The sequence below is a fragment of the Fuerstiella sp. genome (genome assembly GCA_022447225.1).
Lineage (GTDB): Bacteria > Planctomycetota > Planctomycetia > Planctomycetales > Planctomycetaceae > S139-18.
In genome coordinates this window covers 108,146-223,488 of the sequence record JAKVAZ010000007.1, presented here as the reverse complement: position 1 = coordinate 223,488, position 115,343 = coordinate 108,146, and the positions used below count along the sequence as shown (strand labels likewise).

Annotated in this window: 80 protein-coding genes and 2 tRNA genes (2 of these 82 running past the window's edge); 51 read left to right on the top strand and 31 right to left on the bottom strand. The window is 53.6% G+C overall.

Annotated features, from left to right (window positions below; translation table 11 throughout):
• The 9 genes from lpxI to MK110_08335 form a co-directional block, all read left to right on the top strand.
• Positions 1–155 carry the 3' end of a UDP-2,3-diacylglucosamine diphosphatase LpxI gene (gene lpxI / locus MK110_08375; protein MCH2211304.1) on the top strand. The gene continues 778 nt to the left of window position 1, outside the view, so only the last 155 of its 933 coding nucleotides appear in the window; its start codon lies beyond the left edge, outside the window; the stop codon is at positions 153–155.
• A gap of 639 nt (positions 156–794) precedes the next feature.
• Complete coding sequence (locus MK110_08370; protein ID MCH2211303.1) at positions 795–2,360, top strand: hypothetical protein; 1,566 nt, start codon at positions 795–797, stop codon at positions 2,358–2,360.
• Positions 2,357–3,847 carry a hypothetical protein gene (locus tag MK110_08365; GenBank protein MCH2211302.1) on the top strand — a complete coding sequence of 497 codons (1,491 nt, stop codon included), beginning with the start codon at positions 2,357–2,359 and terminating at the stop codon, positions 3,845–3,847. Before MK110_08370 ends, MK110_08365 begins: the two co-directional genes overlap by 4 nt.
• Before the next feature lie 82 nt (positions 3,848–3,929).
• The gene (locus tag MK110_08360) at positions 3,930–4,889 is read left to right on the top strand and encodes a MoxR family ATPase (GenBank protein ID MCH2211301.1); all 960 of its coding nucleotides are present in this window, start codon (positions 3,930–3,932) and stop codon (positions 4,887–4,889) included.
• Positions 4,890–4,939: 50 nt separating this feature from the next.
• Positions 4,940–6,637 (top strand): DUF58 domain-containing protein, encoded by a 1,698-nt coding sequence (locus MK110_08355; protein MCH2211300.1) that lies wholly within the window; start codon positions 4,940–4,942, stop codon positions 6,635–6,637.
• A 50-nt stretch (positions 6,638–6,687) separates the two neighbouring features.
• Entirely contained in the window at positions 6,688–7,431 is a 744-nt protein-coding gene (locus tag MK110_08350) for a hypothetical protein (protein MCH2211299.1), read from the top strand.
• Positions 7,421–7,672 carry a hypothetical protein gene (locus MK110_08345; protein MCH2211298.1) on the top strand — a complete coding sequence of 84 codons (252 nt, stop codon included), beginning with the start codon at positions 7,421–7,423 and terminating at the stop codon, positions 7,670–7,672. The genes MK110_08350 and MK110_08345 overlap by 11 nt, the downstream gene beginning before the upstream one ends.
• A gap of 144 nt (positions 7,673–7,816) precedes the next feature.
• Entirely contained in the window at positions 7,817–8,776 is a 960-nt protein-coding gene (locus MK110_08340) for a hypothetical protein (protein ID MCH2211297.1), read from the top strand.
• A 106-nt stretch (positions 8,777–8,882) separates the two neighbouring features.
• Entirely contained in the window at positions 8,883–9,302 is a 420-nt protein-coding gene (locus MK110_08335) for a hypothetical protein (protein MCH2211296.1), read from the top strand.
• 320 nt (positions 9,303–9,622) lie between these two features.
• Here the strand turns inward: MK110_08335 and MK110_08330 are convergent, their stop codons facing one another.
• The 5 genes from MK110_08330 to MK110_08310 form a co-directional block, all read right to left on the bottom strand.
• Positions 9,623–10,192: a hypothetical protein gene (locus MK110_08330; GenBank protein MCH2211295.1), complete on the bottom strand. Its 570-nt coding sequence runs from the start codon at positions 10,190–10,192 to the stop codon at positions 9,623–9,625.
• A gap of 261 nt (positions 10,193–10,453) precedes the next feature.
• A complete protein-coding gene (locus tag MK110_08325; GenBank protein ID MCH2211294.1) occupies positions 10,454–10,945 on the bottom strand; it encodes a hypothetical protein in 492 nt (163 codons plus the stop codon).
• A 160-nt stretch (positions 10,946–11,105) separates the two neighbouring features.
• Positions 11,106–11,879, bottom strand: coding sequence for a hypothetical protein (locus MK110_08320; protein MCH2211293.1), 774 nt, complete (start codon positions 11,877–11,879; stop codon positions 11,106–11,108).
• A gap of 441 nt (positions 11,880–12,320) precedes the next feature.
• Positions 12,321–13,235 carry a serine acetyltransferase gene (locus MK110_08315; GenBank protein MCH2211292.1) on the bottom strand — a complete coding sequence of 305 codons (915 nt, stop codon included), beginning with the start codon at positions 13,233–13,235 and terminating at the stop codon, positions 12,321–12,323.
• Positions 13,236–13,287: 52 nt separating this feature from the next.
• Positions 13,288–13,626, bottom strand: a complete 339-nt coding sequence (locus MK110_08310; GenBank protein MCH2211291.1) for a hypothetical protein — start codon at positions 13,624–13,626, stop codon at positions 13,288–13,290.
• Between the two features lie 53 nt (positions 13,627–13,679).
• Between MK110_08310 and MK110_08305 the strand changes: the two genes are divergently transcribed.
• The 13 genes from MK110_08305 to MK110_08245 all read left to right on the top strand — a co-directional run bounded on the left by MK110_08305 (position 13,680) and on the right by MK110_08245 (position 39,188).
• Positions 13,680–14,318 (top strand): CPBP family intramembrane metalloprotease, encoded by a 639-nt coding sequence (locus tag MK110_08305; GenBank protein MCH2211290.1) that lies wholly within the window; start codon positions 13,680–13,682, stop codon positions 14,316–14,318.
• 321 nt (positions 14,319–14,639) lie between these two features.
• Positions 14,640–15,740 (top strand): GNAT family N-acetyltransferase, encoded by a 1,101-nt coding sequence (locus MK110_08300; protein MCH2211289.1) that lies wholly within the window; start codon positions 14,640–14,642, stop codon positions 15,738–15,740.
• A gap of 340 nt (positions 15,741–16,080) precedes the next feature.
• A complete protein-coding gene (locus MK110_08295) occupies positions 16,081–17,244 on the top strand; it encodes a DUF1501 domain-containing protein (protein MCH2211288.1) in 1,164 nt (387 codons plus the stop codon).
• Positions 17,245–17,611: 367 nt separating this feature from the next.
• Positions 17,612–20,473, top strand: coding sequence for a PSD1 and planctomycete cytochrome C domain-containing protein (locus tag MK110_08290; GenBank protein MCH2211287.1), 2,862 nt, complete (start codon positions 17,612–17,614; stop codon positions 20,471–20,473).
• A gap of 5 nt (positions 20,474–20,478) precedes the next feature.
• Positions 20,479–21,912: a DUF1501 domain-containing protein gene (locus MK110_08285; GenBank protein ID MCH2211286.1), complete on the top strand. Its 1,434-nt coding sequence runs from the start codon at positions 20,479–20,481 to the stop codon at positions 21,910–21,912.
• 302 nt (positions 21,913–22,214) lie between these two features.
• Positions 22,215–22,300, top strand: a tRNA-Leu gene (locus MK110_08280).
• Positions 22,301–22,498: 198 nt separating this feature from the next.
• Positions 22,499–24,865, top strand: a complete 2,367-nt coding sequence (locus MK110_08275; protein ID MCH2211285.1) for a VCBS repeat-containing protein — start codon at positions 22,499–22,501, stop codon at positions 24,863–24,865.
• Positions 24,866–25,069: 204 nt separating this feature from the next.
• Entirely contained in the window at positions 25,070–28,063 is a 2,994-nt protein-coding gene (locus MK110_08270; GenBank protein ID MCH2211284.1) for a PD-(D/E)XK nuclease family protein, read from the top strand.
• A 38-nt stretch (positions 28,064–28,101) separates the two neighbouring features.
• Positions 28,102–31,275: a UvrD-helicase domain-containing protein gene (locus MK110_08265; GenBank protein MCH2211283.1), complete on the top strand. Its 3,174-nt coding sequence runs from the start codon at positions 28,102–28,104 to the stop codon at positions 31,273–31,275.
• A 288-nt stretch (positions 31,276–31,563) separates the two neighbouring features.
• Positions 31,564–32,886, top strand: a complete 1,323-nt coding sequence (locus tag MK110_08260) for a hypothetical protein (protein MCH2211282.1) — start codon at positions 31,564–31,566, stop codon at positions 32,884–32,886.
• Entirely contained in the window at positions 32,883–35,468 is a 2,586-nt protein-coding gene (locus MK110_08255; protein MCH2211281.1) for a hypothetical protein, read from the top strand. The genes MK110_08260 and MK110_08255 overlap by 4 nt, the downstream gene beginning before the upstream one ends.
• On the top strand, positions 35,465–38,374 hold the full coding sequence (locus MK110_08250; GenBank protein MCH2211280.1) for a hypothetical protein: 2,910 nt from the start codon (positions 35,465–35,467) through the stop codon (positions 38,372–38,374). Before MK110_08255 ends, MK110_08250 begins: the two co-directional genes overlap by 4 nt.
• A 25-nt stretch (positions 38,375–38,399) precedes the next feature.
• Positions 38,400–39,188, top strand: a complete 789-nt coding sequence (locus MK110_08245; protein ID MCH2211279.1) for a GYF domain-containing protein — start codon at positions 38,400–38,402, stop codon at positions 39,186–39,188.
• A gap of 100 nt (positions 39,189–39,288) precedes the next feature.
• On the opposite strand, the gene MK110_08240 is transcribed toward MK110_08245, so the two are convergent.
• On the bottom strand, positions 39,289–40,554 hold the full coding sequence (locus tag MK110_08240) for a hypothetical protein (protein MCH2211278.1): 1,266 nt from the start codon (positions 40,552–40,554) through the stop codon (positions 39,289–39,291).
• 109 nt (positions 40,555–40,663) lie between these two features.
• Complete coding sequence (locus tag MK110_08235) at positions 40,664–41,512, bottom strand: hypothetical protein (protein MCH2211277.1); 849 nt, start codon at positions 41,510–41,512, stop codon at positions 40,664–40,666.
• A 416-nt stretch (positions 41,513–41,928) separates the two neighbouring features.
• On the opposite strand from MK110_08235, the gene groES reads away from it, so the two are divergent.
• Positions 41,929–42,246 (top strand): co-chaperone GroES, encoded by a 318-nt coding sequence (gene groES / locus MK110_08230; protein ID MCH2211276.1) that lies wholly within the window; start codon positions 41,929–41,931, stop codon positions 42,244–42,246.
• Positions 42,247–42,500: 254 nt separating this feature from the next.
• Entirely contained in the window at positions 42,501–44,117 is a 1,617-nt protein-coding gene (groL, locus tag MK110_08225) for a chaperonin GroEL (protein ID MCH2211275.1), read from the top strand.
• Positions 44,118–44,334: 217 nt separating this feature from the next.
• Here groL and MK110_08220 read toward each other — a convergent pair whose 3' ends face one another.
• A complete protein-coding gene (locus MK110_08220) occupies positions 44,335–45,618 on the bottom strand; it encodes a hypothetical protein (GenBank protein MCH2211274.1) in 1,284 nt (427 codons plus the stop codon).
• A 590-nt stretch (positions 45,619–46,208) separates the two neighbouring features.
• Here MK110_08220 and MK110_08215 point away from each other — a divergent pair.
• Entirely contained in the window at positions 46,209–46,748 is a 540-nt protein-coding gene (locus MK110_08215) for a CinA family protein (GenBank protein MCH2211273.1), read from the top strand.
• A 489-nt stretch (positions 46,749–47,237) separates the two neighbouring features.
• Positions 47,238–48,284 (top strand): sodium:calcium antiporter, encoded by a 1,047-nt coding sequence (locus MK110_08210; GenBank protein MCH2211272.1) that lies wholly within the window; start codon positions 47,238–47,240, stop codon positions 48,282–48,284.
• A 120-nt stretch (positions 48,285–48,404) separates the two neighbouring features.
• Here the strand turns inward: MK110_08210 and MK110_08205 are convergent, their stop codons facing one another.
• Complete coding sequence (locus MK110_08205) at positions 48,405–50,081, bottom strand: family 10 glycosylhydrolase (protein ID MCH2211271.1); 1,677 nt, start codon at positions 50,079–50,081, stop codon at positions 48,405–48,407.
• Between the two features lie 25 nt (positions 50,082–50,106).
• The gene (locus MK110_08200; GenBank protein ID MCH2211270.1) at positions 50,107–50,373 is read right to left on the bottom strand and encodes a hypothetical protein; all 267 of its coding nucleotides are present in this window, start codon (positions 50,371–50,373) and stop codon (positions 50,107–50,109) included.
• Between the two features lie 337 nt (positions 50,374–50,710).
• Here MK110_08200 and MK110_08195 point away from each other — a divergent pair, with 337 nt between their 5' ends.
• The gene (locus tag MK110_08195; GenBank protein ID MCH2211269.1) at positions 50,711–51,835 is read left to right on the top strand and encodes an aminotransferase class V-fold PLP-dependent enzyme; all 1,125 of its coding nucleotides are present in this window, start codon (positions 50,711–50,713) and stop codon (positions 51,833–51,835) included.
• Between the two features lie 415 nt (positions 51,836–52,250).
• Here MK110_08195 and MK110_08190 read toward each other — a convergent pair whose 3' ends face one another.
• Positions 52,251–53,126, bottom strand: a complete 876-nt coding sequence (locus MK110_08190) for a formylglycine-generating enzyme family protein (protein ID MCH2211268.1) — start codon at positions 53,124–53,126, stop codon at positions 52,251–52,253.
• A 513-nt stretch (positions 53,127–53,639) separates the two neighbouring features.
• Between MK110_08190 and MK110_08185 the strand changes: the two genes are divergently transcribed.
• The 6 genes from MK110_08185 to MK110_08160 all read left to right on the top strand — a co-directional run bounded on the left by MK110_08185 (position 53,640) and on the right by MK110_08160 (position 60,080).
• The gene (locus tag MK110_08185; protein MCH2211267.1) at positions 53,640–54,272 is read left to right on the top strand and encodes a hypothetical protein; all 633 of its coding nucleotides are present in this window, start codon (positions 53,640–53,642) and stop codon (positions 54,270–54,272) included.
• 15 nt (positions 54,273–54,287) lie between these two features.
• Positions 54,288–55,331: an MtaA/CmuA family methyltransferase gene (locus MK110_08180; protein ID MCH2211266.1), complete on the top strand. Its 1,044-nt coding sequence runs from the start codon at positions 54,288–54,290 to the stop codon at positions 55,329–55,331.
• A 127-nt stretch (positions 55,332–55,458) separates the two neighbouring features.
• Positions 55,459–56,340: a homocysteine S-methyltransferase family protein gene (locus tag MK110_08175; GenBank protein ID MCH2211265.1), complete on the top strand. Its 882-nt coding sequence runs from the start codon at positions 55,459–55,461 to the stop codon at positions 56,338–56,340.
• A gap of 179 nt (positions 56,341–56,519) precedes the next feature.
• Positions 56,520–57,266 (top strand): corrinoid protein, encoded by a 747-nt coding sequence (locus MK110_08170; GenBank protein MCH2211264.1) that lies wholly within the window; start codon positions 56,520–56,522, stop codon positions 57,264–57,266.
• Between the two features lie 189 nt (positions 57,267–57,455).
• Positions 57,456–59,345: an ASKHA domain-containing protein gene (locus tag MK110_08165; protein MCH2211263.1), complete on the top strand. Its 1,890-nt coding sequence runs from the start codon at positions 57,456–57,458 to the stop codon at positions 59,343–59,345.
• 411 nt (positions 59,346–59,756) lie between these two features.
• Positions 59,757–60,080 (top strand): hypothetical protein, encoded by a 324-nt coding sequence (locus tag MK110_08160; protein ID MCH2211262.1) that lies wholly within the window; start codon positions 59,757–59,759, stop codon positions 60,078–60,080.
• A gap of 295 nt (positions 60,081–60,375) precedes the next feature.
• Here MK110_08160 and MK110_08155 read toward each other — a convergent pair whose 3' ends face one another.
• Positions 60,376–61,704, bottom strand: coding sequence for a PQQ-binding-like beta-propeller repeat protein (locus MK110_08155; GenBank protein ID MCH2211261.1), 1,329 nt, complete (start codon positions 61,702–61,704; stop codon positions 60,376–60,378).
• Between the two features lie 572 nt (positions 61,705–62,276).
• Here MK110_08155 and MK110_08150 point away from each other — a divergent pair.
• The 9 genes from MK110_08150 to MK110_08110 all read left to right on the top strand — a co-directional run bounded on the left by MK110_08150 (position 62,277) and on the right by MK110_08110 (position 75,492).
• Positions 62,277–63,617: an HlyD family efflux transporter periplasmic adaptor subunit gene (locus MK110_08150; protein ID MCH2211260.1), complete on the top strand. Its 1,341-nt coding sequence runs from the start codon at positions 62,277–62,279 to the stop codon at positions 63,615–63,617.
• Complete coding sequence (locus MK110_08145; GenBank protein MCH2211259.1) at positions 63,614–66,838, top strand: efflux RND transporter permease subunit; 3,225 nt, start codon at positions 63,614–63,616, stop codon at positions 66,836–66,838. The genes MK110_08150 and MK110_08145 overlap by 4 nt, the downstream gene beginning before the upstream one ends.
• Positions 66,839–67,133: 295 nt before the next feature.
• Complete coding sequence (locus MK110_08140) at positions 67,134–67,655, top strand: hypothetical protein (protein ID MCH2211258.1); 522 nt, start codon at positions 67,134–67,136, stop codon at positions 67,653–67,655.
• Between the two features lie 28 nt (positions 67,656–67,683).
• Positions 67,684–69,453, top strand: coding sequence for an adenylate/guanylate cyclase domain-containing protein (locus tag MK110_08135; protein ID MCH2211257.1), 1,770 nt, complete (start codon positions 67,684–67,686; stop codon positions 69,451–69,453).
• Positions 69,454–69,482: 29 nt separating this feature from the next.
• Complete coding sequence (locus tag MK110_08130; GenBank protein MCH2211256.1) at positions 69,483–70,424, top strand: amidohydrolase family protein; 942 nt, start codon at positions 69,483–69,485, stop codon at positions 70,422–70,424.
• A gap of 87 nt (positions 70,425–70,511) precedes the next feature.
• Complete coding sequence (locus MK110_08125) at positions 70,512–71,222, top strand: DUF1080 domain-containing protein (protein MCH2211255.1); 711 nt, start codon at positions 70,512–70,514, stop codon at positions 71,220–71,222.
• Positions 71,223–71,590: 368 nt separating this feature from the next.
• Positions 71,591–72,868 carry a Gfo/Idh/MocA family oxidoreductase gene (locus MK110_08120; GenBank protein MCH2211254.1) on the top strand — a complete coding sequence of 426 codons (1,278 nt, stop codon included), beginning with the start codon at positions 71,591–71,593 and terminating at the stop codon, positions 72,866–72,868.
• Positions 72,869–73,164: 296 nt separating this feature from the next.
• On the top strand, positions 73,165–74,352 hold the full coding sequence (locus MK110_08115) for a DUF1444 family protein (protein MCH2211253.1): 1,188 nt from the start codon (positions 73,165–73,167) through the stop codon (positions 74,350–74,352).
• A 90-nt stretch (positions 74,353–74,442) separates the two neighbouring features.
• A complete protein-coding gene (locus MK110_08110; protein ID MCH2211252.1) occupies positions 74,443–75,492 on the top strand; it encodes a UDP-N-acetylglucosamine--N-acetylmuramyl-(pentapeptide) pyrophosphoryl-undecaprenol N-acetylglucosamine transferase in 1,050 nt (349 codons plus the stop codon).
• On the opposite strand, the gene MK110_08105 is transcribed toward MK110_08110, so the two are convergent.
• From MK110_08105 to hisF, 4 genes are all read right to left on the bottom strand, one after another.
• On the bottom strand, positions 75,451–76,809 hold the full coding sequence (locus MK110_08105) for a hypothetical protein (GenBank protein MCH2211251.1): 1,359 nt from the start codon (positions 76,807–76,809) through the stop codon (positions 75,451–75,453). The two genes, MK110_08110 and MK110_08105, sit on opposite strands and share 42 nt — an antisense overlap.
• Positions 76,810–76,870: 61 nt before the next feature.
• Entirely contained in the window at positions 76,871–78,208 is a 1,338-nt protein-coding gene (locus MK110_08100; protein ID MCH2211250.1) for a DUF1501 domain-containing protein, read from the bottom strand.
• 293 nt (positions 78,209–78,501) lie between these two features.
• Positions 78,502–79,647, bottom strand: coding sequence for a PilT/PilU family type 4a pilus ATPase (locus MK110_08095; protein ID MCH2211249.1), 1,146 nt, complete (start codon positions 79,645–79,647; stop codon positions 78,502–78,504).
• Positions 79,648–79,789: 142 nt separating this feature from the next.
• Positions 79,790–80,569, bottom strand: coding sequence for an imidazole glycerol phosphate synthase subunit HisF (hisF, locus tag MK110_08090; GenBank protein MCH2211248.1), 780 nt, complete (start codon positions 80,567–80,569; stop codon positions 79,790–79,792).
• 152 nt (positions 80,570–80,721) lie between these two features.
• Here hisF and aroB point away from each other — a divergent pair, with 152 nt between their 5' ends.
• Positions 80,722–81,819, top strand: coding sequence for a 3-dehydroquinate synthase (gene aroB, locus MK110_08085; protein ID MCH2211247.1), 1,098 nt, complete (start codon positions 80,722–80,724; stop codon positions 81,817–81,819).
• A 214-nt stretch (positions 81,820–82,033) separates the two neighbouring features.
• Here the strand turns inward: aroB and MK110_08080 are convergent, their stop codons facing one another.
• The gene (locus tag MK110_08080; protein MCH2211246.1) at positions 82,034–82,219 is read right to left on the bottom strand and encodes a hypothetical protein; all 186 of its coding nucleotides are present in this window, start codon (positions 82,217–82,219) and stop codon (positions 82,034–82,036) included.
• A 478-nt stretch (positions 82,220–82,697) separates the two neighbouring features.
• On the opposite strand from MK110_08080, the gene MK110_08075 reads away from it, so the two are divergent.
• A complete protein-coding gene (locus tag MK110_08075) occupies positions 82,698–84,152 on the top strand; it encodes a DUF1501 domain-containing protein (protein ID MCH2211245.1) in 1,455 nt (484 codons plus the stop codon).
• Positions 84,153–84,508: 356 nt separating this feature from the next.
• Here MK110_08075 and MK110_08070 read toward each other — a convergent pair.
• A tRNA-Ile gene (locus MK110_08070) sits at positions 84,509–84,582 on the bottom strand.
• Positions 84,583–85,248: 666 nt separating this feature from the next.
• Between MK110_08070 and MK110_08065 the strand changes: the two genes are divergently transcribed.
• Positions 85,249–86,790, top strand: a complete 1,542-nt coding sequence (locus MK110_08065) for a YifB family Mg chelatase-like AAA ATPase (protein ID MCH2211244.1) — start codon at positions 85,249–85,251, stop codon at positions 86,788–86,790.
• A 124-nt stretch (positions 86,791–86,914) separates the two neighbouring features.
• Complete coding sequence (locus tag MK110_08060; GenBank protein ID MCH2211243.1) at positions 86,915–87,658, top strand: 2OG-Fe(II) oxygenase family protein; 744 nt, start codon at positions 86,915–86,917, stop codon at positions 87,656–87,658.
• Between the two features lie 433 nt (positions 87,659–88,091).
• On the opposite strand, the gene MK110_08055 is transcribed toward MK110_08060, so the two are convergent.
• Positions 88,092–89,741, bottom strand: a complete 1,650-nt coding sequence (locus MK110_08055; GenBank protein ID MCH2211242.1) for an Nramp family divalent metal transporter — start codon at positions 89,739–89,741, stop codon at positions 88,092–88,094.
• Positions 89,742–90,004: 263 nt separating this feature from the next.
• On the opposite strand from MK110_08055, the gene lepA reads away from it, so the two are divergent.
• On the top strand, positions 90,005–91,807 hold the full coding sequence (lepA, locus tag MK110_08050; protein MCH2211241.1) for a translation elongation factor 4: 1,803 nt from the start codon (positions 90,005–90,007) through the stop codon (positions 91,805–91,807).
• Positions 91,808–92,008: 201 nt separating this feature from the next.
• Here lepA and MK110_08045 read toward each other — a convergent pair whose 3' ends face one another.
• The 4 genes from MK110_08045 to MK110_08030 all read right to left on the bottom strand — a co-directional run bounded on the left by MK110_08045 (position 92,009) and on the right by MK110_08030 (position 97,899).
• Positions 92,009–94,144 (bottom strand): DUF1549 and DUF1553 domain-containing protein, encoded by a 2,136-nt coding sequence (locus tag MK110_08045; protein MCH2211240.1) that lies wholly within the window; start codon positions 94,142–94,144, stop codon positions 92,009–92,011.
• On the bottom strand, positions 94,141–94,686 hold the full coding sequence (locus MK110_08040) for a sigma-70 family RNA polymerase sigma factor (GenBank protein MCH2211239.1): 546 nt from the start codon (positions 94,684–94,686) through the stop codon (positions 94,141–94,143). The genes MK110_08045 and MK110_08040 overlap by 4 nt, the downstream gene beginning before the upstream one ends.
• A gap of 226 nt (positions 94,687–94,912) precedes the next feature.
• Entirely contained in the window at positions 94,913–96,190 is a 1,278-nt protein-coding gene (locus MK110_08035) for a DUF1501 domain-containing protein (GenBank protein MCH2211238.1), read from the bottom strand.
• Between the two features lie 86 nt (positions 96,191–96,276).
• Entirely contained in the window at positions 96,277–97,899 is a 1,623-nt protein-coding gene (locus MK110_08030) for a DUF1549 and DUF1553 domain-containing protein (GenBank protein MCH2211237.1), read from the bottom strand.
• A 387-nt stretch (positions 97,900–98,286) separates the two neighbouring features.
• Between MK110_08030 and MK110_08025 the strand changes: the two genes are divergently transcribed.
• Both MK110_08025 and MK110_08020 read left to right on the top strand, forming a co-directional pair.
• Positions 98,287–99,228 (top strand): NAD-dependent epimerase/dehydratase family protein, encoded by a 942-nt coding sequence (locus tag MK110_08025; protein MCH2211236.1) that lies wholly within the window; start codon positions 98,287–98,289, stop codon positions 99,226–99,228.
• Between the two features lie 234 nt (positions 99,229–99,462).
• Positions 99,463–101,037, top strand: a complete 1,575-nt coding sequence (locus tag MK110_08020; GenBank protein MCH2211235.1) for an Hsp70 family protein — start codon at positions 99,463–99,465, stop codon at positions 101,035–101,037.
• A gap of 73 nt (positions 101,038–101,110) precedes the next feature.
• Here the strand turns inward: MK110_08020 and glgA are convergent, their stop codons facing one another.
• Positions 101,111–102,634, bottom strand: coding sequence for a glycogen synthase GlgA (gene glgA, locus MK110_08015; protein MCH2211234.1), 1,524 nt, complete (start codon positions 102,632–102,634; stop codon positions 101,111–101,113).
• Positions 102,635–102,657: 23 nt separating this feature from the next.
• Here glgA and MK110_08010 point away from each other — a divergent pair, with 23 nt between their 5' ends.
• Positions 102,658–102,831: a hypothetical protein gene (locus MK110_08010; GenBank protein ID MCH2211233.1), complete on the top strand. Its 174-nt coding sequence runs from the start codon at positions 102,658–102,660 to the stop codon at positions 102,829–102,831.
• Between the two features lie 87 nt (positions 102,832–102,918).
• On the opposite strand, the gene MK110_08005 is transcribed toward MK110_08010, so the two are convergent.
• The 7 genes from MK110_08005 to MK110_07975 form a co-directional block, all read right to left on the bottom strand.
• Positions 102,919–103,428 carry an acetolactate synthase gene (locus MK110_08005; protein MCH2211232.1) on the bottom strand — a complete coding sequence of 170 codons (510 nt, stop codon included), beginning with the start codon at positions 103,426–103,428 and terminating at the stop codon, positions 102,919–102,921.
• Entirely contained in the window at positions 103,428–104,192 is a 765-nt protein-coding gene (gene lptB / locus MK110_08000) for an LPS export ABC transporter ATP-binding protein (GenBank protein ID MCH2211231.1), read from the bottom strand. Before lptB ends, MK110_08005 begins: the two co-directional genes overlap by 1 nt.
• Before the next feature lie 50 nt (positions 104,193–104,242).
• Positions 104,243–106,129, bottom strand: coding sequence for a signal peptidase I (lepB, locus tag MK110_07995; protein MCH2211230.1), 1,887 nt, complete (start codon positions 106,127–106,129; stop codon positions 104,243–104,245).
• Between the two features lie 184 nt (positions 106,130–106,313).
• On the bottom strand, positions 106,314–108,113 hold the full coding sequence (locus MK110_07990) for a S26 family signal peptidase (GenBank protein MCH2211229.1): 1,800 nt from the start codon (positions 108,111–108,113) through the stop codon (positions 106,314–106,316).
• Positions 108,113–108,898: a hypothetical protein gene (locus tag MK110_07985; protein MCH2211228.1), complete on the bottom strand. Its 786-nt coding sequence runs from the start codon at positions 108,896–108,898 to the stop codon at positions 108,113–108,115. Before MK110_07985 ends, MK110_07990 begins: the two co-directional genes overlap by 1 nt.
• Before the next feature lie 125 nt (positions 108,899–109,023).
• The gene (gene hrpA, locus MK110_07980) at positions 109,024–113,121 is read right to left on the bottom strand and encodes an ATP-dependent RNA helicase HrpA (protein ID MCH2211227.1); all 4,098 of its coding nucleotides are present in this window, start codon (positions 113,119–113,121) and stop codon (positions 109,024–109,026) included.
• Between the two features lie 586 nt (positions 113,122–113,707).
• Positions 113,708–114,895, bottom strand: coding sequence for a tetratricopeptide repeat protein (locus tag MK110_07975; protein ID MCH2211226.1), 1,188 nt, complete (start codon positions 114,893–114,895; stop codon positions 113,708–113,710).
• 246 nt (positions 114,896–115,141) lie between these two features.
• On the opposite strand from MK110_07975, the gene MK110_07970 reads away from it, so the two are divergent.
• A protein-coding gene (locus MK110_07970; GenBank protein ID MCH2211225.1) for a thermonuclease family protein crosses the window boundary here: on the top strand, positions 115,142–115,343 show its 5' portion. Its footprint extends 308 nt past the window's final position; 202 of the gene's 510 nt are visible here — the first part of the coding sequence; it begins with the start codon at positions 115,142–115,144; its stop codon lies off the right edge, out of view.

The following is a 115,343-nucleotide window of genomic DNA, read 5'->3' as shown; positions in this document are numbered from 1 at the left end:
AATCCATGTACGAGTCCGGCGGTCGGGTTCTTGCGATCGAAAGCGGTATGACCATTTTACTGCAACCCGATGAGGTCACACAGCTTGCCGACAAATTTGGAATTTCAGTAGTAGCTGTCAACACGGAAGAAATCGCACTGCGTTCTGCTGCTTAAGCTGTTTTGCCGACGAGCGGACAGACTCACATCGGACAAAACCTGGGTCGGCCGAAACGTCGGTCGGTTCTTTCGTGAAAAAGAACGGCACACCTGTGGCGAGGTATAACGACGACTTTGCGTCGTTCCGAAATTTTCCAGTCCGTGGCCCGGCTGGTTTAGTGCGTCCTGCGAGCGAATTTCCCGGTCGCTTTTTTCTTACAGAGAAACAGCCGGACAATCTGTTTTCCTCTGAGCGGTCTGAACTTCAGTGTGTGTTTTTACGCCACGAATCGGACGATTCTGGATTTTTTGGGGTCACACTGCCCCTGCCTGTTGTCTTGGTTTTTCGTTTCATTTGAACTCAGATGAAACAGTATCACTGTTAGGTATATTTGGACCGGACACTCGACTTGTCACAAAACTGGTCACACCGACTGTCATTTGCAAACAGCCGTCTGCTGTTGAATCCGAAGGTACACTCCGGTTTGGGTCGCACACCAGTCACGTGTGAACATTGACAATCCACTCGGTGTGCCCTGCAATACCTGTCACAGGAATAAATGTCACACTCCAAACCCGTTGTCGGTCCCGCATCGATAACCATCACACCCACGTGCCTCAGTGACCAACAGCAAATCACCACTGAAAAGATTCCTCATGCCAGACAATTTCGGCAGACCGTCGGAACCCGCAGGCATTACACCTCCGTCTGCCGTACGGAATCTTCCCTGTCCGGAATTAAAATTCCACCTAATCCTGACGGCGACGGCGGTTCTGTTTCTCTCGGTCACTGTTTATTCGCAGGACACACTTTCTCAGCGCCGACTGTCACACGGCACGGAACCACCGGAGCCACTGGATCAGCTGAGGCTGATGATGCAGGTCCTGCATGCAAACGACATGTTGACACATCGAATCAACAATCCCCAAAACAAGCCGTTCAGCCCGGAAACAATTCGAAGGCTGACTGAAGACTTTGAAAAATTGTATTCATCGGTAAATCCACTGTTCAAGCATCCCCGACCAGTCGGGAGTGTGCAGCATCCCGACACACTCGGATCGTTTCCTGAAGCTCCCGACGGTTCGGCCCAGGACCGGATAAAGCCTGAAAAGGCAGCAACCGTAACCCGCAAATCATCACCGCTCCTTCGCGGATCGCACGTGCCTGGACAACGTCAGCAGTGGGGCAAACTCATTCAGCCTTCACTGCCCGGCAAAGTACAGGCGTCTGCTCGCAGGCGGCAACAGATGACAGACAACCGTGCCGGTTATTTGAACCATCACAAACAATTCTCCAGAGGGTCTCAGCGGCATGGCACTGCGGAGAACATGGTGCAGCATTTGGCAGACCGCGGAAAGAAACCGCAAATACAGAATCCAACACGTGATTCGCGTACAGACAATCAGGATTCCCCATTCGGGCTCCGCAGGGAACCGGAACTCCGAAACCTCAAAAAGACACTCACTCGACTGTTCCGGGACGTGCGGGAGCAGGTACAGCAGAAGCTTGGCCCTGAAGGAGGCGTTTCAAAGAACACAACCGAAACTTCGATGTGGAACGGAATTATGTCGAGTGTGCTGGATACCATCAAATCTGATGTCGTTCGCGCCGCCCGTAAGCTGAAGAAGGACACGCCGAATGATTCCGAACAAAACCCTACGTTAGCCAACACATCAACTGTGACTCGCAGGCGTTTCGTTGACCAATCAGCACCAGCTGAAACAATCAACAAACGAACTCTGTCAAAGAGGTCACCTCCCTCCTCCCGTCCTCCGAAGAATCCACGGTTCAACTCTCCGGGAAATCCGTCAGGCCGGTCCTGGCCACCGCGGGACTCCGAACTGATCCAGCTGGCTGCGATTCTGTTCAGTCTGACGATCGCGGTAATCATAATCTTTGGTGCAGCACGGCATAAGACTCTGACCGCTCGCAGGGAACGGGCTCGGAAACTGGCCGCGATCCGACCCGAAAAGATTCATACGCGTACCGATGTCATCCATGCATTTCACCGACTTATTCAGTGTCAGTCACCGGACGCTGCAGAGTGGTGGAATCACCTTCAGGCTGAAGCCTCTCTGTCACAGACCAGTCCGGAATGCCGACAATCCCTGCAACAGCTCACCTATCTGTATGAAACAGCTCGCTACCAGCGCAAGAGACGCACAACGGACCAAACCTTTATTGAGCAGGCACGTGCTGCTCTGTCCGGATGCCTTTCATGAAGACCTGCGTCTTCGGAATTGTTCCGAAAGCAGCACAAACAGCAATTTTCTGTCTGCTGCTGATAGTGGTTCCCGACATTCCGGCACAGACGTCCACGAATACTGCTGCTCCTGCCATACCGCCGACGTGGGACTTTGATTTCGATCTGTTTCAGACATTGCTGGAAATTGAGGGACTTGAATCACAACCCAACGAACCCGGTCAGAACCTCGGCCTTGACCGGGATCGAATGATGGTTGCTCCCTCCAGATCCGTGATGATCCTCACCGGAAAACTTGAAGGGGTTTCCTCATGGAATCTGTTCCACAATTTTCTGAAGAAGGGCGGCGTGATTCTGGTCGCATCCAATGAACCGACCGACATGTACGGTTTTTTCCGGATTGATTTCGGTCCGGTGACTGCTGGTGACCCGAATCTTCGCTGGCAGGGTCACCAAGACTGTATCCAATTGACCGACATCAACCATTCGAATGCTCTCATGAACGGTGTTTCAACCATCGTGATTAACCGCTCCGGCTGGATTGACCGGCTGAACGATTCGATGGAATACCAATGGTCACCACTGGTCGTTTTACCGGATCGTGTGCATCCGCCGGAAAGCGTTCACCAGCCGGTGATTGCAGTTGCACAGAGTCGCAGAAACGGGACCGGCCGACTTGTCGTGCTGGCAGACGGCAGCCTGCTTTCCAATGGAATGCTGTGGCACGGCAACAACCTGACACTTCTGGTAAATCTTGTTCAGGAACTCACACGAGATAACCGAAACGCTTACATTTTCCTGAACGACGGTCAACCGGTGGAAAATCGTGTGACCGGACTGATCCGTCAACTGGCGCCGGACGTTCTGACGAATCTCCGATCGGCCTCTGATCAGATCCCTGCTGAACAATCATCCGATCTCCCGCTGGAGGCGTTGGCTAACCTGCCGGGCGAAACCCTGCTCGACATCGGTAACACTCTGGCAGCCCGAATTGACGACTCGGAGATCCTGAACCAACTACTAGCAGATCGCCCCAGATATCAGGCCAGCCGTTTTTACCGTCGAAGCATCCTGTTCGCCATCTTTGCAGCCGGAGTGACGATTTTCCTGATCAGAAGCTACCTGGCTGATCAGAGTCCTTCGCCGTGGTTGAAACAGCCCCGACGCCCCCGGGGGCCTGCTTCCCCCGCGACCGTACCAGTAACGGATTACGATCAGGCGACTCGCGCTTTGGCTCGCGATACCTGCCGGTACTTCACTGGAAGCGGGGACCCCAAAGACTGGCGGTCCCGCCTGCAGCCCGACGGAGATCTCTGGCGAACATTGTCTTCCCGGTCACCTGTTCCGAGTGCAACAATCGATACAATGGACCAGGTACTTTCATTTAGCACAGAAACAGAAAACACTCAGCTGTCTCATCAGCAATTCGAGCGATTCGGCGAATCGGTCTACCAACTGCGGCAACTCCACCAGCCTGTGAAATGCGCCCGATCAAATCCGGTCTGAAATCGAAAACGCTCAAAGCAACAATTCTACGTCGCTACCCCGGCAGGAAACAGAACACGTGCCGGCAGGAGAAGGAAATTCAGTGTCTGTATCACAGCAACAGAATCCGGCCGCACGTGTCAGCGAATTGCGCAGTCTTGCACTGGCCGGAACGAGTCAGGTGGTTGTTGGACTGGACGCTGTCACTGACCAGCTGCTGATGGCGCTGCTGGCCGGGGGACACGTGTTACTGGAAGGTGTTCCCGGAACGGCCAAAACATCGCTCTGCCGCGCATTTTCAACCGTTATGGGTATCGACTATGAACGAGTGCAGTTCACTCCTGATCTCCTGCCGTCTGACGTAACCGGTACACAGATTCTCGACCGGCAAACGAGTGATTTTGTGCTTCGTAAGGGCCCGATTTTCTGCCAGCTGCTGCTCGCTGATGAACTCAATCGAGCTCCCGCCCGGACACAATCGGCTCTGCTGGAAGCGATGCAGGAACAACAGGTCACGATTGAAGGGACAACATTACCGCTTCCTGACCCCTTTATGGTCCTGGCAACTCAGAATCCGATCGAGCAGGAAGGAGTGTACCGTCTTCCGGAGGCTCAGCTGGACCGTTTCCTGTTTCGTGTTCCTGTCGGATATCCGGATCGTGATCGTGAAATCGACATGCTGAACCTGCACAGTCGTCCGATGACGGTTCCTCAACCGGTTACCGGTCCCGAAGAAATCCGACAGATACGACAGTGCGTGGATTCCGTCTATGCCACCCCTGAGATGCAGGCTTATATCATTGATTTGATTCGGATGAGTCGCGAGCATCCTGACCTGCTTCTGGGCGGCAGTCCTCGGGCCGCCATTTCGATCATGAAAGCAGCAAAGGTTCATGCGCTGCTGCACGCACGTGACTATCTGACCCATGCAGACGTCCAGGGTGTCATTCAGCCGGTTCTTGGACATCGACTGATTATGAGACCGGAATCCGAGATGGATGGACATACAGTGGAAGAAGTCATTCAGCAGGTCGTTGAATCCGTAGCCGTTCTGCAGGACTAAACGATGACAGGATATCATCACTCGGAATGCTCGGTCGCTCGGAGTCTGCAATGACCGCAAGAGGCGTCTGGACACTGATTCCAGCGCTGATCGGAGCCATTGTCGGACTAATAACCGGCAACTCCGCAGTCAGTTTGCTCTCGCTGGCTGTCATTCTCTGGATGATAACCGAATGGACGTGGTTTCAATGGAGAGTACTCCGCGAGTTCCGTTCTATTTCAGTCGAACGCAGGATCAATCAACGGGGGGATGCTGCCGGGATTTGCCATGCCGACCGGACGATGAGAATTTCCGTGACAGTGCACTGCCACCGCGGAAAACTGCAACCGTGGACAAGAATTCGTGATCTCGTGCCCGACATTCTGACGGTCATCCAGGGAAATCCGGTTCAGTTTGTCGTCTCGTCGGAGAAGCAGGTGACTTTCAACTACCGTTGCCAGCCTCAGGCAGCCGGTACTGCCACCATGTCGGGTTGCCTGTTGCGGATTCAGGACCCCCATGGTTTTTTTCTGAGTGACCGCTTTGTTACTGCACAGCAGACGATTCGAATTCTGCCGAGCTGCGAATCGATCGCAGATGCTCACCCGCAAATCAAACGCCTCAACTGTCTTCCTCAACACGGCAGCCATCGTCTCCAGCGCGCAGGCATGGGCTCTGAACTGCTTGAACTGCGCGAATACGTGCCAGGAGATCCACCCAAGTCAATTGCCTGGAAGGTCTCAGCGCGTCGTGACAGGCTCATGACCCGTGAATACGAATCCGAAGTCGCCGTACGGACGATTGTTTTCGTTGACAATTCCTCCCGCACACGTCGTGGTCACCGTGGAAGTCGTCTGTGTGACACATCCAGTCGACTGGCCGCCGGTATTTGCAAAAACGCAGTGAACGCGGGCGACCCGACCGGCCTGGTCCTGTTTTCGGAATCGGGGGCGAAACGAATTTCACCAGGCCGGGGTGACCGAACGATGTTTCGTGTCCTGGAGATGCTGTCCGAAAGCTGCCACACCGATAACGGGCAGCTCAACTGGACTGTCGACCTGCAGAAACTGGCCATGGACGTCTGCGAGGAACGTTATCCGCATCTGCTCGATATCAACATCAACAGAGTCCCGTGGACTGTCTTTCCGATCCTTCCGTGGAATCGCCGGGTGTTCCATACACGCTGGCGGCTGTCTGCAATCCTGTGCCAGCTCTATCAACTCAGCATCAGTGACTGGTCTCGACTGCTCAACGACGATGACTTCATGGGACGTCATCTTTCAGAATTTCTGACTGCCCACGGCCGCTCGCCCATCACATATCAATCGTCAACAGTAGAACAGCAGAATTCCGCGTCTCTGAATGAGACGCTGCGACACCTTAGTATTTCAATTCAACAGACGACCGCTCAGGCTCGTGATAATGAACACTACCTGATTGTTTGCGACCTGCTGGACGCCGCCCCTCTGCTGTCGACTATCCGTCCGGTGATTCAGCTGGCCCGGGCCGCACACCACCGTCTGAGCTTCGTGTGTCCCGCCCCTTCTTCGCACGCCATTTCCGGAAACGGCAACGATCCGCCGACGGCGCCCATTCTTCTGCACGAAGCGTGGCAAATTGAACTTCAGGAAAAACGCGATCGTCTGACGCGTAAACTGTGGTCTCTTGGGGCCACGGTGGCATTTCCTGACAGAGATGAACCACTTTCCATCACACTGCAGAATCTTAACCGCAGACGTCGGGGACGTGCGGCGACCCGCGATATCTAAACAGGACTGATCCGATTTCCCAACGATCAAAAACGCTTGCTCAGGATCCAATGGGTTCTGCAAAACGACGCTATAGCATCGCAGCTTGCTGTGCCGGCTCCGTACTGATCTGGCAACTGCAGAATCCATATTCCACTTTAGCCGTTCAGCTGATCTTTGCCGGGCTGCTACTGATGGGATTGATTCGCTGGTCAGCGCCCTTTCTGCTGATCCTGATTCAGCTCGATCTGTACCTCACGTTCTCAGACATAAACGCCGTCGAAGCTCCGCCACGACTGATCATAGCATTCTTCTGTGTGGCACTACTGATGCTGCTGTCCCGACTCCGATCGTCTCAGAAACTAACCGGCGTCCGCTCCTTCCGGCAGTTACTCACCGGTGCGGTCAACACCATCACCATCCCATCCGGACAATCTGTCTCCCCTGACACTGACAATCGACGTCCGACTGCAGGGACTGAAATTGCCGGGATCGCCGCGCGTTCATTATTACTCGTTCTCGCGGCGGGATGGATACTGGAAGTGTCTTCTCCCGATGGCTCATCCATTCAGGAATACGGCCTCGCACCGTCTGACATGCAGACCCTGTCGGTCGGCCTGGTTCTGTGCGCTGTCTATCTGATGATCTCACTTCCATTCAGCGAAATTCGCTGGCGACACCTGACACCCGATCAGGCAGGGATTTATCTCCGTAGTCGATTCACCGACTGGCTTCGCCGGGATCTGCGAAGCATCGAACAACACCGCAGACGTCACCGGGACAAACAGTCACACCGACCGAGGCGTGTCAAATAACATTCGTACCTTTAAAAAAGGCGGCATGATGTTCTTCTGGATTCGTGAACTGATCGGCTGGACACTTCTGGCTGTGGCTCTTTATCTGATTTCGATTGCTCTTCGTTTTGCCGAAGACAGACAGGTGATTCAGGCAGGAATCGTCGTGTTTTCTTCAATCGCCGTCATGCGCATGTCAGTTCTGCTGATTCGAATGAACACGGCCGCCCGCATCTTTCAACAAAGTAACGAAACAGAATGAAACGATGAAACAACCGCTGCCGGCCCGCACTGCCGTCAGAATTCCACACGGAATCACATGTGAGTCGTTTTCTTCTTTGGCTCTCCCCCGAACCGGTCATTATTATGCCATCACCACAATCACCTCCTTCCGCAGGATTTTAGCATGTGTAAACGGTTTGTTCTGATCTGCACACTCGTCACGTGTCTGTCGACGGGTGTGGCCCAGGATAAAACAGAAGAGCGTTCCAGCATTGTCTATGTGAGCGGACTCGTCATGCACACCACGGGATCGTCCTGTCTGATTGACCTGGGAACGGCTCACACGATTGCCAACCAGGACCGACTCGCAGTATTTCGTGCGGTTCATGGACACTTTGCACCCGTCGGACACATCACTGTGCAGAAAGCCGATGCTACGACAAGCCACTGCACGAATCAGATTCAGACGCAGCCAAATGACCTGGTGATGTTGGTGAAGGAAATCAGTCAACTGCAGCCTGGCTCACGGCATCGTGATCGGATCATTCGTCAGCAGGTCGTTCGTTCCTTCAGCAAAACATCCACGACCAGTGTGAACAACGTCAAACTGGCAAATGCACTGACTGATTACCAGAGTCAGTATGCGGACTGGGAACGTGCTCGCGGTGACGTCGCAGGTTCGCTGAAAAGTGCAACACTGCAGAATACCGCTGATGAACCACAGAAAAGACTCCGGTCTCAAATCAATTTAATGCGCCGTTTTTATCAGGAAGAAGCAACGTTTATTGCAGCGGCTGGTCCGATCTGGTCGCACATCATGCCGATCCTTGCCGGCCAAACGGCTGAAGCCGTTCACAGGCTGCGACGGCAGGACCTTAAGGGGGATGATCTGTCCGATAACGCGGTGAAACTGGCGGCCACTGAATTACGAACGCGTGTACTGGATCGGGTATTTCAGTTACAGTCGGAACAACAGAACGTCGTAGCACTGATGGTTGCGTCTCTCGTCCCGGGCACGGCCCGGGATTCGACGATTGTTCTGCGATCGTCAATTGTCCGGACCCAGTTCCCGGACCTGCACGAAGACGAACAACTACTGGAAGACATCAATCAGCTGGTACTGAACATCCGGGACGAAAACTGAGCCGGATTTCATCCGGTAATACAGCGGATGGTCACTGCATTGTTCGGGTTCGACGGACGCCTGACGATTGGCTAAACTTTGTAAAAGCCAGATGGAGTCGGTCATGATGAAGCGTCAACGAAAACATGGCAACGATTCGGGTAGTTTGTTTGCTGCCAGCTTCACCGTTGTGCTGGGATCCGGAATTTCCTGTATCATGTTTGCCGCCGCGGCCCGAGAGGTTTCGTCCTGGTTCATGGCGTTGATTCTGTGTTCCGCGGTAATGTTTCTGGCAATGTTGGTTGTTATTCGCTGGCCCAATCTGGGAACCGGACTGGAATTCTGGTGTGCCGCATTTCGACCCCGCACAAGAACAGACCATACGGTGGATTACCAGCCGTGCCCGATCGATCGAAAACGCACGGTCCCTCCAGCCCGACAAAAACCGATCACTGCCGATGAAGTGCGTGAGATCCGTCTGTTAAGCGGCAACACCTGGGTCCCTTCACGATCACGGAAGAAACACAGTGACGAATTTCTCAAGTAACCAGACCGCCGACAATGGCCTGGAATTGAGACCGCAAAGCGTAGAGTAGCAATTTGAGAGCGTGTCCGGGGATTCCGTTACGGACCACCGATTGTTTTGTTTTAGAAGTCTATGCGGCGGATATTCGTTTTGGACAGGTGATTTTTCAGGACAACGTGTTTCAGCAGCCGGCCTGCGCACGACCACAGCAGACGCTTCCGGTTTATACGGAGCCGTCCACGGCCGGTGATTGATCTGCCTGTTCTGTTGGAACTGTTTACCACCAAATAAAAATCCCGCTCCGACAGAATATCGGAACGGGATGTTAAGCATGTCTGGTTCTATTCAAAGATCTTTGCGAACGATGCGATCCGGAACAGTCCCTTCTTTCTGTTTTTTGTAACAGAATGTCCCTGAGGACAGGTCTCACACGTCCGGCAGCCACGGCCAAGGCACGGATCAGGCAGTCGACTGGACTGAACAGGTACATTGCCGCGAACATGAAAATCAGACGGACACGGCGTCGGCGGGATCATACGTCGAGCCTGCCAGGTAGGGACTTTGGCGTACGAAAATCCAAGCTGTGTCGTATCAGTAGGCTGGTAGACCATCGGTGAGTTCCCGATAAATCCACCGCCGGGATTTCCGTACCATGCCTGCGGCCAGTTGTTGCGATACCAGATGCCGTCTCTGTTCACCGGAAGTCTGAGCGGGGCGTTCCAGCCTTTCGTCGGTGCCGCTAAGTTGCAGCCCGCGGACCGGCAGTTACCGTCACCGGCCCAGCTTCCGGCGTAATAGATCCCTCCTGACTGATCACAGGCCTGACAGTCGGAAACCTGCTGGGCATTTGCAACGCCGGCCCACATGGCCACCATCCCAACAGTCCCAATCAGAGCGAATGGTCGTAACATGAGTTGCATCTCCTTCGAATCACTGGTTGGATTCGAGATAATCGTTCGAGGGTGGATATGAACCGTTGATCGGCGTCAGGTAACTCAGCGGATTCGTTCCTCACTGCACCCGGTAAGCTGTCGTGTCAAAATCCGGCGATCCGGACCGGCCTGACTGCAACAATGCGGGAGTTGCAGTCTCGGCCGGAAGCTGACTTCCGCTGCCGGACTCAACCGACAGAAATTCCACCAGCCGGGTTGACTGATGTTGTCAAATTTCCACTACCACGAACGTAGAAACAATGGTTGTCGTGAGGTGGATGGATTGTATGTCGAAAGGGGAGTCAGGCGACTGGCCGGCGTCCCGTGGCTGTAGTTGTATGAGTATCGAACCAGCGGTGCAGTTGGCACTGTCACAGGCATTCCGTATCCCTGAGCCGCCCAGGCTTTGCTGTCCCGGGGATCTGCATAGGAAGGCTGACTCGCATAGGTAATCTGATACCTTCCGAGCAGCGGCACACCCTTTTGACTTCCGGCACCGTAGCACCAGTGAACCGGGTACTCAGACGAATAGGAGTTGCCGGCACCTGTTCCGACTCCCGAAAATTTAACATCCCGGTACGGTTCCGCAGTTTTACCTTGCTGACTGGCAACAGGTTTCAGGTCCGCCATCCGCACAACACCTGGTGCATCGTCTGCAACAGCAGACGACATACAGGCCGTCATGCAGATCGCAGTGGCTATCCATGCCGGGGAGCAGTGTTGAATATGCATTCTGGATCCACCTTGTTTCAGGGTCCGTAAAATATTCTGTAGGCAGCGAGTCAGCCGTTGACGCGCTATTCCGGTTCAGATTCGTCGAATCAATTCTTCTGGCCGCCGGTTTATAAAGCACTGCCTGAGTCCGTCAGCTTCAGCTCACACCGGCATCGGATCAGCGTCGAAGCGGTGACTGGAACAGCGCAAACGGACTGATCGAAGATTTGTACTTCACATCCACCACTGTTCCCTGCAGGTTCCAGTCTTCGTGAGACCACACACCAAAAGGAGTGACCATATATTTGCCGTTGACTTTGTAGGAATAAGGCGGATACATGGCCCGATAGTGATGAGGATAGAGCATCTCATGTGGATTCAGAAATTGACTGGAAATCGCCGTTCCACCGATCTGCTGCGGGATTCCCGGGACCGGTGACGGGTACAGGGCCGTTCCAGGAGACAGGGGAGTACCAGACTTTGATCCGGCAGCCCCGGGTGCGATTCCACCGGCTGATGATGCCGGGCCCCGGGCCACACCGTTTGAGACGACACTGTAAACACCGGGTGAATTCCGGTAGACAGGTTGAGGTGCCTGATACAGCTGCCGGTTTCGAACGGGATGAACAGGTTGCACAATCCCCGGTGTGTCGGGCACGCTAACGTACTGAGGACCGGATATCGGTGACCGGACAGGCAGTACAGACGCCACCCGCATCGGCACCGGATTCAGTGGCACCCGGATATCTGTAATCTGGTGTGGACGGGATGGCTGAATTCCGTCAGGTCCAGCGTCAGAATGCACTGGCGAGGTACCATGATCTGTATTGTTTCCGGTCGACAGCTTCTGCCCCGGTATTTCGTTTGTCCTGATCGGCACTTCGTCATCCGCGCCGACACCCGTCGTACTGACGCTGCAGATAAACAGCATCACTATTCCTGTGCGAAGCATCGCTTGCCCCTCCATGGCTTATGGACCAAACCTACCCTGCCAAACAATTCAAAATTTGGACTAACGGTATGGATTCGACATCCCTGTCAAATCTGTTTCATTCACAATACACCGCTGAGATACCGTACCAGTCTCTGCTACCGTTCAGTTGTCCCGGCTGACGATGCAACGAGATCAAAACTGTCATCTCAATCGTACATTTCGGCTTCCGCCGCGGACGAAGATGAATCAATCCCTCCGACTGCTACGTAACGAACGGGTAGTTATTCAGGTGGATCCGACACGACCGATCCAATTAGAAATCTCAGTGCAGTCTGCCCAGATTCACTCAGACTTCCGACGATGTAGTCAGAAATCAATCAAAGTCCATGTCCGGTTACCTCAACAGACACGAACTTACACTTCAATCCTGTACCGGCAGGACACACTACCAGGATTCTGCTAGACGGCCTCACGAAACTGCAATGAAGGATCCTCAATAGTGACAATCGTATTGGCAGGAACGCTGCGACTGAGTGTCACACTGGAACCAACCTGTGACCCGGCACCAACAACGGTACGTCCCCCAAGAATAGTGGCGTTCGAATAGATCGTTACGTTGTCCTCCAGTGTCGGATGTCGCTGCATCCCTCGAATTAGCCGGCCATCTTCATCACGTGGAAACGACCAGGCACCAAGTGTTACCCCCTGATATAACGTTACTGAAGAACCAATCACGCATGTTTCACCAATAACGACTCCGGTACCGTGATCGATAAAAAAACGAGGACCGATCTGAGCACCGGGATGAATATCAATCCCCGTCTCCCGGTGAGCCCACTCCGTAAGAATTCGAGGCAGATACGGAACTTTCAGCTTCAGCAGGGCATGTGCCATGCGATAAACCAGCACCGCGTGAATCCCCGGGTAGCTGATGATAATCTCCTCCCGTGACGTCGCCGCCGGATCCCTGTCAAACGCCGCCTGAATGTCATCCTGCAGCAGTTTCTGCAACTGTGGCAACAACCCCAGAAATCGAGACGTCAGTTCGGTCGCAACATCTTCAATCTCAACCGATGCTGAACTGTGAAGCCGTAAATTTTTCAATTGCGAATGTCGAACGCCAATTTCAATTTGTTTCCGTAAACGATGTTCGACTCTTGAAAAACAGCGCCGGGCGGCGGACTCCACTGAATCTTCAGCGCACGAAAGCCAGAGTTCTGGACAAATCAGACGGCGCAGGTCATGAGCAATCTCAATCACTGCTGCTTCCTCCGGAAGCGGCCGCGTTGCAGACACTGCACCTGTCACATCCTGCCGGATGAGTTGTCTGACCAGTTGCTGACCGGTGCCGTATTTCCCTGTTGTCGCATACATCCACTGAAACTCGCTCTCTGCCGCTTTCCATCACACCACGATGTTTGCACTGTCATCGGCGAGTCACCTTGAGAAACTGCACAAGTCCGCGAACATCCGAAAGTGAGGCAGCGGCCCTGCGGTGAACAACCTGACAGCGATCTCCGACCATCACGATCGTCGCAGTCGGTGTTGAAGGAATTCCTTCAATGACTGTTACAGATTGAGTCGATGATCCAATCAAAGACCGATTGAATCCGGCCGTAACGTCAGCAATTCCTGCCGGGAAACCGCTGAGCTTTAGATGCTGATGCCGGGAAAAACAGCGAATTGAGCGAGTCACCGGTGACGAAACACACGTCTGATTTATTGACGAATGACTATTGGTCAGACACCCAAAGGCCACTGACATCTCTGTTGTTTCTGCTCCCGTGGATTGCGGTCTACGAGACAGGAATCTTAATATTGTCAGGGCAGGAACCCGGCGGACTGCGCAACGGAGCCGACTACTGGCTGAGGTCTCTGCTCGCCCTGTTCGGTAACAGTCAGGCTTTTCTGCTGCCCATACTGGTAATCGCCACTCTGCTGAGCTGGCATTTGGTTCGTCGTTACCCGTGGAAAATTCGGCTGGAAACTCAGATCGGTATGCTGGCGGAAAGTCTTCTGCTGGCCGTGGCTCTGGTGGCAGTGGGGCAACTGCATCATTTGCTGTTCGTTAACCTGCAGACTCCGGATCCGACACAGCCATTGATGACAGTCGACGGCCGCATGACACATGCCGTTTCCTACATTGGTGCCGGTGTTTACGAAGAAGTGCTGTTCCGACTGCTGCTGGTGCCCGCGGCATTCGGACTGTTTCGCGTGATGGAACTCCCTGCAAGATGGGCAACGATCATGGCAGCAGTCTCGACGAGTTTCCTGTTTGCGCTGGCTCATCATCTTGGACCGGCTGCCGATGCCTTCAATCTGTTCACATTCTCATTTCGCGCCGCTGCCGGAGTATTCTTCGCCACTGTGTTTTTTTTGAGAGGGTTCGGAATTACGGTCGGTTGTCACGCTGTCTATGATCTGCTGGTTGGAGTTTTTCTGGCGAATCAAACCTAAAACCGGGAAGCTGTTCGGCACCTGCCGTCCTGAAGTTGTATTCGCCCTCTGTTCTTTTCAGCACGGTTCCTCCCGTTAAACAGGAATGGTAACCGCCTGACGGACTTCCCGCAGTTTCCAATGTCATAAAAGGCTCGACGACACTCTCTGGTTATTTTGTGAATCCGGTAGAATCAGGGTTTAATATGTTACTTTAGCTGCCGGCTCGGTGCGTTTCCCCGCTGACTCCACGTTTCGCATTATATTCCCACCGGCAGACGTGGCACCTCGCCCCTCCACACAAAAACACGTTCGATGGTACACTCAGTCTGGATCACTCCAATGAGTGCCCAACGAAGAGACCGGTTGCTCACCGGGGTTGGCAACAGCCGAAAACCAACGTTTTTCTTCCGGCGTACAGTACATGCCGGGTCCGGTAATACAATGAAACAACCAGTGATAACGCAGCACATCTATCCTGCTGAAGCATCCGTTCAGCAGGATTTAATCAGTCTGTGGCGCAGCGAGTGGAGCCAAACCGACTACAACTGGCTCGAAGCGTTGTATGGCGATTACAGTAAAACGCTCACAATTGTTTCCATGATTGCCCGTGTCGATGATCAGCCGGTGGCAACGGCAACAGTTAACCTGCCCCGAAATTCGCCGGAGGTGTGTCTGCTCGGCAATGTTGTCACTCTGAAACCATATCGTGGCCGGGGCCTTGGCGCAGCCGTCACGGATGCGGCAGTGGCTTACGGATTTGACGCCGGCTGCCGGATCGCCTGTCTCGGCTCATCGCGAGTACGTGGCAATGTGTATAAACGCATCGGGTTTGAATACCTCAGTGGCTGTATCATGTGCAGGTCTGCTGGCAGTGAACAGCACGACGATATAAATCTCTTCGCATCCGGTCAGGCAACGAAAATCCGGAACGCCAACTGGGGGGATATGCCCGGTCTGGTGAGTCTGCTGACACAATCATTGCCGGATACGGTACTCGACTATCCGCGTGGATTGTTTTCCGTAAAGTCTGCGGATCCGGTGCGCTGCGTGTCAGCGTTCGCAGCCATACATGACCAGACCAGACAGCGAGGGGGTCTGATGCTGACACTCGCCTCACAGAGCGGCAGTCGTGTGTTTGGTTTTGGATCTCTGACACCAGGACCGTCACCCGGCCGTACACATCAGGCGGTTCTGGACGTGGCTGCTCATGACCGATACTCCGGGTCTCTGGGAGAAATCATTGACCGTCTCAGATATGAAGCCACACAACGCGGTGTGGAAGTTCTTCGCGCCTTTGTCGGTACGGAAGAATCCCTGAAAACCTCGGCTCTGACTGTCGCCGGCTTTCGACCCGCGGGTCGATTGTCAGACCACTTCCAGCTGCGAAACGGTGCCATGGATGCGATTGTTCTGGATGCAAAGCTGTCCGGTATGTGCTGAAGACGTGCTGCCCGCAGACGTTTACACACTGTCACCTGCGATGTACCGGATCCGGCCGTTGATACAGCCGGCTGCCTGCAGCACACCGTAACCGCAGTCGCAAAGCAGTCCGGTTCATGCAACAATTCGGTCCAGTACGGCACTTCTCACTCAACGGTGACCTGTTCCGATCCAGCCACACACGACGTCTCGCCGCGAACTGATAAAAACCGGGTTAGGGAGTTCAGCCGGACAGTATCTGTCAAACGGCCTGAGCACCCGGGATGCCGGGGGGCATCAGCGGACGCCCACAGGCGACACCTCTGTTGTATGGCTCTGGCTGCAGGGAGGTGCGCCTCATATCGAAACGTTTGATCCAAAAATGGAAGCAACATCCGACTATCGCAGTATGGTCGGTGCAATGTCAACAAGTCTGCCAGGGGTTGAATTTGGCGGCCTGCTTCCGAATCTGTCGCGTCATGCCCATGAAATGACAATCGTCCGCTCATTTCGTCACAGCAACGCTGATCACCTCGGTGCATCACATTACGTTCTCACCGCCCATGACGCACCGGGCGGGGTTCAACGGCAACAGAGTCCGTCATTCGGATCGGTCGCTGCCCGGGTTCGTGGAGCAAGTCACCCGCTGTCGGGAGTCCCCACATTCGTTCGGCTCAGCCGAACTATCAGCTTTGACTTTGACCAGCCTCTGTGGCCTGGAGTTGGTAATTCACTGTTCGATGCGGATGGTCCGTCGCGCAGCAGTCTCAACATGGCCGTGGATGCATCTCGACTTAACGATCGTCAAAACCTGCTCCAGGAACTGGACCGTGTGCATCGTGAGCTGGATCAAAGTGGTCTCACAGTCGGAATGGATTCCTTCCGGCAGCAGGCACTCGATCTCGTTTCCGGAGGAGTTCGGCACGCGTTCGACATTTCAAAAGAAGCTCCGCGACTGCGTGAAAGATATGGTCCAAGGCTTGGTGCTCAGTTACTGGCGGCGAGGCGATTGTGTGAAGCCGGATGTGGATTTGTGATGCTCAACTACGGGTGGGCTCCGAACCCGGCAGAGACACCATTTACCTGGGATATGCACCTGGGTCCTGGCCAGCTCCGGGCGCCACGAATGGAACAACAGCTGCAAAGCATGTTCCCGATGTTCGACCAGGCGGTTTCAGCATTTCTGGATGACGTTCGGGGTCGCGGCCTGAACAACAACATTCTGCTCGTGGTGACCGGTGACTTCGGTCGCACACCAAAAATCAATGCATTTGGCGGTCGCGACCACTGGCCGGACCTCTGTACACTCGCACTGGCCGGCGGAGGTCTGACAATGGTTCAGGTCATCGGAACGTCATCCGCCAGAGCCGAATATCCGACATCGCGCATGATTGAACCAAAAGACCTGATGGCAACACTGTTCCATGTACTCAGAATCGCTGCCGATATTCAGTTTGAAGATTTCTCCGGTCGGCCACGATATCTGCTTCCCGAAGGTGCAAAGGTCATCAGTGAACTGATCTGAAGGATTCCGTCAGATCAATCCACAGAACAGCATCGTCTTAAACCGTCGCGAGAAAACTCTCGATTCGAATTACAGCACACGAAATGATAGGATTTATGTGTACGGTATTACCCGGTTTCCTGCGGTTTCGTCTTCAGACGGGCAAAAAGTCCTCCTGACTGCAGACACCATCTAATGACTGCAGGATCAACGATTTGTGACTCGATTCCGTTTCATCCCGATCCGGGATGAAACATCCTGGAGATCCGACTGGTCTGCGTGACCTGGCCGGAGAAAAATGATTTGCAGGTGACACTGTGCCGGTAAACAACATTTTGATCCGAAGTGGTTTCCGTCACTCAGGTACCCGACCGGACATGGCCGTATAATGAGCTCGCTTTATCCCATTCATTGCCAACGTCCGCTGAACCTCATCGTGATGACTGTGGGCGCGATGATTTGCGCTGAGGCACTGTCTGCAGAACAGCCGTCGGACCAGTTTCTTTATGAAAAACAGGTCCGGCCGATATTCGCAGTCCACTGCTTCGGGTGTCATGGAGAAATGCAGCGGGCGGAGCTTGACCTGCGTTCCCGTCAGTCAATTCTGCGCGGCAGCGAATCCGGCCCGGTCATTTCGCCGGAATCACCCGTACTAAGTCCGCTTTACGAGGTCATCCACGAAGGACGAATGCCTCCGGAAGACAAACAACCGCTGACGGATGATGAAAGACAGATAATCGAACGATGGATAATCTCAGGGGCCGTGTTTCAGGAATCGGGATCAGACAATTCTGATCAGCTGAATCAGCACGTCATCCTGCCGGTCCTGCGGTTGCGCTGTACCGTCTGCCACGGTCGTCAGAAACAGGAAGCAGGGCTCGACCTGCGCACCAGAGCCTCTATTCTCAGAGGTGGACAATCCGGACCGGCTATGGTGCTCGGAAAACCGGATCAAAGTCTGATTCTCAAAAGGATCCACGCCGAAGAAATGCCGCCACTTGACAAACTGGCAGCGGTCAGCGTGAAACCGATGGACGAAGCCGAAATCAAACTGCTGACAGCCTGGATTCGTACAAACGCTCCCGAACAGGACATTCCCGAAGACGTTGCCAACACACAGCCGGATGCACTGGTGAGTGCACAGGATCGGAACTTCTGGTCTTTCCGGGGCCCTGAACCTGTACCGGTTCCCGAAACAACAGGTCACACGCGTAACCCTGTCGATGCATTTGTGCTGCAGAAACTGCAGGAAAACGGACTGACTTTTTCACCCGAAGCAGACCCGGCCACACTGCTTCGTCGGGCAACACTGGATCTCACGGGCTTACCACCTTCACCGACCGATATCGAAAACTTCCTTTCCGACACATCACCGGATGCCTGGGAACGCGTGATCAATCGACTTCTGAACTCACCTCACTATGGAGAACGCTGGGGACGTTACTGGCTTGATTTGGCAGGATACTCAGATTCCGAAGGCGGACAGCACGCAGATCGGATTCGTCCCGAAGCCTATCGCTATCGTGATTACGTCATTCGTTCCCTGAACAATGACAAACCCTATAACCGCTTTCTACTCGAACAAATCGCCGGTGATGAACTGGTTGACTATCGTAATGCTGACCGGATCACTGACGAGATCTATGACAACCTCGTGGCAACTGGTTTTTTGCGAATGGCCCCGGACGGAACTTATGCGGGAATCACGGCGTTCGTTCCCGATCGTCTGGAAATCATCGACGATGAGATTGAGGTACTCACGTCTTCGGTCATGGGTCTGACCATACGATGCGCGAGGTGTCATTCACACAAATTCGATCCTATTCCACAGCGGGATTATTATCGTCTGGCCGCGGTCTTCAAAGGAGCACTGGACGAACATGACTGGCTGGAGCCGACCCGGGGCCGATACCTGGATCAGGTCAAAGACGATGAGCGGCATGCGTGGCAGTCACATGACGAAAAACTGGTTGCAGAAATCGAGTCCATCAAAAAACGACTCAGAGAGAAGCAGGGCGAATACGCGAAACGACATGCCGATGATTCCCCGAACACAGAAACTTTAAAGAAACTGGAACCTGAATTTGCCGAAGCTGCAAAACATGCAGAAGAAGCGATTAAGACAATCGAACAAAAACGGGTGCCGCAACCACTTATTCGGGCGCTGTGGGATCGAGGAGAACCGTCGCCCACGTATCTTCTGAAACGCGGCAATTACCTCACTCCCGCTCGTCCGGTGGGTCCAGGCGTTCCATCGGTGCTGACCGACGGAATGACCCCGTTTCAGATTGAGCCCCCGTTCGAAAATACTACCGGACGGCGACTGGCGTTTGCTCGCTGGCTGATCACTTCGGATCACCCGTTGACAGCTCGCGTCATGGTGAACCGAATCTGGAAACATCATTTCGGTAGCGGAATCGTTTCAACGCTGGATAATTTCGGAACCACCGGTGCTCGCCCCACCCATCCCGAACTCCTAGACTGGCTTGCCCGCAGTTTTGTGCGCAGCGGCTGGTCCATTAAAGCCATGCATCGTCTGATGATGCATTCGACGACCTGGCGACAGTCATCTACTGTGACCAACGACCACATGCGGCTCGATCCGGAAAACAGGCTGCTGTCCCGAATGCCTCTGCGAAGAATGGAAGGAGAAGTTCTGCGGGACTGTCTGTTGAGTGTTGCCGGCAGACTGGATCCGACACAGTACGGTCCGGCGGACGCACTTGATGCTCGTGACGACGGGCTTGTGGTCAGTGTGGGAATAAATGATCGTTGGCGGCGAACGATATACGTTCTGCAGCGACGGACGGCCCATCTGACGATCCTGGACAATTTCGACCTTCCGCAACTGAACCCAAACTGTATCGAACGCGGTGATTCCATTGTGGCACCTCAGGCGTTGCACCTGCTGAACAACAAACGAATTCATGAGCTTAGCCGTTTTTTTGCTGCCCGCATCAGAAGCGAAGCCGGCACCAAACCGGAGGCGCAAATCGAACGCGTCTGGCTGGTCGCCTATGGTCGTCATCCGACAGGCGATGAAAAAAGGACAATGCTGACTTCATTCCGCAAACTGACAGAGGAATGGACCCGGAAAACGGATAATCGGAATCACAGTACTCAGGAAAACAGTCCACCATCGGCAGAGCTTCCCCCCACAACATCCGATCCGGATGCAGCGGCCCAAAGAGCGCTTGAGAATCTTTGCCATGCCATTACGAATTCCGCCGATTTTTTGTACATCGATTGAAATCCATGTCCCCAAAATCCAGCACAAACTTCGATCGACGCAGCTTCTTCGACCATGTGGGAGGAGGCATCTACGGAGCAGCGCTTGGATCTATTCTCAGCGAGGACGTGTTTGCTGATGAAGAACAGGCGCATTCACCAAGAGTTTATGACCTGAAACCACAGAAAGCACACATTCCGCCAAGGGCAAATTCTGTCATTCACCTGTTCATGAATGGCGGCCCCAGTCAGATGGATCTGTTTGATCCTAAACCGGAACTCGAAAAACATCACGGAAAATCACACTTTGAAAAAATCGCCGGAGAAGTAGAGAGTCCCGCTGCCGCCGGTGCGCTGATGCGTTCCCCATTCAGATTCGCAAGACATGGAAACTGCGGTATGTGGGTCTCAGAACTGATGCCACACCTCGCTAACTGCGTCGATGATATTGCCCTGATTCGGTCTATGTTTACAACAAATCTGACACATGAGCCGGCTCTGTTCCAGATCCACTCCGGCAACACACTGCCAGGTTTGCCCAGTCTTGGCAGCTGGATCACATACGGGCTGGGAACCGCCAATCAAAGCCTGCCGGCCTACGTCGTACTGGACGACCCGAAAGGACTTCCCGTTAACAGGTCGCAAAGCTGGCAGTGTGGGTACCTGCCGCCGGTTTATCAGGGTACTCGTTTTCGTTCGCAGGGATCACCCGTTCTGGATCTGAAACCGGACTACGAAGAACCGTCCAGTATTACTCATCTGGAACGGGACCTCATTTCCAGACTCGACCGACTGCATGAACGGAAACATTCGTTCCAGCCGGAACTCGCAGCACGGATTGCCAGTTACGAGCTTGCAGCACGTATGCAGCTGGCAGCTTCCGATGCCCTGGATCTCAACCAGGAAACCGACGCCACACAAAAAATGTACGGAATGAACCAGGAACCTCTCGATTCATACGGTCGCCGTTGCCTGATTGCCCGACGTCTAGTGGAACGTGGTGTGCGTTTTGTACAGCTGTATCTCAATTTTCAGCCGTTTGACCATCATTCCGGCCTTGAGAAAGGACTCAGAAATATCTGTGGACGCACGGACCAGCCGATTGCTGCGCTGTTAAGAGATTTAAAAATTCGCGGTCTGCTGGACAGTACGCTGGTGGTCTGGGGTGGCGAATTCGGTCGGTTGCCGATTGCCCAGAGCAAAAACGGGCGTGATCACAACAAAAATGCGATGGTCAGCTGGATGGCCGGCGGAGGCGTCAAAGGCGGACTCAGTCACGGAACCACCGATGAGATCGGATTTGCTGCCGCAGAGAACAAAGTCAGCGTACCTGACTGGCACGCCACCATGCTGCACATTCTGGGCCTGGACTACCAGCGGCTATCGTATTACCGCAACGGACTTGAAGAGAAGCTGACCGGTGTCTTCGACGCCCGGATTGTTAAAGATATCCTGTCCTGACGGACAACACCGCAGGCCTCCGGTGGACATCAACCTGAAAAATAACGCACAAAAACCCGGTCAGGTCCTGACGGGGTTTTTGAAGTCGATTTTTGCTGACACAGACTCCTTTCGTCTGAACCGTGCCGCACAACCGGAAACCGATCAGCAATTCAAACGTCTGTAAGCTTGGCGGACTGTCACGTATGTGATGCGTGCCGGGATCCGACACAAATCAAGATTGACGAACGGTTCCGTCGTGTTATCCTGCCTGACATTCGGTCGTATCAGCGTCCGCAGTGACAACGTGTCAGCCCGAATCGGCGCAAGTGGCGGAATTGGCAGACGCGCCAGGTTGAGGGCCTGGTGTCCTTTTTTGGACGTGGAGGTTCGAATCCTCTCTTGCGCATGACAACTCACAAAGGAGCTGTAGTCATCGACTGCAGCTCCTTTATACGTTACTAAGTACCACTCGAATCGGAATCACTTTGACAGCACGGTCATCGGTTTGCATCTAAACAGGTCGTTCACGAAAATAGAATCGTATCGCTGGTCGCATATTCAGCGGACATTTCCGTATTCTCTGTTTTAGTCAGGACGGCCTGCAGTGATTCATCGCCTTGTGTTTTTCATGGCTGTGTCCGGATTCCTGCTCGTGGCCGGCGTCTCGGGAGCAACCGCCGAAGACACCACAGAGTCCACAAACCTGGCCCAGTTTTACGGGTTCACAGGGGTGGAACTGTTTGAACTCAATAGCCGTGCCGGCAATCTGGTGGCGGGACACTTTAGCCCCGACGACCGCACCGATTTACTACTGGTGGACAATCGCGACAGCTGTCTGAAATTACTGCGGCAGCGTCTTCCTGAAGAACAGGAAGAGCAGGACGTCAGGGGACATGTCAATGACCTGCGATCGGATGGGCGGTTTGAATTTCAGGAAATCCCGGTCGATAAAGAGGTGGCCGGATTAACTTCCGGGGACTTCAATGCCGACGGACGCACCGACATTGCTTATGTCGGAATGCCGGACCGACTGGTGATCCGTTATCAGCACGGTGACACGAAAGCTGACTGGAGTAAATCCTGGTCGGTGAGACTTCCCGAACTGGCAGCAGTCGCGTGGATGGTTTCTGCAGGAGACCTCAATGGTGACGATCGCTGTGATCTGGTCGTACTCGGAAAGACGGCGATGTACATCGTCTACCAGAATGACCGCGGTGAGATGAATTCTCCGCATCGACTGATCAATACATCAGTTCAGTTATCACTGGTGCAGGCAGCAGACATCAACGGTGACGGTCGGGATGATGTCTGTTATATGGCAATCGAAGGAAGTCATCGTGGATTATACGCCAGACTGCAGACCGCTGACGGTCGTCTTGGGCCGGAGCTCAATTTTGATCTGCATCAGCCTCGTTCTGTGACGGTTTGCGATGTCGACACCGAACCCGGGAAGGAAATCCTGACGATTGATCAGCGCACCGGACGACTGGTCATTTCACGCCTGGCAAATCCAAAGCACGCGGATCCGTCGGCTCCGCGCAGTCTGGTACATTTTGGGATCGGCGACGGCAGATCCTCCGGACAAAACCGGGCGATTGCAGTCGGTGATGTTGACGGTGATGGACTCAGTGACGTCGTTGTGACAGATCCCGAAAACGCCCAGGTACTTGTGTTTCGGCAAAGTGGGATCGATGGTCTGGCGCCAGCTGAAATGTTTCCGGGACTGCTGGGTGCGACGGATGCCTGTATGGTTGATATTGACGGTGATGCGCAGCAGGAACTGGTTCTGATGAGCGAACCGGAAAACGTGGTCGCACTCAGTCGATTCCAGGAAGGAAGGCTCACATTTCCCAAACCACTGACACGCGCAAAGAAAAGTCAGTCTCTGTGCGGAATTCAGGTGCTGCAGACAAGCGGTCAGCCAACACTGGCAATTTGCACGAAGTCCGGCGGGCGCAACAGGAAAAATCTGCTCGGTCTCCGTCAGATGTCACTTTCCTCCGAAGGTACTGCCGAATCGATGAATCGTGTGACAGAATTCGAAGCGGCCGGGATTAACGGAAACCCGCCTGTGCATCTCCTAAAAATGGACGCCAATGTCGACGGAAACGAAGATCTGCTGATTGTTCCCCAGGGCGCCGGTTCCGAGGGTGTCATCACGTTTCTAAGTGACAAACACGGACTTTTATCAGAGACTCCGCATCCCCATCGGCTCAGTCTGGGCAAAGGTACTGCCGGGCCACTGTTTGTCCACCATCACCATCTGCTGGTTGGTCGCGGGGCATTTGCCCGTGCCATGAAACTGGAGGACCAGCGTTGGACGGTTGTTGATCAGTTCAATGCCGCTGAAGAAAAGGCACGAATCAGTGGCGCAGTGAGTATGGATTACGACAACGACGGCACGGACGAAATCATACTGATCGATACCGGAATCGATCGCCTTCGGATTCTAAGAAACGAATCCGGACTGTTTCGACCGTGGAGAGAAGTCGAAATGGGATCATTCCGGTTCCGCTCCGCAGTCATCGCTGATTTGAACGGAGATTCTGCCGATGATCTTTTGCTGGTGAGTAACCAGCGGATCAGTGTGATGTATTCCGGAAATACGCAAAGTGAACTGAAAGAGATAGCAACCTGGGAGTCTGCACGTGAGGACGCTTATCCGGCTGATATCATCTCCGGTGATTTCAATGGAGACGACGTGATTGACCTGGCACTCATCGATACCGGAATCGACGGACTTGAACTGCTTCATTTCAGCGAAACAAATGGTCTTCGGGCGGCAACGCACTTCCGTGTGTTTGAAGAAAAGCGACTGGTATCCAGCGCTGACTCGAGAGGCACCGAACCTCGGGAAGGAATCGTAGCTGATGTGACAGGAGACGGTCGAAAAGATCTGGTCCTGCTGTGTCACGATCAACTGATCGTATACCCGCAGGATTCAACTGCCCAAGCCCAAACATCTGAATGAAAGTCTCAACGTACATTCAGGAATTGTTGTTGGCGTTAGGGATATCGTCAGACACTCGTTTAGAAAACTGCAAAGTGTCTGATTTGTTCCCGCTGATCCACAGAAACAGCCTGTGAACTGCAAAGCGACAACACGAATGACAGAATAATCACATCAGCCGGTCGTCAACAGGCCGCTGTACGCCACACATCGAGTGGACCCGATATGGCAGTCAAACGTCACTTTACCGGATGGAAGCAACCGGCTCTGCCGCTGGTTGCTGATTATCTGATCCGCCGATATGCCTCAACCGATGATCTGGACCTGTCAAAGGTCATCCTAGTCTTTCCTGCAAGACGCGCTGCACGCCGAATGCTTGAACTGCTGGTCGAGCGTGCGGAATCCCGGTTTCCTTCTCTGATCCCGCCCCGGATGGTTACGTTCCTGCACTTTCCGGAACTGCTTTATCCGCAACAAAAAAAAATGGCGGATCAGCTCACCCAGCTTCTGGTATGGATGACAGCAATCCGTGCGGTACCACCACAGCAGCTTCATTCGGCAATCGCCACTCTTCCGCCGGAAACATCTCTGCCATCGTGGATTAACCTCTGTGATTCACTGAGGCGACAGCACGATGAACTGGCAGCAGAGGGTCTGGATTTCGATGACGTGTTCCGGATTCTGTCGCGAACCGAACTGACAGAAGAAACTGAACGCTGGAAGGCCCTTCGAAGGATTCAGTCCGAATATCTCATGCGTATGGATGCGCTGCAGTTGTGGGACCGGCAGACCGCTCGACTGATTGCTGTTGATCAGCAGGAATGCACGACGAATCACGACATCATACTGGTTGGAACAGTGGATATGAACGGCATCGTCAGGAAGATGCTGGACCAGGTCTCCGATCGCGTCACGGCACTGGTTTGTGCACCGCAATCCATCGCCGATCACTTCGATCAGTGGGGGTGCCTGGTTGCTGACAAATGGCAGGATCGCGTTGTTCACATTCCCGACGAAACCACGTTGGTAACAGATACACCTCAGGACCAGGCCGACGCTGTTGTGGATCATCTGGCGACACTGAATGGAATCAATCGTGCTGATGAGATCGCTGTCGGGGTCACAGATGACAGTCTGGTACCGGTGATTCTGCAGTCTCTGGCCCTGGCGGGCGTGTCCGGACGCTGGCCGATTGGATCACACCTGCGTGCTTCACGCCCCTGGAGACTCCTGGACGCCGTTGCGTCGCATCTGGCAACAGCAGACGACCGTCAGAGACCCGATTTCCCAAGTCTGACAGATTTGGTGCGCCATTCGGATGTAACTGCATTCATAGAACAGCAACTGCAGAAACAGGGTGTACAGGCGGCCACAAACTGGCTTGCCGAACTCGACAGCTACCGAGCCGACCACCTGCAGCCGGTTCCAGGCCGCACACTGGGACATCATCCCCGGACAAACATCGTTGAATGTATCTGCGCGTCCGTGACACAATTGCTTTCGCAACTTCTGCCGGATCGTCCTTTCACCAAAACGAAGTTGAACCTGCAGGAACAAAATCGAACCGACAGCCCGGTTCACAACTCGCAGTTCAACGATACAGGCGTTCCGGACCCAAACACCGTGCATCGCGGGTTAATGGTTCGTCACCCACTGAGCGACTGGGCAACCGGAACCCTTCGGCTGCTGGATCTGGTCTACGCAGACTATTCGACGGGCGGGGATGATCAGCGCGACGAATCCATGATCGCCTGCATCAATGCCCTGAACGAACTCAACGAAACGCTGCGGCAGATTCCCGCTGAAGTCATACCCGCGTGTACGGCAGCTCAGGCACTTCCGGTACTGCTGATGCAGATCGGAGATCTCAACATCGCATCCGCTCCGAATAACTCTGCGATTGATCTGATGGGATGGCTGGAACTGCCACTCGATGACTGTCCGGTCGTGACCGTAGCGGGATTCAACGAGGGGCGGGTTCCTGAATCAACAAATTCAGACGTGTTTTTGCCGGATACCATTCGGACAAAGCTGGGATTGACCGACAATAAACGTCGCTACGCTCGTGACACCTGGGCACTGGAATCATTACTGAACTGTAGACAACAGGTACGACTGATCGCAGGTCGCCGGGATGTTCAGGGCAATCCACTGGCTCCCAGCAGACTGTGGTTTGCGGGCAACGAGTCCGATGTTCCAGGTCGAGTGCTTCGTTTCTATCAGGAACGCAAATCAGGTTCGACACTGCCTGACGCTCTCCCCGGAGATCCACCGGCCAAATTCAGCACAAGTCGGCAATCCGCCTTCGTCATTCCTGCACCACAACAGACTTCACAACCAACACAGATTCCGGTAACCCATTTTCGTGACTATATCAGCTGTCCGTATCGATATTTACTTCGGCGGGAAATCGGTCTCACATCAATTGAAGACCAGCCGCGAGAGATGGACGGCCGCCTGTTCGGCAATTTACTGCATACTGTGCTGAGTCAGTTCGGGACGGGTGCCACGCGCCATTTCAGCAGCGTTGATCTTATCGAAGAAACGCTTTTGAACAATCTGCATCAGGAGGCTCTGGAACGCTTCGGAAATCAGCTGTCTGCCACTGTGGCCGTACAGCTTCAGATGGCCTCAGAACGTCTGAGAGCATTTGCTGAATGGCAGGCACGACAGGTATCAGATGGCTGGAAAATCAAATTTTGTGAACGCAGTCTGGAATACAACGTGCATGATGCTCTGGGACGTCCTCTGACGATCGTTGGTCGTATCGATCGAATTGATCGGCACAGTCAATCCGGTGAATGGAGAGTACTGGACTACAAAACCAGTGAGAGAGCACAGAATCCGAAATCAACACACCGGAAAAAGGGCGACTGGATCGATCTTCAGCTTCCACTGTATCGACTGCTGATTCGGGAAATGGGTATTGATTCAAACGTGCAGCTGGGTTACGTGAATCTGCCCGGGGATCTCAAGTACATCGGCACCAGCATTGCTGACTGGACTCCGGAAGAACTGAACGGCGCTGAAGAAAAAGCGAAGCAGTTAGCGGCACAAATCGTGGATCTGCAAATCGACCGACTCCAGCCTGTGAATGGAATGTATCAGGACGACCTGACACGAATTTGCCAGGACTCGGTCATTGATCGTCACATTCCCTGGCTGGCCGACTGGTCCGGACGCTCTCAAAGTTCAGTCAACACCAGATCCAGCCACTGAGACAGCTTGTTGATCACCTCAACGGACTCCCCGTTTCTATGCACCAACTGATTCGAGCATCGGCCGGCACCGGAAAAACGTGGAATCTTTCCGGCCATTTCCTCCGACAGCTGTTTGAGGGAGCACGTCCGGAAACCATTCTGGCAACCACGTTCACCCGTAAAGCGGCGGGTGAAATTCTTGGACGTCTGCTGGTGAGACTGGCGGAATCCTGTGTTGACAGTCAGAAATATGATGAGTTGGCGGGTGCAATGTCTCCACTTCAGTTGACTCAGCCGCGAGTTACTGAATTACTGAGTCAACTGACGAGACAGCTGCACCGTCTGCGTGTCTCGACACTCGACAGCTTCTTTCAGCAGATCGCACGCAACCTGACTCTGGAACTCGGCTTACCTCCGGGATGGTCTATTGCCGATGACTTCACCGACACTGTATTGCGCCAGCGGGCAATTGATGCGGTGCTGGCAGAACAGGATACCAAAGACTCTCGCCAGCTCATGCAGATGCTGGCCAGGGGGCGAAGTCGTCGCAGTGTTCGTTCGCTGATTGATGAAGCCGTAGAGGGCTACTATGAACTGTTTCTGCAGACGGATTCCCAGGCGTGGAACCGCATCCCTCAGACAGCCGGTCGGTCAAAACCGGATCTACAGATCTGTATCGATGCGTTGAAGGAAGTTGCGCTGAGCGGCAAACAGCAGCCAAAAACACGAGCAGCTGATCTGCACCGATTTCACGACGGAAACTGGTCCGAATTTCTGACGAAAGGGATCGCGGCAGCCGTATCATCCGGCCGACAACAATTCGGCCGACAGGATCTTTCACCAGAACTGATCTGTGCGTATGAACCGCTTGTGAGACATGCCCGAACTGAAATCCTTAACCAAATCGCACACCACAACCAGGCAGCATGGCGACTGATTCACCGATTCGATACCGCGTATCAACGTTTGCGCCGCGACACTGGTTTCACACGATTCAGTGAAATCACCCGCCTGCTTGCCTGCTCGGGGAACATGATCGAAGGACACCGCGTTAATTATCGACTGGACAGTTCGTTTCGCCATCTGTTGCTGGATGAATTTCAGGACACCTCACTCGATCAGTGGAAAGTCCTGAAGCAACTGATCAAGCCGCTGATCAAATTTACATCCGACAATCCGTCCAGTGTGTTCTGCGTGGGAGATCCAAAGCAGGCGATCTACGGCTGGCGCGGAGGAGATGCTGAAGTCATGGATGAAGTTCAGGCAACGATTCCGGGGATTGCGGCTGAACCATTGAACGAGAGTCGACGATCGGCTCCGGCCGTAATTGAAACCGTCAATCATGTGTTTCAGAAACTGCACCGACACAAGCACCTGGAAGAATATGCCAAAGCCAGCCTTGAATGGAGCGGGAATTATCCGGTCCATTCGACTCACCTTGCCGATTTACCTGGATTTGCGGAGTTGAGAACCGCGCCCCGGACCGGTGATGATTCCGAATCTGACAGAAAGGCTGCTTACAACAATTGGGTTGCGGAACAGATACACAGTATCCATCTGCGGTGCCCTGGTGCGGAAATTGGCGTCCTGATGCGAACCAATAATGGTGTTGCTCAGCTTGTGCATCAACTAACCCAACTTGGTGTCCCTGCGAGTGAAGAAGGCGGAACTCCGCCGACTGACAGTCCCGCCGTGCTTGCTGTCATGTCTCTGCTCTATCTGTCCAGTCATCCCGGTTGCACCGTTTCACGTTACCACGTTGCTCACTCTCCACTCGCCAGAGTCGTAGGTTTCGATCAGTGGCAGGACGATGCTGCGGCAATGGCCACAGCATCCTTCATTCGTGGTCGTCTGCTGGATAACGGTTACGGCGCCACACTCCAGTGGATTATGGAAGCGGTACAAAATGAATGCAGCGATCGTGACAGAATTCGTTTGCAGCAGGTTGTTTCAGAAGCCTGGCAGTTCGATGTGACATCATCCCTCAATCCGGCAGAATTTGTTCAGCATCTGGAGTCCTCAAGATTCAGTCGCAGTGTGCCGTCCCGGGTTCGCGTCATGACGGTTCATCAGAGCAAAGGACTGGAATTCGAAATTGTCGTTGCGCCGGAACTCACCGGCCCATTAGTCAAGGTTCCGGCAGTCGCAGCCGACAGGCCCGGTCGTGCGGCAGCACCGGAAGACGTCTGTGTATGGGTTGACAGGGGATTACGACATTTGTTGCCTCAACAGCTGCAAAACGCAATGGCGCAAACAACTGATGAGATTGTCCGGGGTTCACTGTGCCTGCTTTACGTTACACTGACTCGCGCTGTTCACGCGCTGCATCTGCTTATTCCACCGGAAACGAAGACAACCCGGAAAACTCTGGCCGGAATCCTGGCCGCCGTATTTTCTGACACAGAAGTCCTCGAAGATGATTCACAGATCTGGAAGACCGGAAATGCATCCTGGTTTCATCAGGTCCCTCATACTCAGGTACCGTCCGACCGGAGCAAAACAGAACATCAAACAGCGGATCCTCAGCTGCATTTAGCCACCATGACAGGAGGTCGTCGGCGCGGTCTGGTCCGTCGCACGCCGTCCGAACATAGAACAACCCGCCTGCCACTGACCAGTCACACATTGTCGCCTACCGGCGATTGTTCGGTTGTTGACGGGAAAACCCGTGGAATGCTGATTCACGCATGGTTCGAACGGATTCTCTGGCTGGACTGTGGAGAACCGCTGACACGGAGTCGGTTACGGGAAACCACAACGGATCCGTCAATACAGGCGCTGCATATTGCTGATGCAGCTATCGAAGTACTTTTGACAGAGTTCCTGGAGTTCATTAACCGGACCTCAGCGAAGTCGGTCCTCACACAGGACGCAACACGAAAACGATTCCAGCAAATGCCTGGACTCGCAGAACATTCCCGACTGGACCTTCGGGTGATTCCTGAACGGCCCTTCGTTTACCGTGAACAAGACTGCATTGTTCACGGTAAAATCGATCGACTTGTGATCGCTGAAAATTCAGGAAAAAGACTGGCCGCAGAAATCATCGACTTCAAATCAGATCGGATTGTTGGCGAAATCGACCAGTGGACGGAATCAAAAAAAGAAGACTACGAAAACCAGCTGCGTGAGTATCGTACCGCCGTTACCCGGTGTTTCGGAATTCCGAAAACGTTCATCTCGTCATCACTTCTGTTACTTGAGGCAAACAGATGTGTCGAGGTTAAATGAGACAGCTGAGACATTTTCGCAACATTTGGTTCTCGTTCGTTTACCACCTCGGGAAGATCGCTGAGTACAGTCGACGTTTCATAATGTCACCACTGGATGATGATGTATCAGGTAGTACTGGACGTGGGAGACAGCATCAGGGATACTTCGAAGGCTGCTGGAAGAAATTGGACCACGGTTCTCCGACATATGGAGTTCTGTTGATACAGTTGCTCGTGTGACTCCGGTTGGTTGTGACTGCGGTCGGGTCATCTCTCACAACTAACCATCGACCTTCTGAGCATCCACATGCCTAGTGCCTTTCAACGTCCCACTTCACTGCTCCCGAGGGCCACCTGTCCTCACTGCTGGACCAGGTTTCCTCCTGAAGAGGCTTTGTGGGTTTCGGCTCACCCCGATCTGGATGATGATGAAATCGTCACGCCCCGCGGCCAGCGACGGTTTCTGCCAACTCGACTGAATGAGAATGGCCATGCAATTGACGTCAAAGGGGAGGTTTGTCACCACCTTGCCTGTCCACGATGTCATCTGACAGTTGTCCGCGCCTCTCTGGAATTGAATCCTTTGTTTTTTTCGATCCTGGGTGCTCCGGGATCCGGAAAATCCTACTATCTTGCCGCATCAATCTGGCAGTTGCGAAAGGCGTTCAGTTCCAAATTCCAGATCGCATTTGGTGACGCAGACCCGGCCTCAAATCGAATCGTGAACCAGTACGAAGAGATCCTGTTTCTGAACAACGATCGCAACGCCCCTGTGACGCTGCCGAAAACAGAAAAGGAAGGAGATCTGTACGAATCGGTGGTACTGGGAGGCCGTCCGGTTCTGTTCCCCAGGCCGTTTGTCTTTTCGGTAAAACCGCAGCCACAGCATCCACGATTCAGTCACTTAAAGTCAATGTCTCGTGCTCTGTGTCTTTACGACAATGCCGGCGAACACTTTATGCCGGGGGAAGAATCGTCCAACAATCCGGGAACACAGCATCTGTCCGTGTCGAAAGCACTGCTGTTTCTGTTTGACCCCACCCAGCACCACGAGTTTCGAAACCGATGTTCCGGTACAAGCACCGACCCGCAAATGGGAGAACGTGGCTGGAACTTTCGACAGGATAAAATTCTGCTGGAGGCCGAGAGTAGAATTCGCGCTCAGACGGGCCTGCGTCAGGCAGACCGTGACAGCCGTCCACTGATCATTGTTGTCACAAAGTATGATGCGTGGAATTCGCTAATGGACAGCAGTGATATCCCGCCGGACTATTTTCTGCGCACAACTCGTTCCGGAAAAACGGCCCTTGATATCGACCGTCTGGAACGAATGTCGGCAAAACTCCGCAAACTCATGGCTGAACTTGCGCCCGAGTTTGTAAGTGCAGCAGACGGGTTTTCGAAGGACGTGACGTACATTGCCGCCAGTGCTCTTGGACAGGGCCCCGAACTCATCAAAACCGACGACCGGGAAGAATTCATCGTTCGACCGGCTGACATCAAACCCGTCTGGACAGAAATTCCTCTGCTGTACGCTATTTACCGCACGGTTCCCGGCATGATCATGGCCTATACCGGAAAGAACAGAAACAGTGACCCGCGAAGGCCGAATGGAGGCGGCGGTCTATGAGTCACGAGATCGTGTATACGTCCGCGCCGCAGGGTCTGAAGCCCGGCAGCAAAGGATTTTGTACGGTCGTCAGTACCGATGGAATTGCAGCGAATATTTCTGAGCGACTGGAGATGCTCAGTGGCTACCGACATGCCTTTACACCAGGTGACTGCAAAGCTCCGGTGAATTACTCTCACCTGCATATCAAAGTATCCAGTCAGCGATACTACGTTCTGTCACGGATTTGTGACGCCGGTCTGGACTATTCACAACGATCCAACAAACTGGCGCATCATGTCGCACTGGCACCAAACGAACTTGTGATCGCAGGACCTGCCGCGGTACTCGCACACGACGGATTTTGTGAAAAACGCTGGGACGGGAATGTCAGGACATTGCCGACAGGTCGCCGACCAAATGCAGTATATTCCAAGCCGAGCGTCTGCTCTCAGTGGAAGCGTCTTGCCGGAGACGCCGGATGGGCCGGGGTACTGGCTGACTCAGCCACCCGGACAAAACAAAAACCGGTTTCCGTGATCGTCCCGGTGGGTACCAATTCACTGGTACTGGTGGTTGAAGCGTTGAATCTGATCTCACCGGCCCGCCGCTGGAATGTGACATTCAACACATACTATACAAAGCCGATTGCAGGCAGTGACTGCCTGTGGCGTTTTGTTCTTGATGGCACGAAACAGGCTGCCTCACTAAGACACAGCCCGACAATGCATGTTGTCGACCTGTGTGGAAATCCCGGACCACCACCGGAAACCCCTTTTTCGTCTTCGGCGCGCAGCGGCAGACCAAATGCCAGCTACAGCGATCAATTCAGCGTACCATCGGCAACAGAGAATGAACCCGTTAACAGGATGCTCCCTCGCCGACAGGCTCAGCTAAGTCCTCCGGCAGATACTGAATATACCGAAGCGTCAGGTCAGTACGGGGCGTACAGTCAATATCAGGGCATGCCGGTACCCCCCGAACTGCCGGGCAGACGAATTCCATGGCATCAGCGAAAGATCACCTGGATCCTGACGGCGCTGATGTTGTTGAGCTGCGTCGGCGGACTGGTTGCTGCGGCCTACTACGCAGGACAGAACTCGGTATCAAAAACTCCACCACTCCCGATCGTCCCCGCTGATCGCAACCCGCCAGACGGGAATACGCAATACCCAAAAACAAATGATGTCACCACCTCCCAAACTGCAGCCCCGCCGGAAACTGAAGAGGACACAGGCAATTCCGTGAAGTCCGGTTTCCGGCAACACACAGATCCGAAACCTGCAACGACAAGACAACCGCATTTGAAAATTCGTCGTTCGCTTGGAAGTGACATCAAAGATTCACCAATCGACCCGCTGGCAAAAATTGCCCTGGAAAAGCTCCCAAGCGGATTGATTCCACTGGTAGTGTCAAAAACAGACAACACAGTCAGTAAGTCCCTGCCACTGGATGACTTGACACGCTGCAGTCTTGAAATACTGCTTCCGAATGCAGCAGACAAATCAGCCATCCGCGCACTTCGATTCCAAGAACAGAATAAGACAGCCGGCAATTCTCTGCAGGCATCAGCACGGGTCTGGACAGCAGAGATGGACGCCTCCGGTGGAGGCAAACCAACAGAGATCGGCACATTCACTGTGGATGGCAGCAACTTTGCATACCAATCCACGGGAAGAAATGCGGATCCGCGCGTGACAGTCCTTCACTACAGTCTGCTGAAACTCACGGTTGATGAACGTTCTGAGATCTTTTCATTTCGAGAACCCGAAACAGCTCCGTTGCTGAGAATGCCGGTTGCAGATCAGCACTCATCGGTCGAAATCAGACTGGATCTGCCGGGAGACTTTCATGACGTTGTGGCCACGGCACTACAGTTTGATCTCCGTCACGAAGCCGTAAAAGGATTTGAACTGTCCGGTCTCAGGTTCGACGATTCATTTTTGCTGGCATTCAGTAACAACGGTGCACTGACAGTTGAAACGGCCCCTTCGGAAATGTCCCCTCAGGATCGCGCAAACCTGGGTGTACTTGCCGATGTGAAAGTCAGTCTGTCCGTCATCGAACCTGCCGAAGGTGATGCGGCAGGGCCCCAGTCAGGTCAGATTGTCCTGACTGTGACACCAGCCGTTTATCTAAAACTGCTGAATACTTCCGGCGCACCGGAATTCGCCAAACAATTTCTGGCAGGCAGCCTGGACCTGATCAGCAGTGTTTCTGCAAGTAACTGGAACATGGAAGACATAGCGATCCGGTTGTCGATGGAAGACGTGCGGCAAAAGATCTATCGACGCATCCGCAGAGAAATCAATCACAAACGGACGCATCCCTCGAACCTTGAGATAAACGCCGACAATTTTTTTGACGTACTTCGGAACGAAATTGACGGGTATTACGACACGGATCCTGTCGCCGGCCTGAATCGAAACAAACTGAAGAAGAACGTCGAAATACTCATCAAAACCGTTGAAAATTACGGGAACACTCTGCAGGTCCTCAGCCAGCTCAAACATCAGTTGGAGGAGAAAAAACTGCACGTCCGGGCCTACACCGTCAACGATGGTCAGCCGGTCGATGTCCTCAACACAAAGGCAGTGCCATGAGAGAAATCGAAGCTGTCATCGAGCAGATTCAGTCGGTGCTTGCGTGGGAGCACGATCCGGATCAGGAGTATATGGAAACACTGGTTGCAGACTATTCCCGAAACGTGTCTGTCGCCAACGAACGGCTGCGAACATGCGAGGCGCTGCTGAGCAAAGGACTGCGTACAGAGGCAATCCAACAGTGCGAAACAGAACCCAATCTGCTGGATCTTACAGCCGTTCTGGATTTCCCTGAAATCGAGTTCTGGTCGGACTATGTTTCGCAGTACGAGTTACCGCCGCTTCCCGAATTACTGCTGGAAGTTGCGTCCGATCTTAATGACGCCTATGCGTCAGCGCAACCGGTTTCCGGCCTGCTGAAGCTGCATCGCCTTCATGCTCTGGCACTCAGCCCGTTGTCCGTCAGGATTCAGATTCTGCGGGAACTGGCCAACAAAGACAAAGACAATCCGTTGTGGCTCGAGGACCTGGAAGTCTATGAAGTTGCGCGACAGAATCAGATTGAGTCAGAACTCGAGAATGTTCTGGCGAACAAAAATACAACTCAGGCGGCCGCTCTGGAAGCAGAACTTGCCAGTCGCAAATGGAGCAACCGACCACCGAACGACCTCATCAGAAAAGTTCAGACAGTTCGCGTTCGCCTACAGATGTACGATGCCCGAAAAGAACTCAAAAATGTTGCCGAAGCACTGAATAACGCGTTCCTTGCCCGCGATCTGGACACCGCACGCCATCACGCTCAACGCTGGGAATCACTCATTGCTACGGCCGAAATACAGGAAGGTGAACCGATATTCGAGACAACGGAACTGGCGCTGGAATGGATCACAGAAGAAGAGCAAAAGGAACTGCAGAAAGATGCCTATCAAAACAGTATAACGGCTTTGGAACGCAGCCTCGACCGGGATTCGTCTGTCGACGAACTGGATCGGTCTGCCAAGGCGATTTCTCTGTTTGATCTGGGGATCCCGGAAGAACTGGAAAGGCGGCTGGAAGAGCGTAAAACGCAGATTGGTCGTCAGACGAGTCGCAGGACCGCAATGATTGTCGCAGGAATTGCGGCAACAGCGTTAGTGATTTGTTCAATCCTGTTGTCACTGATGTTGCAGTACCGGCACGGACAAAGCATCCGGAACCATGCTCAGACGCTGCGTCAACTGCTGACTGACGAACACATCGAACAGGCTGAAGAATTCTGCAGTCAGCTCCGTTCAGAATCTCCTGACGTTGCAGAAAGTCCGGAATTACAGCTGTTGTACGGAGAACTGTCGGAGATCCTCAGCACGGCACAGGAACGACGAAATTCATTCCTGAAACTGTTGTCCGCCGCGACGGACCAACTGGGCTCGTCACCCGACTGGGATCGTATCAGTCAGGCAATGGAAGTTCTCAAACGAGCCGAATCGATGGCAAAAGACGACGGAGAACGGAACGAAGTCGAGGAAGCAAGAAACGTATTGGAGAGAGCCCGGCAGCTGGCGCAGTCTGCTGCAGACACTCTGTTTCTGGCAGATCTTGATGCGGTAATGATTCGATTTCAGGAGAGAACGGAGAATGATATGAAGTCCAATCAACTGCTCACGGATGATTTTCGCGGCCTGCAGCGTCGAGCTCATGTGAGTGAAAATCACAAAATTCCGATCACAGCCATTCTTCGTACACTGGGCAATGCCCGGGCAGAACATCAGCGTTCAATGAAAGTCGCTGCTGATCTGAACACAATCACGGCCTCTGTCGGAAATGTGGACCGGTACAGAACTCAGCTTCTGGCATATGTTCGGAACCACTCCGGTACAAAGCGGGCGACTACCTTTCAAAGTGTGATCTCAAGTGAGTCAGATTTGTGGAAAGGACCGGAACTATGGAATCAACTCCGCGATCAGTGGGCATCATTATCACTAAAGGATGTGAATCCGACGACGGCCGGAAACCTGCAACTGGAGTTCGCCAAATTCATGAAAGTGTCAAATGAGTTTCCGGCCGGTCGTAATTTGGCACGTCAGGCGGAGGCACTGAAAGCAGTGAATCTCCGCGTCGGAGATCATGGTGATCTGCAGGAGCAATTGCGTGCTCCACTGGAATTTTATCTGCAACTCCCCTTCATGGTTGCCCAGGGCGACGATCGATATTACTCCGATTCCGAAGAACCCCCGCTGGAAACCGGCGATGTCATCACAATCGTGCCGTTCAGAGACACAACACTAAAGCGTGCTGCTGTAAAGCGTGTGCTCAAAGGTTCTGTCAGCAATAAGCAGGCCGGTCTCAAATTCATCTGGGATGCGCCTCCTGCAGTGTTTGCACGGACGGCACTCAGGGAGCTCGAAACCGTAAACGAACACTGGGAGGAAAGTTTCGGGAAACTGGTCACATTACTCGCTGAAGACCTGGAAATTGATCCAATCGTGAAAATGAAACTACTCCTCAACGTGATGAACGTCGGAGCCCGGGGCAGCCTCTTCTTCCGCGAAGCATTTCAGGAACACATCACGGCCATCGATCAGTTCGAAGGGGGTGACGCCAACTGGATTTGGCCCGCAGGGTCCGGTGCACCCAGCGCACGTATTAATGCACGGGCAATTCTCGGAGAAATGTCCCCGGTGGCTCAGGCCGCCGAAAAAGCAGTTACCATGCGGGACGAAGTCGCAAAATTGAAACCTGGTCCCGTGTATCGCTGGGTCGGCTGGCTTTACAGAAGTCAGGACGACCGCTGGAACTGCTCAACGAACACACGGCTGCAGCCGGCAGATAATGGTGCACTGGTTGTCATGGTGTCTCTGAATAATCAACAACCGCCATCAAGGTTTGCCCCGATTGGATCAGTGGTTGCCGGAACCGTCGCGCTGGATTCATCTGCTGACTCAACAGGATTCATTGAAGGACGCCCCGTCTTCCTGACTGAACAATAGCCTGCGTTTTGAAGAATATTTTCAAATGAGTAAATCATTTTATATCCAGGTGCGCGGTAAAAGACAGGGGCCATTCACAGTCGAACGTCTTCGTCAGATGGCAAAACGTGGTCGATTCGGGCGCCAGTATCGAGTTTCCAGTGATGGACGTTCCTGGAAACCGGCCGACGAATTTCCCGATCTGTTCGAAGCGCAGGGTGAACGCAAGATGCGTCAAACCGGTACTGTTGATACCAACGTGCATTCCGCCCCAAGCGGGACGGCGCCCGCTGCACCAAGTTCTGCGGGCTGGTTCTACAATCACAATGGCCAACAACTTGGTCCTGTTTCTATGGAGATCCTCAAACATTCGCAGATTACCGGTACCCTCAATGCTGATGATCTCGTCTGGACGCATGGAATGGAGGAATGGAAACGAGCAGACAAGGCCCTGCCAGGACTGTTTTCCGGACAGACAGCCACCGCACCGGGTCCGAATGAATCCTCCGGTGACGAGGTTCGGGGCCACAGCCCGGTGGCAAACCTGGCTCTTTACAGCCTGGTGCTTTCTTTCATACCACTGATCGGAAGCATTGCAGCTGTGGTATGCGGGCACATGGCACTCCGCGAAATCCAACAGAGTCACTCGGAACTGGAAGGACGAAATCTGGCAATGGCCGGATTGGTCATCGGTTATCTGGGACTGTTAGTAATTCTGGTCTTCGGTGTTTATTACGTAAGCAGCGGCGTAGTGGCTATGCCATCGGGCAGTGGCTGGACTCCGCAGGTTCTACCGGACGGAAGTCCAACTCCGGATGTGGCACCGGTCAACTGATTTGAAGGGTATGCCGAAAATCTGCCGGTCATCGCCAACAGACAGCCGGTTCCTCTGTCAGACTGTGACAAGTTATGTTCCATACACAACCACATCACAGTCATACAAGTACCCCCGCTACGCAGGCCGTCATACAACACGCCAGCATACCGCCGACCATAGCCCGCAAGCCCAACCGTGCAAGATCCTCACGACGCTCGGGACAAAGGCCCCCGATTCCTCCCACCTGAATACCAATCGAAGCGAAATTCGAAAATCCCGACAGAGCATAAGTCAGAATCACGGCCGTTCGCGCTGAGATCTCCGGTTGACTCGAATCCTCCGCAATCCACAACGCCATCGTACGGTACGCGACCAGTTCATTGGCCACGACCTTCAGACCAAGTAATTGTCCGGCATTGAAGCAGTCGCGGGATTCAATCCCCATGAGCCATGCCAGTGGATAAAACAGATGTCCGCAAACATACGCCAACGTCAGTCCCTGTTCTGCCTGTCGCCCCATCATCGTATTCAGAACAAACAGTGACGCCGAACTCAACACATAATCAAACAACGCGATCAGCCCCACAAACGCAATCAGCATGGCGGCGACGTTGAGTGCCAGTTTAAGTCCTTCGGTGGCCCCGCTCGCGGCGGCTTCGATGACATTGGTGGTTTCGCGAGGAATAATCGACGGCTCGAATCCGGACGTTTCGGCAACTTCCGTTTCGGGCAGCATCACTTTGGCGATCAACAAACCGGCCGGAGCCGAAATCACGGATGCTGTCATCAAATGAGCCGCGTCAATTCCAAATCCGATGTAAACTGCCAGAACCCCGCCGGCCACCGTGGCAAAGCCTCCCGTCATCATTGCCATCAATTCAGATGAGGTCATCCGGGCAATGTACGGACGAACAACAAATGGTGCTTCGGTCTGACCGACAAAAATATTGGCTGCTGCCGAAAGAGATTCTGCACCGGATGTTCCCAGACTGTGTCTCAGCGCAAACGCAAGCTGCCGTACCACAAACTGCATCACTCCAGTGTGATACAGTACGGCCATTAAAGATGAAAAGAAAATGATGGTGGGAAGGACGCGAAAGGCAAAGTAGTAGTCTTTAAAATTGTCACCAAATACCAGATGACAGCCTTCATCCACAAAGCCCAGCATCACGTTGAACCCGTCGCCCAGTGCCTGAAAGACTTTGCGCCCCCGTTCTGTCTTCAGAATTGCTGTCGCCAGAACAAGCTGCATCAACATCCCTCCGATGACGATACGCCACGGAAATCGATGTCTGTGGCTGCTCAGCAGCCATGCCAGACCGACCATCACCAGTAACCCGCACCCTGCGACAATACGGTGAAACAATACCGACTCGGCAGACATGCCAATGCACTCGGATTTGACTGAGGAAAAAATGAGACCCACGACCGATCATAGTGAATTTCGTAACGGTCGTCGCCGAACTGTTTAACCAGTCACATGGTCACTTAGTTCATTTTTGCATTAACCAGGGCCGTGGTTGTCCGTGTTTCAATAACCATGCGACCAATCCTGATCGGCGAGGATGTCGGCCTGAATCGAGAGAATCGGAAACAATCGCCGTCGCGACCTTTCGCGTTTCTGTCGCTTGCGAATTATTCGCTGTCGCATTGTGACACATGAACAGCAAAAGATAATCAGCCGCCAGTTGTTCCAGATCTCCTGCCCGGCGATGGCCATCGATACTGAATTCCAGCAGCTTCACTGCACGCTGTGGTCGCTGCTGCAGAAGTCGATTCAGTGCCAGTAAAGTGGCGGCATCGGCACGACTGTTACGAAAATCATGTTCGATGTCGCGAGTCCATTGATTGTTGGCTACCAGCCAGGCATGAACTGCGAACGCGCCTGCCGTGTCGTCATCGGCAACGACTGTTGAGCAGGCTGAAAAAATGATCCAGTGCTCGGGATATAATGTCAGTACCTGTTCCGCGGATGTTTCCCATCGATTTTTCCACATATTGGCTCGCTGCATCCACATCACGGCATCCGACACACGTTCATCGAGCAGAGATTTTGCTGCCCGCTGCAGGAATCGATCCAGACGATTCTGTGCGACTTCGTGCGTCGGAGCGGGCTCGGATACTGTAACCGACGCCAATTCGGACTCATCAGAATACGGGTGTGACGGGAAACACCACTGCGGAGTGACCGAATCGTCACCAACATTGACTCGCACCGAATCCGAATGGGATTGGCAGGACTTAAGTGGTGAACACCCGTGATCCTCAGACCGAATTGGCAACAGCGGGAGCAAAACCAGTCGCTCAGCGTCAGTTGCACGACGGTGAAATAGTATTCTCATGCGTGTGTCAGCAGGTACGAACTGAGGAATCAACCTCAAAATAGTCCTGTGACAAAAGCTCAACAGTAAGGGAAAGCCCCTAGACGCTATCCCGGCCTGTACACACCCACAATGATAATATAGGAATTATATAACGATTTTAACAACATTGATGACTTTGTGGAAACAGCAGCGGCCCACCCTCAATTCAAGTCAGGTGTCAAAAAGGCAGAGAGCACACCGAAAGCCCTGCCAACAGCCACAGTGGCTAACAGACGGCAAGTTTTCAAATACCGTTCCTGTAAGGGTTTACAACTGATTCGCTCAACTGGCATGGGATTCGCTCGGCGGGCAGGAATTGTATGTGTTTGTACCTGCAGTCATAACCATGATTGCAGGTAAGTCTGCGTTTGGTGAACTTGGGTCAGGAGAAAGAAATGGCAAAGAAGAAGAAGGCTTCTTCCGGAGGCATCCGCATCGTGCCTTTGGGCGATCGAGTAGTTCTTCGTCGAGCAGAAGCGGAAGAGACCACCGCCGGAGGAATCGTGCTTCCGGACTCCGCACAAGACAGACCTCAAAGAGGTGAGGTTGTTGCGGTTGGCGATGGTCACGTGAACGACGAAGGCGACAGGGTCGCACTGACGGTCAAGGAAGGTGATAAAGTGATTTTCAGTTCTTACGCGGGAGACGAAATTTCAGTCGGCGACGAAGACTATCTTCTACTCCGTGAAAGCGACATCCTCGCCACAGTCTGATTCCGTACTCGTTCGGGCCCATCAGCCTGAACATGTCAGACACTGATTCTGTCTGACACAAACCGTCGGCTTCGTTTGCCGATACTCAAAGTCATTCGGCGAGCCGGAAGTGTTGCCTGAAGACCGTGTTAAGGGTCCCTGTCCCTCACTTTGGCCATGCCACTCGGTGACACCCTGTTGCCTGGTGAAACACAACGACGATTGACTCACAGAAACGATTTGAACAGTAATATCTACTTTGGAGAAAAAGACTCATGTCAAAAATGATTGCGTTTGACCAGGAAGCTCAGGAAGCCATGCGCCGCGGCGTATCCAAGCTTGCGAAAGCTGTCAAAGTTACACTGGGACCGAAAGGTCGCAACGTCATTATCGAGAAGAGCTTTGGCTCACCAACCGTCACAAAAGACGGTGTGACCGTTGCCCGTGAAATTGAGCTCTCGGAAAAATTTGAAGACATGGGCGCTCGAATGGTGCGCGAAGTCGCCAGTAAGACATCTGACGTTGCCGGCGACGGTACCACAACCGCCACCGTATTGGCCGAATCAATCTACAAAGAAGGCCTTAAAGCAGTCGTTGCCGGAGTCAGTCCGCTTGAGATGAAACGTGGAATGGAACGTGCAGTTGACGACATCGTGGAAAATCTTCGAGGGATGGCGACCGAATGTAAAAACAAAAAAGCCATCGCGCAGGTTGGCACGGTTGCAGCCAACGGTGACGCCGAGATAGGCGGAATTTTGGCAGATGCCATGGATCAGGTCGGCAAAGACGGAGTCATCACTGTTGAAGAAGGCAAAAGCCTTAAAACTGATTTTGAAGTGCTCGAAGGACTGCAGTTCGACCGCGGTTATCTGTCACCCTATTTTGTGACAGACTCCGAGAGCATGGAATGTGTCATGGAAGACGCGTATGTCCTGATTCACGAAAAGAAGATCACCAATATCAAGGACCTCGTGCCCGTCCTCGAAAAAGTGGTCAACAGTGGAAAGGGTCTGCTGATTATTGCAGAAGACGTCGAAGGCGAGGCCCTGGCGACTTTGGTTATCAACAAACTGCGTGGTACCTTTAAAATTGCTGCTGTCAAAGCACCTGGCTACGGCGATCGTCGGAAAGCTATGTTGCAGGACATCGCCATCAGTGTCGGTGGGCAGGCGATTTTTGAGGACCTGGGCGTCAAGCTGGAAAATGTCGAACTGAGCGATCTGGGCCGTGCCCGCAAGTTGGTCGTCGACAAGGATAATACGACCGTCGTGGAAGGTGGCGGAAAGAAGGCCGATATTCAGGCGCGAATTGAGCAGATCCGTCGTGAACTGGAAAACAGCACCAGCGACTACGATTCAGAAAAGCTGGAAGAACGAATCGCCAAGCTGGCAGGTGGCGTGGCTCAGATTAACGTCGGAGCCGCAACAGAAAGTGAAATGAAGGAAAAGAAAGCCCGCGTAGAAGATGCTTTGCATGCAACACGAGCAGCTGTCGAAGAAGGTATTCTCCCTGGTGGTGGTGTCGCAATCCTTCGTGCATCGACCTCCGTCAAACCTGGCAGAATAAGCCACGACGAGAAGGTTGGCTACGACATTATCGTGCGGGCCTGTCGTTCTCCGCTGACTCAGATCGCCGACAACGCCGGCGTAGACGGCAGTGTGATTTGTGAGAAGGTTTCCGAGTCAGAGGGGAATTCGGGCTACAACGCAGCTTCGGACAAGTTTGAAGACCTTGTTAAGGCAGGTGTCATCGATCCCACGAAAGTGACTCGAACTGCACTTCAGAACGCATCCAGCGTTTCCACGCTTCTGCTGACCAGCGACGCACTGATCGCTGAAAAGCCGAAGGACGAAAAGGCCCCTGCAGGAGGTGGCGACGAAGAAATGTACTAAGATTAACTGTTTCGTGGCGGCCTATCGCCCGGAACATGATGGCTTAATCCGGGGCAGATCACTTAAACGATCTGCCCCGTTTTCGTTGAATCCGGCAAACTGAATTCTTTCTCAACACAGCAAACGCCGGAAAGTCTGTGTGATCCAGTGAATGCGGGTGCCGCTGGCCCCCTGTCTGCGAAGACAACTCAGCCGGACGTTACTTTGAGTTTTCTGACTATCCGACAATTTCACTGATGTCGATCAGATGCACCTGGCGGCCTTCGGGGGTATGTGGTGAATCAATAGCAACTGTTCGTCCGTCGTTGCTGCTGCGAGGATGCGTGTCACAGCGCCACTCACCGGTGTAGATCGGTGGAGAATGGAATCGCCCAAGTTCCACTCGGCGACCGGTTGGTACATGAAACAGATAGGGCTTCTGCTCTCGAGTCTGAGCGTCGGGATAGGTATCGTTGAGAATCCATTCGTTGTCGGTATTCGGCACATACGTGTTGTGCCCGTTGAACTTCATCAACCCATCCCCAACAACCTCCACTCTGTCTGACTGATCCCGGAACAGATAAAAGGCAGCCTTCTTTCCGGCAGGTCTGGTCCAGGCGCAAACGTGCCTGGAATCTCGCCAGATGAAGTGAGATGTGAAACCGGACGGATCGAGGATCATGCGGTCTGCCCCATCCATTCCAACCGTGAACATTCGCGTGGTAAATCCACCCGTTGGCTCGGCGTCTGCTCCGGGTCCGGTACTTTCCCGCCATCGATGGAGCACGATGAAGCGTGAATCATCCGGATTGATCAACAAATGGTTGAAATAGTTCCATTTATCCCTGAGCGATTTACCGTTGTGTGGAATTTTTGCAGCATCGGCCAGAGAAAAAATCAGTTTGGCCTCTCCTGTATCCATGTTCATCTTCCAGACACCCGAATCCTCCGGAGCACGCTGCCGGGCACACGGATCGACGAGACCCACGTATCCGTACCCCGGGCGCATCCGCTGAATCCGTGAAAAATCCGCTGTGATCGCCCACTGTCCGTTGTTGCTCAGCGTGTAGATTGGTCGTGGAAGCGTACGCATCCTGCGAGTTCGAACGTTCATCACGCGGCAGACATTCTGATCACCGTCGCGATCGTTCCAAACCACCTCGGAATCAGAATTGGGACGCCACTGCAGCATGCAGCCCTGCTGCCATCCCCAGGAACTGGTTTTGCCCAGTTCAATCCATTTATCCCCGTCTCCTGTGTCCACCATGCCAAGTCGAATGGTGTCGTCAGCACGAGGAGTACGGTGCTCGAAATCAACTTCATTGGAGAGCACAAAACGATCGGTCGGATCGAATTCCCGTTTGTCGTAGTAACCAAACCAGTGATGTTTCGGTCCACGCGTAATCGTGCGTACCGGGGGGAACGCCTCTGTGGATTCCGCCGACAGCTGTCGGCGGGCCAGGGTCACGGCGGCCGTCGTGAGTGTTGACAGCGTCTGCCGCCGTGTGAGTCGAGATACCATTGTTTAGTCCGGTCAGGATGAAAACAGTGAAAGTGAATACCATAAGCCTAATGCGCACCGTTTCTTTTTTCGACACACTCCAGGCCTGGCCACCTTCACAGCTGTGAAAGCCCATCGAACCGAAATTCCTCACCGGAAACAGCAATCAGTTACTTCAGGAGTCGCTCGATGAAAACGAATGGTGATCGGATACCGGAATCATTCAACACAAATCGGAGCTTTCATCGCAGCCAACCGAATTTCCGGAACGGTGGTACCATCGAAAAACCTGCATGCACGTTCACCGCTTACTTACCTGTTAGTCAATAACACTATTACAGAGGGACATCCGGATCACCTGCCCACTGTCTTTAAATTCAGTGACGATGCTGAGTATATTGCTGCAGCGAAGCAGATTTTTCGGAGTTGCCGGGCTACGAAGATTCAAAACAGAGGATTGCGTTCATCTGAATAATTCGAGCAATAACCGGTACCGGAATCCCGGGTCTTCAGAAACCGGCCTGCAGCAAAGACGGTCTTAGCTCAGCTTGTCGAGACGGCCTTGATCTGGTGACTTGCTCCGATGAAATCCGGAAATAAACGGTGATACGGTGATAACAACAGTCGGCAAACACAGGGCTGCCGCTCTTGCAGATTATCTTTACCGTACGGATCACGTTATCGTCTTTGCCGAAAGCTGCACCGCGGGCCTCATTTCTGCAACGCTTGGACAAATCCCCGGAGTTTCACAATGGCTGGCCGGGTCTGCTGTCGTCTATCAGATCGAAACCAAGACGGAATGGCTGCAGGTAGATCAGACACTGCTTCAGGATCCTGGTCCTGTAAGTCAGATTGTCAGCGAACAGATGGCCATCGGCATATTGAATCACACTCCACAAGCATCAATTTCCGCCAGTGTCACGGGGCATTTGGGACCGAACGCTCCCCAGAATCTGGACGGACTGGCCTGGTCAAGCATCGCCCTCAGAGCCGGAGATAAAATTCTCACAACGTCCCGGCTTCTGCAGCTTGACCGGCACCAGTCAGCAGATCACCCGAACAGTCGGTCTGAGATCGATCTGCGCCACGACAGGCAGTGTACTGCCGCTGAACTGGTCTTACAATTTTGCGTGGAGCAATTGGAATCGTAAGTGCTCCTTTTGTGATGATCCCGTTCCGGAATCCTGTTGCTGATGATCGCCTCCGTTAACCTTCCCGGCACTGCTTCGTCTCAACCCGAATTCCAGATCGTCCGGAACATCAGGAAAAACAGTCGACACACTGGATCTCCCAACCGGCCTGGTCCGTCACTGATCACAACTGAAATTCTGCGACAGTTAAAAGTCAGCAGGAGATTCGTTGAATCAACACAACGGTGGCGATGATTCGGTTGCGGCCGTTTCAGACTGCATTGCGGTCTGTGAATAACCTGTCATGGTATGCGTTCAATTCCGTCTCCATTTGCTCAGGTCGGAAAGAGTCGTCGAAGCCGACACAGCAGGGCCCCCGGCATTTGATGTCGTCATTCCCGTCCTGCTGTCCGGGTTGGTCATTATTAATCTGTGACATCAGCAGGTGGAACAGGGCAGACACCTCCTGCGTTTACTGCATTGATCATTGAAAGACAGAAATTCAAATCCATGGAAGAACAGATAACACAGCTCTTTGAATCAATTGCAGAAATCCACACTGCCGCGATCTGGGGAATCATGGTGGTGTCCATCGTTGTGCTCGGCAAAAGCGCCGACTGGATGGTGGACAATGCGGTGAGTCTGTCTCTGAGGACAGGCATCCCCAAAGTCATCGTGGGAGCGACGATCGTTTCCATCGGCACGACATTTCCTGAAGCGGTGGTTTCTGTATTAGCTGCCGTGAACGGACATTCAGAAATCGCTCTGGGAAACGCGGTCGGATCGATTATTTGCGATACCGGGCTGGTTCTTGGAACCGCGTGCCTGATCGCGCCGCTGCCACTGAATCGTCGAATCGTAAATCGACAGGGATGGATTCAATTCGGTTCCGGCGTCCTGCTGGTCATGCTTAGCCTTCCGTACACCAATCCGGGAAACATCTTCACCACAAACTCCAGTTTGCCGCAATGGGCAGGTTTTGTACTGATCACCTGCCTCATCATTTACATGATCTGGTCAGTGCGGCTTGCGAGGGGTGCAACGGATGACGATGAGCCGGAAGCAGCAGCTGATTCGCCTGTCGTGCTGATGTTACTGTCAATTCTATGTGGTTGCTTTTTTGTAGTGTTGTCCAGCATCGGCCTGATCGAATGCACTAAGATCATCGCCGTAAAAGCCGGAATCCCCAAAGCCGTGATCGCTGCGACTTTAGTTGCCTTCGGAACGAGTCTGCCCGAACTGGTTACTGCTATCACCGCAGTCCGCAAAGGGCAGGGGGCACTGGCTGTAGGCAATGTCATCGGCGCAGACATTCTGAATGCGTTGTTCGTTGCCGGAGCAGCGGCAGCTGTCACCCCGGCAGGCCTCGACGTCATCCCCATTTTCTTTCAATTGCAGTTTCCGGCGATGCTGCTGATCCTGCTTTGTTTTCGCGCGGGAATTGTCCGGGCCAGCTGGTCAAAAACAGACACACTCACTCGACCATTCGGTGCAGTTTTACTTGCCTTCTACCTGACTTACTGTGCATTGACTCTATCGATGGGTGGCGGCGTGTAAGTTCACTGCGCCGGGAAATGCACTCACCACAGCAAGTTGTCTGTGCGGTCTCGTTATGGTCCAGGCATCTCAGGACAGATTCGCTTTTTGGAAAACGCCTGAGATTTCCTGACCGATCAATTATCGTTCATCAGGTCGTAACCCGTTCCGGTGTGACAGATATTCAACCTTCAATTCCACATCATCCATTCTGATCGAGTGGGTCAGCCTGGAATCTTTTTGCAACACATCCACACGCAAAAGATTGTCCCCCACTCCGGGCAGTTGTTCCCCCTTCAGCTTCACATGAAGACGATATCCTGAACTTCGCTGAAACGTGGGCGTTTTTCGTAACTGGTAGGTCCAGTCCGCCATTCGCTGCTGTTCGGGCGGGATCTCTGCCCCGTTCCACCACAGTCGTACTTTGTCAGCATGCATCATGTTGCTCAACATGATCCTCAGCTCACAATTCCACAGTTCTCCTGCCTCTGCCTTTGCTGCAACGTCGTCCGAAACCTCCAAATGAATTTCCGGCCCGTTTTCACCTGGCTCCAGGACGACAGGAAGCTGCCACGAAATGCCGTCCCGGGGAACGGTATCCGGCTTGGGTTTGCTGCTCAGCCGGAATCGTTTGTCCTTGTGGACCAGCACATCGGGATGGCCCATAAAACGAACGGTGCCTGTAGCAGCATCGTCGTAGGGATAACGAGTGTTGCCAGGATAATAAGTCTGGAAGAGGACTCCTGCTGCTCCTGCCGCGTAGGCATTGGCGGCCGCCGCATAATAGACGTCCCGAGTATTCCCGGCACTCCCGCTTCCGCTGGTATGATTGTTCAGTCCTGCCATGACCGGTATCCCTGCTTCAGTCGCGGTCCGGATCACTTTCCGCAGCTCAGATGTGGATCCCTCGAACCCGTGAGTCACCGGCATAGCAATGACGGCATCCACCAGCTTCTCCTGGATCCAGGTCTCCAAATCCATGCCCAGTGCTTTGCTTCCATCAAGACTTCCCCCAATCCGAATCACGAATCGCTTTTCCCGCCCCTGACTGGCTGCTGCCCGATCACACACGGCACGTATCTCTCTGACCCATTCAGTGATCGTCTGTGTGTGGCTGGAGACTTCCCGTCTGGCAATCAACGGAACGTAATCGTGAAAGTTGATCTCAATGCCGTCGGTGGGATAGCTCTCAACCAGTTCACGAATCACAGCCAGGCGGTTGGCACGTACTTCAGGCCGTGAATAGGAAAGACGATTGGGTTGATCACGAACAGACTCCGGATAATCAGGCTCCGGACCAACCTGCCATTCCGGGTGCTGAGTTGTGAAGTCAGCGACTCGACTGTTGGTGACCCGGTTCGGAGGCGTGTGTAACATATTGAGCAAAAGGTGCGGCAAAAATTTGAATCCACGTTTGTGAGCATGATCACAAACGACGCGGAGCGGATCTTTGCCGCGTTCGATCAGAGATCGCGAGTTCTGACCGGCACGATACCAGATGACGTGATTGACAAGATCGAGATTGTGTCCCCAGCGTTCCCCCACCTTCGTCTCGTACAGCAGAACACTGCAATCTCCAACCGCATAGGTGATGGTGTCGACCCCCAGATCAAGTAGTTCATCGATCGGCTCCACGTACTGGCGAACGCCCATCGGTGGTTCATACAGATAGACACTTGAATGGCGACCATCGGAATAAAACATCACTTCCCCGGACGATGCTGCGCGATTGTCCGCGGGCTGAGTTTGTCCCTGCAGAAGTGAAACATTCAGGAAACACACGAATATAAAAACCGCCGTTCGCTGCGTGGCACTCATGTCCAGACGTCCTCTGCAATAAAACCTAATGACTGAAATCTACTGATCCGGACCGATCACAACCGATGAGCTGTTCACCGGACATCGGCATTTCACTGGTCAACATGGACACACCTCGCACGGACTCAACCGGGTATTCATTCCGACCGTTCTGTACCCCGAGGCTGCCTGACAATTGCTTTGCCAACCTGACCGGCATGGGTTCGTCGGCTGCGTCTGCATCCAACAAAGTCACCGGAACAATCATCGCCGCCGCTGTCAGACGGATCGGCACGTCAAATTCTTTCGACATACATATTTATCAGAGTTTGAGCAACGGCTGTGGTGTCGATCCTGGAACAATCTTTCAGCAGCTTACCGTCCCTGCACGGCGCTGTCCTCTGCAATCGCCCGGTCATCCTGGTTTGTGGTTCGTTTTTTGTACCCCGGCACGTGACACAGCCGACATCAGGCTCACAGTGTGTTGACGCATGGCAACCTGTATCATTGTTGGCCGATGATTTAGGTCAGATTGTCGTTCCTGGTATGGTTATGTGATTCGTTGTCATCCACCAGGGATGTACGCGATTTTACTGTGTCCGGTGTTTCTGTGACCGGCGTTACTGTGACCGGCCGCAAGCGAGGCGTCCATGCAGACAGAACCACTCCTGCCCACTAACTTATTTGTCGGACTGGACGGTATCACTCACCTGTGCGCAGGAGGTGAGGCACCGTGGCTGCGTGTCCATGACAGGGCTTATCAGGAATTCTCGCGCCTGAAAAGTGCGGGCATTGCCGGTCGGGAAGGAATCGCTGCTTTCGCAACACGCTGTCGACAGCAGATTGCCGAACTTTGGTCGGTATCACCGCAGCACATCGCTTTCATGCCTTCTGCCTCGGAGGGTATGAACTGGCTGGCACGTGGTCTGGACTGGAAGTCCGAAGACAACGTCGTGACCAGCGACGTCGAGTTTCCGTCGGTCGCCTATGCATGGAAGAACTGTGAGCATCGTCAGGTTGAAGTGCGGATGGTACGTCAACGTAACGGAATCGTACGCGAATCCGATCTCCTGGATGCTGTGGACGAACGCACACGAGTGATGGCCGTCAGTCAGGTCAGTTTTTACAGCGGCCAGTGCCTGAACCTCCCGCTTCTTGCAGAGGGGCTGCAGAAAAACGGTACACTCTTGGCGGTGGACGCCACACACGCTTCCGGAGTGCTGCGTGTTCCCTCTGCGTGCACAGACCTCACCGTGAGCAGCAGCTACAAGTGGATGCTGGGTGCTCACGGCGTTGCTCCCTGTTACGTCAGTCCGCAGATGCAGGAACAGATGAAAGTAACGTGTTTTGGCTGGCACAACATGGACGGATGGTCCAGCCCGGTTCGGCGTCCCGGTGCGGCCGTTCAGCCGATGCCCGATCGCATGGAACCTGGCAACCCGTCGATCATTTCGCTGGCTTTCCTGGACGGCGGGCTGTCACTGCTGCTCGACCTTGGCGTGGAACGGATTGAACATCATGTCCGCGATCTGGCATCACGACTTCGACTCGGACTGGTGAAACAGGGACACACGCTACTGGGTCCTGACCAACACGATTCACTCTCGGGCAACACCTGTTTTGCAGTGGACGATGCCGCAGCACTGGCCGGGCGTCTGGCTCAAAATCGAATCCTGTGCTGGGGCGACTGCGGACGCCTTCGCGTGTCAACCCACGTGTACAATGGAAGCGATGATGTGGATCATTTCCTGAACGTACTCGCGGCAAGCGACTGAAAACCCCGAATCGTGAAATACCTGTCGTCTCTGGGATTCACGACCGTGGCGTCACCGTTCCGGACTACCGTACCGACCTCAATATCATCGAGTTTACCGAACTTCGACTGCAGTCTCCCGTCGTTGTGCACGATCTCACCGCCGTCGGAAAACCTATTGTGCAGGGTTAAAAAGGTTACCGGCACACCTTTGTTCACGGAATCGAATTCGCTGACGAAAGAAAAGATACAGGAATACGACTTGGCCAATTGCTTCGAAGTTGTCAAGCTGGCCCCGACGGTCGAAAATCAGGATAGAAACAACTCACAGCCCATGACCTGTCGGGCATCCACGGACCGTAACATTTCAGGTCCCGGAACAAATCAGCGGGACGGGATAACACGCGTTTGACGCATACGGGACATCCCCGACGATGTCAGTGTTCGGCAGTAGCGGCAGCGGAATCCTCAGTTTGCCGAACACAGGCGATGCGAAACCCCAGGTAATAAAATCGATTAGCAGGGTCGTTCCAGCCGCGATTCGCTGAACGGCAGTATTCGGAAGCGTAGCTCCAGCTGCCGGCTCGATAGACCCGATCCGGTCCCGAGGTTGTCAGCGGATCACGTCCGCCAGGCATCTCACGTACGTAAGCGTCACGACACCATTCATAAACGTTTCCCGGCATGTCCGCCAGCCCCCAGGAATTGGCACGTTTTTGTCCGACCCGGTGAGCATATTTCTCACCTAGGTTGGCAGCGTTTTCATCAAACCACGCGTAGTCCTTCAGCTGCGAGGCGTCGCTGCCGAAGCTGTAACGAGTGCTCGCCCCCGCCCGGCAGGCATACTCCCACTGAGCCTCGGTCGGCAGTGTGTATTTCCAGTCCGCAGTCAGTCGTCCCTCACGTTGCTCCTGATCTGTCAGCTTCGCGCAACAGGACATGGCCTCCTCATGACTCACAAACACGACCGGGTAATCCGGTCCGCGACGGTACAGTTCCAGGTCCCCGTGTTCCCGCCAGGGTTCGGTTCCCATAAGTGATTTCCATTGTGCCTGCGTGACCTCAGTACGTCCCAGCCAGAATCCGTGTGTCAACGTCACCTCAACCTGATCTTCATCACCCTGACGGCCTTCCTCATCCGGCGGACTCCCCATACGAAACCGTCCCGGTGGACACCAGACCAGTTTCAGATCCGGACCATTGTCGCTACGAACAGTTCCCGCCCGAGGTAACGGGTCCGCGGCCGGGCACGTCGCCATCAACGTCACTAAGAGAAACACTTCCGGCACTCGACATCCGATGGTTGTACTCATGATCACAATCTTCAGAACAGAATTCCGGGTTTGAAGATAATTCAAATGACTCGACAATCGTCTGCCCCCTGTACATTCGTGGGCCCGTCCGACGAAACCGATACCGATTCACCCTACATCCGGTTGGCGGACCGGATCAACACAGACAAAAAACGTACTTCTCGAGTTCCATGTTTGTATTCTTCAATCAGGAATTCCTGGTTGAAGAACACTTCACTGCCGGCTTCCGCCTCATGATCCTGATTATTTGAGAAACGGTCCGAGAAAACCGATAGACTCCGATCGGTGGTTTCATTCTGACCGGACAGGAGTGTGCAACTGTGCGGACAACAGAAAACTCCGAAGCCGATCCAGCCTCAGTGATCTTAAAGAAAAGAAGCACGAAAACCCGGAATTGAAGTTCCAAATACACCATAATTCACCCTGTGCCCCCGACTTGACCGTAAGCCGGACGACCATCACAATGAATGTTTGACCTGCACAAGAATCAGTTCGTTAAGGAACCGCCGCCTGATGGGAAAAACTTTGGAGCTGGGTCGGCGTCTTGAAATCCACTCGATGGACAAACACTGCCAGGACATCTCAGTGGCACTGTATCGTCAGGACGTGGAATGTCCGCAATTCCTCGTTCATACCTATACCGATTCAGAGGAATCTGCGAAACGGGTTCGGTTCATACGCCAGGCACTGATCAGTATGATCGGGCTTGAACCTGCGGACCGACAGGATTGGCTGCAGTTTCCCTGCCGAAAGATTCACCAACGGGCGCTTAAACGCACATTTCTCGACCTGTGTAAGCTCGAGACAGAAACCTCTCTGGAGGCAAAGTCGCTGGAGGCATTTGACAAAAAGGCAGGCGGCAATCTGCGTGTTGTCGAAATGGGGAATGGCACCTATCGAACGGAAGCGGTTGCTGAGACGGAAGCGGGTCAAAAGCGGGCCCGTGCGCTGGCCCGGGGGTTCGTAAAACTCTGTGAATTGCAGGCCGATGACGTTGACCCGCTGCGGTTTACCTTTGGATGTCAGTCCAGTCACAATTCTCTGATTGGCATGCTGATGTTTCGAGCTCAAAACGTGCGCAGCTCCATGCAGGAAGAAGATGCTGCGGCCGGACGCGGTGTCCTTGCGCCACCCAGCCAACAATAAAATACGAGCAATCACATGGTGACACTCAGTGAGCCGACCCGGTCAATGACCTCCCGCCAACGAGTGCTGGCGGCTCTGAAACGCGAACCCGTCGATCGTACTCCCGCCTGCAACCCGACATCCGTGGCGACTGTCGAATTGATGGACCTGGTTGATGCGCATTTTCCTGACGCCAATCGAAACCCGGAAAAAATGGCACGGCTGGCTGCCACCGGATACACCGAACTCGGTTTCGATTCCATCATGCCCGTGTTCAGCATTATCCAAGAGTCGTCAGCGCTGGGCTGCAAAATGCAGTGGGAGGAAAAGGACAATTGGCCTACGGTCAAAATGAGTCAGCCAATCTGGTCCGGTCCCGAAGACATCAAAATTCCAGACAATTTGTTAACGCATCCTGACACAAGCTGCGTGCTGGATGCGATCCGCCTGCTGCGTAAAGAGTTTGGCGACGAAGTCGCCATCATCGGTAAGACCATGGGGCCCTGGTCGCTGGGTTACCATTGCTTTGGTGTCGAGAAATTCCTGCTGATGTCGCTGGATGACCCAGGCAAAACTATGCTTTGTCTGGAAAAAATGAAGGAAGCAACCATCCGTTTTGGTCGGGCTCAGATTGAAGCCGGAGCGGACGCGCTGACCGTGCCCGACCATGCCACGGGTGATCTGGTCAGCGGCGAATACTACGAACGGTTCCTTCGTGAACTTCACATCGAATTCGTTGATCTGATTCCAATTCCACTCATCCTTCATATTTGCGGCCGCACAGTCGACCGAATGGAATACATCGCCCAGACCGGCATGTCGGCATTTCACTATGACTCAAAAAATGGCGCCGACGAGTCAATGGATGAGGTAAAGGATCGTATTTCACTCGTTGGCAACATCAACAATCCGGAAACACTGTATTCGAAGGGCCCCGAAGCAGTCCGACAGGAAGTCTACAAAAACCTGGATGCAGGAGTGCAACTGGTGGGTCCGGAATGTGCCATCCCTCTGCAGACCCCGATCGAAAATCTGAAAGAGATACCGCAGGCGATACGGGATTGGCACTCCGAACACTAAGAGTACCGACACTGACTGTTACCCCGGTCGTGACCGGCAACAGGGTTGTCATGACCGAGTCAATGCATTCAGTGTGTGTGCAAATTGTTTCAAAACCGATAATTGATCTGTCAGGTAGCCTAATAGAATGAGCGAGCTTCTACGCCGTGTGCAATCAGGAGATATCCTCATCTCGGACGGCGCCACCGGCACGTACCTGCAGGCCAACGGCCTGGAGCCCGGTGGCTGCCCCGAGGAATTTAATCTGACGCGACCGGAGGTGATTCGTCAGATGGCAGCAGGTTATTTCGACGCCGGGTCGGATATGGTTGAAACCAACTCCTTCGGCGGCACTCGCTACATGCTGGCAAAATATGATTTCGGTGACCGCGTAGAGGAATTCAACCGACTGGGGGCCGAATACGCGCGGGCCGCCGCACCCGAGGGCCGTTTTGTACTGGGTTCGATCGGACCAACCGGGGAATTCCTCGAGCCAAACGGTACAGCGACAGAAGACGAAATGTACGAAGCATTTGCGTCGCAGGCCAGAGGACTGGCCGAAGGTGGCGTGGACGCTTTTTGTATCGAGACAATGAGCGACCTGGGCGAAATCACACTGGGGATCCGGGCAGCCAAAGATGTGTCCGGCCTGCCGGTCATCGCCACGATGACATTCGATAAGGGGCCGCGCGGTTACTTCACGATGATGGGTATTACACCATCGGCTGCCGCTGAACAGCTGACGGAGGCAGGTGCGGATATCGTTGGCTCCAATTGTGGGATTGCAATCCCACAGATGGTGGAAATTATCGCTGCGATGCGTCAAGCGACATCGGCACCCATCCTGACTCATGTCAATGCAGGCATTCCACGAATTGAAGGCAAAGAGATTGTCTATCCTGACACCCCTGACAACATGGCAGAATATATGCCGCGTCTTGTAGAAGCCGGTGCTAATATTGTTGGCGGATGTTGCGGGACCAGCCCCGACCACGTAAGGGCATTCGTTCGAAAGTTGCGGAGCGATTAAGGAAACAAAAGCGGATTCTGAAAACACGCCAACGAAACGCCGATGCGTGCCTCGCTCAGCCAGGCAAAAACAATCCCCGCAGGTCGTGCTTGAATTTATTACTGTTTGTGCCAGAGTGACTCTGTCGAGTTACTCGCAGCTCCTGGACAATATTCCCCAACCATCTATAGCACAAAAATATGGCTCAGATTGACGATATTCAAAACGAATTCATCCGACAGGAACTTGTCGAATACGTCGAAAGAGACGATGAGCGACAGCACATGATCAACATGTATGCGGCAACCGCTCCAAACATGCAGGAGATTGCAGCATCCATCATCGACGGGGCGCACCATCAGACCGACGAGTTGACAACAGCAGCTCTGACCGAAGGTATCGACGCACTCAAAATCATGGACGACGGCCTGATCGCAGGAATGGGGTTGGTGGGCATCAAGTTCCGTGAGAATTTCATCTTCGTTCCCGAAGTACTGGCCTGTGCGCGAGCGATGAAGGCCGGTATGAAACATATTGAGCCGATTCTCTCAGCATCCGGGATCGAGCCGGTTGGTAAGGTCATTATGGGGACAGTCAAAGGAGATCTGCACGATATCGGTAAAAACCTGTGTATCATGATGCTCAACGGCGCCGGGTTTGAAGTGATCGATCTGGGTGTTGACACATCGCCGGATGACTTCATAACAGCGGTTGAAGAACACCAGGCCCCCCTGGTGGGTATGTCGGCACTGCTGACAACCACGATGCCAAATATGGGCAGGACCATCGAAGCTTTTATCGATGCCGATCTGCGTGACGATGTAAAGTTTATGGTCGGCGGAGCTCCGGTGACCCCCGAATTTGCAGACGATATGGGTGCCGATGCCTACGGGGCAACGGCGATGGAATGCGTCGATGTGGCCAAGCGATTGTGCGCATCCGATTGATAGACTAACCGCCCTAAACGGAAATAGTGACAGCGGGTCAATCAACGAATCTCAATAGAGTGGATTTACTCTGCTCGGTTCACTCGACTGCGTTTTGTACTCGCGTTAGTGTCGCCATCTCCGCTCATGCAGTGGATGCGCTCTGCGTCAGAATGTAACACAAACGCTATAACGACCGTATTGTTTTCCATGGACAAGATTGACCCCGGCGAATTCCGGAAGCGACTGGACACGATCACCAAGATCTATGGTCGGATCTCCGAGCATGCCCGGAAGCAAAGTCTGATGCGGTGCCCTTACAAAAACCGCTTCGACAAATGCACGGCCGGATTTGGTTGTCGCTACCAGCGAAAACCTGCTGTCGAAGGAGAATTACTCATCTGTTCCAGCGACGACCAACTGAACTACCGCAGCGCGTGGGACGTTGAACCCGACAGCGTTTCCCCCGCAGATTCACCGGAGACATCCGGATCCGTGTCGTGCGATGCTGACAGCCGACCGGCCCGAACCGGCAAAACCCTGTTTGATTATGCCGACGAACTTACAGTTCCTGTTCCGTCATCCTGTGGCCGGTCCGGGATCTGCCATGAATGTATTGTTGAGGTGAAGCAGGGCAACGACGCACTGTCATCACCGAACGACACCGAAACCTTCCTGACCGGTGACTACCGACTGGCGTGTCAGGCCACCGTCGAGAAAGAGAACGCACAGATCGAATTTGCATTGTTACGCCGTTCCCCACAGATTCTGAAAGCGCCCGTCGCTGAGACAACAGATCTCGATCCGCTGGTCACGAGGTCCGGCCATGTGGTGCTGTACGACGGAGAAGAGATCGACAGGTATCGCGGCAGAATCCTGGGCATGTCGATCGACCTGGGCACGACGACAGTGGTGGCTGAGTTAGTCGATCTCGAATCAGGTCAGTTGGTCTATACCACGTCATTTGAAAACCCACAGCGTTTCGGTGGCAGTGACATCATGTATCGCATTAGTTACGACGCGGGGACGTATCAGGGTGAATTGCACCGTGCGATCATTAACACGCTGAACACTGAAATCCAGCAAATGTGTGATCAGCTGGACATTGATCGACATGTGATCTACGAAATCGTCGTGGTGGGCAATTCGACTATGCGCGATTTGTTTTTCAACCTGGACGTTCAATCGATTGGACAAAAACCATACAAGTCAATCACTGAGCATCAGTACCGGGATGGAAAACGCGACTCAACAGCACTGGTCGAGATGGCTCGCAGTTTGCGTATTCGTGCCAACAGGAACGCCCGTGTCTTTGGGGCCCCTCTGATCGCCAGCCATGTCGGTGGCGATGTTGTGGCAGATCTGCTTGCAATCGATATGCCGTCTCAACACGAGACCGTGATGCTGGTCGATGCGGGAACCAACACCGAGGTTGTGATTGGAAACAAAGACCGACTGATGGCCGCATCATGTCCGGCCGGCCCGGCCTTTGAAGGAGGGCTGGTTAAATTCGGCATGCCCGGATGCGCCGGAGCAATTGAATCGATCCATATCGATGACCATCAGTTTCAGTACAGTACGATCAACGGACATGCACCACAGGGAATGTGTGGTTCCGGGCTGATTGAACTGCTGGCTGAACTGCGACGGCACGAGATGATGACTCCTATGGGAGTGTTTGCTGACAAGTTACCGGAGCTGATGATTGTCCCCGAACACGGGATCACCTTTTCTCGCGAGGATGCCAGTCACCTTGCACAGGCCAAAGCGGCCAACTATTGCGGGCAAGTACTGTTAATGCGCCGATTTGGAGTGACTCCTGAACAGATCACTCAACTGTACCTGGCAGGAGGTTTTGCCAACTACGTGGATGCGGCCAGCGCAATTGATATCGGTTTTTTGGCACCGGTTCCCGTCGACCGGATTAACAAGGTGGGCAACGCCGCGTCGTCCGGCGCGCGTGAGATGCTGCAGTCATACAGTAAACGCAAATTGATCGGTCGGCTGATAGAGAATGTGGATCACATTGAACTGGAAACAATGCCTGACTTCTTTGATATGTTCGTGGAGGGCTGCCAGTTCAAACCGATGCAGTTTTGAGACCTCAATGATCGGCAAGGGTTCACTGACGTCAACGACGGAAGAATGATTGACGCAATGTTTGTCACGGTACACTCACTGATGGATTAAACATTTTAAAACCGGGAACACAGCCGCTCTGAAAACGTCAGGATCACAATGACTGTTTCAGCACGATCCGGAATCTGTGTTCCGCAGGCTCGTCAGCCCCCAGGTATCCGGATGCAGGTCTTCTTCTCACAAAACTATGATTTTCCGGTCCCGTTGTCGCCGGGATGTCGCTCCGGACATCACAATCAGCCCTACTGACTTTGTTGCCGGATACAATCATGCATCAATCTGTCTACTGGCACCGGTGTGAATTGAAAGTCGATACAGTTGCACAGATAATTGGTTTATCAGTCAGACGAATCTGCGTGAAAGACTTTCCGTATGGCGCTCTATGAAATTGAAACGCAGGCACACATCATGATTGCCTGGGCTGACGGCCCCGAACACGCCGAAGCACTCGCGGGAAAATTCTACCCCCAGGAGGACATCCTTCGCGTGACGAGGCGCCCTCGTGATTTGTGGGTTATCAGCAAAGGACAGCTGGGAATCGAGGAACAATCGCATCCCGATGATCTGGCACGGGACTGCCTCAATCGTGCTTCCGGAGATAAGCTCCATGCTATTCGGCTTTACATGCTGGACACCGGTGTCGATCTTCGGGAGGCACAGCGCATTATCGAAGCCAATATGTCAATTGGCTGGTAATATCTGCACAGGCACGACAGTGCACTCTCCTAAATTTCGATGGCCGTGAATGCTGCCGGTAACTGAACTTCGATACACAGCAGCCGCATCTCGGACGTCGTTCAAAGAGTTACTTCTCGCGTGCTGGTAACCTCCTCCCACGAGGAGAAACAGAGATCGGTGTCCCACTGTGCCGTTTCCCGACATCCGTAGTCCGGACCAATAACGGCTTTTTCACCACGGCCCTGGCGAACCTGAGTCAGACGTCCCTCCGTCTTAAATCCTCTCCAAACGACTATTGTCTGTATCCGGCGAATCACGGATTGGCATTCAGCGGCGGTCCAAGGCACACCAGTTGTTCACGACGTTCAGAACCACTGCCAACTCCGACTCGCAGAAATAACTGACCACCGGCAGCCGCCGGACTCGCATAACAGTCACTTCCAATTTTATTGCGAGCAATAGATTCGTATTTGTCATTGTTTACCGCAAAGACAAATGTCTCACCTGACAGATTTGGAACATAAACAAGATTGTTACAGACGATGGGTGATGCACTGAAATTTCCCACCAGTCGTTCGCGCCAGACGATGTCTCCTGTGCCCGCAGACCAGCAGTGAGCGAGTCCGCCGTCCGTAACTGCAATCACGTAATCACCCACCGCAACCAGTGATGGCTCATAAGCTCTTACTTTATCCGACCAGATCAGCTCACCACGATCAGAAAGACAAACAGTTTCGGACTCCGGGTAGCCACCGCTGGCAAAAATCAAATCACCTGAGGTTACAATCGTGCCACAGGTTGCCTCAGCAATGCAGGGTGTTCGCCACAGTTCGTCCCCCGTGGAGGGATCATAACTTGTCACAGCATCACAACCGCTGATCAGCAACTGGTCGCGACCACCCACTGTGGCCACGGCAGGACTGGAATAGGTAGCAACATTCCCCCGACCGATTCGCCACGCAATTTTTCCACTGCCGGAATCAACCGCTGTCAGGTAACCACCACCAGGATTATCCGCTGCGATGATGACCAGTGATTTGTAAAGGATCGGTGACGGAGCATAGCCGAATTTGGAGACAAATTTTCCAATTTCTTTTTGCCAGACAAGTTCACCCTGCAGATCAACTGCAGACGCTGTAATCCTGTCCGAATTCAGAAACGCCGTATACACACGTTCGCCGTCGCAGGCTACTGTTCCATTGGCATGCGTGCTTTTGTGATGAATGTCCCCGGCCGCCGGAAACCCACCTTCGTGTATTACGCTGGTCCATTCCTTCTCACCGGTTCGGCGATCGAAAGCAACAATCTCCTGAATCTGTTCCTTCTCCAGAGCGGTGGCCAGATACACAGAGTCACCCGCCACTGTCGGCGAACTGTGACCACGGCCGGGGACGTCAGAACGCCAGACCAAATCCGTGGATTCGCTCCAGACAGTGGGTAGCGACTGATCGGGAGCAACCCCGTTACCCGCCGGCCCCCGCCAGACCGGCCATTCCAGAGTGTCGATGGCAACTCCGTGGTCGACAACATTGACACCGCTGTCACTCACCGAAACCTCGTCCACGGTGTGGGTGCGTCCGCATCCACCACCGGCAGCCGCCAATATCAATGTCAACACACAGATAAACCGCAATCGTTTCATCGTTGGCGTCCTGCACACATTTCGCACGTAACTCGCACACTGACCATAAAGTTTGTGCCGATTGATGCCGACTGTCCAGTCGATTCAGTTCCCCTGTGTCAGACCAAATCATTCAAACCGGCTGACTGAAACAAAACATGGTTCATGTGATCGGTCTCTGTGCCCGCTGATCGATTCAAACCGGCAGTCACTATGACTGAACGAATGAACAGCCACGTCAATTCGACTATATTGTGCCAGGTTCTGCGAACAGACAGCCCGAACGGTTCCTCACCCGTTCGATCGCAGGAATTTCCTGATGCAGAACATCCTGAACAACATCGTTCGTATGTATAGTTGTATCTATCGGCATCGACTGCACCAGGCATGCGAAACATGGGTTCTCCGGACAAACCTGCAAACGCTATTACCGCTGAGGTACTCACAGCTCCGGTTTCCGGCCACATTCGGTCAGACGGTCCGGCCCAGTGGAAGCAGAGCTGCACCCGTCTGTCGAAACATCAGTTGTTTCCGGCGGGTATACAGTGGCTGGTATATTTGTCGGACACAAAATTCACACGGAGAACTTCGACGTGCAGATTCTGAAAAAGGTTTTGCTGTGTTTTGCCATCCTGGGCACCGGCATTAGTTACCTGGTGTATTTCGGACGGCCTGCAAAGGTGCTGCAGAATCAACAGCAGTCGGAGACAAGGCCCCTGGTAAAAACAATAACAGTTTCCAGTCATAACGAGCCGTTCGTCATCGAAATGGACGGCAACGCCAATTCGCTGAGGACCACGACCGTGGCTGCTCAGGTCAACGGCCAGATCAAACGACGACCATCAAATGCCCGAAGTGGTATGTTTGTCCAAGAGGGAGATATCCTTTTCGAGGTCGACGATACAAATTACAGACTCGAACTCGAACACCTGGAAGCTCAACTGAACCAGACCGATGAAGAAACGGCGTCAGTTGAAGTTGATATTATCAACACCAGTGAACTGATCACGCTGGCTAAAGAGGATGCCCGACTGCAAAAGAAACATCTGAACAGAATGACAGATGCCTTCGCCCGAAAATCTGCCTCGGAGACTGACGTCGAGTCAGCCCTCCGACAGGAAATTTCAACTCGAAATGCACTCCAGACCCTGCTGAATACAAAACGATCCGGACAGCAGATGCTGAAACAGATGGCCGCGACCAGACAACTGGTCACGGCCCGGATCAAACAGGCCCAGGTCAACCTGGAACGCTGCCGTGTGCAGGCTCCTGTTTCCGGAACAATTGTCGACGACATCGCAGAACAGGGAGATTACATCAGAGACGGCGACGAGCTCGTGCATATCAGTGATTCCAGTCAGATTGAAGTCCGCTGCAGCCTGCAGGCGGATGATCTGGTCTGGGTTCTGAGAAAGGCCAGCGCATCAGCAGCATCCACAGAAGCCATGCTGGCTGATCCACTCGCCAATCCAATTCCGTGTGATGTGACCTACGAATTTGGTGGTGCTGAATTTCTGTGGCAGGGCAGTCTTTCGCGGTTCGAGGGTACTGGAATTGATCGTGACACCCGAACATTTCCCTGCCGCGTGACGGTTGCAGAACCCGACAGTTATCGCGTCAACAAAAGACAGAAACGAAATCTCAGCATTGCACCTATTCTGTCTTCGGGGATGTTCGTCACTGTAAAACTTCCGATTTCCGGACTCGGAAAACTGCTGCGTGTGCCGGCGAATGCCGTACGGCCGGGAGAAAACGTCTGGGCCGTCCGGGATGGAATTATGCAGGTAATCAGTGTCAACATTCTGGAGTCGACCGATGATTACATGCTGATTGAGTCAGACGAATCCGGTGTGAGAGAAAGTGATCAGCTTGTCATCTCACCTCTGATCTCAGCCCGGGATGGAATGGAAGTCCGTGAGGAGAGCCTACAGTGAGATCAATCATCGCCTGGTCAGTTCGCCACACGCCCGCTATGAACACGGTTATGGTGGCAATCCTTGCCGTGGGTTTGCTCAGCGGATCCATGCTGCGGCGCGAAGAGTTCCCGCAGTTTGATCTGGAAATCATTCTGGTGGCAGTAGCGTATCCGGGCGCCAGTCCCGAAGAAGTCGAAACCGGGATCTGTCAGAAAATTGAAGAAGCCGTCCGGACGGTCGAGGGAATACGGAAGATTACTTCTGTAGCGATGGAAGGAACGGGCAACGTCGTCATCGAAGTTCGTGCCGACGTACCGAGCGTCCAGAACGTCCTGAACGAAATTCAGTCGGAAATAGAACGAATTCCCAGCTTCCCGGACCTGGCAGAGGAACCGGACATTCGTCAGGTCACATTTCGTTCTCCGGCAATCACAGTGGGTGTTGTGGCGAAGCAAAAGCTTCAGACTGATGCACTGGACCTGGAACTGCGTGATGTCGCGGAGAACGTTCGCGACAACCTGCTGTTGATCAATGAAATCTCAGCAGCCAACATCGTTGGTGAACGCGATTACCAGATCGACGTGGAAATCCCTGAAAAGACACTTCGTCAGTACGGGTTAACGCTGTCCGAAGTTGCCCGACGACTTCGACAGCGCAACCTGGAACTCCCCGGCGGGAGTCTGCGAAGCTACGGCAACACTTATTTACTCAGAGGCAAGGCCAAACGGCTGCGGGGAGAAGAAATCGCGAAGATACCGATCCTCACCAGTCCGGACGGCGTGGTTCTGACCGTCAGTGATTTAGGAACGGTCAGAGACCAGTTTGTCGATACAACAGCCATCAGTCGCATCAACGGGCGGCCTGGCCTGGCCATCACGGTCAATGCCGGAAAGAGAGACGATTTACTGTCGATGGCCAATGCCGTCCGCGATTATGTGACAACCACAGTTCCCCCGTCTGGCTACGAATTTGTTATCTGGGGCGATTCCTCGGTTAACGTTCGTGACCGCCTCGACCTGCTCCGCCGCAATGGTCTCCAGGGACTGGCGCTGGTGCTGATTGTACTTGCACTGTTTTTGGAAATCCGACTGGCGTTCTGGGTTTCGATGGGAATTCCGGTTTCGCTTCTGGGCGCCTGTGCAGTACTGCTGTATTTCGATCACACCCTCAACATGCTGTCGCTGTTCGCATTTCTGATCACTCTGGGCATCGTGGTCGATGATGCGATTGTCATCGGTGAAAATATTTATGCGCACCAGGAATCGGGTAAGCCGTTCATATCTGCGGCAATTGAGGGAACACTCGAAGTGGTACCGTCGGTTGCAATGTCTATTGCAACAACGGTTGTGGCGTTCACGCCCATGCTGTACGTGACGGGAACCATGGGCAAATTTTTTGCGGTGATGCCGGTGTCCGTCATCGCTATGCTGATTATCTCACTGATCGAAAGTACACTTATTCTCCCCTGCCATCTCGCGCACGAACGAAACACATCCATTCCGTATTCGGCAGGACTCAACCGATTCACGGGCAGTCTCCTGACTCGATTCGTGGCTGCAATCTATACCCCGCTGGTGAAATACTCAGTGAAGAATCCGGCTGTTACCTGCTGCACAGCCCTCACCATACTCCTGCTGACCGCATCGCTGGTTACCAACGGAACGGTGGAACGAATTTTTTTTCCCAAAGTGGACAGTCCGGAAATTGTCGCAGATGTGGTATTCCCCGACGGAACGCCTGCAGGTATCACGGATCAGACAACCGAACGAATCGAAAAGGCCATCATCGAAATCGGAAAACAGCACAGTTCTGCGAATTCGGCACTGATCCGGTCGATCCATCGTGTGGTGGGAACAGCCAGCAGCCAGGGAGGTGGCGGGGGAATTAGTAATCGTGGCGGCGGGGAAGGCAGTCACGTCGGACACGTTAATGTCGAACTGGCAGAGAATACTCAGCGCACGATGACCAGCGCTGAGGTTCTCGACAGATGGAGAGAGCTTGTTGGTGAAATTCCGGGCGTCGAGTCGATCCGGTTCCGGGCGCAGTCCGGCGGACCTGCAGGCAAATCACTGGAATTCAAATTGCTGGCGACTCCAAATCACATGACAGATCTGGAATCGGTTGTCGAAGCCACAAAACGAAAGCTGGAGACATACGATGGCGTTCGGGACGTAGATGACGATTCACGTCCTGGCAAATGGGAATTGCAGCTGAAATCCCGCCCGAACGGTGTGGCCATGGGAGTTCCTCTGGAACAAATCGCCCGTACAGTTCGTGCCTCCTATTATGGAGAAGAAGTCATGAGGCTGCAGCGAGGTCGTCACGAAGTGAAACTGATGGTTCGCTATCCTGCAGCCGATCGCAACTCACTGGCCGCACTGAATGAAATTCGGGTGGATGCGGGCGACGGTGTTCAGCGTCCCATCTCGGAACTGGCACAGGTGGATGTCGTCCGCGGCTATTCCGAAATCAACCGCATCAATCAACGTCGATCGATCACGATTAGTGCTGACGTGGAAGAAGGCAGAGGAAATGCTGAAAACATTGTTAATGATCTGCAGGCGACTTTTTTGAACAAACAGCTTGCCGATCACCCCTGGCTGAGTATTCGCTGGGAAGGTCAACAGGAACAGCGAGCGGAATCGCTTGCCAGTCTGGTCACAGGAATGGGTGTGGCTCTGATTGCTATCTATGTGTTGCTGACGATTCAGTTCAATTCGTACATTCAGCCGGCAATTGTGATGGGTGTGATCCCGTTCGGGTTCGTGGGAGCCATCTGGGGACATGCCATCATGCATCTCCCTCTGACCCTGTTCAGTATGCTGGGGCTGGTGGCACTGACGGGAGTCGTCGTGAACGATTCGATCGTACTGGTGGATTTCATCAACCGCCGCGTCAGAGCCGGTATCCCACTGCACGCAGCCATTCTGGAGTCGGGTACCCGACGATTTCGCCCCGTACTGCTGACTTCCCTGACAACAATTGCCGGTCTGTTACCGATCCTCACAGAGCAGTCCTTTCAGGCGCAAATGGTGATTCCCATGGCGGTCAGTCTGTGCTTCGGACTATCGCTGGCCACACTGCTGGTACTGGTGCTGGTGCCCACATTTTACTCGATCTACGGGTCAATCGTGGGAGACCGAATTGCACAGCACGTTCAAACCGAAACAACAGACGCTCCTCAGCCTCATAACGATCAACTGTCGGGACAGCGTTCACACATTCCCACCTCCCAGTGATTACACTCGGAATCATCGCATCCAACCACCCGCAAAGAATCAGGCAAATCACTGACAACCCCGGAGCATCTTTCCGGAAAGCAGACTCCTGCTGACAGCGCAACTTCCCGACTTTGTTACCCGGCGCGAAGAATAACGGAGTGAAACGATGCGAGGGGCTGCTACAGCTGAATTCTGCGAAGGATACTGATAAGATGAATGACAAAGTTGAGCGATGCTGAGTAGTTCCTGCAAAGTTGAGTTCGGTGTGTGTCCGATCGACATTCGTCAAACACGTCAATCAGGAGTCTTAAAGATGTCCCGCTCTTTAGGCCAAACCATCGGTGATGGCTTGAAACTGTCTGTCAATTACGCCGAACAGCTCATTCAGGGTGTTTCGCCCCAAAGTTTTGGTCGGCTGGCCGCGCCCGGTGGTCAAACGATCGATTCAAATCATCCGGCATTCATTTTCGGACACCTTGCTCTTTATGGTCCAAAAATTGCCGGGATGGCCGGCGGACAGGCACCGATTGTACCCGAAGGATTCGAGGTAGTATTTGCCAAAGGAATGAAGTGTGTCGACGACCCCGACGGCTCTGTCTATCCCCCTATGCACGTGATTACCGAGTCATTCTTTGCAGGATACCGATCCGCTGAAGATGCAGTCACTGCAGCCACCGACGAACAGTTGGCCCAGCCCAATCCGCTGGAAACAATGGCAGAAAAATTCCCGACCCTCGGTTCAATGTGCAACTTTATGTGTTCGGGTCACATGCTGATGCATCTGGGACAATTGAGTACCTGGCGCCGCATGCAGGGGCTGGGTCCCTCCGCATAAATGGTCCTGTTTGGGAATTTCGGCTTTCATGCTCAGACTGCTTGCATTTTATGACGACCGCCGACTGGATCGTCAGTTCGTGCTTGCCGCCGGTGAATCCAAAATCCTTGGACGTGGAGAAGCGGCGGACTTCCGCACTGACTGGGACACTCGAATCTCCAGACTGCACGTTCGTGTGGAAACCCGCAGCGACGCAATCCGAGTGACTCGCCTGAATGAATCCGTCAACCCTGTCTTTGTTGACGGTAATGAGATCCAGACGTCGGAACTGCGTTCCGGACAATCGTTTGTAATTGGAGATTCCAGATTCGAACTCGGCCAGGTGACTCAAAGTGACTCCCCTCGCAGTTCCGGCGGACAACAACTGGCGATCGACCGGCGGCAGCTGCAAAATATTCGTTATGAAGATGCTGACAAACGTATCGAAGTCCTGACGAGCCTGCCGGCTGTCATCAGAGAGTCCGGCGTGGAACGTGATCTGCACATTGCCCTGCTGGGCCTGCTCCTGGCGGGAATTCAGCATGCTGACGGGGCCGCTGTCGTCAGCATTGATGAAAACAACAAAGCACGTGTACTGCATCAGGAACGTCGTTACGAAACAAACGGGCTGCTGCAGCCAAGTACCAGAATGATTCATAACGCGATCACTCAGCAAAAATCAATTTTGCATGTCTGGGACGAAACCACATCGAAGGAGAACGCCACAGCGTATACTCAACAGGCAGAATTCAACTGGGCATTCTGCACTCCATTTTTTTCGGATGTTGTGCAGAATCGTGTATTTTACCTGGCCGGTCGGAGCCCTGTCACAGCGACCCGAACGAGTCGCCAACATCTGCACGCGGACATTAAGTTCACCGAATTCATCGCCGAGATTGTTGGCTCACTGCAGAGGCAGCAGGAACTGGAGCGACAGCAGGCAGGTCTGCGTCAGTTCTTTTCGCCACCGGTTCTGGAAGCCGTTGGCAGCGATCTCGACACATCGCTGCTGGAACCCCGGGAATGCGATGTGACGGTGCTGTTTTGCGACCTGCGAGGATTCAGCCATCGTGCTGAGGAACAGGCCGACAATCTTATGGGACTGCTGGAACGTGTCAGTCTCGCTCTGGAAGTGATGACCAGTCAGATTCTGCGATTCGGCGGTGTCACCGGTGACTTTCAGGGGGACGCAGCATTAGGTTTTTGGGGGTGGCCAATATCAACGGACGAATCACCATTGAACGCCTGCCGGGCTGCACTGGCGATTCGCAGCGAATTCGAAAAAGCTCGTGCCGACCCGCAACATCCACTGACTGACTTTGAAACCAGTGTCGGAATCGCGTACGGCAGGGCCGTTGCAGGAAAAATCGGTACGCGTGAGCAGGTCAAAGTCACTGTATTTGGTCCGGTCGTAAATCTGGCAAGTCGTCTTGAAGGCATGACACGGAAGCTTCACGTTCCGATTTTGATTGACCAGTATCTGGATCAACTGGTGAGGACACAGCTGTCAGCGACGGAAGGCCGGGTTCGCAAACTGCTGCGACTTCTGCCCTACGGGATGGACCGTCCGTTAATGGTCAGTGAACTCGTACCACCGGAATCACTGCTGCCATCTCTGACACAACAGCACCTGGATGATTTTGAACGAGGAGTGGAAGCGTTTATTCAGGGAGACTGGAACAGCGCATGGTCCTGTCTGCATCGAATGCCCCCGGAAGATCGGGCACAGGACTATCTGGCCATGCAGATCACTCAACACAACAGAAACGCGCCCGCAAACTGGGATGGAGTTGTTCGCAATCTGAACAAGAGCGGGTAGAGCTTTTAAGTTTTTCGGAGAATCCTACCATGAACCCGCAATCACCGATGTCCCGAAGAGGAGCCATTGCCGCCGGAGTCGCAATCGCTGCTTCCGGCAGCAGAACGGCCTGCTCATCGGAAGCAGCCGGGCAAACGCCGTGGATCGACGCTCATTCACATATCTGGACTCCGGATACGAGCGTCTTCAAGCTGGCACCCGGAACCACACCGGACGACCTTGCTCCCCGGAGTTTCACTGACGAAGAGCTCATGGCCGTGGCCCGACCTCATGGTGTCGGACGAGTCGTTCTGATTCAGCACTCACCATTTCACGGCTTTGACAATACGTATCTGATCGATGCATGGCGGCGCCACCCGAACACGTTTCGCGTCGTCGGCATGGTGGATGATTTGAGGCCCAACTGCGGAAAAGTGATGAAACAGTTGCTTCAGTGCGGCGTGACCGGCTTCCGTATCAACCCGCGAAAAGGAATTTCGGACTGGCTGAAGACGGACGGGATGACGGAAATGTGGCAAACATCTGCTGAAACCAAACAGCCGATGTGCTGCCTGATCGACGCAGATCAGCTCCCCGCGGTTGATGAAGCCTGTCAGCGTCATCCGGAGACTCCGGTTGTGATTGATCACTTTGCCCGGATCGGTATCGACGGCACGATCCGGGACACTGATCTGTCCCGGCTGTGTCATCTGGCGAACCATACACACGTCAAAGTAAAGATCTCCGCATACTACGCGCTCGGAAGAAAACAACCACCTCATCACGAATTGATTCCTATGATCAAAAGGCTGTATGAAAGCTATGGACCGGATCGGTTGATGTGGGCCAGCGACTGCCCGTACCAGCTGACCGGTTCCAGTACTTACGCCAGCTCAATTGATCTGGTACGGAACTGCCTTGAGTTTGCCGACGAACAGGATCGTCATAAGCTGCTTACCACCACAGCTGAACGCACATTTTTCTACGTGTAAACGGACAGTGCGCTCGTTCAGCCACCTCTTCGCTGTCGTTGCCAACTATTGGTACAGGGTCAGGCCCTTTCAATCCGGAGCACTTCCATGAATTCACTGTTCGGCATCGGTCATACGTCGATATTCGGTGCAGTACTTTTGTTCAATATGTCAGTTTCGGCACACGAAGAATTCGTTTCCATGTTCGATGGAAAAACACTGAACGGTTGGAACGTTGCGCCGGTCAGCGCGAAAGATGCCTGGACTGTCAAAAACGAAATGATTATTGGCAATGGCGACAAAGGTCGCGGCTATCTGGTCTTTGAAAATCATGATATTGCTGATTTCGAAATGAAACTCAGCTACCGCTTTCCCGGCAAAGGAAACAGTGGTGTCAGCATCCGCGCACGCAAAGATGAAACCGGTCGGCGTGATTTTCAAAGCTATCACGCCGATTTTGGGCACGCCGGAATCGGAAACACAATTCTCGGTGCCTGGGATTTTCACACCCCCGGCCGCAGAGAGCATCGCTGTTTTCGAGGAGACCGTCTGGTGATTGACAAAAATGACCAACCAACAATTACCTCGATCAATAAAGCTCTGTCGGTCGATGACATTCACAAAGGTGACTGGAATGAAGTGCATATTATTGCACGCGGCAACAAATTCAGCTTTTATCTCAACGACAAACCGGCCTCAGAGTTTACCGAATATCTCCCGAACGAAAAACGACTCAGTCGCGGTATGATTCAGCTTCAGCTTCACGATCCCGGCATGTTTGTGCATTTCAAAGATCTGCGAATTAAGATTCTGGATTGATCACACAGCACATCCGCCAGACCAACGTTTGACAAAATTTTCCGGGCCTCAGCCGTGATCGAACACTGACCAGACTGGCTCCCACTGCAGGTAGTCCTGTGGTTTTGTTAACCTCGTTGATGATAGCCTGATGTGGTGATGTCACGCACGTTTGGCCGGAAACGCAGGATTTTCATCCCTGAAAACTCCTGCAAAACGAGTGAAGACGGTTCAGTGTTTTTTTTTAGTGGTTTCCGTGTATTCTCTAGCCTGGCCCGCATGTGACACCAGTATTCCCGGACTTTCAGTTAAACCGCCACCTGTATTTGTCCCGCTGCGTCACAACCCTCACCCTCCACGGTCTTTGACCACTGTCAGGCAGACTGAGTATGTCTCTCTATTCTCGGCGTTCAGCTTTAAAACTCAGTACAGCGGCAGTCACGGCTCCTCTTTTTCTGCCATCGCGGCTGTCGGGTGCCGATGACAGGCTGAACATTGGTGTGATCGGTGTGGGAGGAAGAGGACGGTCTGACCTGGCAGCGGTAAGTACCGAAACTATTGCCGCCGTCTGCGATGTGGATGAACAACGATTAGCCGCAGTCTCAAAACAACATCCAAATGCCACAACGTACTACGACTATCGACAGCTGCTCGATCAGGACAATCTGGATGCGGTCGTGATTGCCACGCCGGATCACAATCACGCCCCCGCCACGATCGGAGCGTTGAAACGGGGTTTACACGTCTATTGCGAAAAACCCCTGACACATACGGTGGCAGAAGCCCGCATCATTGCTCAGCTCGCCTCAGAAAAAAATCTGGCGACTCAGATGGGTACACAAAACCATGAACACCCCGGATATGTCAGTCTGGTGAGGATGTTGAACTCCGGTGTCATCGGAGATGTTCAGGAAGTTCACATTATTACCGACCGTCCCGGTCGATGGTGGGACCAGGGAATCGATCTACCAAAGGAAACACCGGCTGTTCCCGAACACCTGCACTGGGATCTGTGGCTGGGACCGGCCGCCGAACGTCCGTACCACCAGGCCTATGCACCGTTTCGCTGGAGAGGCTGGTGGGATTTTGGATGTGGGGCAATTGGGGATATGGCCATTCATCTGATGGATCCGGCTTTTCAGGCGTTGAAGCTGGGAGGTCGTCCGGTGAAGGTGTTTTCCGAGGGGCCGCCCCCCAGTAAACACTGTGGTCCAACACAAATGAAAACCACCTTTACCTTTCCGGCCTACGATGGAAAAAAGAAAGTCGTGATTTACTGGTATGAAGGCATGTCGAGTCCCGCCGACGCGGTTCAGGCCAAACTTCCCATGAATGGTTCGCTCTTTATTGGATCCAAAGGCAAAATATCAATTGCACACGGCAGGGCCCCACAGATCCTGAACGCGAACCCCGCTACGGAACAAGAACCTCTGCCAGCCTTTTCAGACACATATCATCATCAACAGTGGATAACGGCCTGCAAAACAAATTCTCCCACCGGCAGCCATTTCGGTTACGCAGGGCCGTTTACTGAAGTGGTACTGCTGGGCAACGTTGCCTACCGGAAAGGAGGTACCATCTCGTATAATCCTGCGACCATGAGCACTGGTGATAACATTGCAGACGCGTTACTTCGTAAGGACTATCGACACGGCTGGAGTATCTGAAAACTGACTGAATCAGACCTTCGGTTGTACTCCACTGCCGGGGTCAGTCTGTCTGCAGAAACCGGTCACTGACCCCCTGTTGCCCCGTGTGCATCCTGTCGTCAGCTGGGTATTTTAAGACAGGGTCAATAAAATCATTTGTGGAACTCATCAGACAAACGAGCGTGTACACAATGGCAGATTTTTGTGAATATTCAGAGCATGAAAGTCCACAGGACTATTCTGAATTCCAGGGACCTGCGAACTGGTTTCGATGCCGTTTTCCCAATTCTGTGCAGTTGATACAAAAAGAATCAGTGACTGAAATTCGGCCGCAGTTCGCTGATACATCTGAAACATGGTCCATGATGCTGTACGCCGCATGGATTGATCCGGATTCCTCCGCAGAGTCTGCACCGGCGTTCTCAGTCTCGACACTGTTCCCTGACGTGGTACGGTCACGACACGGGGATCCTCTGGACATTCCGACATCAAGCCGATGCTGGACCGGCTCGTCTCGCCGCCGCGACAGCGGATCCTGGTGGAAATGGTTCAAACGCCGACCCTACGAATGGAGGCTGTGGATTCTGGAGCATAAAAATGTGATGCTGGTGGTCAGTCTGCAGTCCACTCCAGGCAAAGCACTGGACACCACAACAGTCAGCACATGTGTGTCGATCCTGCATTCCGTCAGATTTGCAGAAACTCCGGCCATGCCCCCGGAACCGTTTCGCCAGGAAGTGATCGCGCTTGCGCGGAAACACTTTCCGCTGCTACAGGTTGAATCGAAAAGCCGATTTGCCCTCGAACTGCAGGGATCAGAAATCAACCTTTCTAATTTCTACCGATCTTATTTGCAGCAGCCCAAAAATTTTTCTCAGATTGTCCTGCCGGGATTGACCAGTGTCGTACGTCTGCAGGAATGGGGGCCTGAACAGGTCATGCCGCCGTTTGAACAGGTAGAAGATCGTATCCTTCCAATGTTGTATCCGGATGAAGACGCGGGTGACACGCTGAAGGATTTTGTTCAATTGCCGTGGATCGGAGGGCTAACTCAGGTTTTCGTCATCGATGAGGATGATACTTATCGATTCGTCCATGGTGAGATGCTTCAGCAGTGGAACCTTTCGGTAGAATCACTGCAGGAACTCGCCATGATCAATCTGGAAGGCTACGCCGCTGACCACCCCATGCAGGTCAATCTGATCGGTGATGAATCCGACCCCCAGATGCTGGTTCCCGTGAATCCGGATCCTTACAACAGTGCCCGAATTCTCGGGCCGACGTTTCACCAGCGATTGAGAGAACTGTTCGGTCCGGAAGTGATTGTAGGCGTTCCGAATCGTGACTTCTTTGTTGCCGTATCACTGAATCACCCAAAACTCATCAGTCATGTACGCGACCGCGTAGTCCATGATTACCAGTCAATGCACCATCCACTCACACAAAGACTGCTGGTGATCTCCGCCGACGGTGTCAGTGAGTACTGTGAAACCGAAAATTAGACAGTGCCTGTGACCGGTACACGGAATCATTCAAGGCATCTCGTATTCTCCGGCGGAGGTTCCGGCGGACATTTAACACCGTCGATTGCCGTGGCTTCGGCAGTGTTTCAGCAGGACCCTGATGCACAAGCTACATTTTTGACAAGTCATCGGGATATTGATCGCGTCGTTCTGGAAAACTCATTCGTTGCCGACGACAAACGATGCTCAATTATTTCGCTTTCGGTGACACAACCGCCCGGTCTGAAGTGGTCGAACATCTCACAGACACGGGCTCTGGCAGGTTCCGTGCTCCGATGCCGGCGACGGTTCAAAAGCATCAGTACACACGTTGTCTTCGCAACAGGTGGCTTCGCGTCACTGCCCGGACTGCTGGCGGCAAAACGGTCGCGGATTCCTACAGTCCTGTTTGAAGCAAATACTCAGCCCGGAAAAATCACCCGATGGTGGAAGCCGCTGGCAACCGCACGTTTTTGTGCCTGGCCGGCAGAAAAGGTTCCGCTGCTCACTGATTTCAAATGTGTCGGAATGCCCGTGCGGTCATGGAACACCGACACCACAAATGAAACCCACTCTTCAATGACTCTCGAATCCCGCCGGATTCTGATCGTCGGGGGCAGTCAGGGTAGCCAACGCCTTAATGAAATCGTGCATGCAGCACTGCCGCGACTCAAACTTCCCTACGGCTGGGAAATTCTCCACCAGACCGGTTCAAACATTCGTCCCGTCATCGTCACACAGTCTGGTCAGCCCCGCATCACCACAAAGCCCTACCTCGATGACCTGCCCGGAACACTGGAAAGCTCGGCATTTGTGATCAGCAGAGCAGGTGCGGTCACACTGGGTGAGATCGCTGCCACCGGATGTCCGTCCATCCTGGTCCCACTGAGCACCGCAGCACTCAACCATCAGCAAAGCAACGCCGAATTTCTAAGGCAACAGGGAGCAGCACTGGTTATCGATGAAACCGGTTCACATCCGCAGGTCGATCTGGCAAATGCTGTTCACGCCCTGGTCAACAATCATTCATCAAGACAAATGATGAGCCAGGCCGCCCGCCTGCTCCATCGCCCCAATGCCGCCGATGAAATTGCCCGTTCACTGATCGAGCTCTCCGATCTGACGCAGCGCAACCACTGAACCGGCCCTCAACAGTTCCTCATCTGTGCTGAATCGTCGCCGGATTCTCTCCGGAAGAATAATCCGGTAGGCAGAATTTACACGCAGCCAGGCGACTCCTTCGACCACGCCCGGCAATACATTTCGCAACGTTACTGTCTGAGATCGCCACGGTGGTGCAGGCTCCCAACTAACCTCGAACACCACCGGAGATTTGCTGCTCATACGAAAGATCACCGGTACCGGACGTACCGGACGAGCCCCCTTAAGCCACAGGTCAGCGGCAGCCTGGTGGGCCAGCAGCGGCAGATTCAGTTCCTTCAACAGATCGCTGCGCTTCTTATGATACCACCCGGAATGTGGATGGTTGTGTCGACAGGTTTCCAGCAGATCAAGAGCGGCTCCACGATATCCTCGACGTCGTTCCCGGCGAATCGCCAGCAGCACGTATTGAGGCTGCGTCACATCCACAAGACTCCGAAGCCGTGCAAATGTCATTTCAAATTCGCGATTCAGCTGCTCCGGACATTTGATCGGGTTGCGGGCAACGACATCGGGCAACTCTCGATAACCAAGCGCCCGTCCCTTCCGATACAGCAGATCCGCCACCTCAACAGAGTCTGTCCCCGGTCTTTGTTCAAGTTCAGGAATCAACTGATCAACCAGAGCCACGATTTCCAACAGATGGTTTTTGCGTTCGGATGGCCGGTCAAGCCTTCTCAGTTGCCTGTAAAGCTGCTGAAATTTTTCCGGATCTATCGTCGATTCCGAAACGAAACCACCCGGGGAAACGGTTGCCTTCGTGATTTTCGGCAATTCCCCATCGATCACACGATTCGACGTGTCGTCACGAGTGAGCAACATGCGAAGCCAGTCCTGTGGTGAGGCTGTATCGGACTCCAATGTCACTATTCCATGGGCCTCCAGCTTTCCATCAAGATCATAGTCGACAAACAGTCGGAGGTGCGGCTGATGTTCCTCCTGGATTACCACCGTATCGAACCAGACCGGGTCAAACGGACCGGTGTGATGAAGTCGTCTGTTGATTTCAGACGTGGCATCGTCACCGGCCAATTCATGTTTCCAATGATCAAACTGCTGCGCCACCTGCAGCAGATGCTTCTGTTTCAACTCGCCGGCGAACGGTCCGCCGTTCGAGTCTGTCAACAGTCCCGCCCAGGCGCGAATCGGAACCATGTTCGAACTCGGCAGATCGAGACTCCGGCCACTCACACCACAAATCCGAATGTCACTGACGGGAGTACGCCACAGAATTGTCCGGGTGGGTTCAGCTGCTGACGCCGGCAAAGCCAACAGACAAAACAACAGCGTTACCATTGGTAACCTGCCGGATGTAACCGATCTGCGGTCAGTCACCCGACCCGCAACTAAGTCAAAGTCACACAAGTTCAGGTACCGGGATTCGTTTGTCGACGAGATACTGCGGTCGACCGTTCGGATCGTCGATCGTGGTGGTCATCGGATCAATGCCAATATTGTGGTAAATCGTGGCCACGATCTCCTGCATATCAACAGGGCGATCGACGGCATATTCTCCAAGGCGGTTCGTGCAGCCGATGGCCTGCCCGGCCATCATACCGCCACCCGCCAGCAGGGCACAGCTGACCCGCGGCCAGTGATCTCGTCCGGCCCCTTTGTTAATACGGGGTGTTCGTCCGAATTCACCCCAGACCACAACAGTCACATCGTCCAGCATGCCACGTTCATCGAGGTCTTCCACCAGTGCACTAACAGCCTGATCCAGTCTGGGACCGTGATGACGCATCAGATCGAAGTTGGCCCCGTGGCTGTCCCAGCGTCCGTATGAAAGTGTTACAGAACGCACACCGACTTCCACAAGTCGTCGGGCGATCAAAAGGTGATCGTTACACGTCGGCGCACCGTCATACTGATAATGGTAGGGCCTGCCGTCACCATACCGTTCTCGCGTCTCGGACGACTCTTGGGAAATGTCCAGCGCGTCAGCAAGACGGCTGGATGTCAGCACCCCGAACGCTGCCTGGTTAAACACATCCATTTCGTCGATGCTGCCGGTCACATCGGCCGTACGTTTGAGTTGGTCCAGACCGGTCAGAAGTGACCTGCGATCGCTGAGCCGGTCAAGTGTGACACCGTTAAGTGTCAGATGATCAGCACCTTCATGACCTGGCCGAAAGGGCTGCCATGCCGAACCCAGAAAACCCGCGGAACCCGGCTCCGACCAGGGGGCATGTCTGGTTGACGCAGCCAGAGCAACCGTCGGCGGAATGCCGGTATCGGCAGAGCCCAGCACTCGACCAAGCACCGACCCGATGGAAGGTCGCCCACCAATAGGCCGCATACTGCCTCGACTCCAACCACTAAAACACTGAAAGGCATCGTGACCTGCATTAATTCCGACAACGGACCGAATGACTGCCAGTTTGTCCATCATTCCGGCAAGCTGCGGAAAACATTCCCCAATCTGAATCCCTGGAACAGCTGTTGAGATCGGACAAAACTCCCCGCGAATTTCTGCAGGAGCCTCCGTCTTGATTTCCCACATATCCTGATGCGGAGGACCACCGGCCAGAAAGATATTGATCACAGCCTTGTGTGGTAACCTGGCAGTCGATTGCGATTCGGATCGCAGAATATCAGCCAGCGTCAGTCCGCCGCACAGTCCCCCAATCTGCAAAAATGCGCGACGGTTAACACCGTCGCACATACGTGAAGATTGACCAAACAACGTCAGCATCGGGAACTCCTGCGGCCGGGAGCAAACGGTTAACTCAGGCCACGTCACAAACTTTCAGCTGGATTCTTTGACAAGTAAGGGTGTTCCGAGAAAGAACGGAGCGGGAGGCAGCTGACTAAAGCGTAACTGGAGCGGGACATACCGTCAAGAAAATGCCCGACAGTCCGGTCCACGTCAAAACGCAGGAAATCCGGGGAATTTCCCGAAGTCAAATCACATCCGTTTTGCCAGTCGGGTCGCAAATCAGGGAACAGTCTGCCTGATCGTTCATATGTGGATTGCAGCTTCCGGTTTCACAATATCGAAGGACCTTTGACTTCAATTCCCTTGAGTCTCATTTTTAATTCTTCAATGTTCGGAGAGACTTCGAACGCGGCTTCCCGGCTGATGTATTCCTGAGTTACAAAATCATAGAGGCTGTCGTTAAACAACTGCATTCCTTCTTCTTTTCCGATTCGGATTGCAGCGGACAGCTTTTCGTCTGCACCTTCCATCACCAGTTTTCGTACGGTTGGATTGAACGTCATGATTTCCACGATGGGGACGCGACCAGGCTGATCGACAATTGTTTTAAGCAGTTTCTGCCCAACGATTGCTTTCATGTTCATACCGATTGCCGCACGCACAGCTGCATGCATGGCGGCCGGAAACAGGTCAATAATTCGGGCAATCGTACCAGGGGCGTTTGAGGCGTGAATGGTTCCGAACACAAGATGCCCCGTTTCTGCCGCATGGATCGCCGTTTCAAACGTTTCCTGGTCACGCATTTCTCCAACGAGCATGATATCCGGGTCTTCACGCACCGCATGTTTCATAGCAACATGAAAATCGATCACATCCATACCGATTTCTCGCTGGTTGATCAGACATTTGTCGGACGTGTAAACAAATTCAATTGGGTCTTCAATCGTCAGGATATGACGATTCATGTTGTGATTGATCCAGTCCAGCATCGAAGCGATTGTTGTGCTCTTGCCGGAACCGGTCACACCCGCCAGCAGCACCATCCCCTGGTCGAATTTACACAGACTTTCCATAATCGGTGGAAGATACAGATTTTTAAAAACTGGAATATCGCGTTCGACCTTTCGGGCAACCATGCCGACCAGCCCAAGCTGAGTCAGCAGATTCACCCGAAATCGCCATGATTCGTCCTTGTAGCTCACCACTTTTGAAAAGTCGGCCCCGCCATCCCGATGAAAGATATCCAGGTTTCGCTGGTCCATCATGGGAAAGGCAAGCTTGATCATCTGTGACTCAGAAATCGGTGGCATATTCAGCGGCATCAGAGTTCCGCGTATTCTCAAAACGGGTGGTCGTCCCACCTGCAGATGAATGTCCGAACAGCCCTGTTTGACCCCCATACGAAAGATCTTGTTGATCTCAATGTCCGCCTGAGGATCAAAGTTGGATTTGACCCATTCACGTGCCTGCACCATCGCTTACCACACTTTCCTTTGAACCAATGCCGTTTTATTCAGTTCGGATTCGGACGCGACATCCACTGCCTGCAAACCTTCAGTATCAAAACTAACAGGATTAAAACGTTTTTTTTCAGTCTGACATTCGGTTCCGCAGATCTCAGACACTTTCGTGCATTCGTACAGGAACACCGTGTTTCGCAAAATGCTGTTTTGTTTCCTGAATCGTATACGTGCCATAATGGAAGATACTGGCAGCCAGTGCTGCGCTGGCACCACCGTCCGTAACCGCTTCCAGCAGATGTTGAGGTGATCCGGCACCACCACTGGCCACCACCGGGACCGACACCGCATCAGCAACAGCCCGGGTAATTTCAAGGTCGTACCCGTCTTTGGTGCCATCCGCATCCATACACGTCAGCACAATTTCACCGGCACCCAGTTGTTCAATATTTTTCGCCCAGGCCACCGTCTCCAGTCCGGTGGGAATCCTCCCGCCATTGATGTGCACATCCCAAAATTCCGTGCCGTCCTTTTGAACGCGTTTGGGATCAATATTGACCACAATACACTGGCTGCCAAAACGTTTTGCTGCTTCCTGTACAAATTGAGGGTTTGTGACGGCCGCAGAATTGATGGAAACCTTGTCACAGCCGGCGTTCAGCAACTGCCGAATGTCTTCGACCGTTCGAATCCCGCCACCAACAGTCAGTGGCATAAACACCACTTCGGACGTACGGGAAACAACCTCCAGAATAATGTCGCGTTCTTCGTGACTGGCTGTAATATCCAGGAAGACAAGTTCGTCGGCTCCCTGTTCTTCATACTTCTTCGCAATTTGTACCGGATCGCCGGCATCCTGCAGATTGACAAAATTCACGCCCTTGACGACTCGGCCCGCGTGAACGTCCAGACACGGAATGATACGCTTTGCCAGCATGTCTCAAAATCGTCTCGTGAATTCGAACGTGTGAGTTCATGGTGAATGTGGATACCAGTTGCACACCCATCAAACCGACAAGACCGTCAATGGTCAACTGTCCGACTGTCACCAATCCCCGATCCTTTGAATTGAGCCCCGGTTGTCTCCTGATGCCAGATTACCCCCAGCAAGTTTCTGTCCAGTTGGGCAACCGATCGTATGACATCCTCATTGGTAACGGGATTCTTCCGGAAACTCCGCAGCTTCTTGCCCGGAAATCAGGCCGATTTCTGATTGTAACGGATGAACACGTGCAAAACCCGCATGCCGACGTCGTCTTGCAGGCGCTTCGGAGCGCGGATGCCCACGGTTCGATCGTTACAGTGGCTGCTGGTGAACGGTCGAAATCGCTGACTGCACTTTCAACGTTATATGACAAGCTCGTGGAAATGTCGGCGAATCGTCAGACGACGATCGTCGCGGTGGGCGGTGGAGTCGTCGGAGATCTGGCTGGATTCCTGGCAGCGACGTACGCTCGAGGTTTGCCATTTGTTCAGGTACCGACAACGTTATTGGCGATGGTCGACAGTTCGGTCGGCGGCAAAACAGGAATCAATCATGCCAAAGGCAAAAACCTGATCGGAGCATTCCATCAACCACGTGGCGTGGTCATTGATATTCAAACTTTGAATACTCTGCCGGACCGGGAATATCGGTCCGGGCTGGCGGAAGTCATCAAATACGGCGTCATTCTGGATGAACAGTTCTTTTCATGGCTGGAAGAAAACGTCGATGGCATGCTCAGCCGTGATGCGAAGATTCTGGCTCATATCGTAGCTCGCAGCTGTGAACTAAAGGCCGCCGTCGTTCGCAAGGATGAATTCGAAACGACCGGACTTCGAGCCGTACTGAATTACGGACACACATTTGCCCATGCATTCGAGGCTCTGTCCGGCTACAACGAGCTTCTGCACGGAGAGGCCGTATCAATTGGCATGATCTGCGCAAGCCGCCTGGCTGTCCGCCTTGGTCGAATTCCGGCCGAGGTCACGGACCGTCAGGTGGCAGTATTGAAGTCCGTTGGACTGCCCGTGGATGTTCCTGAGAATCAGCTGGCACGCCAGCAGGAAATTGTAGACTGCATGATGCTGGACAAGAAGACAGTTGACGGACAGCTCCGGTTCATCCTTCCGGACAGGATTGGCCACGTGGAAACGGTGGAGGGCGTGAGTGCCAGTGCAGCTCTGGAATGTCTGACCAACACGTAGGCCACCGACGGCCACGCCATCATCCGCACTGCACCCGCCCCCCGGGAATAAGTCCACTATGCTAAATGGGGCCAGAGGGACTCGAACCCCCAACCAACGAGTTATGAGTTTTATTGCGGGTGTCCGTGGCTTCCACTTAGCAGAAAAAGCACAGTATTTTCTGCAGTTCGTCGGCCGTAGTGTTCACGGTTTCCGCTCGCATTGGTGTCAAACGTCAGACACCCACGGCCTGTTCGGTGAACAACTTGTTGACATCGTTAACCGCATCAGTCTCTGCATCAGCGAACAGGTGCGAATAGGTGTCCGCTGTCACCTGGAAACTCTTGTGCCCTAATCTCTGCTGGATAACTTTCATGTGTGCGCCTGCTGCGATCCTGAGAGCCACCTGTTGATGCCTCAAGTCATGGAAGGTGTACCGATCTGGGATATCAGCTGCGTCCCGGATCGGATACCAGACAGTTCGATTAAAGTTCCCCTAGTAATACCAAGTGCTTTCGAGAGTCGGAAACACATTAGTTTGCGAACCACGAAAATCAACGGACATTAATTCTTTCACGCCCTCAACCTGAAAGACTTTATCGACGTAAGTCGTTTGACAGGAATCCTTTATATCATTATAATATACTGTTCCTCTGTCTTCTCTCTCTCAGAATCACCCCTTGAAAGAATGAAATAATTATCCTGACTGATTCAGTGGCGGGATTCCTTCGCTTGACTGGCGGCAGATGCACCGAACGTGTTACATCAATCTGTATCTCATATGCACGCAGCAAAACAGGGCAACGACAACTGTCAGAGCTGGCACTTGCGTTTCACGAAAACGCGAATTAGCGTTTCAGAAGACGCACTGCAGCAACGACCGCAGGGAACGGTTCAACGTGCAGACTGAAACCAGAAAAGTACAGCATCCCGTGTTTTCACGCCGGTCGACAATCCAGGCCGGAGCGCTGGGTTTCCCGGGACTCGGTATGAATCATGTCCGGCAACTGCAGGCTGCGAGTCCGGCAGAATCCGCACCGGCGAAGCGTGTTGTCTATGTCTTTCTCACCGGTGGACTTTCTCAGCACGACAGCTTCGACATGAAACCGCTGGCGCCCGACAACGTGCGTGGTGAGTTTCAACCGATTTCGACAAAGATTCCTGGCCTGCACATTTGCGAGCATCTGCCCCTACTGGCTCAGCGCGCCCACAAATGGGCGCTCGTACGTTCGTTGTCGCACTCGTCGAACGAGCATAACGAATCGCACACGATCATGCTGACCGGACGCAGTCAGTTGCCGCCGGGTTACGACCGAAACAAACCACAACCGGGCGACTGGCCATCGATCGCCGCGATCGCCGGACGGCTGACGGAGCAACGTGGCAATCTGCCGCCAGCCGTCGTACTGCCGCAACGCCTGCTCAATATGAACCAGGGTGGTGTCGTGATTCCCGGCCAGTTTGCCGGCACGATGGGCAGTCGACACGATCCGTGGTTTATCGAAGCGTCACCCTATCGCGGCAACGATGTCAAGGGCGCGTATCCCGACTACGCCTTCCGTCGCCGCAGTGAGAATCGTGTGGTCGATCGGTCTCAGTTTAAGGCTCCCGGTCTTTCGCTGCCCGAGGGACTGACAACGGCCCGCATGGACCGTCGCACCGAACTGCTCGCTTCAATCGAAGCCCAGCGGCGCGAGTTGGACAATTCGGCAGCCGCGAACAAATTTGACCGTTTCCGGCAGGGAGCTGTTTCCCTGTTGACAGACAGTCGCGTGCAGCAGGCGTTCGACGTCACCAGTGCAAAACCGGAAATCGCCGAGCGATACGGCCGCAACCTGTTCGGCTGGTCGATGCTGATGGCCCGCCGTCTGCTCGACACCGGCGTCAATCTGATTCAGGTCAACCTTGGCAATTTCAACACGTGGGACCTGCACGGAGCAATTTTCCCCCTGTTACGCGACATGCTGTTTCCTCCCGCCGATCGAGCGTTAACTGCATTTCTGGACGACCTGGACGAAAGTGGCCTGCTGACGGAAACGCTGGTCGTCGTCGCGGGAGAATTCGGCCGGACACCGAAGATCTTTCGCTTACCAAACACGTACAAACTGCCAGGCCGCGACCATTGGGGCGGTGTACAAACAGTGCTGCTGGCTGGTGCCGGAATTACCGGCGGAACAGTCATCGGTTCGTCCGACAAACTGGGAGCGTATCCAGCATCGGAGCCACAGAGACCCGAAAACCTGGCCGCCACTATTTATCAGGCGCTGGGACTTCCACGGTCAGCCGTCTGGTACGACGATCTCGATCGCCCGCACGGAATCTACCACGGTACACCGATCCCCGGTTTGCTGTGAAGAGACGCACAAAGCGTAAAGATCTCTCAACCATGTCTGCCGCACAGATATTCGTTCGAACAGAATGGCCGCCAAAGTCGACCTGATGACAACGCAGCACAGTCGGACGTCTTGGCCGCGCACAGTGTCCGGCAGCAATGCGATCCGGTACGAGTCGTCCGGGACTTTCTCTGGATCTTCAATCCAAGAGGAAAAGGTATACCACCACTCGTTCAGCCACGAGAGAAATTCACGTTCCTCTTCCGTGTCCACAGCTGGACTCTCCGACTGGCGTCAGATTGGTGTCACTGCACCCGTCCAATACTCGTCGCCAAAAGCCTGCATCCCTCTAACCAATAAAAACACTGGCGAAAAAGTGGGGCCAGAGGGACTCGAACCCCCAACCAACGAATTATGAGTTCGCTGCTCTAACCGATTGAGCTATGGCCCCCGGATTGGTCCAACACATGTGTTGAATCAGAACAATTCCCGGTCCCCCAAAGATTCCATCTCCCACACACGCCGGACACCAGCATCACCACCGAAGATCACTTAATTTCCCAAACGGAAACAGCCAGTGAGCCAGGAAAATCGGCAGCAACCGGTCTGACATCGGATCACAACCTGCCCCCAACGACAACCGGCAGCAAGTATCTGACTGATTGACAAAATTTGCAAGCCGATCCATCCCACCACCAGATACCAAACTGGTGACCTGACCGGGATCTGCGTAGTTGTTTTCAGAGGATCACTGCGGTACTGACAATTGCAACTCAACATTCGACTCTACGGATGTTCATGCTTTTCAAAACAAACCCGAACGCTGCACCGTTCATCGGACCATCGGACATAAAAGTGGTACCGACGGACGGCCCGTGCATATACGTCGCAGTGCGAACACTCCACACCAGTCTCCCTGTTCGTCGGGTTCGCTTACAGACACGGATACTTTGAAAACCCTGTTACCTGCGGAACCTCCGTGAATCCTGCAGGTTAACGCCTGCGGATTGAGTCCACTGAAGTGCAGGTACTTCAGAACGCCGCGCAGCATTGCATCTCCGGCGGTCCCTGGTCAGACTCGCAGAGTTCACGTTCGGCGTTTCTCCGGAATGACGGCATGCTCTCGCGACTCGCCACCTACACTTTGCTTGGAATCGAAGCGCTTCCGGTGGAAGTCGAGGTTGATATTTCGCCCGGCGCACTTCCAAAAACCATCCTGGTGGGTCTCGCCGAAGCCGCCGTTAAAGAGAGCACCCATCGAATTGAACGAGCTCTGGTGAACAGTGGCTACGGCCGACCGATTGATCGTATCGTGATCAATCTCTCTCCGGCAGATCTCCCCAAAGATGCTGCGTCACTGGACCTGCCAATCGCTTTGGGACTTTTGATTTCCGACGAGCAGATAGAGGCGGCCGAACAGTTTCTCAATTCTGTGTTTGTGGGCGAGTTGGGGCTCGACGGCAGTCTGCGACCGGTTAAAGGTGTCCTGTCAATCGCCCTGGCAGCACGGACTGCCGGACGCACTCACATTGTTGTGCCGGCGGCCAATGCAGCGGAAGCGGCAGTGGTGGAAGGCATCGATGTGATCGCCGTGGAAATGCTGGCTGAAGCCGTTGGATTTCTGACCGGCAATCTGGAACTGCATCCGGTGCAATTCAGCTGGGAGGGCGCTCGGGTTGACTACGGTCAGTACGACATTGACTACGTCGATGTCAAAGGTCAGGAATCCGCTAAACGCGCCGTAACGGTAGCGGCAGCAGGATGTCACCACATTCTGATGATCGGAAGTCCGGGAACGGGCAAGACGTTATTATCACAGCGACTGTGTACAATTCTTCCGGAGCTGCAGCCTGAAGAAAGCTTGGAAACAACGCGCATCTACAGCGCGACTGCCCGACTTGAGCCCGGGCAGTCACTGATGCTGCGTCGTCCGTTTCGGTCGCCGCACCACACCATCAGTGAAGCCGGACTGGTGGGTGGCGGCAGCACTCCAAAACCGGGTGAAATCAGTCTGGCTCATCACGGTATTCTGTTTCTGGATGAGCTCCCGGAGTTTGACCGCCGTACTCTGGAGGTCCTGCGGCAGCCACTGGAAGATCAGCTTGTAACCATTTCCCGCGCCATGGGCAGTGTCACGTTTCCGGCGAATCTGATGCTGGTGGCCGCGATGAACCCGTGTCCATGCGGTTTTCGTTCCGATCCGCGTCGTCAGTGCAACTGCACACCTATGCAGATCGAACGCTACCTCAGCCGCATCAGTGGCCCGTTACTGGACCGGATTGACATCCATATCGAAGTGCCTCCCGTTCCGTTCCGAGATCTGTCGGATCAGGTCGCCGGCACCTCCAGTGGTGAGATGCGGCAACAGGTTGTGACTGCACGAGAACGGCAGCTGACCAGATTCTGTCACGACACAACCAGCGTGAACGGTAAAATGAAGCCTCAGGAAATTCGCAGACACTGCAAACTGGTATCGTCTGCTGAACAGCTTCTGAAGGCTGCCATGCAGGACATGGGCCTGTCAGCCCGGGCCCATGACAAGATCCTTCGCATCAGCCGCACTATCGCGGATCTGGAAGACATGGACACTATCGAGGAACATCACCTCAGCGAAGCCATCAACTTCCGCACACTGGACCGCAGTTTCTGGCAACAATGACTTCTGCAGTTGCACTCGCCACTTACACTTTGCCTGGAATCGAAGATCGTCCGGTCGAGGTCAATATTTCCCCCGGTGTACTTCCTATTGAAGCCATCCGGACCGTTTAAAGCACAATCCAACCATGCATATTTCGACGAACGATAATTCGGCAACGTTGCATGCACTCTTCCCTACGCTGGTTTACCAAAGTCGTCTGGAAGACCATCAGAAGCATCAGACAGCCTTCAGGAAAGAAGCGGAGCATTTTGGGTTTGAAGTAGAACGTGGTGCCGGCGGTAAACACTTTACCGGTGAATACCACGGGCAAATCCTGCTGCATCAACAGGAATCACTTCGACCATTCTTTAGCACTCTCGCTGAACACGTCAGCAAGTACCTGCAGGTACTTGGAATGAAGCCCGCTTTCTTTGAAATGCAGTGCCTCAAAAGCTGGTTCGTTCTATTTCCCTCCTGCGGAGATGAGGACAGTGCGATTGTCATGCACAATCATTCGTGCAGCGACATATCATGGGTGTACTACATTGATGTTCCGGAAGACGGACCCGTCATTCGTTTTCATGCGGGACGACGACTCAACACATCACCATTCGAATCAGCATTTCACTACGACTGGCACAACGAAGAAAAGTCGGCCGTCGATAAACTGAACTGGTGGAATCGCGATACCTGGTCGATTCAGCCAAAGACAGGTGACCTGCTGATGTTCCCCGGACACCAATTGCATTCGGTAGATGCTAATTGCAGTGAAACAGTGCGCACGTCGGTTGCCGGAGACATTTCGCTGGTGCTCCGGGAAGAACACCTAAACCTGGAATACGGACGAACCGCCAGCAAGCATTGGCTGACGCTTCCGCTGCCACAGTAAACGAACACTAAGCGGCCGTTAATATGGAGGTCTGCACGTTTCAGTTTGCCGGCTGAACCCGCACGTCCACTTCGTTGACGACGATCGCTTCTTCTGCCTTCGGATCACTGCCCACCTGCGTCACCGAAAGAACATTTTCGCAGCGTTGAACCGGCAGGCCCCGGAGGTTGAATCAGCGACTGGAGAAAGGCGGACTCGGCTGGTGGGACAGGGGACCGCTGGCTCCCTTTCGAAACTCGATCCGCCCGGCCTCGGAACTGACGTGGCAGGTCGAACCTCCGCGCTTTACATGCCGGTCGGGATCCGCCGCATGGTTTCCGGTGCGACCGATTGCAGAGGGAACGACGATCCGGCCATTGAGCATCACCTCAACCCCGTCAGCATCCGCGTCCCAAACAACCGTTTACGGTGATAACTGTTTCTGCGGTCGCAATCAGCCCAGCTTGAGTAATTCTTTGTAGACTCCGTAACCACCAACAATGAGCATACCAATGCACGACGTAATCAGAGCCAGATCCCACAAACGACTCGGTCGCAGTCGAATATCGGTTTCACGATAGCGGAAGTACAGCGCCCCATAACCCAGTACCGGCAACAGCAGGCTTTGGCAGGTTCCGGAAATCATGATCAGCAGCAACGGAGCCTTCACAACCAGATAAACGAGGACGCAGACCAGCGGCAGACAGAATGAGAGCAAACTGACAAGGAACCGGCGTTGTTTGGAATCGACATTCCGGTCAGTCAACCCGATCACCCCCGTGAAGTCGGCAAAGACTCGCGAGTTTGACGCATTGGCAACCAGATAGGTCGAATACAGGACGGCAATCGCACCAATCAGTAATAACAGCCGGCCGTAGTCTCCAAAAACCGGAACATAGCTTTCGGCCAGGGTGGCAACCAGTCGCGAATTGCCTGGAATTCGTCCATCTTTATGCAGTACGGCAACCCCCATCAGGAAGAATGCGGCAGTGGAAAGCGTGTAGATCACCATCGATGCAAAGGCATCATATTTCATTACCCGGATCCAGCCTGTTGCCCGCAACAGCCAAGCCTCCGATTCGTCCTTTGGACCAACTGACGTTGCATACCCTTTCTCGAGGCACCAGTACGGATACATCACCAGTTCAGAAGCACCAACTCCAATAATTCCGAATGTGGCGAGGGCTGTCATGATGGCATCCGAACCTTCTGGAAGTCCGAATGAGAGACCGCGAATGATGTCGGATGTTTCAAGTGCGTAATCCGTTCCCTGAAGTGCGATGACATTGCCAATCGTTAGGAACGTAAAGGACACAACAAGGACAACCGAGAAATTCTGGATCATCCTGTAACGCCCAAAGTACAGGGTGACCGCCGTAAACAGTCCGATGATGATGGCCCAGATACGGTCATCCCACGTCGATGGTGATGTCATCCCATTCAGAATATTCAGTTGTTCACTGCGTTCCTGATCATCAGCAGCGTTGACCACAAGCTGTGCCTGCCGCAGAAGATCTGCTTTTTCCTCCGCGGATAACTCGTCCAGCTCCTCTTCAACCCAGCCAAGTTCTTTGGAGGCCGGATCCTTCTGCTGAATCCCGACATATCTCACAATGCTTTGGGACGCGGGGCTGCGCATCGTGTCCTGATAGTCACCTGTGATTGGAAACGTGATGGCGACGGCCTGACTCACCCCCCCCACGATACCTCCGAGCTGGCCGATGGTTGCCAAAGCCATGATTGACCAAAGCAGAACCACCCAGTTGATACGTTTGGTACGGGGACCGGGCACCCGGTTCAGTGCGGTCAGCGTGGTTTCACCACTACTGACGGTGAACCGTCCCAGCTCCAGCTGCACAAACACTTTGATAACGCATCCCAGCAGGATCAGCCACAGCAGTACGATGCCCGCACTGGCCCCGGTTTTGGTGGTCATGATCAGCTCACCGGAACCAACAATACTGGCCGCAATGATCAGACCGGGCCCGATCTGTTGCAGAATACTGCCCATGCCGGAAGGCGGATCCTGGATATCTGCCGACAGTCGCTGATCACCTTCAGCGGCTTTGGTCTTTTGGTCGTCGGGTTGAACTGCATCACTCATTCGACCGGTCGCTCCTCAAATTCCATCCTGTACAGGCAGGGCAGCATAGCATCGTCTGACCAGGTTCGCATGTGAACCACCGCTGCAGACACAGTTGAGCAGTCAATATCCTGGAACTCCTTCTTTCAACCGGGATTCCTTCAACGACGCTCTCGACCCGATCCAGGGTGAATGGATACTATGCGTGGCCGGTTCGCGTAGCAGGCCATCAATCCGACGTTTCTGATCCTCTTCCATCTCCTCTGTCATTTCAGCCATTCATTATGGACACGCGATTCATTCGCAATTTCAGCATTGTGGCTCATATTGACCACGGCAAGAGCACACTCGCCGATCAGTTGCTGCTGAGGAGCGGCACGATCACAGAACGGCAGTTTCGCGAACAGATCCTCGACGATCTGGAAATTGAGCGTGACCGCGGAATCACCGTTAAGGCACGATCGGTCACGATCAATTATACGTTTGAGGGCGATGTCTACGAACTGAATCTGATCGACACCCCGGGCCATGTCGATTTCCACTACGAGGTGAGTCGCAGTCTGACGGCCTGTGAAGGTGCCTTACTTTTGGTTGATGCGTTTCAGGGAGTCCAGGCTCAAACTGTGGCCAATGCTTACGCGGCCATCAATGTGGATCTGGAGATCGTCACAGTCCTGAACAAGATTGACCTGCCGGTGACGCGGATTGATGAAGTACTGGAAGAGGTTGAATCGGTTCTGGGACTCGACGCCACCGAAGCTCTCAGCGTGAGCGCAAAAGCAGGACTCAATATCGACGATGTGTTCGATGCGATCATCAAACGCGTTCCGGCCCCCCGCGGCGATCGCAACGCTCCGCTGAAGGCACTGGTGTTTGACTCCAAGTATGACAAATACCGGGGTGTGATTACGTATGTGCGCGTTGTCGATGGTTGTGTTCACAAAGGGGACACGATTCGTTTTATGCGGGAAGGTCTGCAGAGTGAAGTCATTGAAATCGGACAGTTTCGCCCGAACCTCACCGCCTGCGATGAGTTGGGGCCCGGCCAGGTGGGATATATTCTGACCGGCATCAAAGACCTCAGTCGCGTCACAGTCGGAGACACGGTGACACTGTCGGGGCACCGGGCCGAAGAGCCTTTGCCTGGTTATCAGAAACCAAAGCAGATGGTTTTCTGCGGCATGTATCCGATCGATGCGACGGATTTTGAAAACCTCCGCGATGAGCTTCAGAAACTGGGTTTGAATGACTCCAGTTTTTCGTTCTTTCCGGAAACCAGTGATGCCCTTGGGTTCGGGTTCCGGTGTGGATTCCTGGGTTTGCTGCACATGGAGATCATCCAGCAGCGTCTGGAACGTGAACAGGACATGGACCTGATCCAGACGGCACCCAACGTGACGTTTGAGTTACTGCTGCGCACGGGCGAAACAGTGGTTATCGACAATCCTCAGGACGTTCCGGATCCAGGAGTGATTGAAGAGTTTCGCGAACCGATCGCTCGGGTCGGTTTTATCGTCCCGGCAGAAAACGTGGGTACATTGATGCAGCTGTGTCAGGACCGGCGAGGTGTCTACAAAAACACCGAATATCTGGGGCCTCAGCGGGCCCAGCTGATCTACGAGCTGCCCTTAAGTGAAATTGTCTACGATATGTACGATAAGCTCAAAAGTGTGACTCGCGGTTACGGCACCATGGACTACGAAGTGATCGGCTACCAGGCGGCCGATCTGGTAAAGATGGACATTCTTGTCAAAGGAAATCGTGTCGATGCGTTGTCAACGATTGTTCATCGAACGACGGCCGACCGTCGAGGTCGTGCACTGGTGAAAAGACTCAAGAAGGAAATCACGCGGCACCAGTTTGAGATTGCCATCCAGGCAGCGATCGGAACACGAGTCCTGGCCCGCGAAACGATTTCTGCCTACCGCAAAAATGTGACGGCAAAGTGCTACGGCGGTGACATCTCCAGAAAACGCAAGCTGCTGCAAAAACAGAAGGAAGGCAAAAAACGGATGAAGCAGTTCGGAGAAGTGGAAATTCCGCAAAAGGCGTTCCTGTCGGTCCTGGAAGCAGGTAATGAAGACTGAAACCCTGAACAGGCTCGATGCGTGCTGAGTGGTCCGGAAGGACGCTGCCGCTGAGATGACACTCTGCGCTGTTGAGTCTGCATCAGGCTGGTCACCCGTAATTTCAGATCCCTGAATCTCCGTTCAGAAGTTGCTGTCGGATCAGCGTCTCGATTACGACTGTTGGCCCTGATACTGCGGGCCACAGCTGATCACACAGCATTAGTGGATCAGTTGGAATTCACTGCTGTTGAGGTAGGTCCAAAGCAGATCTTCGGTCACCTGAGGCAATGCAGTTCGACGGCCGGCGGAACGAGTCGTCCGCTTGAGATACTGACGAAACAGGGCGGATTCCCGTGATGTGGGACGACGAGTGAGCACCGCCAGTGAAACCTGTTCGAGGACACGGTCGACCGACGAAGACAGATCATCTCGGGCCAGTAGTGTTTCGATCGCCCGGCGAATGGCAGAATTGACGTCGGCGTCATTCATCATCACCATAGCCTGAGTGATCCCGCCCACGAATTCGTTGGTTTCATCATTTTCATCGGTATCATACGGTCGGGCAAACTGATTGATCCATCGACGTCGATGATCTGATTCCTCTGCCGTCTCCCGGGTCTGCATTGAGACGGCCCGAATGGCCACTCGAATCGAATCGTAGACCTGTTCCGGAGACATCCTCCGCATGTAAACTCGGCTGAACAGAGGTAAAATCCCTGATTCGGGTGCATCCTGTTCGTTCTCCGGAGTCGCCTGACTGCTGCACTGCCATGCGTCTGAGAGTGCGATCCATCTTTGAAGTCGCTGCAGGTCATACCCGGAAGCAACAAAAGCGTCGGACAACAAACCCAGCAGTTGGGGATGGCTCACGGCAGCATGCGGGCCCATGTCGTCAACACGACTGGTAAATCCAAATCCAAAGAATTCGGCCCACATGCGATTGATCATCGCCCGGGCCACCCGTAGCTGCGAATCCGTGGCCAGGTATTCCGCCAGAACGACGCGGCGGTGGACACTGCTTTCCGCCGGAATTTTGCGACCATCGTATGCAGGCACAACAGCCTCCTGCCGCCCGTTTCGGGTTTCGTAGAACGTCATTCCTGCCACCCGACGATCGGCCAGGCGAAACGTCTGATCCTGACGCGAAGACGTGGAACGACCCACATCATCCAGGGTTGCTTCTGCATTCTGGAAGAAAGCATTCAGGGCCCAGTAATCCTGCTGCTGTACCTGTTGTGCAAACGGGTGATTGTGACACTGAACACACTGAAGCTGTTCGCCAAGAAACAATCGAGCGGTCACGGCCGTGGCCGGTGTCGCCTGATTATCAAGATGCGCCAGCAGAAAGTTGGTGGCACCGTTATCGTCCGAGCTTCCTTCAGCACTAATCAACTGACCAACAACAGTGATCCACGGTCGGTTTTCAAGAAACGCATCATAAAGATATTCCATCAGCGCAGAGCGATTGATGCGCTGATGCCCGGACCGCCCGACCAGCAGACCTGTCCAGACTTCAGCAAGCCGCCGGCTGCGCTCGGGACTGTGCAGCAGTCGATCCATGATCACCCGACGCGACTCACTCTCAGTTCCGGCAGGTGTGGACCGGATCTCATCAACCGACGGAATTCGCCCTGCCACAGTGAGCCAGGCTCGTCGTGCCCATTCCTCAGCCGGTGCCCGGGGAGACGGCGGAATTCCGTTTTCCCTCAGAGTCTGACTAATCTGCTGATTGATTGCCGCAATGATGTCTTCGTCTGAAAATCCTTCCCTAAAAAAGTTCCGGGCAACGTCGGGACGGTCTGCAGTATCACTCGTCGAAACCGACGGGACCACGACAATGGGGCGGGTCAGACTGTCAAAATGAAGTGGATTCAGCTCAGGCGATTGAGACAGTTCGTCACCGGAATGATCTTCGACCGATGGATCGTGAATCAATGCACGAGTCGCTGACGGCCCCACCGACGTGACCGGGCCGAAAGAGCGAAACAGCCGAAAGAGGCCCGGCACGCATACCGCAATCAGAACAACGCCCAGTGTGACCGACCACGGACGTGACCACTGACGTTTGCGTACAGACGCAGACACGGCACCGTGTTTCCACTGAGCCAGTGACGAATCACTTCCCGCATCAGTCTGCATAACCGAACTGTCAGTTGTCCGTTCCGAAGACACCGACGGGCTGTTCACTGCTCCCCACGTTAAATGTCCGTCCAGCAGCATCATGTCAACGTACAACTCAACAATACCGGAATCCTGACGCATCAACGCGGCAAGACGGGATTGCTCGTCTTCCGACATCACTCCGTCAATGTGGCAACTGATAAGCCGGGCAGCCTCTTTCATTGGATCGGTCATCTGACCTCTCCTGACGCCAGTCGCCGACGGATACATCCGGCCAGAGTACGACGAATGCGTCCGAGAGACTGATACACCGAATTCGCCGGTCGTCCCAGTCGCCGGGCAATATCGTCACCGCTCGTTCCGGGCGAATACCGCAGTCGAATCAGTTTTCGATCTTTGGCCTGCAACTTCTGAAAACAGTAATCCAGAGCCTCTCGCCGCAGTTCCAGTTCGTCGGAAGAAGCTTCCGTCTGACCGGCAACACGATCCAGCAGATCCCCTTCCAAAAATTTCAGTTTTCTGCCGCGAGTACGCCGGAATCGAAAGACTTCAAGCCGGGCGATCGCTCGTCCCCACGCCAGAAAACTGTTGCCAGGTTCAAACTGTTCGCGTTTGGCCCACATGATCAGATTTGTTTCCTGGAGAACTTCGTCAGCATCCGGTCCATTGCCCACGAGAGGCAGAATATGAAGGAATAATGAACGCTGGTTGCTGGTAAACAGACGAATGAATTCGTCGTCGCTGAGCAAACTGGCTGGTTGATCATCAGGGTTCATGAAGACACGAAAACCGGCTTAATGTCTGTGCTAACAATTGTATCCACTGGTTTGAATTTCAACGGTCGTTTTCTCGGCGGCTCCGCACTGTTACCGGACCGGTGCGTCGGCAGGGATACCACGGCATCACAATCAGCCAGACCGAAGCACTGACCTGTTGAAAATGCAGATGTACAAATCGTGTCTCGATATTTCCGGTCCGCAATGAACCGGAACATCACCGGTATCAGCTCACAAGTTCCCTGACAGGCGTACCGCCGTTGGCCAGTTTCATGGGACGACCTCGTTTTGATGTGTAGACGGTGTTGAGTGGAATTCCGAGTACATGGGCAACGGTGGCCCAGATGTCACCTGGCAGGTACGACTGACTGCCGTCTGCAATTCCAACGCCGTCCGAATCTGTTGCCCCGATTACCTGACCGTTGTTGAGTCCTCCTCCACCCAGAAGAGTTGTCCAGCTGGCAGCCCAGTGATCGCGTCCCGCATTCTGATTGATTCGCGGCGTCCGCCCGAATTCTCCCATCCACACCAGCACAACATCGTCCAGCATGCTGCGCTGCTTCAGATCCTGAACAAGTGCCGAGAGGCCCTGATCCAGTTGCGGAAGACGCTGATCACGAAGTGTCCGAAATACGTTCTGGTGGAGGTCCCATCCGCCCATATTCACCTCGATGAACGGGACTCCAACTTCAACCAGTCTTCGGGCCATCAGCAACCCTCGTCCAAATGAATTCTGTCCGTACAGTTCTCTGGTTTGCGAAGATTCCTGTTCCAGTCCAAGGGCCGCGGAGGCCGAATCCGCATTAAAGGCAGCCATCTGCGGAGAAGTCATCAGGTTCACAGCATTCCGATAGACGCTCAGGTGGTCTTTAGGCAAATCACCACGGCCGGATCTAATGAAACTCTTTTCCACTTCTTCGAGCATTGCAAGTCGTCCGGGAAGCCTGCGCTTGTTCTCATCAGATGGTGCATTTTTGATACGTCCCGAGGAATCAACGACAAACGGAGCGTGTGCCATTCCCAGAAACCCGGCATCACCCGATGTTCCACCAATCGAAACGAATGCGGGAATTTCAAGTGAATGAGATCGCTGACTGAACTGATAGCTCACGATCGATCCAAAGGTGGGATGAGTGACCGTGGGATTTGGGACGTAAGATGTGTGCATGTAGTACCGACCGCGGCTGTGATCCGCTTCCCGTGTACTCATGGACCGTACCAGCGAAAGATCCTGAAAGACTTTTGCCGTCTCCGGCATGTGTTCGCTGATCTGCACTCCCCGAGCGGCCGTCTCGATCGGTTTGAATTCTCCGCCGTTTTTTGATCCCGGTTTCAGATCAAAGATATCGATGGACGGAGGCCCGCCGCCCATCCACATGAGAATACAGGCCTTTCGACGAGCCCGCACGGTATCGGCGTGGGTCGTAACGTGCGACAGAAAATTCAACGCCGGAATGGCAGAGACGGCAGTGGCTACATGTTCCATGAAGTGTCGACGCTTCATGCCGCAGTTATTCCGGATCGCCATGGCAAACTCCGATGTCAATCGTCGGTCAGAAAAAAAATGATCAGGGTGATACCAAATCGATACTAATGCACCATGATGAACTCATTTGAGTTCAGTAAAGCCCAAAAGAGATCCTGAAACGCGGCAACCTGACCGGTTCTGCCGTACGCTCGAAACAAACGCCGTGCTCGAGAGATTTCGCTGCGGGTCGGATGACGACTGAACGCTGCCAGATACAGCTGCTGCAGCTTCTTCCCTTCAGAATCCGATCCGGTGAGCACCTGATGTAAAAAACTTCCCTGTTCTGCACTCACGGCCTTCTCTGACAGTTCACTGTTCATCAGCATCATCGCCTGAGGAATCGTGCCGTTGAAGGTCGTCGCCTCGTCGTTTTCATCGTTGTCAAAGGCAACAACAAACTGCTGCATCCAGCGTCTGCGCTGTTTCTCCTGTGTGTCCCAGCCGGTGTTACCCGACTGGTGGGCTCTGGTCGCAACAATCAAAGAATCATATAACTGTTCTGCCTGCATGGATTTGAGATAGGCATGACTAAACAAAGGCATCTCACCGGCAGATGGATTATCCATCCGGTTATTGTCACTCAGTTTACTGGTGAGTGAATACGCCTGGCTGCTGGTGATCCAGCGAATCAACTGCCTCACGTCATAATCGGCAGCCGCAAAATCGGCGCCCAGTCGAATCAGCAGGTCGGGATGCGAGGGAGGGTTATGCGGACCCAGATCGTCCACCGGACGAGTAAATCCGTAGCCAAAGAAATGAGCCCACATCCGGTTCACAAACGCCTGAGCAATCAGCGGTGAATTACCGTCTGCCGGCTCCATCATCAGCCGTCCAAATTCGGCGCGGCGGTCGTCCGCTGCCGGATCGACTTTGCGTCCCTGGAACTCCGGAAACGCGACCTGCATCAAACCGTTTCTTTTCTCGAAATACACCGGTCCCTGAAAGACACCACGAACGACTTCCGAGTAATCATCTACCAGACGCCCGGACTCGGGATCCTGGCGACGACGATCAATGCGGCGTACCTGACGGAAGAAACTGTTGTACTGCCAGAACTGGCTTTGCTGCCAATTGTTAAACGGATGGTCATGGCATTGAGTACACTGAACCTGGATTCCCAGGAACAAACGAGTCGTTCTGGCCGTCAACTGAACGGCATCATCAGGTGTTTGAGTTTGAGCCAGAATGTAGTTGACAGCTCCGTTTTCCTCGAAATGTCCCTCCGCCGTAACCAGATCCCTGACAACCTCGTTCCAGGGACGCCCTTTTGCAAAAGTTTCACGGAAGAACTTCTCCAGTGCGTTCCGGCTGACACGTCGCGGAGTTCCCCGGCCAATGCATGCATTGGTCCAGATCGACGTAAAGTTGCGAACGTAGTCATCCCCCCCCAGCAGCGACTCGATCAGAACTGATTTTTTGCGAGGATCCCTGCTTTCCAGCCAGTCAGTGGTCTCCTGCAGCGACGGTATTCGTCCGGCGACATCCAGATAACTTCGCCGGACCCATTCTTCATCCGTTGCGGGACCGGACGGCTTGACTTCATTATCATCCCACGCCTGTGCGATCTGCTGATCGATGAAGTCCACTGTGGAAAGCACCGGCTCTGCCGCCCGCACAGAAGGCGCCACAGGTATCGCCAATCCCAGTGTGATCATCATCCCCACGTTGAAGAAATACAAAGACATGAGAACCTGACTGTCAAAACGGCTGAGCGGAGCCGGTCTGGAGCATTTGATATGAATTGAACGGGTCTCAGCTGATGGCAGCCTCATGAATAACCGAAATCCCACTCAGTTCTGAACAAAATACTCGCTTCACTGCGGGATTTGTTCGTCCAAATCCGGGCATTCAACCCGGATTCATGAAAATTATGAATGAACGGACAGGCAAGGGCTTCACGGCAAGAGAAATGCAGTCCAGGATGCCGAGAATTCAGCACGACGCGACTGATAATATCGCGAAATACGTTGGGGGGCACTGACCGGCAGTCCTTACGGTCTTCTGTTCCCGTCCACTGCATCCGGCCAGTTCAGCAGACACCCTGCAAAAATGCCAGAGGAGACGGATGAATTATGCGAATCTTGATTACCGGTGGCGCAGGTTTTATCGGCAGCCATGTGGCTGACAGGGTGCTGGAGTGCGGCTATGAGGTGGGGATAGTTGACAATCTTGCATCGGGTCACAGGGAAAACGTTCCGGAAAAGGCCGCTTTTTACGAAGTTGATATTTGTGATGTAAATTCGCTGAATGCAGCTTTTGCGGATTTTCGTCCGACCCACGTGAACCACCAGGCAGCCCAGGCAAGTGTTGCAGTCAGTGTGCGTGATCCTCAGATGGATGCATCCGTCAATATACTGGGATCACTGAATGTGCTGACGGCAAGTGTCGCCGCTCGGGTGGAACAAGTCGTGTTTGCCAGCACCGGCGGGGCAATCTATGGCGAAGTCCCTGAAGGTACACGTGCCGACACGGATACACTTCCTGTGCCTATCAGTCCTTATGCCTGCAGTAAACTGGCTGTTGAGAAATATCTGGAGTGTTTCCGTGTCGAACACGGACTAAACTACAGTATTCTGCGTTATGCGAATGTTTACGGACCTCGTCAGGATCCGCACGGCGAATCCGGAGTGGTTGCGATCTTCTGCAGTCGAATCATGGCCGGTGAAGAAATTCAGTTGAACGCGATGCGTGTCAGTGGAGACGACGGATGTATCCGCGACTATGTGTACGTCAGAGACGTGGTCAAAGCCAACATTGCCTCGATGGAGTGTCGGTTTTCTGATCCGGTACTCAACGTTGGCACGGGATCAGAAACTACAACACGCCAACTGGCCTGTATCCTGCAGGAGCATCTTGGAAAATCAGTGGATATCAGGCCTGGCGATCATCGCGCCGGTGACATCCGACGCAGTGTCCTCAACGGCGATCGACTGACTGAACTACTCGGTAAATTCGTGTCAATCGGTCCGGGTCTTGCTGAAACCGCCAAGTGGTTTCAACAGAGATCAACGTAACAGAGCAGGACGGACACCGAATTTGGTGGAAATAAAATATCTATCCCAGACGATTCTTCCGGCGTCTGACTACTTGCATCCTATTTGTCGCACCACCAGAATGGCAGACCTTCTCTAAATATCTGTGTCTGTACATCGAGTAATATATCAGTGCCCTGCTTCCAGGCTCCAGTTTGATCGTCTGACTCCCGAATCTGCACCACGCCCAATGTTATTAGGACCAAGGTAACGCTAATGAAGTTTCTCGAAGGCCAAACTGTCGGTATTGATCTTGGCACAACGTATTCTGCCATCGCACATCTGAATGATGACGGTGAACCTGAAGTGATCGACAACGCAGATACTCGTCCGATTACACCATCCGTTGTTCTGCTTGACGAAGACCGGGTCGTGGTAGGACCGTCTTTTGAAAGAATTTCCGTAGCCAGCCCGGACCAGGTCGTTGAAGCGGTCAAACGTGAAATGGGAAACAAGGATTACCATGTCGTTTACCAGAATAAAAAACTATCACCTGAATTCGTCTCCGCGCTGATTTTGAAGAAGATGAAACAGGACGCGGAAAAGAAAATCGGTCCGATCGCGAATGCCGTGATCACCGTACCGTATTACTTCAATGATGTCCGTCGAAAGGCCACACAGGATGCCGGTCGTATCGCCGGTCTGAATGTCGTTGACATTATCAATGAGCCAACGGCGGCAACCCTGGCGTATGCATGGGGCCAGAACGTTCTGGGACGCACCGACCTGAATGATGACGAACGTACCATCCTTGTATATGACCTGGGAGGCGGAACGTTCGACGTCACCGTGGTACGATATACGCCAACCGCGTTTCGCGTGCTTGCGACGGATGGAGATGTCATGCTGGGCGGACTCGACTGGAGCAAACGTCTGGCAGATCACCTCGTGGAACAGTTCAAACAGAAATACGATCTGGATCCTTCCACAGACCCGGAAACGATGATGACTTTTCATCAGGAAGCGGAAGATGCGAAACAGCTTCTGAGCACCCAGTCACAGGTCCCCATCAGTGTCTACTTTGAAGGAAAGACACTGTCCGTTTCACTTTCGCGTCCCGAGTTTGAACGTATGACGGCGGACATGCTGCAGCGAACCAAGGACACCACGGAACTGGTCATGCAACAGGCAGGCACCAAGCCAGGCAGTCTGGACGAAGTCATTCTGGTAGGTGGTTCGACGTATATGCCGGTCGTTGAACAAATGTTGAAGGAAGTCACAGGTCAGAACCCGTCCCGCGAACTGCTGCCTGAACGTGCGGTGGCGGAAGGCGCAGCAATCCACGCAGCGATCATGCAGGCCCGCAGCAGCGACGCGACCAAGATTCCGGAGGCGGTTCTGACACGACTGAAAAATGTCCGTACCAGCGATGTCAATTCACATTCCCTCGGAATCAAAATAACCGATCCTTCGGATCAGTCACGCAAGATCAACCACATCATGATCCAACGGAACACTCCGGTCCCGCATGAGGTCACGCAGCGATTCGGCACCAATTCAGACGGACAGCAGCGCGTGCATGTTGAAATTCTCGAAGGAGAAGCCGTTGACCCGGCAGCCTGTGAACTGATTGGCGATTTTCGAGTCTTTAACCTTCCGAAAAGTCTGCCGAAAGGTTCACCCATCGCCATCACCTATGCTTATGATTCCTCCGGGCGCATCGGCGCCAGCGCCAGAGAACTGACAGGCGACAATGAGGCATCAACGGAAATTGTTCGTGATGGCGGACTGGACGAAGGTTCGGTCTCGACTGCGGTAGACCTGCTGGATCAGGAATACGTCATCGAATGACCTCCGGTGGTGTTCCGTCAAAGACCCTGTTCACTGCAGCCGGTTGACTACGCCGACTGCGCTAAAACGGTTTTTACCGGCGACCGTCTTTACCACGTCCGTGGCGACGTTCGAGTGCCTCGTGGTAGACGTCGACATATTGCCGGGCACTGCGGGACCAGGACCAGTCACGGGACATGCCGGCAGCGACGATTTTTTTCCATACGGTTGGTTGCCTGAATGTGGTGACCGCACGTTCAATGGTTTCTGCCAGCCGGGTACTGCAGTAGTCATCGAAAACGAAACCCGTCGCAGATCCATCCGCCAGGGTTTCATCATTGGCATCGGTCACGGAATCAGCCAGCCCCCCAACTCGTCTGACCACCGGCACCGTCCCGTACCGCAAACTGTACATCTGGTTCAGACCACAGGGTTCGAAACGACTTGGCATAAGAAACACATCGGATCCGGCTTCGACCTGATGGGCCAGACTGTCATCAAAACCAATCACAACGGCAACACGCGATGAAAATCTTTCCGAAAGTTGCCGGAGTTGAGTCTCATATCGCGGATCTCCGGTACCAAGAATCACCAGCTGCAAATCCTGAAACAGCATGCGGCCGGATACTTCCACGATGAGATCGAATCCCTTTTGATCAGAGATTCGCGAAACCACCCCGAACAGAGGTACGTCCCTTCGCACCGGAAGACCCATTTCTTTCTGCAGATATTCTTTGCAATCCGACTTGCCCGGCTGAGGTGTCGCAGCCGAAAAACGAGAACACAGGTGAGGGTCTGTCTCCGGATTCCAGACGGTCTGATCGATCCCGTTTAGAATTCCGGTAAGGTCCGACCGTCGGTGTCTTAATAACCCGTCAAGGCCACATCCTCCCTCGGGAGTGCAGATTTCTCTGGCATAAGTAGGGCTGACCGTGGTGATCTGATCCGCCATAGCGATGCCGGTCTTTAGCAGGTTCAGATGCCCCTGATGCTCCATGTGATGCATCGAGAAGTACCGCCAGTCCATGCCGGTGAGCGGCATATCGAAATGCCAGAACTGTCCCTGAAACGACATATTGTGAATGGTTACGACCGATGCAGCATTTTCGAAACCCGGCCGACCGGCAAACTGAGAGTGCAGCAGCGCGGGGATCAACCCGGTCTGCCAGTCGTTGCAGTGAATAATATCCGGTCGTAGAACCATTTGACTGCAGACCTCCATGACAGCCCGGCTGAAAAAGCAGAACCGTTCACAGTTGTCCTCATAGCCTACTCCGTCTTCCATATACAACTGCGAACGATTGAAGTAACGATTCTGTGCCAGCAACAGAACTTTGACACCGGACTCCGGAAGTGTCGCCCAGCGGACAGTCCCCGGCACAGTCTCGCCGTTTATATTGACAGCGAATCGAATCCCGGTACTGGTAACGTTCGGCAGAAGATCGTCACGGCCGGACCGAATCGTTGCGTAGTCCGGCACGATGACGGTGACGTCGTGTCCCTGTTGATCAAGCGCACGTGCCAAAGCCGTCGTCACGTCAGCCAGACCACCGGTCTTAAACCAGGGGACCGCTTCGGACGCTGCCAGCACAATTCGAAGACGGTTGGAAGGAATCATGGCTTTTGCCGGAACATTCCGGCGTGTTTCTGGAGCTGTTCAGCCACATCAGGCTGGCAACAATACTCGTTCCGTCCCGTGTTGGCCTGGCCAAGGTCAAAAAAACAGGCGAATTGGCGACGGTCGGACGGCTGCGCAGTTTCAATCCCTTCAACCTGAAGCAATACACCCCGTCCCTCGCATCATCGGGCAGGTGAGCCTCACCTGAAACACACGCAGATCACCTCTTTGAATTTCTCACAATCCGGGGAGCCGCTGTGGACAGACTGCCGCTGTGCGCGGACTTAGCCAAAGTACTCATCGTATTCCAGCAAATCGTCTTCGGTCACAAGGTCATAATTCTGTTCATTGAGTACTCTCAGAGCTTCATCAATATTGTCCACGTAAACAGCAATCGATCCGCGTCCCATGCGGCGATACATCAGTGGATAAACATACTGCACGTTCAGCTCTGCCGACATCAGGCCGCTGCAGACGCTTGTATGCGGCTGATCCGTATCCGGCAGCAGGACACCAATCACATCTGTTTCAAACATCGTCAGGCCCGAAAATTCCAGCAACTCCCGTGAGCGCTCGTAATTGTTGGTAATCAGTCGCGCAATGGAACAGTCAGCAGAATCCACGATCGACAGTCCGATAATTCTCAGATCAGAACGTTCAACACGGCGCAACATGTTCTGGAGCGCGCCGACTTTGTTCTCCATAAACAGTCCAAACTGTCGCAAACAGGGCCAGTCACGTCCACGTGACGTCAATGGTTCAACGGGTGCATCATCGTCAAATCCTGAAGTCATCATCCCGCCTTCCGAAACGAATTCCTACTTTCAATGATTGATTCGGCATCGAAGCGTTTGCCAAAGTAACTGGAAATTGCGTCAGAATCACTCAGTACCGTTTCTGCGTTGCCCGATACGATGACCTGGCCGTCACAAATGATGTAACTGCGGTCAGCAATGGTAAGCAGTTCACGCTCGCGATGGTCAGTCATCAGGATGGCAATGCCCTGATCCTTCAGATTTCGAATGATGTCCTGAATGCTGTGGATTGTGGTGGGATCGATCCCGGTGAACGGCTCGTCCAACAGTATGATTTCCGGATCACTGGCCAGTGACCGGGCGATCTCCAGCCGACGACGTTCTCCGCCCGACAGAGAGCCCGATCGCTGACGAGCTTTGGACTCCAGGCCGAAATCATCCAGCAACTGTTCAACGCGTTCTTCGGCTTCGAACCGACTCTGTCCGCGCAGCTCCAGTATGGCAAAAATATTGTCTTCCACAGACAGCCGTGAAAATATACTTTGATCCTGGGGCAGATAACCCAGCCCGTGCTGTGCCCGAAGATACATTGGCCAGCGTGTTACATCTGTTCCACGCAGAATGATCTGTCCTTCCGTGGGCGCAATCAGTCCGCACGCCATCCGAAATGTTGTGCTCTTTCCGGCACCATTCGGTCCCAGCAGTCCGACAATTTCTCCAGGTTCCACGTCAAAATCGACGCCATCAACGGCACGCTTGCCTGGATAATCCTTAACGAGTCCTTCGCACCGCAACAGTGACATCTGAGATTCCTTCTCACCGGCCGCAACAGGTCACCCTGAGGCAACATCTGTCAGCGTATTTTCTTCATTCGTGACACGTTCGGATAAAACGGAAATCGATAACCGGGGTAATCAATTGCGACACCCGTTAATTTCCCCGATCTTTCGTCGTAGTACTGCTGTTTATGATTTGTCACTGCAAATCCCCTTCCTCCGTTCAAAAACGGAACGCCGTGCGGCCAGAACACATACAGTGCTTTTCCGATAAGGTCATTTTCTCGAACAGCATATCGGTGTCCCTCCACCCCCCAGCGCGGACGGTTGTAGAAATCAAACAGCCGACTGTCTTTGCTCCGCGGAGAGTTGTCACCGAACATTAGATATTCGTCGTCGTTCAGTTTGTACTCTGAGTAACGTCCGTTCCGTTTGTCAGATTTTTTAGATTCTGTGTAATAGTATTCCGCCCAGGCCTCCGGATCTCCCAGCTTTCGATGCAGAGCCCAGGGACTGCCGACTTCCTGTGACCGGGACGAAGCATGACTGCCGGTCGATGTAAAGTTTTCCTCCTGCGAAAACTGATAGGCGTCATTGCGATAGTAGATGTCGCGCTGCAGCACCAGGTCGTTCACAATCACCGTGGCATTGCGAACTGCAATCCCGCTTGGAACCGTATCTGCTTCACCAGGGCGATTTAACGGCACGTCGCCGAAGGACTGATGGATCAGCAGGGGTTGATCAAAGTTGACCAGGTCGCCGTCGATCCACAACAGAATCCGATTGTCCACATTGGCAAAACTGATTTCCCAGGAACCGACTCCCCGGATATCGCCGACAGCCGTTCCCAGCACATGAGGACGTTCGAGATCCCTGTCCTGGAGACGATTTACCCGGGTGATCTCAATATTTCCACTCACAGGATCAATGACACACCCAAAAGTATTTGGCCCTTCGATCAGTTCCAGACGTATGGCAGCATCGTCAGCAGCTTCAATCACGTCCAGGGTGCAGTTGACTGTCAGATCGCCAACCCAGTAAACATCCGTACGAAAACTATCCGCCCCTTCGCGCGGCTTCGCCACATTGAACCCGCAATAATCGGAAATCAGTGAGGCTCGAGGTGGCTCGATCCTGGCGTCCCCGCCCATGTTTGGACGCACAAGATGGCGATACCGAATCCAGTGCCACTGGTCATCAGCAGCAGTCGCCGTATACCGGCGCGTTTCACGGTCAGCTGTCCAGGCGTTTGGTGATTCCATCCAGCCTGCAATGGCCAACGGATCATCGGTGGATTCAATCGATGGTACCCAGCGTTCTGGAAACCCCTCGTCCACAAGATCGTACGGGGGATAACGGTCGTCATACACCAGTAGCTGAATGTCCCTTTGGATGGCCGGATCATCCTTTCGCAACATTTGCCAGGATTCGTCTTCCCCGCGACGCATCCATAAATCCCCCTGACGAACGCGAATTGTTTCCCCAGGCATCCCGACCAGTCGCTTGATATAGTTGACATGCCCTTCTTCAGGGTTCTTAAACACTACGACGTCAAACCGACTGTAGTTCATTACCTGCTTATTAACGATAATACGGTCACCGTTGAAAACGGGCGCATCAAACGCATCAACTTCAAGTCGGCAGTTGGGGCAAAGTGTTTTGTCAATACGAAAGTCCGGATACACATAGCCGGTGGAATCGTCGATCTCTGTAGACGCACCCACCCGAAATTCAAACTGACAACCCGGACAGGTGAGTTCCTTATGTCGCCCGTAAAGCGTTGGCGCCATAGAACCCGTGGGAATCACGTACGCTTCTGCCTGAAAGGTTTTGAACAGAAATGCGAGCGCAAACGCAATCGCAATCGACTCAATGGTCTCCCGGACACCCCCATCGTTTTGTTTGCTCCGCTTCGAGCGGATTTCCGTGTCTCCCAGATGTTTGCCGAGTTTCTTCTTTGACATGACATTTCTGCCGTGAGGCCCAGTGCTGCTTCTGTGTCCGGATGTCAGACTGACCGAAAAAATACGTAGTCCGTTTTCTATGAAGCATCGTGCACACGCGTCCTGACAATCCGAGAGTCCATCCAATCAACCCACGAACCCAGCTAAATCACAACACGCGGTGCCATTCGATAATCACGATCGACTACTGAATGTAACGAATTCGCTGAAAATCCGGTATCCGGATCGAAATCTCTCGTTTTCCGAGCTTCAGCCGTCCGGGACGTGACGGCAGATGAACGACAAACGGCTTACCAACCAGTAATCGATGCGGCACAAACGGTTCAACCCATGAACGACTGTCGTAGGACACGGGACTGTTATCCCCCTGAACAAAATACGAATCAGCCGCAATTTTACACTTCGTTTCCACAGCGTGCCGGCCACGACCCTGAGTATAATGCACGTCACGGTACATCTGAAGATCACCGATGCGCACCCGGCCACCGAAAACCATTAAGCCAAATCGTTGCTGTCGCTCAACAACTTCCGCATCAGCCCGAGCCGCCTCCGGGGAGAGCGGAACAAGAGTCCTCCGTGTTGATTTTTTCACAGAAACAGTATCGGCAGCCGGCAAATCCAGAGGTCGAAACACATTTTTTCCATCAATCGCAACCGTCAGCCTGTGATCAAAGTTCGACGCTTCAATCTCAAATCCGTTCGCTGCAGATTCCAGACGGGACGTTCTGAGAACCTCATCCGATCCCTGGGGAGTGAGCTCGATCCGTCCGGTCTTCATGTTCAGACGGACCAGATAAACCTGAGCCTCCACCGGAATTGAAATGATGATTTCAGCCGGCTGCGAATCGATTGTGATCGTGGCCTTTAGCATCATGTCGGAAACGACGTTCTCCGCAGACGTCACCGACGTATTGTACCCGTAGCGATCGGTCACCGGGGCCAGATGCGAAAGTGCCGCAAGACGATAGATGGCTCTGCGGAAAACATCATTCGTTGCGCTGGCCATCAGATCACTCTGCATCTCATCCGGCATCACCCCGTGGCATCTCAGAACCTGAGTCTGTTCATCAAAATCAAGACGGCGGATCCAGGAAACGGGGATCCCTTTGAACCTCTGAAGAAAGTCCGTCCAGTCCGGGTATGCATCCCTGACGGGCAGTGGTGTCTCCACCGTATGGTTGCCTCCAAACCATCTCCAGTGTCGAAATGACAAAACGTTTTCTGTGTGCTGAATACCATCTGCAGAACAGCACAGTTCATCCGCGTGAACAGTCCAGTTTCCCTCCATCCGCCAGGAAAGTTCCCAGTTCGGATCATCGGGCACATGACCGAGGTCGGATACAGGAATTCGCATATTCCGCTGCGTGACCAGATCTTTGCGGGCAATCCGACCATTGATAAAAACATCGCCGTCTATCACCTGCAACTCTTCACCAGGCAGCCCGACCACGCGTTTCACGTAAGCTTCGCCGGGTGACCCTGGATTGCAGAACACGACAGGCTCCCATCGACGCGGACGTCGAAAATCAAAGACATTTTTGTGGACGAGCAGCTGATCACCATGATTTCGAGGAACGCGGGCAATGTCGATATCGATTTGGCCACAGTTTGGACAGGATGTGTACACGTTTCCCGTATGAGCGTTTTCTGCGGACACTGACCCACCCACAGACTGATCGAAGCGAACTCCACAGGCATAGTTGTACTGGCAGGATGGACATTCAACGCGTTTATGAAATCCCAAAAGCACCGGAGCCATTGACCCGGTGGAGACAAGATAGCCTTCCAGGAAAAATCCTCGCAGAACGCTGAGAGTGATCACAAAGCAGATCGCCAGCTCCGCCATGCTGCGAAATCCGGTCTGGTCTTTGGCTGAGTGCGGGGCAACGGCCATGATTGATCTTGTGTTGAATCGATTGCGAACAATCGTTGCAGGATATTCTCCGTAACCGGTCCGTGCCGCCCCGTTGACATCAACAAACATCAGGACGAAACGACCTGATCATCGAACCGATCTGCCGCGGGGATCTGCTTTAGTTCTGCCGGCATTTGCCGAGTCATTATGGTTTCAAGTAATTCCAGCGCATCGGCAACAAATGATCCGTCCATGACACGATGATCATACGCAAGTGTGACTCGGCAGTCACCGTTTCTGTCAACAGGCCCGAACGTCAGGCAGCCGGTATGAATCGAGGGAGGAATCTGAATCTCGGTTTTTTTTCCTGAAAGGGTGGAAACGAAAAACGTTCCCAGACGGTCCGCCCGACGCGCCGTAGCGATGTGGATGTTCCACCACCAGATCAGACGTCGCAACACCGTGGGTAACCTGGCCAGCTTTGTCTGTTTGCGAAAAACCCTGGTCACCGGATCATCTCGAAAACGATCAATGTGCTGCTGAATGACCTCAAGTGTGAGAGATTCCGGTTCGCTGATCTGGCCCCAAAACAGCCACGGTTCATCCCTCCACCGACGATGGACGGTCAGAGTGGCAACATTCACAGGATGTTGATAGAGGTGAGAAACGGGCCAGCGATACCACGTTTGGCGTAACTCAGGACACTGCTGAGCCACCAAACCGAATGCCCGAATGAACAGGGCCGACCACGATATCCGACGTGGAGTCTCCGCACGAAATTCTGCCAGCTCGCTGAGTCGAAAGATTCTATCGTGCCCGCACAACGGCACCGAGCGATTAAACCACAGCAGATCACACGTCAGACGTCTCTGGTGAGGTATCCCCAGTCTTCGGCCGGTGCGTTTCTTCCCCATCACCATGTCCCTCCATGAGTCAACCTCCGCAGCATAGCAAACCGAACGGCATCCGAAGAGTTCCATTTCCTGAAGAATCTCCGCTGCCACGCCTCAGCAGTAACACCATTCAGAAAGCAGCCGAGCTAAGGGACTTTTTGCCAGTGTTCATCCAGTTTTTTTGCTGAAACGTCAATCGCAGTGCCGAGTTTTGGTGAATACTGCTGCACCCGAAATTCCTCCAGCATCCAGCGGTAATGTTCGAGCATTGGGTTGTCAGCCGAATTGTCTTCCTGCTGTCTGATTCTTCGCATCAGACGATCGGTAAAGGGAGTAAGTTCAGAAAACAGCTGCTGCTCAGTCGCCAGACCTCCGGAGGCCAGTCTCTGCAAACGATGACGAATACAGCTAAAATAACGGGGAAACTGCATGAGCCATGCCCAGGACGTTGTCGCCAGAAAATCAGCATTGACAAGTGATTCCAGTTGTTCCTTCATGTCCTGATGCAGAGATTCCCGGCCGGATGCGGACGATTCTTCCAGTAATCGTCGGGTACTGTGATAATCTTCAAACAGCGACGGCAGAAACCGAACAAATTCAGCCGACACGGTACTCAGTGCGTCACGGCCGTTTAATAAGCAACTGTCGAACTCCGATTTCGTCCGCGGTAATTTTTTTCCGGACAGGTACGCTCGTTCCACCATCAGCAGCTGCAAATGATCATGCAGCTGAATGCCGCGAATCGAGGACGCCAGCAGTTCGACACGGTGGAGATCTCCCAGATTACGGACACGTTTGCGGATCAGTCCGGCATCCTGAATCCTGCACAGCCGGCGCAGACCTCGCTTCAACACTGCCTGCGCCTGAGCCAGCGACTGACACAGTGTTAACGACACTGAATCAGTATCGTCACGAATCGCGGGCCACGCAGGCATATCAATCCCGGCACGCCGAACAGAGATACTCACCGGAATGTCAGAAAACTCCCACGCCCGGAATCCACGACGATGCCACTGTTTTTCAACTGCGGACAGTTTGATATCAACAGACGCCGCTGATGGCAATGTGTTCAACTGATCACGAATACCTGCCAGGCTGCACTGCTCCAGTATGCGTTTACCTGCTCTGTCCACAACATGAATCAGCATTTGCAGATGTTCCGGCAATTCAATGCTCTTCAATAAGTCTGCGGGGATGACCTCAGCACCAATTCGTGACAGGTGTCCGGCAGTCTGCTCCTCCAGAGCACCACTGCCGAACTCCAGCAGATCACAAATTTGCCGGGCGGTGTCCGGAACGGGAACAAACAGATGTCGGACACGTTTAGGCAGACCCCGAATGAGTGCCGTGACCTTCGATTCCACCATCCCAGGCACCAGCCAGCTCAGCTGGTCCTCCGTCAACTGGGGCAGGGCGTCAACAGGAACCGTTACCGTCACACCATCGGCAGCCTGTCCCGGTTTCATTTGGTAGGACAGTGGCAGACGAAGAGACCCCGCGATTAATTCGGCAGGAAACTCTTCTCGGCTGAGGTTATGCTGCTGCCGACTGACAAACTGGTCCAGAGACAGCATCAGTAATTCAGAGTTGTCAGAACCGGCTGACTGATACCAGTCTTTGAGTCGTTCCCTGTTGCTCACATGTGCCGGGATCCTGTCTGCATAAAATCTGAACAGAAATTCATCACCGGGAACCAGATCATGCTGACGCATTTTTGTCTGCAGCGTCTGCAGCTCCTTCAGCACATCAGCGTTGTTCTGTAGAAAACGAAAATGCGCAGCCCACGGAGGGCGTGTCCTGTCCGGAGAAGCGGGTCCCTGTTCACGTCCCGGTGTCAGCCGGGAACGAATCCCGGCGTCCAGCTGTTGTTCTTCTTCAGCAAATTGTGATTCGCGCTGTTCTACCGTTTCACCGTACAGCAAACCGAGTTCAACCAGACCATGCTGAATGAGCAGCTCACGGGATTTCGCGGAATCATGTTTGGCAAGGGAAACCCGGCGTCGAGGCACGATCGGTAGACCCCACAGACTAAGTTTTTCAAACGCCATTACATTCCCGGATTTTCCGTCCCAGTGTGGGTCAAGTATTTCCCGTTTCAGCAGATGCCCGGCAAGTGGTTCGACCCATTCCGGCTGAATTCGAGCGATTGAGCGGGCATATCGACGACTGGTTTCGATCAGCTCCCCGGCAACCAGCCATTTCGGTGGTTTCTTTGCCAGTGAGGATCCTGGCCACACTGTAAGTTTGCGTCCGCCGGGTCCGGTGAACTCACGTTCCCCCGTCTTCCACGCCAGGTTATTAAGAAAACCGGTAATCAGTGAACGATGAATCGCGGCAAAGTCGTTGCGGCGATCTTTTTTAGGATGCAGGCGGGCAGCCCGTCTGAGCTGTCTGTCTCCACTGTCGGCCAGCAGATCCCGCAACTGTCGATGAACATCAATCCATTCCCGCATTCTCATCCACGACAGAAAGTTGCGCCGGCACCATTTTTTCAGCTGATTGCCCGACAACTTTGCCTTGTTTTCGTGCCATGCGTCCCACAAATTCAGCCAGCTGAGAAAATCGCTGTCAGAGTGATTAAAGACAGCATGAGCTTCGTCTGCCGCCTGCTGCTGATCCAGAGGTCTCTCACGCGGATCCTGAATCTCCAGGGCGGAGGCGATGATCAGAATTTCGGGCGCAGCCTGTTCATCAACTCCTGCGAGAATCATCCGGCTGATCCGCGGATCAACCGGCAGAACCGCCATTCTTGTCCCGATCTTTGTGAGTTCGGCTTCCTGATCCCCCGTTCGAACGGCCCCCAGTTCCTCCAGAGTTCGATACCCGTCCCGAATCGTCGCGGGACGTGGAGGATCCAGAAACGGAAAGTCTTCAAGATTCCCCAGCTTCAGATACAGTGTTCGAAGAATTACAGCAGCAAGATTTGTCCGCTGAATCTCGGGCTGCGTGAACTCGTCGCGTTGATCAAAATCCTCTTCGGAGTAGAGGCGAATGCAGACCCCGGGACCAATTCTTCCACAGCGACCGGACCGCTGACGCGCTGACGCCCTTGACACCGGTTCAATCGGCAAACGCTGAATTCGTGAACGGGCCGAATACCGGCTGATTCGAGCGGTTCCCGTATCAACGACGGCGTGAATACCGGGTACCGTAACAGACGATTCTGCCACATTCGTAGCAAGCACGATCCGGCGATGCTGATACGGTCGAAAGACACGCGCCTGATCAGCCATCGACAATCGGCCGTACAGTGGAACAATCTGAGTTGACTGCCCCGTGGTGTCACCTGGCCAGCTTCGACCGCTGAGATGTCTGGCAGCTTCACGAATGTCTCGTTCTGTCGGTAGAAAAACCAGGACATGCCCGCGCGTCTCACCGGCCAGGCCGTCCACTGCACTCGTGACACCGTCCAGCCAGTCTCGCTCTGCAGACGGACCGTTCTCATCATCTGAAGACAACGGCTGATAACGTACTTCCACCGGCCATGTACGCCCCTCCACCAGCAATACGGGCACTTCGTGTTGATTCGTGGAGAAGAATTCGGCAAACCGTTCTGCATCAATGGTTGCGGAAGTAATAATCACACGCAGGTCGGGACGTTTGGGCAGCAAACGTCGCAGGTAGCCGAGAAGAAAGTCGATGTTCAGTGACCGTTCATGAGCTTCATCCACGATAATCGTATCGTACTGACTTAAAAACCGATCTGATTGTGTTTCCGCAAGCATGATTCCGTCCGTCATCAAACGAATCAGCGTTTCGGGACCGGAAGCATCATTGAAACGAATTCGATACCCTGCCTGCTGTCCCGGCCGGCACCCTAGTTCTTCAGACAAACGAACGGCAATCGAACGAGCGGCAATACGTCGAGGCTGAGTATGGCCAATCGTTCCCGCGATTCCACGACCAAGTTCCAGAGCAATCTTTGGAAGCTGAGTGGACTTACCCGAACCAGTTTCTCCACAAACAACGACAACCTGGTTATCTCGAATAGCATCCGCAATCTCACTGCGGTGTGCGACAACAGGAAGGTCTTCGGGCCAGGTGATTCGAGGAACAGACTGAATCCGTCGTTTGCGAAGTTGACAGGATTCTTCAAGACGTTCCCGCAGCTTGCGCAGGTTGCGATCGAACGGACGTCCCTGTCTCCGGGATCGCTCAATGGAACGCAGCAGTCGTTCCAGTCCGAACTGATCAGCCGTCATTGCCTGACGAATCTCGTCGTGGTATTTGTGGAGTGACGACATGTGTTTGAATGAAGATTCGCTGGTCGAGTGCGGAAGCGGCCCGGCGGGGTTCACTGTCGACCATCACCGATCATTCCCGGTCCGTTCACATCACGCCGAACGGCGCCTCTGTCATCGTGGCAACGCTTTCCGTCGGGCCTGTATTGTCAGCAAGTCTGTTTGCTATGTCGAGGTTATAGTCACTCATCGTTGTATCCTGTTGGTGGTCACACAACGGTACCCACATCAGAATCAGCCATGATTGCCTGCGAATAACGCAATGTTACTGATCCGGCAACATTCGAAGACCAGACCAGAAAGTCGGGTGGATTCTACCTGTCATCTGGCGTGATTCAAACGGCCTGACACAACCGAAATTTCGGGAATCAGTATCCTGTACAATGAACAACGGCAGACGCAAAACACGGACCGATTGTCACACCTCCTCACAAAACAGCAGAACGACACCCGCTCCTGCGCATCGTCAAAGCCTGATTCCAGAATTGCGCAGCCGAAGTGAGCGACTTCAGTGTTGCGATATCACTCAACGCTGTTTTGGTGGCGCCAGTCAGGCGTTGCCGCAGCCCGATATCTAATGTCAGGCTGATTATGGTTGACTGAACTCATGGAAGTCCGGCTTTGATCCTGCCGGTTGCATCCGGGCGGGCCCGGACCACTGTGGAGGTGACGTAGGTGCTTTTGGAGGCACGTTGTACGCGGGAGAATTCAGACCTGCTGACGGGTGGTACGCAGCAGCGGCACCGGATAACGTCCCCGCCATTGAAGAGACCGGCGAGCTTTGCGTACTCACTGCTGGTTGAACCCGAACAGACTGCCGGTTTGCTTCAGGAAATCCGGCGTAGGGAACGGACGGCCCTGAAGCTGCACGAATTTCAGTTGTGTCAAACGACTTTGTCCCGGGAACAGGTGTGGTTGCATCCATTTCCCCGTCGGGTGCAGGGCCGACATCCAGAGTAGCGTCCAGTTCTGCAAGCAGTTCACCCGCTTTATGCCGTGTGCGTTTGTCAGGATGCGAATCCATGGTACGTTCGAGCCACGACAGTGCTTCGGCTGAACGCCCGCGTTCGTGCAGAATAAATCCGATGTTGTAATACGCTGCTGAATCTCCGACCGCAAACTTCAAATGTGGGAGGGCCTGCTCCATCCGATCAGCACTGGCAAGTGCAAGACCCAGCTCATAACGGACAGTCTGATCCTCGGGAGCAAGGTCCACAGCCTTCGAAAAAGCCTGAATGGACTGGTCCCATTTTTCACGTTCGTTGTAGGTTCGTCCCAGTTCCAGCATAACCGTTGGATCTTGGGGATACTGTTCCTGAGCCGCCGTCAAAATATCACAACACTGTTCAAATCGGCCCGTTTCTCGTTCGACACGTGCAATACCCAGCCTTGCTGCCAGGCAATCCGGGTTTACAGTCAGGACCTCCTGGTATCGGGTTTTGGCTTCGGAATACTGACTCATGTCTTCTTTCCAGCGAGCGAAAGCCAGATTCGTTGATTCCGGATTCTTCAGTCCCTTGCTGGTGAATCCGCCACGAGACTTCTTAAATCCCGCGGACAATGAGGATTCATCCAAAACCAGCGAATCTTTGACGGGTTCTGACTTGGAGCGACCAAACCAACTGACATGACCGCCCCGCTGAGGCTGTGTATCTGCTTCCGTGCTGCTGAGTCCCACTGTTTGTCGGCCATTCGGTAATTTCCATGAACGCATGCTTCCGCAGCCGGTGACAGCGGAACAAACCAGAAGTCCGATGAAAAGATGGACACGTATCATGTTAGTGATCCTTCGTATCGGCATTGGCCGAACCGAACGGCAATTCGCAGGTTCCCTGTTGTCCTGAAAACAGACCGGGTCTAATCAAGAATCGTCGATATCGGGTCGTTGCCGCAGTGGAATGTGCCGACTGTCCATAAATTACGGAGAGAGTGTGTTGTTCCGTCTTCAAGGGATATAACTCACCATAAGTCGTCGGCAGAATCCGCCGGTGACTGGCAATCACGGAAGCTGACAGGGTCGCTGGTGACACGTCCATTCAGAAAACCGAGCCCGGCCATCCTGGCCACGGCCATTCTCGTCGGATTGCTGATCTGTCGACTGCCAAACTCTGTCGACAGCGAATTCGATGCTTCCCAATCGTCAATGGTTTACGTCACACGTGTGATTGACGGCGACACAGTCAAACTCGGGGATGGTCGCAGAATTCGATTACTGGGAATCGACG

What these genes read in the sequence shown, in the direction of transcription:
- MK110_08355 (MCH2211300.1), top strand. Translation starts at nt 4,940, where the DNA reads ATGACCGCAAGAGGCGTCTGGACACTGATTCCAGCGCTGATCGGAGCC.
- MK110_08180 (MCH2211266.1), top strand. Translation starts at nt 54,288, where the DNA reads ATGGTGACACTCAGTGAGCCGACCCGGTCAATGACCTCCCGCCAACGA.
- MK110_08130 (MCH2211256.1), top strand. Translation starts at nt 69,483, where the DNA reads ATGAACCCGCAATCACCGATGTCCCGAAGAGGAGCCATTGCCGCCGGA.
- MK110_08350 (MCH2211299.1), top strand. Translation starts at nt 6,688, where the DNA reads ATGGGTTCTGCAAAACGACGCTATAGCATCGCAGCTTGCTGTGCCGGC.
- MK110_08370 (MCH2211303.1), top strand. Translation starts at nt 795, where the DNA reads ATGCCAGACAATTTCGGCAGACCGTCGGAACCCGCAGGCATTACACCT.
- MK110_08200 (MCH2211270.1), bottom strand. Translation starts at nt 50,373, where the DNA reads ATGTCGAAAGAATTTGACGTGCCGATCCGTCTGACAGCGGCGGCGATG.
- MK110_07985 (MCH2211228.1), bottom strand. Translation starts at nt 108,898, where the DNA reads ATGGGGAAGAAACGCACCGGCCGAAGACTGGGGATACCTCACCAGAGA.
- MK110_08120 (MCH2211254.1), top strand. Translation starts at nt 71,591, where the DNA reads ATGTCTCTCTATTCTCGGCGTTCAGCTTTAAAACTCAGTACAGCGGCA.
- glgA (MCH2211234.1), bottom strand. Translation starts at nt 102,634, where the DNA reads ATGATTCCTTCCAACCGTCTTCGAATTGTGCTGGCAGCGTCCGAAGCG.
- MK110_08125 (MCH2211255.1), top strand. Translation starts at nt 70,512, where the DNA reads ATGAATTCACTGTTCGGCATCGGTCATACGTCGATATTCGGTGCAGTA.
- MK110_08335 (MCH2211296.1), top strand. Translation starts at nt 8,883, where the DNA reads ATGAAGCGTCAACGAAAACATGGCAACGATTCGGGTAGTTTGTTTGCT.
- hisF (MCH2211248.1), bottom strand. Translation starts at nt 80,569, where the DNA reads ATGCTGGCAAAGCGTATCATTCCGTGTCTGGACGTTCACGCGGGCCGA.
- MK110_08060 (MCH2211243.1), top strand. Translation starts at nt 86,915, where the DNA reads ATGCATATTTCGACGAACGATAATTCGGCAACGTTGCATGCACTCTTC.
- MK110_08240 (MCH2211278.1), bottom strand. Translation starts at nt 40,554, where the DNA reads ATGTCTGCCGAGTCGGTATTGTTTCACCGTATTGTCGCAGGGTGCGGG.
- MK110_08325 (MCH2211294.1), bottom strand. Translation starts at nt 10,945, where the DNA reads ATGCATATTCAACACTGCTCCCCGGCATGGATAGCCACTGCGATCTGC.
- MK110_08035 (MCH2211238.1), bottom strand. Translation starts at nt 96,190, where the DNA reads ATGAAGCGTCGACACTTCATGGAACATGTAGCCACTGCCGTCTCTGCC.
- MK110_08160 (MCH2211262.1), top strand. Translation starts at nt 59,757, where the DNA reads ATGGCGCTCTATGAAATTGAAACGCAGGCACACATCATGATTGCCTGG.
- aroB (MCH2211247.1), top strand. Translation starts at nt 80,722, where the DNA reads ATGCCAGATTACCCCCAGCAAGTTTCTGTCCAGTTGGGCAACCGATCG.
- MK110_08320 (MCH2211293.1), bottom strand. Translation starts at nt 11,879, where the DNA reads ATGCTTCGCACAGGAATAGTGATGCTGTTTATCTGCAGCGTCAGTACG.
- MK110_08205 (MCH2211271.1), bottom strand. Translation starts at nt 50,081, where the DNA reads ATGAGTGCCACGCAGCGAACGGCGGTTTTTATATTCGTGTGTTTCCTG.
- MK110_08135 (MCH2211257.1), top strand. Translation starts at nt 67,684, where the DNA reads ATGCTCAGACTGCTTGCATTTTATGACGACCGCCGACTGGATCGTCAG.
- groES (MCH2211276.1), top strand. Translation starts at nt 41,929, where the DNA reads ATGGCAAAGAAGAAGAAGGCTTCTTCCGGAGGCATCCGCATCGTGCCT.
- MK110_07975 (MCH2211226.1), bottom strand. Translation starts at nt 114,895, where the DNA reads ATGATACGTGTCCATCTTTTCATCGGACTTCTGGTTTGTTCCGCTGTC.
- MK110_08065 (MCH2211244.1), top strand. Translation starts at nt 85,249, where the DNA reads ATGCTCTCGCGACTCGCCACCTACACTTTGCTTGGAATCGAAGCGCTT.
- MK110_08265 (MCH2211283.1), top strand. Translation starts at nt 28,102, where the DNA reads ATGCACCAACTGATTCGAGCATCGGCCGGCACCGGAAAAACGTGGAAT.
- MK110_08100 (MCH2211250.1), bottom strand. Translation starts at nt 78,208, where the DNA reads ATGCTGACGTTGTTTGGTCAATCTTCACGTATGTGCGACGGTGTTAAC.
- MK110_08310 (MCH2211291.1), bottom strand. Translation starts at nt 13,626, where the DNA reads ATGTCAGTGGCCTTTGGGTGTCTGACCAATAGTCATTCGTCAATAAAT.
- MK110_07990 (MCH2211229.1), bottom strand. Translation starts at nt 108,113, where the DNA reads ATGTTTGTTGATGTCAACGGGGCGGCACGGACCGGTTACGGAGAATAT.
- MK110_08020 (MCH2211235.1), top strand. Translation starts at nt 99,463, where the DNA reads ATGAAGTTTCTCGAAGGCCAAACTGTCGGTATTGATCTTGGCACAACG.
- MK110_08165 (MCH2211263.1), top strand. Translation starts at nt 57,456, where the DNA reads ATGGACAAGATTGACCCCGGCGAATTCCGGAAGCGACTGGACACGATC.
- MK110_08005 (MCH2211232.1), bottom strand. Translation starts at nt 103,428, where the DNA reads ATGACTTCAGGATTTGACGATGATGCACCCGTTGAACCATTGACGTCA.
- MK110_08170 (MCH2211264.1), top strand. Translation starts at nt 56,520, where the DNA reads ATGGCTCAGATTGACGATATTCAAAACGAATTCATCCGACAGGAACTT.
- MK110_08340 (MCH2211297.1), top strand. Translation starts at nt 7,817, where the DNA reads ATGTGTAAACGGTTTGTTCTGATCTGCACACTCGTCACGTGTCTGTCG.
- lptB (MCH2211231.1), bottom strand. Translation starts at nt 104,192, where the DNA reads ATGTCACTGTTGCGGTGCGAAGGACTCGTTAAGGATTATCCAGGCAAG.
- MK110_08105 (MCH2211251.1), bottom strand. Translation starts at nt 76,809, where the DNA reads ATGGTAACGCTGTTGTTTTGTCTGTTGGCTTTGCCGGCGTCAGCAGCT.
- MK110_08290 (MCH2211287.1), top strand. Translation starts at nt 17,612, where the DNA reads ATGAGCTCGCTTTATCCCATTCATTGCCAACGTCCGCTGAACCTCATC.
- MK110_08220 (MCH2211274.1), bottom strand. Translation starts at nt 45,618, where the DNA reads ATGGTATCTCGACTCACACGGCGGCAGACGCTGTCAACACTCACGACG.
- MK110_08330 (MCH2211295.1), bottom strand. Translation starts at nt 10,192, where the DNA reads ATGTTACGACCATTCGCTCTGATTGGGACTGTTGGGATGGTGGCCATG.
- MK110_08260 (MCH2211282.1), top strand. Translation starts at nt 31,564, where the DNA reads ATGCCTAGTGCCTTTCAACGTCCCACTTCACTGCTCCCGAGGGCCACC.
- MK110_08155 (MCH2211261.1), bottom strand. Translation starts at nt 61,704, where the DNA reads ATGAAACGATTGCGGTTTATCTGTGTGTTGACATTGATATTGGCGGCT.
- MK110_08030 (MCH2211237.1), bottom strand. Translation starts at nt 97,899, where the DNA reads ATGTCTTTGTATTTCTTCAACGTGGGGATGATGATCACACTGGGATTG.
- lepA (MCH2211241.1), top strand. Translation starts at nt 90,005, where the DNA reads ATGGACACGCGATTCATTCGCAATTTCAGCATTGTGGCTCATATTGAC.
- MK110_08040 (MCH2211239.1), bottom strand. Translation starts at nt 94,686, where the DNA reads ATGAACCCTGATGATCAACCAGCCAGTTTGCTCAGCGACGACGAATTC.
- MK110_08245 (MCH2211279.1), top strand. Translation starts at nt 38,400, where the DNA reads ATGAGTAAATCATTTTATATCCAGGTGCGCGGTAAAAGACAGGGGCCA.
- MK110_08185 (MCH2211267.1), top strand. Translation starts at nt 53,640, where the DNA reads ATGGGAAAAACTTTGGAGCTGGGTCGGCGTCTTGAAATCCACTCGATG.
- MK110_08025 (MCH2211236.1), top strand. Translation starts at nt 98,287, where the DNA reads ATGCGAATCTTGATTACCGGTGGCGCAGGTTTTATCGGCAGCCATGTG.
- MK110_08055 (MCH2211242.1), bottom strand. Translation starts at nt 89,741, where the DNA reads ATGAGTGATGCAGTTCAACCCGACGACCAAAAGACCAAAGCCGCTGAA.
- MK110_08190 (MCH2211268.1), bottom strand. Translation starts at nt 53,126, where the DNA reads ATGAGTACAACCATCGGATGTCGAGTGCCGGAAGTGTTTCTCTTAGTG.
- MK110_08300 (MCH2211289.1), top strand. Translation starts at nt 14,640, where the DNA reads ATGAGTGCCCAACGAAGAGACCGGTTGCTCACCGGGGTTGGCAACAGC.
- MK110_08270 (MCH2211284.1), top strand. Translation starts at nt 25,070, where the DNA reads ATGGCAGTCAAACGTCACTTTACCGGATGGAAGCAACCGGCTCTGCCG.
- MK110_08285 (MCH2211286.1), top strand. Translation starts at nt 20,479, where the DNA reads ATGTCCCCAAAATCCAGCACAAACTTCGATCGACGCAGCTTCTTCGAC.
- MK110_08235 (MCH2211277.1), bottom strand. Translation starts at nt 41,512, where the DNA reads ATGAGAATACTATTTCACCGTCGTGCAACTGACGCTGAGCGACTGGTT.
- MK110_08045 (MCH2211240.1), bottom strand. Translation starts at nt 94,144, where the DNA reads ATGACCGATCCAATGAAAGAGGCTGCCCGGCTTATCAGTTGCCACATT.
- MK110_08255 (MCH2211281.1), top strand. Translation starts at nt 32,883, where the DNA reads ATGAGTCACGAGATCGTGTATACGTCCGCGCCGCAGGGTCTGAAGCCC.
- MK110_08250 (MCH2211280.1), top strand. Translation starts at nt 35,465, where the DNA reads ATGAGAGAAATCGAAGCTGTCATCGAGCAGATTCAGTCGGTGCTTGCG.
- MK110_08365 (MCH2211302.1), top strand. Translation starts at nt 2,357, where the DNA reads ATGAAGACCTGCGTCTTCGGAATTGTTCCGAAAGCAGCACAAACAGCA.
- MK110_08140 (MCH2211258.1), top strand. Translation starts at nt 67,134, where the DNA reads ATGTCCCGCTCTTTAGGCCAAACCATCGGTGATGGCTTGAAACTGTCT.
- groL (MCH2211275.1), top strand. Translation starts at nt 42,501, where the DNA reads ATGTCAAAAATGATTGCGTTTGACCAGGAAGCTCAGGAAGCCATGCGC.
- MK110_08195 (MCH2211269.1), top strand. Translation starts at nt 50,711, where the DNA reads ATGCAGACAGAACCACTCCTGCCCACTAACTTATTTGTCGGACTGGAC.
- MK110_08095 (MCH2211249.1), bottom strand. Translation starts at nt 79,647, where the DNA reads ATGGTGCAGGCACGTGAATGGGTCAAATCCAACTTTGATCCTCAGGCG.
- MK110_08315 (MCH2211292.1), bottom strand. Translation starts at nt 13,235, where the DNA reads ATGTATGCGACAACAGGGAAATACGGCACCGGTCAGCAACTGGTCAGA.
- MK110_08210 (MCH2211272.1), top strand. Translation starts at nt 47,238, where the DNA reads ATGGAAGAACAGATAACACAGCTCTTTGAATCAATTGCAGAAATCCAC.
- MK110_08175 (MCH2211265.1), top strand. Translation starts at nt 55,459, where the DNA reads ATGAGCGAGCTTCTACGCCGTGTGCAATCAGGAGATATCCTCATCTCG.
- lepB (MCH2211230.1), bottom strand. Translation starts at nt 106,129, where the DNA reads ATGTCAAAGAAGAAACTCGGCAAACATCTGGGAGACACGGAAATCCGC.
- hrpA (MCH2211227.1), bottom strand. Translation starts at nt 113,121, where the DNA reads ATGTCGTCACTCCACAAATACCACGACGAGATTCGTCAGGCAATGACG.